100 protein-coding genes and 1 pseudogene are annotated in these 109,431 nt (G+C 66.2%); 51 read left to right on the top strand and 50 right to left on the bottom strand.

Annotated features, from left to right (window positions below):
- From JHD80_RS03625 to JHD80_RS03655, 7 genes are all read right to left on the bottom strand, one after another.
- On the bottom strand, positions 1–346 hold a 346-nt coding region (locus JHD80_RS03625), incomplete at its 3' end, for an SIS domain-containing protein (protein ID WP_465246491.1).
- On the bottom strand, positions 339–1,286 hold the full coding sequence (locus JHD80_RS03630) for a carbohydrate kinase family protein (protein ID WP_199085014.1): 948 nt from the start codon (positions 1,284–1,286) through the stop codon (positions 339–341). The genes JHD80_RS03625 and JHD80_RS03630, both read right to left, overlap by 8 nt.
- Positions 1,283–2,359, bottom strand: a complete 1,077-nt coding sequence (locus JHD80_RS03635) for an ABC transporter ATP-binding protein (protein ID WP_199085015.1) — start codon at positions 2,357–2,359, stop codon at positions 1,283–1,285. Before JHD80_RS03635 ends, JHD80_RS03630 begins: the two co-directional genes overlap by 4 nt.
- Complete coding sequence (gene argH / locus JHD80_RS03640; RefSeq protein WP_199085016.1) at positions 2,359–3,873, bottom strand: argininosuccinate lyase; 1,515 nt, start codon at positions 3,871–3,873, stop codon at positions 2,359–2,361. Before argH ends, JHD80_RS03635 begins: the two co-directional genes overlap by 1 nt.
- Positions 3,874–3,878: 5 nt before the next feature.
- Positions 3,879–4,718, bottom strand: coding sequence for a carbohydrate ABC transporter permease (locus tag JHD80_RS03645; RefSeq protein WP_199085017.1), 840 nt, complete (start codon positions 4,716–4,718; stop codon positions 3,879–3,881).
- On the bottom strand, positions 4,718–5,659 hold the full coding sequence (locus JHD80_RS03650) for a carbohydrate ABC transporter permease (RefSeq protein ID WP_199085018.1): 942 nt from the start codon (positions 5,657–5,659) through the stop codon (positions 4,718–4,720). Before JHD80_RS03650 ends, JHD80_RS03645 begins: the two co-directional genes overlap by 1 nt.
- Before the next feature lie 31 nt (positions 5,660–5,690).
- Entirely contained in the window at positions 5,691–6,950 is a 1,260-nt protein-coding gene (locus JHD80_RS03655; RefSeq protein ID WP_199085019.1) for an extracellular solute-binding protein, read from the bottom strand.
- A 165-nt stretch (positions 6,951–7,115) separates the two neighbouring features.
- On the opposite strand from JHD80_RS03655, the gene JHD80_RS03660 reads away from it, so the two are divergent.
- Complete coding sequence (locus JHD80_RS03660) at positions 7,116–8,357, top strand: ROK family protein (protein ID WP_199085020.1); 1,242 nt, start codon at positions 7,116–7,118, stop codon at positions 8,355–8,357.
- A gap of 49 nt (positions 8,358–8,406) precedes the next feature.
- On the opposite strand, the gene JHD80_RS03665 is transcribed toward JHD80_RS03660, so the two are convergent.
- The 9 genes from JHD80_RS03665 to JHD80_RS03705 form a co-directional block, all read right to left on the bottom strand.
- Positions 8,407–8,751, bottom strand: a complete 345-nt coding sequence (locus JHD80_RS03665) for a RidA family protein (RefSeq protein WP_199085021.1) — start codon at positions 8,749–8,751, stop codon at positions 8,407–8,409.
- A 22-nt stretch (positions 8,752–8,773) separates the two neighbouring features.
- Positions 8,774–9,901, bottom strand: a complete 1,128-nt coding sequence (locus JHD80_RS03670; RefSeq protein WP_199085022.1) for an NAD(P)/FAD-dependent oxidoreductase — start codon at positions 9,899–9,901, stop codon at positions 8,774–8,776.
- On the bottom strand, positions 9,898–11,352 hold the full coding sequence (locus tag JHD80_RS03675) for an NAD(P)/FAD-dependent oxidoreductase (RefSeq protein WP_199085023.1): 1,455 nt from the start codon (positions 11,350–11,352) through the stop codon (positions 9,898–9,900). Before JHD80_RS03675 ends, JHD80_RS03670 begins: the two co-directional genes overlap by 4 nt.
- Entirely contained in the window at positions 11,349–11,657 is a 309-nt protein-coding gene (locus tag JHD80_RS03680) for a (2Fe-2S)-binding protein (RefSeq protein WP_199085024.1), read from the bottom strand. Before JHD80_RS03680 ends, JHD80_RS03675 begins: the two co-directional genes overlap by 4 nt.
- Entirely contained in the window at positions 11,638–12,756 is a 1,119-nt protein-coding gene (locus JHD80_RS03685) for an NAD(P)/FAD-dependent oxidoreductase (protein WP_199085025.1), read from the bottom strand. The genes JHD80_RS03680 and JHD80_RS03685 overlap by 20 nt, the downstream gene beginning before the upstream one ends.
- Positions 12,757–12,770: 14 nt before the next feature.
- Entirely contained in the window at positions 12,771–13,571 is an 801-nt protein-coding gene (locus tag JHD80_RS03690; RefSeq protein WP_199085026.1) for an ABC transporter permease, read from the bottom strand.
- Positions 13,568–14,434: an ABC transporter permease gene (locus tag JHD80_RS03695; RefSeq protein ID WP_199085027.1), complete on the bottom strand. Its 867-nt coding sequence runs from the start codon at positions 14,432–14,434 to the stop codon at positions 13,568–13,570. Before JHD80_RS03695 ends, JHD80_RS03690 begins: the two co-directional genes overlap by 4 nt.
- The gene (locus JHD80_RS03700; RefSeq protein WP_199085028.1) at positions 14,431–15,474 is read right to left on the bottom strand and encodes an ABC transporter ATP-binding protein; all 1,044 of its coding nucleotides are present in this window, start codon (positions 15,472–15,474) and stop codon (positions 14,431–14,433) included. Before JHD80_RS03700 ends, JHD80_RS03695 begins: the two co-directional genes overlap by 4 nt.
- A gap of 152 nt (positions 15,475–15,626) precedes the next feature.
- Positions 15,627–16,661 (bottom strand): ABC transporter substrate-binding protein, encoded by a 1,035-nt coding sequence (locus JHD80_RS03705; RefSeq protein WP_199085029.1) that lies wholly within the window; start codon positions 16,659–16,661, stop codon positions 15,627–15,629.
- A 120-nt stretch (positions 16,662–16,781) separates the two neighbouring features.
- On the opposite strand from JHD80_RS03705, the gene JHD80_RS03710 reads away from it, so the two are divergent.
- Positions 16,782–17,687 (top strand): LysR substrate-binding domain-containing protein, encoded by a 906-nt coding sequence (locus JHD80_RS03710; RefSeq protein ID WP_248311375.1) that lies wholly within the window; start codon positions 16,782–16,784, stop codon positions 17,685–17,687.
- A gap of 18 nt (positions 17,688–17,705) precedes the next feature.
- Here the strand turns inward: JHD80_RS03710 and JHD80_RS03715 are convergent, their stop codons facing one another.
- The gene (locus JHD80_RS03715; protein ID WP_199085030.1) at positions 17,706–18,899 is read right to left on the bottom strand and encodes a glycosyltransferase; all 1,194 of its coding nucleotides are present in this window, start codon (positions 18,897–18,899) and stop codon (positions 17,706–17,708) included.
- Entirely contained in the window at positions 18,848–19,450 is a 603-nt protein-coding gene (locus JHD80_RS03720; RefSeq protein ID WP_248311376.1) for a MarR family transcriptional regulator, read from the bottom strand. The genes JHD80_RS03715 and JHD80_RS03720 overlap by 52 nt, the downstream gene beginning before the upstream one ends.
- A 327-nt stretch (positions 19,451–19,777) precedes the next feature.
- Between JHD80_RS03720 and JHD80_RS03725 the strand changes: the two genes are divergently transcribed.
- The 13 genes from JHD80_RS03725 (at position 19,778) to JHD80_RS03785 (ending at position 37,715) form a co-directional block, all read left to right on the top strand.
- Complete coding sequence (locus JHD80_RS03725; protein ID WP_199085032.1) at positions 19,778–21,532, top strand: type I secretion system permease/ATPase; 1,755 nt, start codon at positions 19,778–19,780, stop codon at positions 21,530–21,532.
- On the top strand, positions 21,529–22,887 hold the full coding sequence (locus tag JHD80_RS03730) for an HlyD family type I secretion periplasmic adaptor subunit (RefSeq protein ID WP_199085033.1): 1,359 nt from the start codon (positions 21,529–21,531) through the stop codon (positions 22,885–22,887). Before JHD80_RS03725 ends, JHD80_RS03730 begins: the two co-directional genes overlap by 4 nt.
- A 297-nt stretch (positions 22,888–23,184) precedes the next feature.
- On the top strand, positions 23,185–23,979 hold the full coding sequence (locus JHD80_RS03735; protein WP_199085034.1) for a calcium-binding protein: 795 nt from the start codon (positions 23,185–23,187) through the stop codon (positions 23,977–23,979).
- 134 nt (positions 23,980–24,113) lie between these two features.
- Positions 24,114–26,405 (top strand): glycosyltransferase family 2 protein, encoded by a 2,292-nt coding sequence (locus tag JHD80_RS03740; RefSeq protein ID WP_199085035.1) that lies wholly within the window; start codon positions 24,114–24,116, stop codon positions 26,403–26,405.
- A complete protein-coding gene (locus JHD80_RS03745) occupies positions 26,402–27,241 on the top strand; it encodes a class I SAM-dependent methyltransferase (RefSeq protein ID WP_199085036.1) in 840 nt (279 codons plus the stop codon). The genes JHD80_RS03740 and JHD80_RS03745 overlap by 4 nt, the downstream gene beginning before the upstream one ends.
- Positions 27,238–28,485 carry a glycosyltransferase family 4 protein gene (locus JHD80_RS03750; protein WP_199085037.1) on the top strand — a complete coding sequence of 416 codons (1,248 nt, stop codon included), beginning with the start codon at positions 27,238–27,240 and terminating at the stop codon, positions 28,483–28,485. The genes JHD80_RS03745 and JHD80_RS03750 overlap by 4 nt, the downstream gene beginning before the upstream one ends.
- Positions 28,482–29,234: a hypothetical protein gene (locus JHD80_RS03755; RefSeq protein WP_199085038.1), complete on the top strand. Its 753-nt coding sequence runs from the start codon at positions 28,482–28,484 to the stop codon at positions 29,232–29,234. The genes JHD80_RS03750 and JHD80_RS03755 overlap by 4 nt, the downstream gene beginning before the upstream one ends.
- 3 nt (positions 29,235–29,237) lie before the next feature.
- Complete coding sequence (locus tag JHD80_RS03760) at positions 29,238–31,439, top strand: glycosyltransferase family 2 protein (RefSeq protein WP_199085039.1); 2,202 nt, start codon at positions 29,238–29,240, stop codon at positions 31,437–31,439.
- 2 nt (positions 31,440–31,441) lie between these two features.
- On the top strand, positions 31,442–32,746 hold the full coding sequence (locus JHD80_RS03765; protein ID WP_199085040.1) for a glycosyltransferase family 4 protein: 1,305 nt from the start codon (positions 31,442–31,444) through the stop codon (positions 32,744–32,746).
- Positions 32,747–32,778: 32 nt separating this feature from the next.
- The gene (locus JHD80_RS03770) at positions 32,779–33,975 is read left to right on the top strand and encodes a polysaccharide pyruvyl transferase family protein (protein ID WP_199085041.1); all 1,197 of its coding nucleotides are present in this window, start codon (positions 32,779–32,781) and stop codon (positions 33,973–33,975) included.
- Positions 33,972–35,144: a glycoside hydrolase family protein gene (locus JHD80_RS03775; protein ID WP_199085042.1), complete on the top strand. Its 1,173-nt coding sequence runs from the start codon at positions 33,972–33,974 to the stop codon at positions 35,142–35,144. Before JHD80_RS03770 ends, JHD80_RS03775 begins: the two co-directional genes overlap by 4 nt.
- A complete protein-coding gene (locus JHD80_RS03780) occupies positions 35,141–36,598 on the top strand; it encodes a polysaccharide pyruvyl transferase family protein (RefSeq protein WP_199085043.1) in 1,458 nt (485 codons plus the stop codon). The genes JHD80_RS03775 and JHD80_RS03780 overlap by 4 nt, the downstream gene beginning before the upstream one ends.
- Positions 36,599–36,680: 82 nt before the next feature.
- Positions 36,681–37,715 (top strand): GSCFA domain-containing protein, encoded by a 1,035-nt coding sequence (locus JHD80_RS03785; RefSeq protein WP_199085044.1) that lies wholly within the window; start codon positions 36,681–36,683, stop codon positions 37,713–37,715.
- 100 nt (positions 37,716–37,815) lie between these two features.
- On the opposite strand, the gene JHD80_RS03790 is transcribed toward JHD80_RS03785, so the two are convergent.
- Entirely contained in the window at positions 37,816–39,141 is a 1,326-nt protein-coding gene (locus tag JHD80_RS03790; protein WP_199085045.1) for an MFS transporter, read from the bottom strand.
- A gap of 183 nt (positions 39,142–39,324) precedes the next feature.
- Here JHD80_RS03790 and cyoA point away from each other — a divergent pair, with 183 nt between their 5' ends.
- The 5 genes from cyoA to JHD80_RS03815 all read left to right on the top strand — a co-directional run bounded on the left by cyoA (position 39,325) and on the right by JHD80_RS03815 (position 44,341).
- The gene (gene cyoA / locus JHD80_RS03795) at positions 39,325–40,407 is read left to right on the top strand and encodes a ubiquinol oxidase subunit II (RefSeq protein WP_199085046.1); all 1,083 of its coding nucleotides are present in this window, start codon (positions 39,325–39,327) and stop codon (positions 40,405–40,407) included.
- A gap of 11 nt (positions 40,408–40,418) precedes the next feature.
- Entirely contained in the window at positions 40,419–42,419 is a 2,001-nt protein-coding gene (gene cyoB, locus JHD80_RS03800) for a cytochrome o ubiquinol oxidase subunit I (RefSeq protein WP_199085047.1), read from the top strand.
- A 9-nt stretch (positions 42,420–42,428) separates the two neighbouring features.
- Positions 42,429–43,061, top strand: coding sequence for a cytochrome o ubiquinol oxidase subunit III (gene cyoC, locus JHD80_RS03805; RefSeq protein ID WP_199085048.1), 633 nt, complete (start codon positions 42,429–42,431; stop codon positions 43,059–43,061).
- Positions 43,058–43,438: a cytochrome o ubiquinol oxidase subunit IV gene (gene cyoD, locus JHD80_RS03810; protein ID WP_199085049.1), complete on the top strand. Its 381-nt coding sequence runs from the start codon at positions 43,058–43,060 to the stop codon at positions 43,436–43,438. Before cyoC ends, cyoD begins: the two co-directional genes overlap by 4 nt.
- 153 nt (positions 43,439–43,591) lie before the next feature.
- Complete coding sequence (locus JHD80_RS03815; protein ID WP_199085050.1) at positions 43,592–44,341, top strand: SURF1 family protein; 750 nt, start codon at positions 43,592–43,594, stop codon at positions 44,339–44,341.
- Between the two features lie 18 nt (positions 44,342–44,359).
- Here JHD80_RS03815 and JHD80_RS03820 read toward each other — a convergent pair whose 3' ends face one another.
- The 5 genes from JHD80_RS03820 to JHD80_RS03840 all read right to left on the bottom strand — a co-directional run bounded on the left by JHD80_RS03820 (position 44,360) and on the right by JHD80_RS03840 (position 49,471).
- Positions 44,360–45,361, bottom strand: a complete 1,002-nt coding sequence (locus tag JHD80_RS03820) for a 4-hydroxyproline epimerase (protein WP_199085051.1) — start codon at positions 45,359–45,361, stop codon at positions 44,360–44,362.
- Between the two features lie 10 nt (positions 45,362–45,371).
- Entirely contained in the window at positions 45,372–46,613 is a 1,242-nt protein-coding gene (locus JHD80_RS03825) for an NAD(P)/FAD-dependent oxidoreductase (RefSeq protein ID WP_199085052.1), read from the bottom strand.
- A gap of 123 nt (positions 46,614–46,736) precedes the next feature.
- Positions 46,737–47,696, bottom strand: coding sequence for a dihydrodipicolinate synthase family protein (locus JHD80_RS03830; protein WP_199085053.1), 960 nt, complete (start codon positions 47,694–47,696; stop codon positions 46,737–46,739).
- A 143-nt stretch (positions 47,697–47,839) separates the two neighbouring features.
- Positions 47,840–48,550 carry a GntR family transcriptional regulator gene (locus tag JHD80_RS03835; RefSeq protein ID WP_199085054.1) on the bottom strand — a complete coding sequence of 237 codons (711 nt, stop codon included), beginning with the start codon at positions 48,548–48,550 and terminating at the stop codon, positions 47,840–47,842.
- A gap of 144 nt (positions 48,551–48,694) precedes the next feature.
- Positions 48,695–49,471, bottom strand: a complete 777-nt coding sequence (locus JHD80_RS03840; protein ID WP_199085055.1) for a transporter substrate-binding domain-containing protein — start codon at positions 49,469–49,471, stop codon at positions 48,695–48,697.
- A 33-nt stretch (positions 49,472–49,504) separates the two neighbouring features.
- Here JHD80_RS03840 and JHD80_RS03845 point away from each other — a divergent pair, with 33 nt between their 5' ends.
- Positions 49,505–49,690, top strand: a complete 186-nt coding sequence (locus JHD80_RS03845; protein WP_199085056.1) for a hypothetical protein — start codon at positions 49,505–49,507, stop codon at positions 49,688–49,690.
- Here the strand turns inward: JHD80_RS03845 and JHD80_RS03850 are convergent.
- Entirely contained in the window at positions 49,671–50,849 is a 1,179-nt protein-coding gene (locus JHD80_RS03850; protein WP_248311377.1) for an OmpA family protein, read from the bottom strand. The two genes, JHD80_RS03845 and JHD80_RS03850, sit on opposite strands and share 20 nt — an antisense overlap.
- A gap of 49 nt (positions 50,850–50,898) precedes the next feature.
- Positions 50,899–52,344, bottom strand: coding sequence for a caspase family protein (locus JHD80_RS03855; RefSeq protein ID WP_199085057.1), 1,446 nt, complete (start codon positions 52,342–52,344; stop codon positions 50,899–50,901).
- A 168-nt stretch (positions 52,345–52,512) separates the two neighbouring features.
- On the opposite strand from JHD80_RS03855, the gene JHD80_RS28595 reads away from it, so the two are divergent.
- The 4 genes from JHD80_RS28595 (at position 52,513) to JHD80_RS03875 (ending at position 56,797) form a co-directional block, all read left to right on the top strand.
- Complete coding sequence (locus tag JHD80_RS28595; protein ID WP_248311378.1) at positions 52,513–53,772, top strand: DUF4399 domain-containing protein; 1,260 nt, start codon at positions 52,513–52,515, stop codon at positions 53,770–53,772.
- Positions 53,772–54,215, top strand: a complete 444-nt coding sequence (locus JHD80_RS03865; RefSeq protein ID WP_199085058.1) for a DUF4399 domain-containing protein — start codon at positions 53,772–53,774, stop codon at positions 54,213–54,215. The genes JHD80_RS28595 and JHD80_RS03865 overlap by 1 nt, the downstream gene beginning before the upstream one ends.
- 22 nt (positions 54,216–54,237) lie before the next feature.
- Positions 54,238–55,935, top strand: coding sequence for an SUMF1/EgtB/PvdO family nonheme iron enzyme (locus JHD80_RS03870; protein WP_199085059.1), 1,698 nt, complete (start codon positions 54,238–54,240; stop codon positions 55,933–55,935).
- Positions 55,936–56,047: 112 nt separating this feature from the next.
- A complete protein-coding gene (locus tag JHD80_RS03875) occupies positions 56,048–56,797 on the top strand; it encodes an SDR family NAD(P)-dependent oxidoreductase (RefSeq protein WP_199085060.1) in 750 nt (249 codons plus the stop codon).
- Positions 56,798–56,803: 6 nt separating this feature from the next.
- On the opposite strand, the gene JHD80_RS03880 is transcribed toward JHD80_RS03875, so the two are convergent.
- From JHD80_RS03880 to JHD80_RS03895, 4 genes are read right to left on the bottom strand one after another with little or no spacing between them, the layout of a single operon-like run.
- Positions 56,804–57,556, bottom strand: coding sequence for an SDR family NAD(P)-dependent oxidoreductase (locus JHD80_RS03880; protein WP_199085061.1), 753 nt, complete (start codon positions 57,554–57,556; stop codon positions 56,804–56,806).
- Entirely contained in the window at positions 57,556–58,845 is a 1,290-nt protein-coding gene (locus tag JHD80_RS03885) for an ABC transporter substrate-binding protein (RefSeq protein ID WP_199085062.1), read from the bottom strand. The genes JHD80_RS03880 and JHD80_RS03885 overlap by 1 nt, the downstream gene beginning before the upstream one ends.
- 56 nt (positions 58,846–58,901) lie before the next feature.
- Positions 58,902–60,197, bottom strand: coding sequence for an ABC transporter substrate-binding protein (locus JHD80_RS03890; RefSeq protein ID WP_199085063.1), 1,296 nt, complete (start codon positions 60,195–60,197; stop codon positions 58,902–58,904).
- Positions 60,169–60,960 (bottom strand): FadR/GntR family transcriptional regulator, encoded by a 792-nt coding sequence (locus JHD80_RS03895; RefSeq protein WP_199085064.1) that lies wholly within the window; start codon positions 60,958–60,960, stop codon positions 60,169–60,171. Before JHD80_RS03895 ends, JHD80_RS03890 begins: the two co-directional genes overlap by 29 nt.
- A 110-nt stretch (positions 60,961–61,070) precedes the next feature.
- Here JHD80_RS03895 and JHD80_RS03900 point away from each other — a divergent pair, with 110 nt between their 5' ends.
- The 8 genes from JHD80_RS03900 to JHD80_RS03935 all read left to right on the top strand — a co-directional run bounded on the left by JHD80_RS03900 (position 61,071) and on the right by JHD80_RS03935 (position 68,169).
- Positions 61,071–62,195: a mandelate racemase/muconate lactonizing enzyme family protein gene (locus tag JHD80_RS03900; RefSeq protein ID WP_199085065.1), complete on the top strand. Its 1,125-nt coding sequence runs from the start codon at positions 61,071–61,073 to the stop codon at positions 62,193–62,195.
- Positions 62,196–62,337: 142 nt separating this feature from the next.
- Positions 62,338–63,210, top strand: a complete 873-nt coding sequence (locus JHD80_RS03905) for a carbohydrate ABC transporter permease (protein WP_199085066.1) — start codon at positions 62,338–62,340, stop codon at positions 63,208–63,210.
- Positions 63,203–64,030 carry a carbohydrate ABC transporter permease gene (locus JHD80_RS03910; protein ID WP_349237202.1) on the top strand — a complete coding sequence of 276 codons (828 nt, stop codon included), beginning with the start codon at positions 63,203–63,205 and terminating at the stop codon, positions 64,028–64,030. The genes JHD80_RS03905 and JHD80_RS03910 overlap by 8 nt, the downstream gene beginning before the upstream one ends.
- A gap of 3 nt (positions 64,031–64,033) precedes the next feature.
- Positions 64,034–64,930 (top strand): DUF6772 family protein, encoded by an 897-nt coding sequence (locus JHD80_RS03915; RefSeq protein WP_199085067.1) that lies wholly within the window; start codon positions 64,034–64,036, stop codon positions 64,928–64,930.
- Positions 64,930–65,265 (top strand): hypothetical protein, encoded by a 336-nt coding sequence (locus tag JHD80_RS03920; protein WP_199085068.1) that lies wholly within the window; start codon positions 64,930–64,932, stop codon positions 65,263–65,265. The genes JHD80_RS03915 and JHD80_RS03920 overlap by 1 nt, the downstream gene beginning before the upstream one ends.
- A gap of 84 nt (positions 65,266–65,349) precedes the next feature.
- Positions 65,350–66,819: a protein adenylyltransferase SelO gene (locus tag JHD80_RS03925; protein WP_199085069.1), complete on the top strand. Its 1,470-nt coding sequence runs from the start codon at positions 65,350–65,352 to the stop codon at positions 66,817–66,819.
- Between the two features lie 155 nt (positions 66,820–66,974).
- Complete coding sequence (locus JHD80_RS03930) at positions 66,975–67,601, top strand: alpha/beta hydrolase family protein (RefSeq protein WP_199085070.1); 627 nt, start codon at positions 66,975–66,977, stop codon at positions 67,599–67,601.
- A 94-nt stretch (positions 67,602–67,695) separates the two neighbouring features.
- Complete coding sequence (locus JHD80_RS03935; protein ID WP_199085071.1) at positions 67,696–68,169, top strand: peptidoglycan-binding domain-containing protein; 474 nt, start codon at positions 67,696–67,698, stop codon at positions 68,167–68,169.
- Between the two features lie 21 nt (positions 68,170–68,190).
- On the opposite strand, the gene JHD80_RS03940 is transcribed toward JHD80_RS03935, so the two are convergent.
- Positions 68,191–68,853 (bottom strand): GNAT family N-acetyltransferase, encoded by a 663-nt coding sequence (locus JHD80_RS03940; RefSeq protein WP_199085072.1) that lies wholly within the window; start codon positions 68,851–68,853, stop codon positions 68,191–68,193.
- Between the two features lie 125 nt (positions 68,854–68,978).
- Between JHD80_RS03940 and pdxR the strand changes: the two genes are divergently transcribed.
- Together pdxR and JHD80_RS03950 are read left to right on the top strand one after the other, a co-directional pair.
- The gene (gene pdxR, locus JHD80_RS03945) at positions 68,979–70,418 is read left to right on the top strand and encodes a MocR-like pyridoxine biosynthesis transcription factor PdxR (protein WP_199085073.1); all 1,440 of its coding nucleotides are present in this window, start codon (positions 68,979–68,981) and stop codon (positions 70,416–70,418) included.
- Between the two features lie 135 nt (positions 70,419–70,553).
- Positions 70,554–71,045, top strand: coding sequence for a class I SAM-dependent methyltransferase (locus tag JHD80_RS03950; RefSeq protein WP_199085074.1), 492 nt, complete (start codon positions 70,554–70,556; stop codon positions 71,043–71,045).
- Between the two features lie 36 nt (positions 71,046–71,081).
- Here the strand turns inward: JHD80_RS03950 and ppk2 are convergent, their stop codons facing one another.
- A complete protein-coding gene (gene ppk2 / locus JHD80_RS03955; RefSeq protein WP_199085075.1) occupies positions 71,082–71,981 on the bottom strand; it encodes a polyphosphate kinase 2 in 900 nt (299 codons plus the stop codon).
- Between the two features lie 272 nt (positions 71,982–72,253).
- Here ppk2 and JHD80_RS03960 point away from each other — a divergent pair, with 272 nt between their 5' ends.
- The 6 genes from JHD80_RS03960 to JHD80_RS03985 all read left to right on the top strand — a co-directional run bounded on the left by JHD80_RS03960 (position 72,254) and on the right by JHD80_RS03985 (position 79,538).
- A complete protein-coding gene (locus JHD80_RS03960) occupies positions 72,254–73,876 on the top strand; it encodes an inorganic phosphate transporter (protein ID WP_199085076.1) in 1,623 nt (540 codons plus the stop codon).
- 181 nt (positions 73,877–74,057) lie between these two features.
- Entirely contained in the window at positions 74,058–74,897 is an 840-nt protein-coding gene (locus tag JHD80_RS03965) for a MurR/RpiR family transcriptional regulator (RefSeq protein WP_199085077.1), read from the top strand.
- A gap of 285 nt (positions 74,898–75,182) precedes the next feature.
- Positions 75,183–76,646 carry an MFS transporter gene (locus tag JHD80_RS03970; RefSeq protein WP_199085078.1) on the top strand — a complete coding sequence of 488 codons (1,464 nt, stop codon included), beginning with the start codon at positions 75,183–75,185 and terminating at the stop codon, positions 76,644–76,646.
- Complete coding sequence (locus tag JHD80_RS03975) at positions 76,643–77,335, top strand: aspartate/glutamate racemase family protein (RefSeq protein WP_199085079.1); 693 nt, start codon at positions 76,643–76,645, stop codon at positions 77,333–77,335. The genes JHD80_RS03970 and JHD80_RS03975 overlap by 4 nt, the downstream gene beginning before the upstream one ends.
- 425 nt (positions 77,336–77,760) lie before the next feature.
- Positions 77,761–78,162 (top strand): Arm DNA-binding domain-containing protein, encoded by a 402-nt coding sequence (locus tag JHD80_RS29380; protein WP_199085080.1) that lies wholly within the window; start codon positions 77,761–77,763, stop codon positions 78,160–78,162.
- Between the two features lie 566 nt (positions 78,163–78,728).
- The gene (locus tag JHD80_RS03985; RefSeq protein WP_199085081.1) at positions 78,729–79,538 is read left to right on the top strand and encodes an NAD-dependent epimerase/dehydratase family protein; all 810 of its coding nucleotides are present in this window, start codon (positions 78,729–78,731) and stop codon (positions 79,536–79,538) included.
- Positions 79,539–79,622: 84 nt separating this feature from the next.
- Here the strand turns inward: JHD80_RS03985 and JHD80_RS03990 are convergent, their stop codons facing one another.
- The gene (locus JHD80_RS03990) at positions 79,623–81,296 is read right to left on the bottom strand and encodes an IlvD/Edd family dehydratase (RefSeq protein WP_248311380.1); all 1,674 of its coding nucleotides are present in this window, start codon (positions 81,294–81,296) and stop codon (positions 79,623–79,625) included.
- A gap of 64 nt (positions 81,297–81,360) precedes the next feature.
- On the opposite strand from JHD80_RS03990, the gene JHD80_RS03995 reads away from it, so the two are divergent.
- Entirely contained in the window at positions 81,361–82,098 is a 738-nt protein-coding gene (locus tag JHD80_RS03995) for a GntR family transcriptional regulator (protein WP_248311381.1), read from the top strand.
- A gap of 10 nt (positions 82,099–82,108) precedes the next feature.
- Here JHD80_RS03995 and JHD80_RS04000 read toward each other — a convergent pair whose 3' ends face one another.
- From JHD80_RS04000 to JHD80_RS04020, 5 genes are all read right to left on the bottom strand, one after another.
- Positions 82,109–83,023: an SMP-30/gluconolactonase/LRE family protein gene (locus JHD80_RS04000; protein ID WP_199085083.1), complete on the bottom strand. Its 915-nt coding sequence runs from the start codon at positions 83,021–83,023 to the stop codon at positions 82,109–82,111.
- Positions 83,024–83,192: 169 nt separating this feature from the next.
- Positions 83,193–84,527 carry an MFS transporter gene (locus JHD80_RS04005; protein WP_199085084.1) on the bottom strand — a complete coding sequence of 445 codons (1,335 nt, stop codon included), beginning with the start codon at positions 84,525–84,527 and terminating at the stop codon, positions 83,193–83,195.
- A gap of 151 nt (positions 84,528–84,678) precedes the next feature.
- Positions 84,679–85,092 (bottom strand): cupin domain-containing protein, encoded by a 414-nt coding sequence (locus tag JHD80_RS04010; RefSeq protein ID WP_199085085.1) that lies wholly within the window; start codon positions 85,090–85,092, stop codon positions 84,679–84,681.
- A gap of 34 nt (positions 85,093–85,126) precedes the next feature.
- A complete protein-coding gene (locus JHD80_RS04015; RefSeq protein WP_349237204.1) occupies positions 85,127–86,503 on the bottom strand; it encodes an NAD-dependent succinate-semialdehyde dehydrogenase in 1,377 nt (458 codons plus the stop codon).
- 56 nt (positions 86,504–86,559) lie between these two features.
- The gene (locus tag JHD80_RS04020; protein WP_199085086.1) at positions 86,560–87,354 is read right to left on the bottom strand and encodes an SDR family NAD(P)-dependent oxidoreductase; all 795 of its coding nucleotides are present in this window, start codon (positions 87,352–87,354) and stop codon (positions 86,560–86,562) included.
- Between the two features lie 141 nt (positions 87,355–87,495).
- On the opposite strand from JHD80_RS04020, the gene JHD80_RS04025 reads away from it, so the two are divergent.
- Complete coding sequence (locus tag JHD80_RS04025) at positions 87,496–88,512, top strand: LysR family transcriptional regulator (RefSeq protein ID WP_199085087.1); 1,017 nt, start codon at positions 87,496–87,498, stop codon at positions 88,510–88,512.
- Here the strand turns inward: JHD80_RS04025 and JHD80_RS29385 are convergent.
- The 6 genes and pseudogenes from JHD80_RS29385 to JHD80_RS04055 form a co-directional block, all read right to left on the bottom strand.
- Positions 88,489–88,844, bottom strand: a pseudogene (locus JHD80_RS29385) (transposase); the annotation flags it as partial. The gene JHD80_RS04025 and the pseudogene JHD80_RS29385 sit on opposite strands and share 24 nt — an antisense overlap.
- A gap of 18 nt (positions 88,845–88,862) precedes the next feature.
- Positions 88,863–90,602: a mechanosensitive ion channel family protein gene (locus JHD80_RS04035; protein ID WP_199085089.1), complete on the bottom strand. Its 1,740-nt coding sequence runs from the start codon at positions 90,600–90,602 to the stop codon at positions 88,863–88,865.
- 210 nt (positions 90,603–90,812) lie between these two features.
- Complete coding sequence (locus tag JHD80_RS04040; RefSeq protein WP_465246492.1) at positions 90,813–91,826, bottom strand: DUF1254 domain-containing protein; 1,014 nt, start codon at positions 91,824–91,826, stop codon at positions 90,813–90,815.
- Positions 91,827–91,868: 42 nt separating this feature from the next.
- On the bottom strand, positions 91,869–92,702 hold the full coding sequence (locus JHD80_RS04045; RefSeq protein WP_248311382.1) for an acid phosphatase: 834 nt from the start codon (positions 92,700–92,702) through the stop codon (positions 91,869–91,871).
- A gap of 41 nt (positions 92,703–92,743) precedes the next feature.
- Positions 92,744–93,718 carry a hypothetical protein gene (locus tag JHD80_RS04050; RefSeq protein ID WP_199085091.1) on the bottom strand — a complete coding sequence of 325 codons (975 nt, stop codon included), beginning with the start codon at positions 93,716–93,718 and terminating at the stop codon, positions 92,744–92,746.
- Between the two features lie 74 nt (positions 93,719–93,792).
- Positions 93,793–94,560 carry a transporter gene (locus JHD80_RS04055; protein ID WP_199085110.1) on the bottom strand — a complete coding sequence of 256 codons (768 nt, stop codon included), beginning with the start codon at positions 94,558–94,560 and terminating at the stop codon, positions 93,793–93,795.
- Between the two features lie 274 nt (positions 94,561–94,834).
- Here JHD80_RS04055 and JHD80_RS04060 point away from each other — a divergent pair, with 274 nt between their 5' ends.
- Positions 94,835–95,833 (top strand): helix-turn-helix transcriptional regulator, encoded by a 999-nt coding sequence (locus JHD80_RS04060; protein ID WP_199085092.1) that lies wholly within the window; start codon positions 94,835–94,837, stop codon positions 95,831–95,833.
- Positions 95,834–96,122: 289 nt separating this feature from the next.
- Here the strand turns inward: JHD80_RS04060 and JHD80_RS04065 are convergent, their stop codons facing one another.
- A complete protein-coding gene (locus JHD80_RS04065) occupies positions 96,123–96,872 on the bottom strand; it encodes an SDR family oxidoreductase (RefSeq protein WP_199085093.1) in 750 nt (249 codons plus the stop codon).
- Between the two features lie 96 nt (positions 96,873–96,968).
- Here JHD80_RS04065 and JHD80_RS04070 point away from each other — a divergent pair, with 96 nt between their 5' ends.
- Positions 96,969–97,865, top strand: a complete 897-nt coding sequence (locus tag JHD80_RS04070) for an AraC family transcriptional regulator (RefSeq protein ID WP_199085094.1) — start codon at positions 96,969–96,971, stop codon at positions 97,863–97,865.
- Positions 97,866–98,102: 237 nt separating this feature from the next.
- Here the strand turns inward: JHD80_RS04070 and JHD80_RS04075 are convergent, their stop codons facing one another.
- On the bottom strand, positions 98,103–99,269 hold the full coding sequence (locus JHD80_RS04075) for an MFS transporter (protein ID WP_465246493.1): 1,167 nt from the start codon (positions 99,267–99,269) through the stop codon (positions 98,103–98,105).
- Between the two features lie 287 nt (positions 99,270–99,556).
- On the opposite strand from JHD80_RS04075, the gene JHD80_RS04080 reads away from it, so the two are divergent.
- Both JHD80_RS04080 and poxB read left to right on the top strand, forming a co-directional pair.
- Positions 99,557–100,675: an FAD binding domain-containing protein gene (locus tag JHD80_RS04080; protein WP_199085096.1), complete on the top strand. Its 1,119-nt coding sequence runs from the start codon at positions 99,557–99,559 to the stop codon at positions 100,673–100,675.
- Between the two features lie 66 nt (positions 100,676–100,741).
- The gene (gene poxB / locus JHD80_RS04085; RefSeq protein ID WP_199085097.1) at positions 100,742–102,478 is read left to right on the top strand and encodes a ubiquinone-dependent pyruvate dehydrogenase; all 1,737 of its coding nucleotides are present in this window, start codon (positions 100,742–100,744) and stop codon (positions 102,476–102,478) included.
- 196 nt (positions 102,479–102,674) lie between these two features.
- Here the strand turns inward: poxB and JHD80_RS04090 are convergent, their stop codons facing one another.
- The 4 genes from JHD80_RS04090 to JHD80_RS04105 form a co-directional block, all read right to left on the bottom strand.
- Complete coding sequence (locus JHD80_RS04090) at positions 102,675–103,607, bottom strand: alpha/beta fold hydrolase (protein WP_465246494.1); 933 nt, start codon at positions 103,605–103,607, stop codon at positions 102,675–102,677.
- 158 nt (positions 103,608–103,765) lie between these two features.
- Positions 103,766–104,143 (bottom strand): response regulator transcription factor, encoded by a 378-nt coding sequence (locus JHD80_RS04095; protein ID WP_199085099.1) that lies wholly within the window; start codon positions 104,141–104,143, stop codon positions 103,766–103,768.
- 117 nt (positions 104,144–104,260) lie between these two features.
- On the bottom strand, positions 104,261–104,914 hold the full coding sequence (locus JHD80_RS04100) for a response regulator transcription factor (protein WP_199085100.1): 654 nt from the start codon (positions 104,912–104,914) through the stop codon (positions 104,261–104,263).
- Positions 104,911–106,896, bottom strand: a complete 1,986-nt coding sequence (locus tag JHD80_RS04105) for a PAS domain-containing sensor histidine kinase (protein ID WP_248311384.1) — start codon at positions 106,894–106,896, stop codon at positions 104,911–104,913. Before JHD80_RS04105 ends, JHD80_RS04100 begins: the two co-directional genes overlap by 4 nt.
- Before the next feature lie 288 nt (positions 106,897–107,184).
- Here JHD80_RS04105 and JHD80_RS04110 point away from each other — a divergent pair, with 288 nt between their 5' ends.
- The 4 genes from JHD80_RS04110 to JHD80_RS04125 form a co-directional block, all read left to right on the top strand.
- Complete coding sequence (locus tag JHD80_RS04110) at positions 107,185–107,703, top strand: Dps family protein (protein ID WP_199085101.1); 519 nt, start codon at positions 107,185–107,187, stop codon at positions 107,701–107,703.
- Between the two features lie 37 nt (positions 107,704–107,740).
- Positions 107,741–108,250, top strand: coding sequence for a peroxiredoxin (locus tag JHD80_RS04115; RefSeq protein ID WP_248311385.1), 510 nt, complete (start codon positions 107,741–107,743; stop codon positions 108,248–108,250).
- Positions 108,247–108,801 carry a DsbA family protein gene (locus JHD80_RS04120; protein ID WP_199085102.1) on the top strand — a complete coding sequence of 185 codons (555 nt, stop codon included), beginning with the start codon at positions 108,247–108,249 and terminating at the stop codon, positions 108,799–108,801. The genes JHD80_RS04115 and JHD80_RS04120 overlap by 4 nt, the downstream gene beginning before the upstream one ends.
- Before the next feature lie 31 nt (positions 108,802–108,832).
- Positions 108,833–109,431: cupin domain-containing protein (locus JHD80_RS04125; protein WP_199085103.1), on the top strand; the 599-nt coding region annotated here is incomplete at its 3' end.

A 109,431-nucleotide genomic window follows, 5' to 3' on the forward strand; every position in this document is an offset into this window, starting at 1 on the left:
CGCCGCCGCGCTTGGCCGTCTCGGTCAATTGCAGCGCGTCCGGGCTGCGGCCGGATTGCGAGGCGGCGATGAAGACCGCCCCGGAGAGGTCGATCTCTCCACGATAGACGGAAGCCAGGCTGGGGCCGAGCGAAGCGACCGGCAGGCCGAGCGCGCGTTCCAGCAGATATTTGCCATAGGTCATGGCATGGTCGGAGGAGCCGCGGGCGCAGGTCGCGATGAAGGCGGGCTTGCGCCGGCGCAGGCGGTCGCCGAGCAGCGCCATGGCTTCGCCGTTGATGGCGATCTGGCGAGCGGCGACCTCGGCGGCTTCCGCCGCCTCGCGCGTGAGAAGGGTTTCAGGCATCGATCCGGTCATGGTTGCGCAGCAGGGCCAGGCTCATCGCGTCGACATCGCCGCGGTCGAGCCGCGTCCCGGCTCCGCCGACCGAACGCACCGAGAGGGTGCCGCAGGCGATGCCCTCGGCCAGGGCTTGTTCGGCCGGGTGTCCGGCGAGCCAGGCGGCGAGGAAGCCGGCATTGAAGGCGTCTCCCGCCCCGGTCGTGTCGAGAACCGGGCCGCCCTCGGGCGCTGGAAGAGGAAGGGTCGTGTCGCGCTGGAACAGGCGCGCGCCGTTGCCGCCGTCCTTGATCACCACGAGGGGGAAATGGCCGGCGAGGCGACTGCCGGCTTCATCGAGGTCGTCGCAACCTGCGATGGCGCGCGCTTCGGCCGCGTTGGGCAGGAAGATATCGGCGCCGGCGGTGCGCTCGATCAGGTCGGGCCGGCGGATCCAGTCGTCGTCCCAGCTCGGATCGAGCGAGACGGTGAGGCCGGCGCGCTTGGCCCTGTCGATCAGGTCGGGGATCTCGGCGAGCGTCGCGAATTCGGCAATGTGGAGATGGCGCGCGGCCGGGTCGGCGAGGGCGGCGTCCAGCGTCGCCGGGCGTGCGCTGCCGGCGCGGCGCGACAGGAAAGCGCGCTCGCCGTCCTGCACCATCACGACGGTCGGCTGCGGGCCGGCATCGTGCGCGCGTTCGACCCAGCGCAGATCGACGCCGCTATTGGCCAGCGCAGGTGCGAGCGTGCCGGAGAGCGGGTCCGTGCCGATGCGGGCCAGCAGGCCGGCGTGCAGGCCGAGCGCGGCGAGATGGGCTGCCGTGATGAAGCCGCCGCCGCCCGGCACGATCGCGACGGTTTCGGCGAACCGCTCCTCGCCGAGGCGCGGCATCGCGTCGAGCCCGCGGAAGACGATGTCGCAATAGAGCCGGCCGATACTGAGGACGAGGTCGCGCCCGGCGCTCATAGGGCGCGCTCGGTCGCGGCGTCGAACAGGCGCAGCGCGTCGATGCCGGCGCCGAGGCGGACGTCGTGGCCGACGAACGGCGGCGCCTTGGCCGGGGCCGAGGCGAGGATCAAGCCATCGCCATGCTCGACATGGACGAAGGTCTCGGACCCCAGCGGCTCGACCACCGCGACCTTGCCGGTGAGGACGAGATCGGCGGTTTCGCCGGGCGCCAGCACGCGCAGCTCCTGGGGGCGGACACCGACCAGAACCTCGGCGGGGAGTGCTGTCGGGCGCGGCGGCAGGGCGATGGTGTTGCCTGCCAGCTCCAGCTTCGCTTTGCCGTCGGCGGTGCTCGTCTTGGCCGGCAGGATGTTCATCGTCGGCGAGCCGATGAAGCGGGCGGTGAAGACGTCCGCCGGCTTCTCGTAGAGCTCCATCGGCGCGCCGACCTGGAGGATGCGGCCGTCGCGCATCACCACGATCCGGTCGGCCAGCGTCATCGCCTCGACCTGATCATGGGTGACGAAGACGATGGTGCGGCCGAGCCGCTGGTGCAGGCGCTTGATCTCCAGCCTCATCTGCGCCCGCAATTGCGCATCGAGATTGGAGAGCGGCTCGTCGAACAGGAAGGCGGCGGGGTCGCGCACCATGGCGCGGCCGATGGCGACGCGCTGGCGCTGGCCGCCGGACAGGGCCGAGGGCTTGCGCTCCAGTAGCGGCTCAAGGCCGAGGATGCGGGCGGTCTCCTCGATCCGGCGGCGCTTCTCGGCCTTGTCGAGCTTCGCCGTATAGAGGCCGAAGCCGATATTCTCGGCGACGCTCATATGCGGGTAGATCGCGTAGTTCTGGAACACCATGGCGATGTTCCGCTCCTTCGGCTCCAGCCGGTTCACGGGCCGGTCGGCGATGGTGATGGTGCCGCCGTCGATCTCCTCAAGACCGGCGATCATGCGCAAAGTCGTCGACTTGCCACAGCCGGACGGGCCGACGAAGACGACGAATTCGCCGTCCTCGATCGTCAGGTCGATGCCGTGGACGACCTGCGTCTTGCCGTAGCGCTTGACCAGCCCCTGAAGCTCGATACCCGCCATCAGGCTGCTCCCATCAGATCCGCGAAGGCGGCATCGAGTTCATGGCGCGCGGAAGCCTCGCGCGCGGCGGTTGCGGTCGCGGCGAGGCCGGCTGCCACCAGCACGCCGCGATAGCCGGCGAAGGCGGCGGCGAGAGCCTGCGGCCCCGGCCCGCCGAAGCGCTCGCGCACCGCGACGAAATGCTCGGGCGAAACGGCCTCAGTGAAGGCGGCCTCGTTCAATTCCGGCTCGCGGCCGGCATGTTCCTGGAAGGCCTTGCGGAACGGGGCATAGCCGTCGCGCGGCAGGTCGCCATCGGCCGCGACCACGGCACGCGCGACATCGGCGGCGATCTCATGGGCGGTGCGGAAGGAGAGGCCCTCCGAACGGACCAGCGTGTCGGCGAGCTCAGTGATGGTGATGCAGGAGCGGCGGATGTTCTCAGCCACGCGGCGGCCGTCGACCTGGAGCGCCGGCAGCAGCGCGGCGAGGAGGCCGAGCACGCGCTCGCCCGTCGCGAAGGCCTGGTAGCCGGCCTCGTTGGTTTCGCCCTCGGCGTCGTTCATGTCGGTAAAGGGCGTGTTGTGGACGATGTCCCTGACCATCCGGGCGCGTGCCATCGCCTGCGAGGCGAGGTGGCGCAGATGCTCGATCGGAACGGGATTGCGCTTCTGCGGCATGATCGAGGAGATCTGCACGAAGGCATTGGGCACATAGAGCTGGCCGACCTCGAAGGCGGTCCAGACCTGCAGATCCTGGATCAGGCGGCCGAGATGCAGGAAGACGAGTTCGAGCGCGCTATAGGTTGCGGTGAGGTAGTCGATCGCGGCGATGCAGCCATAGGAATTCTGCAGCGGGCCGGAAAAGCCGAGCAGATGCGCGACGCGGGCGCGGTCCAGCGGGAAGCCCGAGGTGGTGATCGCGGCGGCGCCCATCGGCGAGAGATCGAGCAGGGCACGCGCCTGCACCAGCCGCTCATGGTCGCGCAGCATCACCTCGATGGCGGCCGAAAGGTAATGGCCGAAGGTGGTCGGCTGGGCCGGTTGGCCATGGGTATAGGCGACGATCAGCGTCGCCTTCTCGCGCTCGGCGAGGTCGAGCGTCGCGGTGATCAGCGCGCGCAGAAGGCCGGCCATATGGTCGAGCCGCGGCTTGAGCGCTAGCTTGAACAGCGTGTGGTCGATATCGTTGCGCGAGCGGCCGGTATGGAGGCGCCCGGCATCGTCGGCCGGCAGGCGCTTCTTCAGCTCGGCCTCGATCAGGAAGAAGTAATCCTCGACCGTGCCGTCATAGCGCAGCGCCGCCGGGTCGATCTCGGCATCGATGGCGTCGAGCGCGCGGGCAATGCGGCCGGCTGTGGCGCGCGGCAGGATGCCGGTCTCCGCGAGCATGACGAGATGGGCGCGGTCGATGGCGCGGAAGCTCTGGACATGATGAGTCTTCGCGCCGTCGAAGAGCGGGCGCAGCACGGTCTCCTTGTAGACGGGATCGGGAAAGACGGACGTGTCGGCCGTCCGCGGATCGGTTTTCGTCATGGCAATCAGCCCTTGAGACCGGCGAGGACCACGCCGCGCACGATATAGCGCTGGAGCAGCAGGAAGACGGTCAGCGTCGGCAGGGTCGCGAGCGCGGCGCCGGTCATGATCAATTCCCACTGGACCTGCGATTCCACCGCGAAGCTCGTGAGCCCGACCGGCAAGGTGTAGAGCTCCTTGGAGGTCGTCACGATCAGCGGCCAGATGAAGGCGGTCCAGTTGCTGAGGAAGGTGAAGATCGCCAACGCCGAGAGCGCCGGCGTCACCAGCGGCAGGGCGATGCGCCAGAAGATCGCGAACTCGTTGAGGCCGTCGATGCGCGCAGCTTCGAGGAAGTCGTTCGGCACGGTCTCGAAGAACTGCTTCATCAGGAAGGTGCCGAAGGCCGTCATCATGCCCGGGAACATGATGCCCCAGTAGCTGTCGAGCCAGCCGAAGTTCTTGGCCATGACGTACCAGGGGATAACCAGCATCTCGGTCGGGATCATCAGCGTCGAGAGGATGGCGATGAAGACGAGATAGCGGCCGCGGAACTGGAATTTCGCGAGGGTGTAGCCGACGAGGCTGTCGAAGAAGACGTTCGAGAGCGTGACCGCCACCGCGATGCCGAAGGAATTGGCGAACCAGCGCAGGAAGCGGCCGTCCGAGAGCACGGTCACGTAGTTGCTCAGCGTCGGATGGGCCGGGAAGAAGGCGAGATCGTAGATCTCGGAGGAATCCTTCAGCGAGGTCGCGAACATGAAGGCGAGCGGCGTCACCATCAGCAGGCCGCCGCCGAAGAGCAGCAGCCAGGCGATGATGCGGCCGGGCTCGATGCGCAGGGCCATGGGGGAGGCGGCGCTCATCAGCGGTCTTTCAGCAGCCTGAGCTGCAGCAGCGAGACCACGAGCAGCACGAGGAAAAGCACGACGGTCTGGGCTGCGGCATAGCCCATGTCGAAGGAGGAGAAGGCCGTCTGGTAGATCATCAGCACGAGCGGCTTGGTCGCGTTGAGCGGCCCGCCGGGGTCGCTGCTCGTCTGGCTGGTCATGTTGTAGACCTGATCGAAGATTCGCAGGAAGCCGATCGAGGAGAAGACGACGAGGAAGACGATCGTCGGCTTGAGCAACGGCAGTGTGATCCGCCGCAGGATCGTTCCGTTCGAGACGCCGTCGATGCGGGCGGCCTCGTAATAGGTCGTCGGAATGGCGCGCAGGCCCGCCATGAAGATCACCACCTGGAAGCCGAGGCCGGCCCAGATGGCGGGCGCCAGCACGGCCGGCAGCGATTGCGTCGTCGAGCGCAAGAAGGGCTGCTGGGCGATGCCGATGCCGGCGAGCAGGTTGTTGAACAGGCCGATCGGCACCGGCTGGTAAAACCAGCGCCAGACCCAGGCCATCGCCGCGGCGGTCGTCAGGAAGGGCAGGAAATACAGCGCCCGGATGAAACCGTGCAGGACGCGCACGCGGTCGAGATGGTAGGCGATGGTGAAGGCGAGCAGCAGGCTGATCGGCGTGCCCAGCAGCAGGTAGAGCGCCGTGTTGCCGAAGACCTTCCAGAACACGGGATCGGCAAGGAGGCGCTTGAAGTTGGCCAGCCCGACAAAGGAGGGCTTGGTCAGGAGGTTCCAGTTGGTCGTGGAAATCCAGAAGGCTTCCAGCGTCGGATAGAAGCGCACCACCGCATAGAACAGCACCGGCACGGCCAGGAAGGACCAAGCCCAGAGGACCTGCTTCTGACGCATGCCGAGGCCCGAGAAGAGACGGGTGCCGGATCGCGCATCGACACGAGACGAAGAGGCATTCATCGCGACAATCCGATCCGGCGCCCGACCAACATCACTTCTTGTAGAAGCGGTCGAGGATGGGCTGCTCGGCCTTGGCGGCTTCGGCGAGCGCGGCCTTGGCGTCCTGGTTCTGCAGCAGCACGCGGTTGAGCATGTCGAGCGAGACCTGGCGCTGGGCCATCTCGTCGACGAAGACGGTGGCGTAGGAGTAGTTGAGCGCCTTGAGGAACGGCCCGTAGATCGGGTGGTTCAGGTTCTTCTCGGTCTCGGCAGCCGCCTTGCGCGCCGGCAATTCGCCGACGGTCTCGAGCCAGAGCTGCATCGCCTCGGGCGTGGTGACGAAGGCGAGGAACTTCTTGGCCGCTTCCAGCTTCTCGCCGGTCGGCTTCGTGGTGATGCCGTTGACCCAATAGCTGGCGAAATTCGCCTTCTTGCCGTCGGCCGAGGCCGGAAGCTCGGCGACGCCCCATTCGAAGGCCTTGATGCCGCCGAAGGCGCCGAGACGGAAGGAGCCGTCGATCGTCATCGCGGCGCGGCCGGCGCGGAAGGCGGCCTGGCCCTCGTCCATGAAGCCGACCTGGCCGACCTTGTGGACGCGCTGGAGATCGGCATACCAGTTCAGCGACTTGGCACCGGCCTCGCTGTCATAGGTCACCTTCTTGTTGTCGTCGCTATAGGGCGCGCCGCCGTTCTGGCGCAGCAGCGTCTCGCGCCACCAATGGTAGTCCTGGCCGGGGAAGTCGAGCGTGATGCCGGCGGAGAGCATGTTGCCGGCGCCGTCGCGCTTGGTCGTCTTCTTGGCGAAATCGAGCAGTTCGTCGACGGTCTTGGGCGGCGTGTTCGGGTCGAGCCCCGCCTCCTGGAAGAGCTTCTTGTTGTAGAATAGCGCGAGCGAGCGCACCGCCGTCGGCAGCGCGTAATACTCGCCGTCGCGCTTCATCGCCGAGACGATCGGATAGAATTCCTTCTCGATCATCGCGGGCGGGAAGGCGTCGCGCGGCAGCGGCTGGATGAACTTGGCGCCGACGAAATTGTCGAGCCAGCCATAGAAGAGCTGCACGACGTCCGGGCCCTGGCCGGCCGGCATCGCCGCGGCGATCTTGGTCTGGTAGTCGGCATAGGGGAAGGTCGTCTGCTTGACCTTGATATTCGGGTTGGCGGCCTCGAAGCGCTTGATCAGCTCGGTCATCGCCTTGACGCGCGCGTCGAAGACATACTGCCAGTATTCGATCTCGACGGTCTGCGCCTTCGCGCCGGCGACCGCGCCGACCGAGACCATCAGACCCAACAGCATCCCGCGTAGACCGCGCATGACCCTCTCCCCTGATTTCAGCGTCCTCCGTCCCTGCCGGCGGACGGCATTCGGGAGGCTCGCCGGCATCGTCGTCTCGTCGGCCCTCGGCTGTCAATCGATTAATTCACTTGAGTTGGATTAATTGCCGGAGCAGGCTGTTTGCCCGCCCTTGCGTGACCGCCTATGCCGAACCGTCCCGTCCCTCCCTCCCGCAGCGTCGCCGTCGGCACCAATCCCGAGCGGACGCGCAGCCATAACCGCCGCGTGGTGCTGGAAACCGTGCGCCAGCACGGGCAGCTCGGCCGCTCCGACATCGCGGTGCTGACGAAGCTTACGGCGCAGGCGGTCTCCAACATCGTCGCCGAGCTGGTCGAAGAGGGGTTCCTAACCGAGCTCGGCCGGCGCCGCACGGCGCGGGGCCAGCCCCCGGTGGAGTTCGCGGTGAATCCCGAGGGCGGGATGACGGCCGGCATGGAGATCGCGGCCGATCACGTCACCACCGTGCTCGTCGACCTCGCCGGGCGGATCAGGGCGCAGCGCATCGCCCCGCTCGCGGATACGACGGTTGCGGGCGTGCAGAAGACCGCCGCGGCAGAGCTGGCAGCGGTGCGGCGCGAAGCCGGCCTGCCAGAGCGCCTGCTCGGCTGCGGCGTGGTGATGCCCGGCCCCTTCGAGATCGAAGGCATGAACTCGGTCGGCACCTCGCCCTTGCCGGGCTGGGCCGGGCAGGATGCGGCGCAGCTTCTGCAAGACGCTCTGAACACGCCGGTCGTGATCGAGAACGACGCCAATGCGGCCGCGGTGGGCGAGCATCTCCATGGCCTCGGCCGCAACCTGCGCCATTTCTGCCAGATCTATTTCGGCGCCGGTCTCGGTCTCGGCGTCATCGTCGCCGGCCAGCCTTATCGCGGGGCCTTCGGCAATGCCGGCGAAATCGGCCATATTCCCGTGGTACGGGACGGGCGCGCCTGCGCTTGCGGCGGGCATGGCTGCCTGGAACGCTACGCCTCCTTCCATGCGCTGGCGGAGACCTTGCGCGAGGCCGGTATTGCCGGGGTTGGGCCGGAGGAGGTCGCGCGCCTGCATGCGCAAGGGCATCCCGCCTTGTCCGGCTGGATCGCGGAGGCGGCCGGACTATTGGCGCCCGTCGTGACGATGCTAGAGAACCTGTTCGATCCGGAGACCGTCATCCTCGGCGGCGAGATGCCGGATACGGTGATCGACGCGCTGATCGCGGGGATGGCGCCCCTGCCGATCTCGGTAGCGAACCGTCCGGGGCGGACGATCCCGCGCGTCCAGAGGGGCGGGACCGGGCGTTTGACGGCAGCGCTCGGCGCGGCGGCGCTGCCCTTGCTCGACACGATGACGCCGAAGCTCGACCGCGTCAGCCTGACGGCGGAGGCGCCTGTCCCGGCTTCGAACTGACTGGGCAAGGCCAGCGGTGGGCAACCGCCGGCCCTTGGTCCAGGGCGGCTCAGCGTGCGGCGGTGACCACGATCTCGATCATTGCGCCGCCGCCGAGATCGGCGACGCCGACGGTCGCGCGGGTCGGCATGTCATCGCCGAAGAAGCCGGTCCAGGCGGCGTCCATCTCCTTCTTCTGGGAGAGGTCGGTGACGAAGATCTGCGCGGCGACGATCGCCTTGCGGTCGAGCCCGACCTCGCCGAGATAGCCCTCGATCTTGCCGAGGATGTTCTGCGTCTGCGGACCCATCGACTGCTTGGTGTCGTCGGCGATGACGCCGCCGACGAAGACGAGATTGCCGGTCTCGACGATGCGGTTCTGGATGGGCGTGCGGATGGAGCGCTTGATGGCCATGGATGGTCTCCTCGGGTTAAATTCAGTGGGTGGTGGCGAAACGGGCGATGCCGAGGCCGTCGATCGGCACGTTCGAACGGCCGGTCGCGATGATCTCGGCCATGACGGCGCCGGCACCGGGCCCAAGCTGGAAGCCATGGGCCGAGAAGCCGAACTGGTGGTAGACGCCTTCATGCTTCGCGCTCTTGCCGAAGACCGGCAGGTCGTCCGGCATGCGCGCCTCGATGCCGGCCCAGGCGCGCACGATCGGTGCGCCCCGCATGATCGGGAAGAGATCCCAGACCGTGCCGGCGCTGATCGCGAGCTTGCGCCAGTCGAGCAGCGTGACGTTCTCGTCGCGCAAGGGCGTTCCGAGATGGCCGCCGCCGATCAGAACCGTGCCGTTGTCGAACTGCTTGAAGGAGAGTTTTCGCCCGCGCAGGATCACCACCGGCTTGATGAAGGCCGGCAATGGCGCCGTGATCATCAGCATCGGAGCGATAACCGAGAGCGGCACTGGCTCGCCGAGATCGGCGGCGATGCGGTCGGCCCAGGCCCCGGCGGCATTGACGATGCGGGGTGCGAGGAATGCGCCGGCATCGGTGACGACGCGCCAGTTCGGCCCGTCCCGCTCGACCTTGGTGACGCGCACGCCCTCGCGGATGGTCACGCCGAGGCTTTCGGCCTTGCGCTTGAAGGCCTGTGTGGCGCGCAAGGGGATCGCGGCGCCGTCGCGGCGCGAGATCACGCCGCCCGGGCAAGTCTCGGAGACGGCCGGGACGATCTCGCGCAATTCCTTGGCGTCGATCATCTCCTCGTGGTGGAAGCCGCGCAGCGTCAGGTCGGCGACGCGGGCGCGGCAGCCCTCCAGATCGGCCTCGTCCTCGGCGACCAGTACCTGCCCGTCGCTGGTGAAGCCGCAATCGTCGTCGACCAGCTCGGCGATGTTGTGCCAGAGCGCCATCGAGGCGTTGGAGAGCGGGATTTCCGCGACATGGCGGGCGAGCTGACGCACGCCGCCGGCATTGACGCCGGAGGCATGACGCCCGGCATGATCCTTCTCGATCAGGATCACCGAGAGCCCGCGCATGGCGCAGTGCATGGCGGTCGAGCAGCCATGGATGCCGCCGCCGATGACGATGACATCGGCGCTGCGGGCCTCCCTGGTCATCGGACGACCGCCTTAACCGAGGCTTCTGTCTGCGGCAGGGCCGCGAGTTCGGCCAGCGTCACCGGCTTGATCGGCGGGCGCAGGCGGTAATAGCCGGTTTCGGCCGGGGTCGTGCCGCGTGTTTCGGCGATCAATTCGACCACGGTCGGGCCGCAGAGGCGTCCTTGGCAGGTGCCCATGCCGCAGCGCAGGAAGGCCTTCATCTGGTTGGGGCCGGTGACGCCGAGGCGGCTGGCCGCGTCGCGGATCTGGCCCGCCGTGACCTCCTCGCAGCGGCAGACGATGGTCTCGTCCTTCGGTGGTGCCAGGAATTGCGGCGCCGGCTTGTAGAGCAGGTCGAGGAAGCGGCGACCGCGCAGCTTCTTATCCAGTTCGGCGCGGATCGGAGCGGCCTGCCGGTCACGCTCGGCCTCGTTCAATTTGCCGAGCTGCGAGGCCGCCCCGAAGGCCGCGATCTCGCCGCGTAGCGCCGCGCTTTCCGCGCCACCGATGCCGGCACCGTCCCCGGCGATGGCGATGCCGGGCACGGTGGAGGCGAACCAGGCATCGACGCGCGGCACCCAGGCGTGCTGCTCCCCATCGAAATCATGGGCGCAGCCGGCGGCATTGGAGAAGTTGACGCTGGGTATCACGCCTTGGTGCAGCAGCAGCGTGTCGCAGGCGATCGTGCCGGTACGGCCGCCTTGTTCGAACTGGACCGTTGCCAGCTTCCCTTCGCCGGTCGCCGTCAGGCTGGTCACCCCGGAGACGAAGCGGAGCTTGCGCCGCGCGGCCAGCATCAGCTTCAGGCCCTTGGCGAGATAGGGCGAGCGCAGAAAATCCGGGATGGCACCGAGCGACTTGGACCAATTGGCCGACGGCGTCGTGTCGAGCACCGCGGCGATCTGGCAGCCGGCGGCCGCGAGCTGGCCTGCCAGCAGGTAGAGCAGCGGGCCGCAGCCGGCGACGACGGTGCGTCCAGACGGAATGGCGCCGGCAGATTTCAGCGCGATCTGGGCGGCGCCGGCCGTCATCACGCCGGGCAGGGTCCAGCCGGGGATCGGGAAGGGGCGTTCCTGCGCGCCGGTGGCGAGGATCACCTGTTTCGCGCCGATGATGCGGGCCTTGCCGTCGAGCGAGAGGCCGAGCTCGAAAGTGCCGGGCGCGGTCTCGTCCGGGCCGATCGACCAGACGGTACAGCGCGAAGCGTAAGCCGCTTGCGAGCGCTCGAAGCGCGCGACGATGTCGGCGCCGCGCCAATAATCCTCGCCGAGGATGGCGCGGTTCTTCACCGGCGTCGTGGTGACGGCGCGGTAGATCTGGCCACCGGGCGCCGGGTTCTCGTCGGCGAGCAGGACGGAGAGGCCGAGCTCGGCAGCGCGGGCGGCGGCGGAGAGGCCGGCCGGGCCGGCGCCGACGACGACGAGGTCATAGCTCTCGGCGAGCTGTTCGATGCTGGCGATCGGAATCATTCCGCGGCCTCCGTGAGATGACGGCGGCCATGCTGGGTCTCGATGCGCATGCCCTCCGCGAGCGGGACGAGGCAGCCCTGCCGGTTGCCAATGCCGTCGATGACGACGAGGCAGTCGAAGCAGACGCCCATCAGGCAATAGGGCGCGCGCGGGGTGTCGGAGACCGGCGTCTCGCGGCAGGCGACGATGCCGTTCGTGAGCAGGGCCGTGGCGACCGTGTCGCCCGCGCGGGCCGTCATCGGCCGGCCGTCGAAGGTGAAGCTCAGCGCCCCGCGGGCGGCAAGGTCAGCTATGGGCCGGAACATGGAACCTCCGTGCGGTGAAGCTCGCGACGCTCTCGGGCAAGGTGCCGGCGAGGATCGCGGGAGCGAGCGTCAGGGCATGATTGGCGGCAAGCGTCACGCCGGAATGGCAGGTAACGACGAAAGCGCCGGGATGGGTCTGCGACTGGTCGTAGATCGGGAAGCCGTCGGGGCTCATCACGCGCAGCGCCGACCAGGTGCGGACGACGTTGAGGCCGGCGAGGCGCGGGAACATCTTCACGGCGCGTTCCGCCATGGTCGAGAGGATCGGCTGGCCGACGACGGTGTCGAAGCCGCGGTCCTCCTGGCTGTCGCCGATCATGACGCCGCCCTCGTCGGTCTGGCGAACGGTGACCATCGGGTTGTGCAGGAAGGGTTCGGTCTTCTCTGTGACGATGATCTGGCCCTTGCTTGGCTTCACCGGGGCGTCGAGCCCGACCATCGGGGCGAGGCGCGCATTGCCGAGCCCGGCGCAGAGCACGATCTTGCCGGCGCGCATCTCGCCCCAGGGGCCGGTGATGGCGAATCCGCCGTCCTTGGGCACGATGCTCTCGACCGGGCTGTTCGGGCGGTAGTCGACGCCGCGCCGGACCGTCGCCTCGCGCAGCGCCCGGAACAGCTTCAGCGAGTTCACATGGCCGTCGAGCGGAGAATAGAGCGAGCCGACCACGTCCTTGCCGATCGCGGGCAGGCGTCGCTTGGTCTCCGCATGGTCGAGCACTTCATACGGGAAATCGGTTAGCGGCCGGCTGTTATGGAGCCGGCGCATCGCGTCGACGCGCTTGTCGAGTTCCTCCTCCGAAAGGCAGAGCATGAAGCCGCCGGGCTGGCTATGGGCGACGTCGATCCCGGTCTCGCCGGCAAGCGAAGCGGCCAATTCGTGCCAGCTATCGGCGGAGCGGCGCGACCAGAGCGCGTAATCGGGCATGCCGAAGCCCTTGGACTGCACCCAGACCAACGCGAAATTGCCGCGCGAGGCCCGGAAGGCTGTGTCGCCTTCGTCGAGGATCGCGACCTTCGCGCCGTTGCGGGCGAGGCCGAGCGCGATGGCGCCGCCGACCACGCCGCCGCCGATCACGGCGACATCGGGTTCTGTGGACATGGTGGGCACGAGAATCAGCCTTTCCCGGTTCCGACGAACAGCCGATCGAGCCCGAAGAGCCTGTCCAGCGCCATCAGCAGGATGGCGGTTAGGGCGATCAGGCAGGCGGAGACGGCTGCGATGAGCGGGTCGATATTGTCCTGGATGTAGAGGAACATCCGGACGGGAAGTGTGGTGGTGGCGGGCGAGGCGATGAAGACGGTCATCGTCACCTCGTCGAAGGAGTTGATCGCGGCGAGCAGCCAGCCGGAGACGACGCCCGGCAGGATCAGCGGCAGCGTCACGCGACGGAAGACCACGGCCGGGCTCGCGCCGAGCGAGATCGCGGCATGCTCGATGCGCCGGTCGATGCCGTAGGAGGCGGCGAGCACGAGCCTGAGCGCGAAGGGGATGATCACGATGATATGGCTCAGCACCAGCCCGAGGAAGGTCCCGGAGAGGCCGATCTGCGTGAAGAAGCGCAGGAAGGCGATGCCCAGGACGACATGGGGGACCATCAGCGGCGACATGAACAGGGCGGTCATCGCCTCGCGTCCGGGGAAGCGGTAGCGGGCGATGGCGAGCGCGGCCGGGACGGCCAATCCGATCGCGACGGTCGAGGAAAGTGCCGCCAGCCAGAGCGAGTCGCGAAAGGCGCGCAGGAACTCGGGATAGTCGAGGATCGCCCTGAACCAGCGCAGGCTCCAGACGCGGCCGGGCAGCGAGAGATAACCCTCCGGCGTGAAGGCGACGAGGCAGACCACGACCAGCGGCGCCAGCATGAAGACGACGAAGAGCGTGTGGAACAGGATCGCGAGGGGGCCGTTGCGGCTCATTCGAACACCTGTGAGTAGCGGCGCTCGACCAACCGGTTGGTGCCGACGGTGAGGATCACCAGCGCGGCGAGCAGCAGCACGGCGACGGCGGCACCGAGCGGCCAGTTCAGCGTGTTGAGGAACTCGTCATAGGCCAGCGTCGCCGCGACCTTGAGCCGCCTGCCGCCGATGATGGCGGGGGAAGCGAAGGCGCTCGCCGCCAGCGCGAAGACAATGACCCCGCCCGAGAGGATGCCCGGCACGATCTGTGGCAGGATCACGCGCCGCCAGATCGTCAGGCGGGAGGCGCCGAGCGAGAGCGCGGCGTTCTCGATCTGCGGATCGAGCCGCTGCAGCGAGGCCCAGACTGCGAGGATCATCAGGGGGATCAGCACATGGACGAGCGCGATCACCACGCCGGTCTCGGTGAACATGAATTCGAGCGGCTGGCCGATCAGGCCGAGCGCCATCAGCCCACGGTTGACCAGCCCGTTGGAGCCCAGCAGCAACGCCCAGCCGAGCGTGCGCGCCACCACAGAGACCAGCAAGGGCCCGAGGATCGCGAGCAGGCAGAGGCCGCGCCAGGCCGGCGACATCCGGTTGAGGATATAGGCCTCGGGCACGCCGATCAGGATCGCGAACAGCGTCACCAGCACGGAGATGCGCAAGGTGCGCAGGAAGACTTCGAGGAAATAGCTGTCGCTGAAGATCTCGCGGAAGTTCTTCAGGGTGAACTCGGCGACGATGCCCTTGTACTGGCCCCAGTCGTAGAACGCGAGCAGTACGGTCATGCCGAGCGGAATGATGACGAGGGCGAGGAAGACGGCGAGCGCAGGCCCCGTCAGCCAATAGGGGGTCGTGCGGGCGGAGGCGTCCGGGCTCATGCGCCTATCCCTTCCGCCAGCAGCGCGGCATCGCCCGGGCCGAAGCTCAGCTTCACGCTCTCGCCTTCTTCGGGAACCGGCGTGCCGTCATTGTGCCGGATCAGGGTGACCGGGCCGGCGGCGCTTTCGGCGGTCAGCAGCCAATGCGCGCCCTGGAAGACGCGTGAGGCGATGCGGGCGCTGAAGCCCGGCGCGCCATCGGCCGCGAAGCCGAGGCGCTCGGGGCGGACGGCGATGCGCAGCGCGCCAGAAGTGGCGCCGGCGAGCGGTACGGACAAGGTTTCGATCGCGACACGGCCGCTTCCGTCACCGGTTGCCGTCAGGACATTGGTCTTCCCGAGGAAATTCGCGACGAAGGCGGTGTCGGGCGCGCCATAGACGGCGTCGGGTGCGCCGATCTGCTCGACGCGGCCGCGATTCATCACGACGATGCGGTCGGACAGCGCCATCGCCTCGTGCTGGTCATGGGTGACGAGGATCGTGGTCGTGCCGATCGAGCGCTGGATCTGGCGCAGTTCGCCTTGCATCTCCTCGCGCAGCTTGGCGTCGAGATTGGAGAGGGGCTCGTCGAGCAGTAGCAGGGACGGCCTGATGACCAGCGCGCGGGCGAGCGCGACGCGCTGCTGCTGGCCGCCGGACATGCGGCGGGGATAGCGTTCCTCGAAACCCTTGAGTCCGACCAGCGCCATCGCCTCCAGCGTGCGCTTCTCGCGTTCCGCCTTCTCGACGCCGCGCATTTCCAGCCCGAAGGCGATGTTCTGCGCCACGGTCATATGCGGAAAGAGCGCATAGCTCTGGAAGACGATGCCGAGGCCGCGCTTGTTGGGCGCGATGCCTCCGAGATCGCCGCCGTCGAGCAGGATGCGGCCGCGATCGACCGGCACGAAGCCGGCGATCATCTGCAACGTCGTGGTCTTGCCGCAACCGGAAGGGCCGAGCAGCGAGATGAATTCGCCGCGCGCGACCGAAAGGTCGAGCCCCTCGACGGCAACCGCCGCGCCGTAGGACTTGCCGAGGCCTTCGAGAACGAGATGGGACATGGATTGTTTGCTGGCCTCGTTTGAGGGCACGGAAACTCCGCCGTCATCCCGGGCTTGACCCGGGATCCATCGAAGGGCGTTGCGCTCTACAATGGATTCCGGATCTCCGCTTCGCTTCGTCCGGAATGACGGAGGTTGAGATCGGAAGGGCCTTATCGCTCGATCTCGCGGTTCCAGCGCTTGGTCCATTCCTCGCGCTTCTCGTTGGCGACGTCCCAGTCGACCGCCTTGAGCGTCTTGACCTGCTCGCCATAGGGCAGGCCCTTCTGCTCATCGGCGGTGAGCGTCACCGTCATGTTGGCGGGGCCGAAGCCGGCGCCCGTCGCCATCACCTTCTGGATCGGCGGCGACAGCATGTACTGGATGAAGGCATTGGCCTCGGCTGCGTTCTTCGAACCCTCGACCGGGCAGGCGGCGGAACCGAGAGCGAAGCCGCCTTCCTTGGGATAGACAAACTCCACCGGGAAGCCGGTATCGGCGAGCGCCTTGACTCGGCCCGAGCCCCAGACGCCGAGCACGGCCTGGCCGCTCTGGAACAACTCGGTCATCTTCGCCGGGGAGGGCTCATAGGCGACGATGTTCGGGTTGATTTCGGTCTTGAAGGCCTTGAAGCCGGGCTCGATATTCGTCTCGCTGCCGCCGCCGAGCTGCGCCTCGGCGAGCAGCGCATGCAGGCCGTAGGTGTTGTTGATTGGCGGCACGACGATCTTCTTGCCGTAGGTCTTCGATTTCAGGTCGGCCCAGGAGGTCGGCGCCGGCCATTTGTTCTCGTCGAAGACCTTCTTGTTGTAGAACAGGCCCGAACCGACGAGGCCGAGACCGACCGCCTTGTTCGACTTGAACTTCATCACCGGCGCCACGTCCTTGTAGACAGGGCCGTCGGTCAGCGTGCCGCAGAAGCCGAGCGCCACAGCCTGATAGGCCGGGCCATCGTCGACGATCGCGACGTCGATCTGCTGGTTGCCCTTCTGGGCCTGCAATTTGGCGAGCGTATCGGTCGAGTTGCCGGCGACGTATTCGACCTTGACGTTGGCCTGCTTCTCGAAGGCCGGGATGACGTCCTTGCGCATTGTCTGTTCGTAGGAGCCGCCATAGCCGGCGACATAGATCGTCTTCTGCTGGGCGAAAGCGGTGGTTCCGGCGAGTGCGGTTCCGGTGACAAGAGCGAATGTGATGGCGAGCTTCACGGTATCCCCTCCTCGTTTTCGAGTGATGCCGTTAGGTTCGGGGCTGATCTGGAACTGGTCAAATCGAATGTTTCGTGCAAGCGATGCCGAAATGTTATGTCCTGCTCAGGGGGCTTGATCATGCTCAATCCGCGCCAGATCGAGGCTTTTCGGACGGTGATCGTGACCGGGGGCGTCACCGCCGCGGCCCAGGCGCTGAACGTCACGCAGCCGGCGGTGACGCGTCTGATCCAGGACCTGCAATATGCGCTCGGGCTGCCGCTGTTCGTGAAGCGCGGCGCGCGGCTGGTGCCGACGAGCGAGGCGCTGTCGCTCTACCGCGAGGTCGAGCGCCAGTTCGTCGGGCTGGAGCGCATCGAGAATGCGGCCCGCAACCTGCGCGAGGGGCGGGCCGGTTCGCTGCGGGTCGCGGCGCTGCCGGCCTTCAATGTCGGCTTCCTGCCGCGGGTCGTCGGGGGCTATCTCAAGCAGAAGCCCGATCTGGAGATCGCGATCTACGGCAGCATCTCCTCGCAGGTCGTGGACTGGGTGACGTCGGGCTTCTGCGAACTGGGCTTCGCGCAACTGCCCCTCGACTTTCCCGGGATCGATATCGAGATCCTGCCGGCGATGGCGCCGGTCGCCGTGCTGCCGACCGGGCACCGGCTCGCGGCCAAGGCTGTGCTGGCACCGGAGGATTTCGTCGACGAGCCGTTCATCTCGCTCGAACAGTCGACGCAATTGCGCTACCGCATCGACGCCCTGTTCTCGGCCCATCGCGTCGCGCGCCAGACCCGGGTCGAGACGCCGCTGTCGATGATCGCCTGCGGTCTGGTCGCAGCCGGGGCGGGGCTTTCGGTGGTCGATCCGTTCACGGCCGAGGAATATCGCGGCAAGGGCGTCGAGGTGCGCCCGCTCAGGCCGTCTGTGACCTACGATATCGCGATCATCTGGGGCGCCGGCCGCTTCCGCTCCGCGGTCGCACAGGATTTCGCGGGAACTGTCCGGGCCGCTGCGCTCGATTTCGCCGGAACCGCGGCTGCCTGACAGGGCGAATGGCCGTCTCTAATCCCCGAACTGATGGATCCAGCCGGTCTGTCTGATGATGCAGCGCTCGCGCTCGTAACCGGCGATGACGGTGTCCCGGGCGGTGCGGCGCAATGGCCGCATCAGAGTGGGGCTCACTAGAGCTTCCGCAATCCGTTCCGCCAGCGCTTCGCTGTCGCGGAACGGGGCGAGCAGGCCGTTGGTGCCGTCGCGGATCACCTCTTTCACAGGCTCGGTGTCGGAGCCGACAACAAGACAGCCGCAGGCCATCGCCTCCAGCAGCGACCATGAGAGCACGAAGGGAACGGTGAGATAGACATGGACGGCTGAGACCTGGAACAGCCGGATCAGGTTCTCATAGGGCAGCCAGGGAATATGGACGATCCGGTCGCCGAGCCCGGTTTCGGCGCACATCGCTTCGCGCCAGCTATTGCCGTCGGAACGGGGGCGGCCATAGCCCGGGCCGTCGCCGCCGACCACGACGAAGAGCGCGTCGGGGCGGCGTTCCGCGAGAATCTTGGCTGCGCGCATGAATTCGGGATAGCCGCGATAGGGGTCGAGATCGCGCGCGACGAAGGTGACGACCGGCATGCCCGGCTTCAGTATCCGGCCGTCGGGCAGAACGAAGGCCGCCTCGGCATCTGGCCGGCAGACGCTCGTGTCGATGCCGTCATGGCAGACGGCGATGCGCTGGCGATAGGCCGCCGGATATTGCCGGCGCTGCCATTGCGTCGGCGCATAGGCGGCATCCAGCGTATCGAGGGCGAGGAGCTGGGCCGCGTTGCGCATCCGCACGCGCTGGCGATCGGCCGGGGGAATCGGCTCGTCGCTGCCGAAATCGAGGTCGGAGTCGGTGCTGCGATGGTAATATTCACAATAGCCGATCAGCGCCGCGTCGGGCAGCGCGTCACGGGCGAAGAGCATGCCGCCCCAGCCCATATGGCCGAGGACGACATCGGGCGGGTCGCTGCGCTTCAGGCGCTCCATCAACCGTGCCACCGCCTCCCCGGTGCGCAAGTGATATTCGGTCGCCGCGAGCGCGGGGTGCTGGGTCGCGGTCTCGTCGACCGCATAGACGAGCTGGCGCACGCCCGGCGCCTGCTGCGCCGGGCGTTCCGTGATCAGCGTGACCTCGGCGCCTTCGGCGACGAGGCTGCCGATCAGAGCAGCGAATTGACCAGATCCTGCGCGATGAACGAATAGGACATGCATGATGCGAGCAGCACTCCGCCGTAGCGGAGCGCGTCGTTCCACCACTGTTCGAGTTGGCGCAGGGTTTCGTGCGTCGTGTTGAGGTCGGTCTCGCGGTTGCTCTCCAACCGCTGGCCGAACTGGCTGGCCTCGTCGAGCAGCCGCAACCGCTCGCACAGCATCTGCCCTTTCAGCGAAAGCGAGATGCGGGCCTGCCGGCGATCGCGCGGCGATGCCCCGCGATCGAGATAGCCGTTCTCGACGAGCTGCTTGAGATTATAGGACGCGTTCGAGCCGCCGTAGTGGCCGCGGTCCAGCAGATCGCGCACGGCGATCTCGCCTTGTCCGATCGTCATCAGCACCATCACCTGCGATGGCGAGATGTCGTCGATGCCGAGCTTGGTCAGCTCGAGCCGGAGATAATCCAGGAAGCGCCGGCTGACCCGCTCGATCACCCGCGCCAGATCAAAAGGGGAAATTCGGCGATCGGGGGCCTCGTCGAGGACACCGGAACCATTCGCCGGATGGTGGCCGTTCAAGGAACTGCCTGTGAATTGCTCGCCGCCGCGCAATTTGAAGTGCATTCCTTACCCCGCCTGATCGAAAATTAAACAATCCATCCGTTTGTCTCCTGTCGTGCCGAGAAGCCTATAGGCAAAGCACATGCCATCTACGTTAGCTAATAGATAAGATTGTAGTAATCTTCAGATAGATGGAAACTAGTTCGAAATTCAAAATTTCTCATAGTCTGGCCTTATTTGCTTCCATCCGATTCGACGAGTTAGGCTTCTAATCTGTCATAATCTTGACACTCCCTCCATGTCTCGTTGTAGGGCCGATGACGGGGCTTTCCCCATAATTCTCTCGGACCTCAGATTCCCTCATTCGCGGAGCCTTGCATGAAGGCGGTGAAGCCGGCCCCCGACGCCTTGATCCGGAATCTCCAGCGCTCGTTCGTCGGCGGCCTGACCTATGCGGCTGCGCTCAGCCTGTGCGTGAACCTGCTGCTGCTGACGGTGCCGCTGTTCATGATGCAGGTGCAGGACCGGGTGACCGTCAGCCGCAGCTACGACACGCTGACGATGCTGCTGGTGATCGCGGTTGGGGCGCTCGTGCTCTATGGCGTGATCGAGTTCATCCGGTCGCTGACCTTCCAGGCGATGGCGAGCATCTTCGCGCGCAATCTCAATTTGCCGGCTTTGCAGGCGGCGGTGAGCGCCTCGCTCGAGCAGGGCTCGGGGCAGGCGACGCAGGCGATCCGCGATCTCAACGACATCCGTTTCTTCATCGCGAGCTCGGCGATCGCTACGCCGCTCGAGGCGATCTGGTCGCCGGTCTTCCTCGCGGTGCTCTTCGCGCTGCATCCGATCTACGGGCTGGTCGGCCTCGCCTCGCTGATCATCCTGCTGCTGCTCGGCGTGCTCTCGGACCTGCTGACCCGCCGCATCCTCAAGGACGCAAACGAGGCCGGTGTCGCCAGCATCAACGAGGTCGGCGCCAGCCTGCGCCATGCCGAGACGATCGAGGCGATGGGCATGCTGCCGGCCCTGTCCAAACGCTGGCGCGGGCAGCAGCTCGCGATGATCGAGCAGCTCGACATGGGCACGCGGCGCGGCAAGTTCATCGCCGCCGTGACGCGCTCGTCCCGGATGACGATGCAGCTCGCGGTCTATGCGACCGGCGCCGTCCTGATCATCCGCAACGAGGTGACGGCGGGCACGTTGATGGCCGCGAGCATCCTGCTCGGCCGCCTGCTGGCGCCGTTCGATTCCATGATAACCGACTGGCGGCAATGGGTTTTGTCCGCCGCGGCCTGGAAGCGCGTGCGCGAGCTGGTGCTGAGCCGCAGCTCACAGCGCCAGACCGTGCCGACGCCGCCCTGCCAAGGCGATCTCGTGATCGACCGCGTGATCTATGCGCCCGCGGGGCAGGAGCAGACGGTCATCAAGAGCGTCTCCTTCACGCTCTCGCCGGGCGAGGTGCTCGGCGTGGTAGGCCCCTCCGGTGCCGGCAAGTCGACCCTGGCGCGCCTGCTCGTCGGCGTGCTCAAGCCGAATGTCGGCGGCGTCTATCTCGATGGGCACAGCACCTATCTGTGGGAACGCGGCTCCTTCGGCGCGATGGTCGGCTATCTCCCGCAATCGGTCTCGCTGCTCAACGGCACGATCGCCGAGAATATCGCCCGCATGCGCGAGCCCGACCCGCATGCCATCCTGGAGGCGGCGCGCATCGCCGGCGTGCACGAGCTGATCGGCCGCCTGCCCCTCGGCTACGACACCAATGTCGCCGACAGCGATTTCAATCTCTCGGGTGGGCAACGCCAGCGCATCGGCCTGGCGCGGGCGCTCTACGGCATGCCGCGCCTGATCGTGCTCGACGAGCCCAATGCCAATCTCGATGCCGAAGGCGAGCAGAGCCTGATCCGGGCGATCGCGGCGGCGCGCGAGAGCGGCGCCATCGTCGTGCTCATCGCGCATCGCCCCTCGGTGATGCAGGTCGTCGACAAGCTGCTCGTGCTGCGCGAGGGCCGCGTGCAGCAGTTCGGGCCGCGCGGTGAGATCGCCGGCATGATCACGCCGGGCGGCCGCGTCGAGCTCGATCCGGCTGCCAAGGCTCCGGCGGCTCCGGCCCATGTGCGCGAGGTGAAGGCATGACCGGAAACTCCCTGATCAAGCGCCCCGAGCATTCGCTGACGATCCAGGGCGACGTGGTCGATGTCGATGACGAGCGGGCGCCGAGCCTGCGCAATCTCGTGCTGGCCGGCGTCGCCGCAATCGGCGTCGGCTTCGGCGGTTTCGGCGCCTGGGCGGTGACCGCACGGCTCGACAATGCCGCCGTCGCACCGGGCCTCGTGGCGGTCGACAGCAAGCGCAAGACCGTCAGCCATCTCGAAGGCGGCATCCTCAAGACCCTGCTCAAGGCCGAGGGCGAGCGCGTCGCGCGGGGCGAACCGCTGCTGCGGCTGGAGGATGCGCGCCAGCGTGCGGAATTGCAGCAATTGCAGGCCAAGCGCATCGGGCTGGAAGCCAAGCTCGCACGCCTGCGGGCTGAACAGACCAGCGCCGGCGAGATCGCGTTTCCCGCCGATATCGCGCAGATGACCTCGCCGATCGCCCGCGAGGTGCTCCTCTCGGAACAGGGCCTGTTCAAGTCCCGTGCCCAGGTCCATGACGGGAAGGTCCATATCCAGCAGCGCGTGATCGAGCAGCATCAGGCGGAATCGGATGCGCTGAAGGCCCAGATCGACGCCACCGTCCAGCAGCGCTCGCTCATCGACGAGGAGGTCAGGATCATGGCCGAGCTCTACGAGAAGCGCTACGCCAAGCGCAGTCAGCTCGTCGAGCTCCAGACCAAGCAGAGCGAGCTCTCCGGCAAGGCCGGCGAGCTCACGGCCCGCAAGGCCAAGGCCGAGCAGGCGGTCGCCGGGGCCAATCTCGAAATCCTTTCGATCAGCCTCGAACAGCAGAACGATATCGGCGGCGAGATTCAGGAAGCCCAGTTGATGCTTTCGGAGGTGACCGAGCGCATCGTCCAGGCCGAGGACGTGCTGCGCCGGCTGGTGGTGACCGCGCCGCAGGAAGGCGTCGTCGCCAATATCCGGATGCGCACGGCTGGCAGCGTGATCGCGGCCGGCGAAGCGATCCTCGATATCGTGCCGGAGCACGAGCCCCTGATCGTCGAGGCGAAGGTCGATCCTCGCGACATCGATGCCGTGAAGGTCGGGGCCGCGACCCGCGTGCGGCTGACCGCGTTCAACTCGCGCCTGCTGCCGCCCTTGGAGGCCAAGGTTAACTATGTCGCGCCGGACCAGCTCGTCGATGAGAAGTCAGGCGCGCCCTATTTCGTGGTGCGGGCCGAGATCGATCCCAAAAGTTTGCGGGATTACAAGGTCACGCTCCATGCCGGCATGACGGCGGAGGTCATGATCGTCAACGGCGCCCGCCGCGCGGTCGACTACCTGCTCTCGCCGATCACCGACAGCTTCAACCGCGCCTTCCGCGAGGATTGAGCCCTCGTCGACGATGCGCAGCCGGGCACACCCGCATAGCCGGACTTATATTTCGATTTTGAAAGTATATCCGTTGGAATATCGATAGTTTATTGATCGTAAAATAAAGACCAAATCATGCTGCGTCGCAAAATGATCACAATAAAAGACTTGCTGCGCTGCAGCTATTGAGCAATCTTCGTGCGGTCGAGCGATGGCCTGATCTATTGATGGCTGTCGGAATCGTTCCTGGTCTTTCCGTTCCGCGGTGCGGCCGCCGAACGTTCCAGGTTCACCAGATCGCCCAGGAGGTGCCGTATGGCGACGATCGAAGGAAGTGCATTCGACGATTTTTTGATTGGGACGCGTTTCAGCGACGTGATCCACGCAGGCGCCGGGGATGACATCGTCCATGGCGGAGACCAGGTCGATACCCTGTTCGGCGAAGAGGGCAATGATCTCCTGTTCGGCGATAGCGGCAATGACGCCCTGTTCGGCGGCGAGGGCAACGACATCCTCTTCGGCGGACTCGGCGACGATGTCCTGTCCGGCGACGAGGGCAACGATGCGCTGTTCGGTGGTGAGGGCAACGACATCCTGCTCGGCGGCGCCGGTGACGACATCCTGCGCGGCAATGCCGGCGACGACGTCCTGATCGGTGGCGAAGGCAACGACGTGCTGCAAGGCGGGCCGGGCAACGACATCCTCCAGGGTGGCGCTGGCAACGACGTCCTGCAGGGTGGCGATGGCACCGACATCCTGCATGGCGGCGACGGCAACGACATCCTGCAGGGTGGCGCCGGCGACGACATGCTGTTCGGCGGTGCCGGCAACGATATCCTGCATGGCGGCGCGGGCGCCGATACCTTCGTGTTCGCCGGCGGCGGCGGCAACGACGTCGTGCTCGACTTCCAGGCCGGCACGGACATGCTGCAGATCGCGTCCGACATCAACGGCACGGGCGTCCACTCCGCGGAAGACGTCGCTGCGCGTGCGACCACGGTCGGCGGCAACACCGTCATCGATCTCGGCAACGGCGACAGCCTGACCCTGGTCGGTGTCTCCGCCGACGACGTTCAGGCCGATCCGAACTCCTACTTCACGGTCGCCTGATCCTGATGCCGCCTCTCGTCCGGCCGAAGCGGCCGGGCGAGAGGCTCGCAAGCCCGGAGCGCGCACGCCCCCGGAAAGCGTTCCCCCGCTTTCCGCAAGCGCTCCGGGATTCTCCGTGCCGCAGGAGCGCCCCCATGCTTTCACTCGCGCCTGTCGCGATGGCGACTAATCCGCCTGCCCAGCTCGAGCTCCACCGCCTCGGCGGCTCGGTCTTCCTGCTCTGCTGGACGCTCGAGGCTTCGCCCTTCGGCAAGCCCGCGATCGCGCTGACGGCTGGCGGCCGGCGCCTGCCTGCGGCCTCTATCACGCTTGGCCTGCGTGACGGACGCGAGCGGCTCGCCGTCGCCTTCCGCTCGTCCGGCCATGACAATGTCGTCGCGACGCTCAGCGACCACGGCCCGCAGGGCGAGGTGACGGCTGGCTTCGACCCCACGCTCGTCCATGGGCTTGCCGATCCGACCGAGATTCTCAAGGATTTGACGCCGCAGGCGCGCCTGACACTCGCCAATGCGCTGGTCCGCGCCTGGCCGCCGCTGTTCGGCCTCGCCGCGATCCCGAATTATCTCTCCTTCCTGCGCCAGTTCCTGCTGACGCTGTTCCCCAAGCCAGCGGCGATGCTGCCGACTGCGGCGCTGGTCGAAGGTCAATGGCTGTTCGAGACGGTCCTGCCCCCCGATTTCGGCGCCTTGCAAGGCGTCGCGCGCCTCGATGGTGCGGGGCTCGCGCGCCTTGATCTCAAGGCCCGTCTCGGCTCCTCCGATCGCAGCGGCAAGCGCGAGGTCCATCTCGTGCTCGATGCGCCGCCGAGCCGCGGCGGCGGGCTCCTCATTCTGCAAGGCGAACGCTCGCTGGTCCTGCGCGCTCTGCCCGGCCGGCAGGCTGCGCCTTCGCTCGGTCGCTGGTGGGCTGGCAAGGCCGCGAGCCGCGACGGCCTGCGCAACTGGGTGGTCGAGCAACTCGCTGGCCTGTCAGAACAGGGCCGGCTGCTCGCGATCGAGATGCAGCGGCGCGTGCCGCTCGCGGTCCAGCATGTCCGCCGCAGCGACGACCTGCCGGCTGCCGAGCTTGATCTAGCGGTCTGCAACCAGGCTGGGCTCCTGATCGGAGGCTTGCTGCGCGATCCCGATGATCTCTTGGAAGAGGTGCTGCTGCATCGCGGCAATGGCGAGCCGATCGCGATCCTCTCGCGCCTGCAGCGCTTTCCCGTGCGCCTGCCGACCGGGACGGATGGCGAGACGCGCGCCGCCACGGGCTTCGCCGGTTTCGCGGCGGACTATGCCGGCGGCGCGCCGGTGCTGCAGCCGCGCTGCGAGGTCAGGCTGAAATCCGGGACGACGCTGACGCTGCGCCCAGCGGTGCAGCCCGCCGATCCCGTGACGATCCGGGCACGGGCGCTGGCGGCGATCCCGCCGCAATATCTGACGGCGGATATGATCGAGACGACGCTCGCGCCGATCCTCGCCGCCTGTCAGGAGGATCTGCGCGGCAGCCGGCCGGAGCCGGTGATCAGGGCCTTCGGGCGGTTGCCGGCGCGGCCGAAGGCCTCGGTCGTGATCCCGCTCTACCGCGTTTATGATTTCCTGCGCGTGCAGGTTGCGGCCTTCGCCGGGGATCCGTGGTTCGCTGGCAATGCCGAGCTGATCTATGTGCTCGATTCGCCCGAGCACGAGGCCGAGGTTGCGCATCTGCTCGGCGGCCTGCATCTCGCCTATGGCCTGCCGATGCAATTCGTCGCGATGCGGCGCAATGGCGGCTTCTCGGCGGCCTGCAATGCCGGCGCAGGCGTCGCACGCGGCGAGGTTCTCGCTCTCGTCAATTCCGATGTCATCCCGACCGGCAATGGCTGGCTGGAGGGGCTGATCGCCAGGCTCGACCGCCGCGCGCGGGTCGGCGCGGTCGGTCCGAAGCTGCTCTATGACGACGGCTCGCTGCAACACGCGGGACTGTTCTTCAAGCGCGACAGCAAAGGCACCTGGCTCAACCATCATTACTTCAAGGGCATGCCCGGCAGCTATGCTCCGGCCAATATCGAGCGGCCGGTACCCGGCGTCACCGGCGCCTGCATCGTGATGGCGCGCGATCTCTACGCGGAACTCGGCGGCTTCGACGAGAGCTATGTGATCGGCGATTACGAGGACAGCGATCTCTGCCTCAAGATCAGGCGGGCCGGCTTCGGCATCCTCTATGTCCCGGAAGTCGCGCTCTACCATCTCGAACGGCAATCGATCGCGCGCAGCGTCGACTACACGCGCGGCGCCGCCTCCCAGCACAATGCCTGGCTGCAATCGCAGCGCTGGGGCGCCCAGATCGAGGCGCTGATGCAAGCCTTCGCGACCTCCGCGCCCGAGCTCGCCCTGCCGGCGCCCGCGCCCGTCGAACCCGATCTTGTTCCCCGCTTCAGCTTCAGGAGAGCGACCGCCGCATGACCGCCCTGAGACAGATCGCACCAGAGCCAGTTCCCGCGGACGCATCCGCCGGGCCGGAGCTCGACTGGCTCCTGGCCGCGCTGCAGAGCAACCGCTTCATGCCGCATCCGCCCGAAGGTTCGATCTTCGTCGGCGATGGCGATTATCGCGCGATCGGTGCCGAATTCCTCGGCCATTTCATCCGCATCGGGCGGCTGAAGCCGCATGAGCGCGTCTTCGATATCGGCTGCGGCATCGGCCGCATGGCGGTGCCGTTGACGCAATATCTCGATCCTGAGCGCGGCAGCTATGACGGCGTCGACCCGGTGATGGAAGGCATCCTCTGGTGCGCCCAGACGATCACGCCGGCCTATCCGCGCTTCCGCTTCCAGCGGCTCGACATCGCCCATCCGCTCTATAACCCGCAGGGCTCGCTGCCAGGCACCGAGGTGCGCTTCGGCTTCGCCAATAGCAGCTTCGATTTCGTGACGATGACCTCGGTCGCGACGCATCTGCCGCCGGACGAGCTCGTGGTCTACCTGCAGGAGGCCGCGCGCCTGCTGGGGCCGGGCGGGCGCCTCTTCCTTACCGCCTTCGCGCTCGACGGCACGTCGACCGGACAGGAGCGCCTCTCGTTCAAGCGCTGGCAGGACGGGCCGGGCTGGTACGCCATCGACGAGGCGCCGCTCGCCGCCGCCGGCATCGACAGCCGCTTCCTGCTGGAACAGACGGCGCTGGCCGGGCTCACCGTCGAGGCGCTGCGGCCAGGCCATTGGCGCGGTATCAGCGCGGCGCACTACCAGGACCTGCTGATCGCGACGAAGCCGGGGGGCAAGGGTGTGGGAGGCACGGCATGAGCCGGCGCATCCTCGTCGTCGCGCATAACCATCCGTCGCTGCATCCGGGCGGAACCGAGATCTTCGCGCATGATTTGTCGCAGGCCTATCGCGAGGAGGGCTGCGAGGTGCTGTTCCTCGGTGCCACCAATACGATGCATCGCGAGCCGCATCCCGGCACGGCGCTGCAAGCGGTCGGCGAGGACGTGGTTTTGTGGAGCGCGCATTACGACCGCTTCCACATGAGCCAGATCGACCATTACGGCACGTTGCAGGACCTCGCGACGCTGCTGGAGGAGTTCCGGCCGGACGTGATCCACGTCCATCATCTCGTGCTGATCGGCGCCGAGTTCCTGACGCTGGCGCGCCGGCTCCTGCCGCAGGCCGCGATCGTGATGACGCTGCACGACTACTATCCGATCTGCCATCATGACGGGCTGATGGTGCGGCCGGGCGACCGCCAACGTTGCAAGGGCTCCTCTCCCTCGGCCTGCCATGGCTGCTTCCCCGAGATTGGCTCCGACCGCTTCCTGCTGCGCGAGCGCTTCATCAAGACGCATCTGGCGGCGGTCGACCGCTTCATTGCGCCAAGCCGCTTCCTGCGCCAGCGCTATGTCGACTGGGGCCTGCCCGGCGAGCGGATCGAGGTCATCGCCAATGCCCGCCCGGCCCAGGAGGCCGCGCCGCATCGTCAGGCAACCGGGCGGCGCACCAGCTTCGGCTATTTCGGCAATCTCAACCCCTGGAAGGGCGTGCTGCCGCTGCTGCAGGCGGCGCAGTTGCTGCGCGCCTCCGGCGAGACCGAGTTCTCGCTGCGCATCCATGGCGGGGCGCCGTTCCAGAGCGAAGCCTTCACCAGCGCGCTCGATACCGCTCTCGCCGGCGCTGCGGGCGTCGTCACCCATTGCGGGCCTTATTCCCGCGACGAGGTGCCGGGCCTGATGGCCGAGGTCGACTGGGTGGTGATGCCCTCGATCTGGTGGGAAAACGCACCCCTCGTCATCCAGGAAGCCTTCCAGCACCGCAGGCCCCCGATCGTCAGCGCCATCGGCGGCATGGCCGAGATGGTGCGCGACGAGATCGACGGGCTGCATGTCCGGCCGGGCGACCCGGCCGCGCTGGCCCGCACCCTACGCCGGGCGATGGAGGAGGCCGGCCTCTGGCAGCGCCTCGTCCACGGTATCGCCGAGCAGCCAACGCTCGCCGGCTGCGCCGGCCGCCACCTCGCCCTCTTCGACAGCCTCAAGCTCGCGGAGGCCGCATGACAACGGCTCAGTATCAGGACAACGAAACCCGCCTTCCCAACGTCAATCCCGCACGCCTGAACGGACGGGTCGACGCCCTCGACGGCAGCCGCCTGCATGGCTGGATCTGGGACGAGGCCCGTCCCGACGAGGCGATCACGGTCAGGATTTCCTGCGACGGCAAGGTCGTCGCGGAGACCAAGGCCGACCAGAGCCGCATCGATCTGCGCCGCAACGGCATCGGCGACGGCAAGCATGCCTTCTCGATCGATCTCGACGAGGCGCTGGTCGCAGCACGCGCACGTCTGACGGTGGTCGGCATTTCGCCTGCGACGGGGGCGGAATTCGAGCTGCGCCTGCCGGCGGCTGACGAGCTCGCGGCGGAAGCGGCGATCGCCGTGCCGTTGGCGCGCTTCTTCGACAAGGTCGAGATGCTGATCGTGCTCAACCGGCGCGCCCAGCTCGCCCAGAAGGAGCTCAACGAGAAGCTCGACCGCATCGCGGCGCGGCTCGAGGAGAACCATGCGCTGGCCGAGGCGACCAAGGCCGAGACCGAGAGCCAGAGCGAGATCGTGCGCCGGCTCGGCGAGCTCGACGTCTTCCAACTGCGCTTCGACGGCACCTTGCGCGGTTTCGACGCGCGGCTCGATGCGATCCGTAAGGAAGCGCGGGCGCCGCTCAGGCAGGTCACGGTCATCCTCGGCTTTCTGTCGGCGCTCGCGGCCGTGATGTCCTTCGTCACGCTTGCTGTGACGCTCTGGGGAGGGTGAGGCATGAGCGAGGTCATCGTTCCCGAGAGGACAGCGATCGCGCAGGCGCCGACCGTCTCCTGGACGCCGCTCGGCGAGAACGCGATCCTCGTCCGCAGCCATTGCGATGCGATTCCTGCGAAGGTGCCGGTCGCGGTCGACGGCAATCCGCGCAACCGCGCGCAGACGATGGTGCTGAGCTGGCACCGGCCCGGTGCCGAGCCTTCGGCGGCGACCGGGTTTCTGTGTCTCGCTCCCGCGCCCAGCGTCGACAATAGCGGCACCGGCGCCCTGTTGATCGGGCGCCCCGGCCGTCCCTTGCGCCTGATCCTGGCGCCGAAGCCTCAACCCCTGCAGACGTTCCTGTCGGAGCTCGCCGACGATTCCGGCCAGGCTTTTCCGAGCGTCGTTGACGGCCTGCTCGAAGTGCTGCTGACCGGCGCGCCCAATCCGCGCCGCCTGCGGGCCGTGGCGATGTTGTTGCAGACGGTTGCGCGGCCGGGCGGCTTCGTCGAGGTGATGGGCAAGCTTGGCGAAACCGGCGGTGCCGGTGACGGCATCTTCCTCCAAGGCTGGACCTCCCATTTCGCGGCGGGTCGCGTGAAGCTGCTGATTTCGCATGGCGGGCTGTCGCCGGCCCATCTCGAAACCGGGACCTTCGAGCGCGACGATCTCGGCGAAGGTGCGCGCGGCTTCTTCGGGCTGCTAGAGGATTGCCACGCCCAGCATCCCGGCGAGATCGAGCGGCTCTATTTCCGCGGCAATGACGGCTGGCGCGCGCTTGAGGTCTATGAGCGCCATGTCCTGCTCGAGCCGATCACCGTGCCCGGCCATCTGCGCGACGGCTTGCAGCGCGGGACTGCCCCGCAGGCCACCGTCGATAAGTTGAAGCGCGCCTCGCAGCGCTTCGACGGGCGCGACACGGTCTGCCTGCTGGAGGAGCCGGTGCGCGCCGGTATCGACTCGGTGACGGTGGTCGAGGGGACCGGCGTGCTGATCATCGGCTGGCTGTTCGATCCCGAGCGCCGGGTCGGCGGCGTCACGCTGCGCAGTGGCAGCCAGTCCTGCGCCGTCGATCGCTTGTGGACCCGCGTGCAGCGCGCCGATGTGACGGCCGCCTTCATGGAAGACCCGCGCTTCGGCCCAGCGCTGGCCTCGCGGCGCAACAATCACGGCTTCATCGTCTTCGCGCCGAAGCTGCTTCCCGAAGCCGGCCAACCGCTGTATCTCGCCTTGGAGGTGCAGGGCACGGGCCCCGCCTTCCTGCCGCTCGAACCCAACCGGGCCCCGGCGCGGCGCGCGCTGGAGCGCGTGCTCGGCCTGCTCGACCCGCGCTCCTCCACCGCCAGTTCCGTGGTCGAGCGCCAGATCGCGCCGGCCCTGCAGGCGGCCGAGATCGCGCCGCCGCGCGCCGCGGAAACGCTCGATGTCGGCGCCTTCGATCCGGAAGCCCCGCTCGGCCTCGTCATCGGCCTCGATCACCGTCACCGCGAGTTGTCGGCGCTGTTTGCGCTGCTGGCGATGGACCCGGAGGCGCGGCCTCTGCCGATCGTGCTTGCGGCGCCCTCCGAGAGCTTCGACCGCGTCGGCGCCGAGGCCCGGCGGCTCGCGCGCTTCTATGGGCTTTCCGTGCGGCTCGTCGCGGTCGAGGGCGTCGAGGATGCCTGCGATGCGCTGGAGGCCGGCGTGCGGGCTTGTCGCTTCAACACGGTCGCCTTGTTGTCCGGCGCCGCGCAGATCCGCATGCCCGGCTGGCTCGGCCGGCTGGAGCGGGCCTATCGCGCGCGCGGCGGCCAATGCGTGGCGAGCCCGACCTTGCTCTTCGAGGATGATTCCATCCGCTGGGCCGGTGCCTGGCTGGAAGGCGAGCGGGCGAGCCGGCGCATCGCCAACCGTTTCGTCGGCTATCCCTTGGAGGCCGTCGGCAATCTCGGCCCAATGGAGGTCGCGGCCGGCGCGAGCGAATGCTGCGTGCTGTCGCGCGCGGCCTTCATCGAGGTCGGCGGCTTCGCGCGCAATTACTTCACCACGGCGGAGAAGGGGCTCGATCTCTGCCTCAAGCTCCGGATGGCGGGCTCGCCCTCGCTCTGGGTGCCCGACGTCGAGGTCTATGCCGTCGACGACCCGGAGACCGCGACGCCCCATGCGGGTGCGCTCGCCCAACTCGCCGACCGCACCAGTTTCGACCGGCGCTGGGCGCTCGCCATCTCCAACATGAAAGGCTGAGGATGCGGATTCTCGTGATATCGCACGGCCATCCTTCGCTCTCGCTCGGCGGGGCGGAGGTGGCGTCCTACAACCTGCACAAGGGTTTGCAGGTCGGCGAGGGCGTCGATTCCCATTTCCTCGCCCGCGTCGGCGCACCGACGCCGCGCCATGCCGGCACGGCGCTGATGAGCCTGCGCCAGCGCGGCGGCGAATTGCTCTACTACGCCGAGGATTACGACCACTTCCTGATCTCGAACCGGGCGACCGACGAGATCGAGCGCGATTTCGTGCGCGTGCTGCACGATCTGAAGCCCGACGTGGTGCATTTCCACCATTTCATCGGGCTTGGGCTCGAATGCCTGTTCGCGGTACGCGATGCGCTGCCTGATGCGCTGATCGTGGTGACCTTCCACGAATATCTATCGATCTGCCACCACCACGGCCAGATGGTGAAGACCGGGGCCTTCAAGCTCTGCTACCGGGCCTCGCCGACCGATTGCAACGCCTGCTTCCCGGAGATCTCGCCGGCCCGCTTCCTCGCCCGCGAGACCTTCATCAAGGGTATGCTGGGGCTGGCCGACCATCTCGTATCGCCGAGCCGCTTCCTCGTGGATCGCTATGTGGACTGGGGCCTCTCCGAGGAGCGCTTCTCGGTGATCGAGAACGGCATCGACGTGGCCGCCGCCGCCCCGCCGCGCCCTCTCCCGGAAGGTAAGGGGCGCCGCTCGCGCTTCGCCTATTTCGGCCAGCTCACGCCCTACAAGGGCGCCGACGTGCTGATCGACGCGGTGACGCGCATTCCCGAGAAGGTTTGGGGCGAGGATTCGATCCTGCTCGTCTATGGCGGCAACCTGGAGCGCCAGCCGCAGGCCTATCAGGACAAGTTCGCGAAGCTCGTCGAAGCGGCCGGGCGGCGCGTGCGCTTCTGCGGCGCCTTCCAGAACCGCGAGATGCCGAACCTGATGCGCTCGGTCGACTGGATGGTGATGCCCTCAGTCTGGTGGGAGAACTCGCCGATCGTGATCCAGGAGGCGTTCTTCCATGGCCGTCCGATCCTGGCTAGCAATCTCGGCGGCATGGCCGAGAAGATCACAGACGAGGTCGACGGCCTGCATTTCCGACCCGGCAGCCCGGAAGACCTCGTCGACTGCATGACGCGCGCGCTGACCGAGCCCGGCCTCTGGGAGCGCCTGCGCGGCGGGATCAAGCGGCCGATGAGCCATGTCGAATGCGCGGACGCGCATCTCGACCTCTATCGCCGCCTCCTCACCGAACGCAGCAAGCCTGCCGCCGCGCGGCAGGACCAAGCCGCGATGATCGCCTGAAACCATAACGAAACAACAGGGGAGACCCGACCATGGCCCGCATCCTCGTCATCAGCCCCTCCGGGGAGGTCTATGACCACGACAATGTCCGCTGGTATCGCCATGCCGATCTGCAGAGCCATATCGAGCACTACCACAATATCGGCGATGCGTTCGTTTTCGATTCCTCGCTGAAGCTGCTTAATTTCGAAGTGATCGACGAATTGCCGATCGACCGTGTCGATCCCGCGATGATCGACCGGCTCAATGCCGAGTACGATTACGTCTTCCTGCGCGGCTCCAACTACGTCCATGCGCAGATGAACTGGTCGAAGGCGGCCGAGGTGTTGCGCAGGCTCAAGCTGCCGGTGATCGCCTTCGGCATCGGCGCGCAGGCTCCGGTCAGCGGCAAGCTGGAGCTGAGCGAGGACACCAGGACCGTGCTCAAGCTCATCTCGGATTCGACGGCGTCGCTCGGCGTGCGCGGCACCTATTCGGCGGAGGTGCTGAACGATCTCGGCATCCGCAATGTCCGCATCATCGGCTGCCCGACGGCGTTCCGGAACAACGATCCCAACCTCGCCATCCGCCTGCCGTCGCTCGATCGGATCAAGACTGTGGGCGTCACGCTGCGGCGCGAGGTCTCGAAGACCTATGCGCAGGACATCAAGCGCTATCTCACCTTCCATCGCTCCCTCGTGAAGGCGATGGCCGATCGCTTCGAGGTCACGCTGATGTCCCAGGGCGAGGTCGAGGAGAAGAAGCTCGCGCTCGGCACGCCCGAGCAGAAGGCACAGGCGCTCGCCGCGCTGAAGGAGAACGAGTGGGCCAATAACTGGTATCTCGATGAGCAGGTCACCGGGCTCTACCAGAGCCGGATGTTCTATTCCGACATCGTCGCGGAATACGAGCGGCTGGTGCGCGGGCTCGATCTCGTGCTCGGCTACCGGCTGCACGGCAACCTGATGGCGCTCGCGAACGGCACGCCGTCGATCTACTTCACCTATGACAGCCGCACGGTCGAGTTCGCGGATACCTTCAAGATTCCGAGCATCGACGTCTTCGCCGGCCAGGATTTCAGGCTGGAGGAGCACTGGGAGCAGGCGCGCTTCGACCGTTTCAATACGGCCTACGCGCAAGTCTATCGCGCGATGAGCGCCTTCCTCAGCGAGAACAGGATCGACCACAAGATGGCCAAGCCGGCTGCTGCTGCCCAGGAGGCGCCCGCGCCGGAACGGAAGGTGGCATGAGGGGCGCCCGCACCCTGCGCGCGGCGCTGTCGGCGGCATGTCTGCTGTTGGCAGTGCCTGCGATGGCGCAGGGCTATCGACTCGAGCTTGCGCCCGGCGCGCAGGAGGAGACGGTAGTGTCCTGGGCACGCGAGCGCTGCGAGGAATGGGACCTGCCGGACGCGCCACTGCGTGCCTTCCGCGACGACAAGGGCGATGTCGTCGCCTTCGCCAGCCATTATCGCAGCCGGCCGCTGATCGGCGCCGACCTATCATCAATCCGCAAGAGCTGCGCGGTGTCCTTCGAAGCGAAGAACAGCGCCGATCCCAGCCAGTTCAGCGACAAGAGCTGGATCGCCGCGACCTGGACCGGCGACGGGCGCCATGTCCAGGCGCTTGTTCACGCCGAATACCATGCCGACAAGCATCCCGGCGCCTGCCGCTTCAAGGAGGCGATGAGCTGCTGGTACAATGTCGTGACTGCCGCTCAGTCCGATGATGGCGGGCGCAGCTTCAGGACCGACGAGCCGCGCCCGCTCGTGGCGGCGCCGCCTTACAGGCAGGATGTCGGCCAGGGGCGGCATCGCGGCTTCTTCAACCCCTCGAATATCGTCGAGAAGGACGGCGCCTGGTATGCGCTGATCGCGACGACGGGCGGCGAGGGCCAGAAGAACGGCGTCTGCCTGTTCCGGTCGACGGACCTCAAGGATCCGACGACCTGGCGCGCCTTTGACGGGCAGGATTTTACGATTCCCGCCGTCGATCCCTATCGCGACGATCTGAGCCAGGCGCGACCATGCCAGCCACTGAAGAACCTGCCGACCACGGTCGGCTCGGTCACCCGGCACGAGGTGAGTGGGCAATGGCTCACGATCTTCCATCTCGGCCCCGATCCCCGGCAGGGCATCGTCGGCGGGCGCGTTGCCTATAGCTGGTCCAAGGACCTCGTGACCTGGTCGCCGCTGCAGACGCTGATCACGCATCCGACGATGTGGAGCAAGGATTGCGGCGACCGCGACCGTTACAGCTACGGCGCCGTCGCCGATCCGGCCTCGCGCTCGCGCAATTTCGAGACCACGGGCGACCAGCCCTTTCTGTTCATGACCAAGATGCATGTCGCCGACTGCAAGGTCGGCCCGCAGCGCGATCTCGTCCGTATCAAAATCCGCATCGTGAAGGACAATCCATGAATGCGCCCGCCCATCCGCTTCCGGCCAGCCAGGCCGTGCAGAGCATGAAGATCCTGCGCGCCACCACGCAGGAGGTCGTCGTACTCGTCGCGCGCGAGCCCGGCGGAAGCTGGCCGTCATTGCGCCTGCTCATCGACGGGCAGGACTACGCCACGATCAACCCGGGCGCGCTCGCCACCGGTGATGCGACCGTGGCCGAGATCGCCATTCCGCTGCCGGCCCTGCCGGAGACGCGTTTGCGCTCGATCGCGGTCGCGGATGCGCGGACCGGCGCGCTCGCGCCCGGCTCGGAATTGCGCCCGGTCTCGAAGACGAAGCCGCTGCGGGCGCTGGTGATCTATCCCGCGGGCGAGGTCTACGACCATGACAAGGTGCGCTGGTATCGCGCGCCGATGGAGAAGCTGCTCAGCGACTATTTCAACATCGGCGACATGATCGTCTACGATTCGACGCTGAAGCTCCTCGATTACGCGCATCTGGAGCCGATGAAGATCATGTCGCCGACGGATGCCGATATCGCGCGCTATGCCAGCGAGTTCGATTTCGTCTTCGTGCGCGGCTCGAACTTCATCCATGAGAGCATGGAGTGGTTCCGCGCCGTCGAGGTGCTGGAGAAGGTCAAGCTGCCGGTCTACGCCATCGGCGTCGGCGCGCAGGCGAGCCAGAACCGCCGCATCGAACTGCCGGAAGCCTCGAAGCGCTTCTGGTCGATCGTGGCCGAGCGTTCGGCCGCCATCGGCGTGCGCGGGGCTTTCAGCGCCGAGACACTCCGGCAGAACGGCATCCGCAATGTCGAGGTGGTGGGCTGCCCCTCGATCTTCCGGACCCGCAATCGCGACCTCAGGATCCGCATTCCCGACCAGCGCGACATCCGCAAGGTTGCGTTCAGCCTGCGCCGCGAGGCCGACAAGAGCTATACCGCCGATCCGGAAGCCTATTTGCGCAACCAGAAGGCCGCGCTGCTCAAGGTCGACGCCCAAAGCGAGATGGTGATGTCCTCGCATGGCGAGCAGGAGGAGAAGGCCTTCTTCCTGCGCGATCCCGCGGCCAAGGAGAAGGCGGTCGCCGAATTCACCCGCACCGGCTGGTGGAACGGCGCTGACGACGCCGCGATGCGGCGGATCTACGAGAAGCAGCTGTTCTCCTTCTTCGACGTCGAGCATTACGACGCCTTCGCCCGCTCGCAGGACCTTGCCGTGGGCTATCGCGTCCATGGCGTGCTGCCGGCCGTGGCGCATGGCGTGCCCGGCGTGCTCGTCGCCTATGACACGCGCAGCCAGGAACTGGCCGAGACGCTGAAGATCCCGGTCGTGCCGGAGGCGGCGCTCGCCGAGGGCGGCTGGCGCGCGGTCTATCAGGAGGCGGCGCTGAACGGCCTCGCGAAGAGCTATGCCGGCTCCTACGACCGGATGCGCGGCTTCCTCGACCGGAACGGCATTCCCCACCGGATGTAAGGGGTAGCCCGGACCCATGAACGGCCTTCGCGGAGGCGCGAAGGCCTCCCGGCTATCGGCTTCCACCAACCAGGAGACGATCATGAAGATCGAGTACGATGCGGGCACGGCCCTTTCGATCATGCGCGGCAACCCGGTGCGCGGCTGGACCTCGGGCAAGCCCGAGAAGATGGCGAAGGAGCGCCTGACCACCGGCGACTATGTCGCGGTGGAGCATAAGTCGAAGTTCCGGCTCGATCCTTCGGAACCGATCTTCACGATGGGGTCGTGCTTCGCGCGCGAGGTCGAGAACATCCTGATGGCGCGGGGCCTGCCGCTGCTGCTCGAAGGCCATGGCGTGCCGGCCGAGCATTTCGAGAGCTGGAACGAGGAGAGCGGGCGCGGCGGCGGGGCCGATCGCGGCCAGCTCAGCCGGGGCGCGCTGAACAAGTATTCGGTGCGCTCGATGACGCATGAGCTCAAGCGCGTCCTGACGGGCGAGAGCTATCCGGACGAGGGGTTGATCGAGCTCGCGCCCGGGCAATGGTTCGATCCGCAGGCGAGTGGTCTCAAGCTGCTCGATCGCGAGAGCGCCTTCGCCAACCGCAAGCGCCTGACCGCGGCCACCGCGCAGATCAAGCAGGCACGCGTCTGCTTCTTCACGCTGGGCCTGACCGAGACCTGGCTGGACGCGCAGACCGGCATCGCCATGAACGCCCATCCAGGCCCGGTCTGGCTGCAGCGCATGCCGGAGCGCTTCCGCTTCGTCGATTACGGCTATGACGCGACGCTCGCCGACATGCTCGACATCATCGGGCTGATCCGCGAGCACTGCCACCCGGAGATGCGCTTCGTCGTCACGGTATCGCCGGTGCCATTCGGCGCGACATTCAAGGATGCCGACGTCATCGTCGCCAACAGTGCGTCCAAATCGGTGCTGCGGGCGGTGGCGGAGGAACTGTTCCGCCGCTTCGATTTCGTCGACTACTTCCCGAGCTACGAGATCGTGCTCAATTCGCCGCGCGCGCTCGCCTTCCAGGACGACCAGCTCCATGTCGCGCGCGACATGGTCGCGCATGTGATGGAGACGTTCCAGAGCGCCTATCTCGCGCCGCAGGAGCAGCCGCAAGCGGCTTGAGCACGCTGCACATGCCGATCAGGATCGCAGCTGAGCAGGGAGCGGTGCCAGCTCAGCGAGAGTGTCCCGGCGAACTCGTCGTCGAGGCCGCGGGCGCGCTTCAGCCGTAGCGCGCCTCCAGCCGCCGATCGAGCCACAGCGCCACCAGCGTGCAGAGCGCGCCGGAGAGCAGATAAAGCCCGACCCAGGCGAGGCCGAAGGTGCTCGACAGCGTCAGGGCCACCAGCGGAGCGAAGCCGGCGCCGATGAGCCAGGCGAAGTCCGAGGTCAAGGCCGCGCCGGTATAGCGGTATTGCGGCTTGAAGCTGGACGCGACCGCGCCGGCCGCCTGGCCATAGGCAAGGCCGAGCAGGCCGAAGCCGATGATCACGTAGATCGTCTGGCCGGCCAGGCTGTCGCCGAAGAGCAGCGGCGCGACGATGCTGGAGAGGCTGAACAGCGCGATCATGCCGCCCGAGAGGAGCAGCGTGTTGCGGCGGCCGATCTGGTCGGCGATCAAGCCGGAGGTCACGATCGCGCCCGCGCCGACCACGCCTCCGGCGGCCTGCACCAGCAGGAACTCCGAGACCGAACGGTCGGTGAAGAGGTTGATCCAGCTCACCGGGAAGATGGTGACGAGGTGGAAGAGCGCGAAGCTGGCCAGCGGCACGAAGGCGCCGAGGATGAGCGTGAGGCCGTGGACGCGGATGAGCTCGAACACCGAGACCGGCACCAATTCGCGCGTTTGCATCAACTGCGCGAATTCCTGGGTCGCGACCATGCGCAGGCGGGCGAACAGCGCGACGACGTTGATGGTCAGCGCGACGAAGAAGGGATAGCGCCAGCCCCAGCCGAGAAAATCCTCCCGCGACAGGGCGCCCTCGAAATAAGCGAAGAGCCCGGCCGCCAGGATGAAGCCGAAGGGCGCGCCGAGCTGCGGTAGCATCGCGTACCAGCCGCGGCGATTGGCCGGAGCGTTGAGCGCAAGCAGCGAGGACAGGCCGTCCCAGGCGCCACCGAGCGCGATGCCCTGCAACAGGCGGAAACCGGCCAGGATGACGATCGACCAGATGCCGAGCGTCGCATAGCCCGGCAGGAAGGCGACGCCTGCCGTCGAGCCGCCGAGCAGGAAGAGCGCGGCGGTGAGCTTGGTCGCGCGGCCGTAACGCCGGTCGATCGCGAAGAATAGCACCGAGCCGATCGGCCGGGTGACGAAGGCCAGTGCGAAGATGCCGAAGGAATAGAGGGTGCCGGTGACCCGGTCGGCGAAGGGGAAGACCAGCTCGGGGAAGACCAGCACGCAGCCCAGCCCGAAGACGAAGAAGTCGAAATATTCCGAAGTCCGGCCGATGATGACGCCGAGCGCGATATCGGCCGGCGACACGTGGTCGCGGCCATGCGCGTCTGCCGGGTGTCTCGATGAATGGCTCGCCGCGTCAGCGCTCATGACCGCGAATTCCTCGTTGGGAGGCCGCTCGGCAGAACCGGGCTTGCCCGCACCTCATACAAATGGATACGGTGGATAGAAGCCACCCGTCAAACCATCGCAATGAGACAGATTGTCTTATGTGCGGTGCGAAAGAATGGGAATAGAGAACGGCAGTCCCGGATGAGGGAGGTCTCGAGTCTCTTGCGGATCCTTCGGTCTTTAGCGGTTCTGCCGCTCTTCGCGCTGCTCGGCGGCTGCCAGATGGTGCTGCTGGGCCCGTCCGGCGATGTTGCAGTGCAGCAGCGCAACCTGCTGCTCGCCTCGACCGGGCTGATGCTGCTGATCATCGTGCCGGTGATGGCGCTGACGATTTTCTTCGCCTGGCGCTACCGCGCCTCGGCCAAGGCCAGCTACGATCCCGACTGGAACCATTCGCTGCCGCTGGAGGTGGTGATCTGGTCGGTGCCGCTGCTGATCATCATCGTGATCGGAGCGATGACCTGGATGGGCACGCATCTGCTCGATCCCTACCGCCCGCTCGACCGGATCAGTGCCGGCAAGCCGGCGGTCGAGGCCAAGGCCGGCGGCAACGGTGTCCGCAAGGAGCCCTTGGTCATCCAGGTCGTCGCGCTCGACTGGAAATGGCTGTTCCTCTACCCGGCGCAGGGCATCGCCTCGCTCAACGAGGTCGTGGCGCCGGTCGACCAGCCGATCGAATTCCGCATCACCTCGTCCTCGGTGATGAATTCGCTCTTCATTCCCGCGCTTGCCGGCCAGATCTACGCCATGCCGGGCATGCAGACGAAGCTGAACGCCGTGATCAACCATGCCGGCGAGTTCGACGGGTTCTCGGCCAATTATAGCGGCGCCGGCTTCTCCGACATGCGCTTCCGCTTCCGCGGCGTCGACGACAAGGCTTTCGGCGACTGGGTGCAGGGCGCGATCCGTAACGGCAGCACGCTCGGGCGCGAGGAATATCTCGTGCTGGAGAAGCCGAGCGAGCGCGAGCCGGTCCGCTATTTCCGCGACATTCCGTCCGACCTGTTCAGCGCCGTCCTCAACATGTGCGTCGACCGGGCCAAGATGTGCACGCGCGACATGATGGCGCTGGACGCGAAGGGGGGCGGCGGTAAGGAGGGCATCCATATCGTCGCGCAGCTCGAATACGACAAGAGCGTGCGCCGGGGCGGGCAACCGATGCCGCCGCGCCCCTTCGTGACGGCGATCTGTACGCCGACCGATGTCTACGGCACCGCGGGCGTCAGCGCCCGTGTCGCCAACTGAGGCTGGGAACGATGACCTCCTATCCCGACTGGTGGAAGCTGATCTTCGGCCGCTTCACCCTCGAGGCGATCCCCTATCACGAGCCGATCCTGATCGCGACCTTCGCCGCCGTCGCGCTCGGCGGCCTCGCGCTCGTTGCGCTCGTCACCCGCTACAAGCTCTGGGGCTATCTCTGGCACGAGTGGTTCACCAGCGTGGACCACAAGAAGATCGGGATCATGTACATGATCCTCGGCGTCATCATGCTGCTGCGCGGCTTCGCCGATGCGCTGATGATGCGCGGCCAGCAGGCGATCGCGTTTGCCGGCAACGAGGGCTACCTGCCGCCGCATCATTACGATCAGATCTTCACGGCCCATGGCGTGATCATGATCTTCTTCGTGGCGATGCCCTTCGTCACTGGCCTGATGAACTATGTCGTGCCGCTGCAGATCGGCGCGCGCGACGTCGCCTTCCCCTTCCTCAACAATTTCTCGTTCTGGATGACGGTGAGCGGCGCCGTCCTGGTGATGATGTCGCTGTTCGTCGGCGAATTCGCCAAGGTCGGCTGGCTCGCCTATCCGCCGCTCTCGGGGGCCGCCTACTCGCCCGGGGTGGGCATGGACTACTACCTATGGGCGTTGCAGATCGCAGGCGTGGGCACGACGCTGTCCGGCGTCAACCTGATCGCGACCATCGTGAAGATGCGGGCGCCCGGCATGGAGATGATGCGGATGCCGGTCTTCACCTGGACCTCGCTCTGCACCAACGTGCTGATCGTCGCGACCTTCCCGATCCTGGCGGCGACGCTCGCGCTGCTGACGCTCGACCGTTATGTCGGGACGAATTTCTTCACGAACGATCTCGGCGGCAACCCGATGATGTACGTGAACCTGATCTGGATCTGGGGGCACCCGGAGGTCTACATCCTGATCCTGCCGATCTTCGGCGTCTATTCCGAGGTGGCCTCGACCTTCTGCGGCAAGCGCCTCTTCGGCTATGCCTCGATGGTCTATGCGACGGTGGTCATCACCATCCTGTCCTATCTCGTCTGGCTGCACCATTTCTTCACGATGGGCTCGGGCGCCAGCGTGAATTCGTTCTTCGGCATCACGACGATGATCATCTCGATCCCGACGGGTGCGAAGATCTTCAACTGGCTGTTCACGATGTATCGCGGCCGCATCCGCTTCGAACTGCCGATGATGTGGCTGCTGGCGTTCATGCTGACCTTCGTCATCGGCGGCATGACCGGCGTGATGCTCGCTGTGCCGCCCGCCGATTTCGTGCTGCATAACAGCCTGTTCCTGATCGCCCATTTCCACAACGTCATCATCGGCGGCGTGGTCTTCGGCGTCTTCGCCGGCATCGCCTACTGGTTCCCCAAGGCCTTCGGCTTCAAGCTCGACCGGTTTTGGGGCCTGCTCTCCTTCTGGTTCTGGGTGATCGGCTTCTACGTCGCCTTCATGCCGCTCTACGTGCTCGGCCTGATGGGCGTGACGCGGCGTCTCAGCCGCTTCGAGGATCCCTCGCTGCAGATCTGGTTCGTGATCGCGGCGATGGGGGCGGTGCTGATCGCGCTCGGCATCCTCTGCTTCATCATCCAGATCGGCGTCAGCATCATCAGGCGGGAGCAGTTGCGCGACACGACCGGCGACCCGTGGGACGGGCGCACGCTGGAATGGTCGACCTCCTCGCCGCCGCCGGCCTATAATTTCGCGTTCACGCCGATCGTGCATGATCTCGATGCCTGGGCCGACATGAAAAAGCGTGGCTACCGGCGACCGCTCGGCGGCTTCAAGCCGATCCACATGCCACGGAACACCGGCGCCGGCGTGATCATCGCAGCGCTTGCCACGGTCGGCGGCTTCGCCCTGATCTGGTACATCTGGTGGCTGGCGGCCCTGAGCTTCGTCGCGGTGATCGCGACCGTGATCATCCATAGCTTCAACTACGACCGGGACTTCCATATCCCGGCGGAGGCAGTCCTGCGCGAAGAGGATTCGCGCAGCCAACTGCTCGGCAGGGCCTGAGGGGCGATGATGGCCAAGGCGAAAGCACAGGCTCAAGTCCCGGGCGTCCCGGCCTTCTACGTGACCGAGGACGAGCACGCCCATTCCGGCGGCTCGACCATGCTCGGCTTCTGGCTCTACCTGATGAGCGACTGCCTGGTCTTCGCAGTCCTCTTCGCGACCTATGGCGTGCTCGGGCGCAACTACGCCGCCGGCCCGTCGGGGGCCGACCTGTTCGACCTCAAGCTGGTCGCGGTCAACACCGCCATGCTGCTGTTCTCCTCGATCACCTATGGCTTCGCCATGTTGGCCATGGACAAGGGCCGGCAGGCGGTGATGCAGGGCTGGCTCGTCGTCACCGGGCTCTTCGGCCTCGCCTTCCTCGGGATCGAGCTCTACGAATTCGCGCATCTCATCCATGAGGGCGCGACGCCGATGCGCAGCGCCTTCCTGTCCTCCTTCTTCACGCTGGTGGGCACGCACGGCCTGCACGTCACCTTCGGCCTGATCTGGCTGACCGTGCTGATGGTGCAGGTATCGAAGCGCGGCCTGATCGAGGCCAACCGCCGCCGCCTGCTGTGCCTCTCGATGTTCTGGCACTTCCTCGACGTCGTCTGGATCGGCGTCTTCACCTTCGTCTACCTGATGGGCGTGCTGAAATGAGCGGTCCCCAAAGCCACGCCGAACCGCATGGCGCCCATGACGCCCATGGCGACGACCATGCCCCGCATGGCAGCCTGCGCGGCTATGTCACCGGCTTCCTGCTCTCGGTCGTCCTGACCGCGATCCCGTTCTGGCTCGTCATGAACGACGTGCTTGGGAATGCGACGCTGACGGCGATCGTGATCATGGGCTTTGCCGCCGTGCAGATCGTCGTCCACATGGTCTATTTCCTGCACATGAACGGCCGCTCGGAAGGCGGCTGGAACATGATGGGCCTGATCTTCACCATCGTGATCGTGGTGATCGTGCTCTCCGGCTCGCTCTGGGTGATGTACCACCTCAACACGAACATGATGCCGGACATGCACCGCATGTAGGAGACCGCTTGTCTGCTCTATTGTGGCGGCCGACTGACGGCGCTTTCTGCGCTTCCGGTGCTCACGTACGGATGTACGCTCCGCTCCGGTCTCGAAAGCACCGCCATTCGCCTCCCCACAGCGAGCAGCCCAGCAGTTTCCGGGAGCGCGATGATGACGCCGCTGGAAACAGAAGTGAGGCGCCGTCCGCCGTTGGCCCGGCTCGCCTTCGTCGTTGCGCTCGGTCTCTGCACGCTGATTTTCGCCGGGCTCGGCATCTGGCAGGTCGAACGCCGGAGCTGGAAGCTCGACCTGATCGCCCGCGTCGAAGCGCGGATTCATGCTCCCCCCGTTGCGGCGCCGGAACCAAATGCGTGGAGCGGCATCGGCGCGGCCACCGACGAATACCGTCGCGTCGTCCTGCAGGGCCGCTATCTCGATATAGCGGAAACGCTGACCATGGCGGTGACCGAGCGCGGGCCCGGTTTCTGGGTGCTGGCGCCGTTCCGCAGCGATGCCGGCTTCACCGTTCTGGTCAATCGCGGCTTCGTGCCGGAGGCCCAGCGCGGAGTTGAAGAGCGTCACGCAACCGGTTCAGGGCAAACGCAGGTGGTCGGCCTGTTGCGCCTGAGCGAGCCCGGTGGCGGGTTCCTGCGTAGAAACGATCCGGCCGCGGGGCGCTGGTACTCGCGCGATGTCGCAGCCATCGCATCAGTGCGCGGGCTGGGCGAGGTCGCGCCCTATTTCGTCGATGCCGATGCGGCATCCGAGCCCGGTCCGTTGCCGCTGGGCGAGATGACCCAGGTCGGCTTCCGCAACACGCATCTGATCTATGCGCTGACCTGGTTCTGCCTCGCGCTGATGAGTGCGGGCGCCGCGATCTTCCTGATCCGCCGAGGGGCTGACGAGCCGCCCGTGGATTGAGCAGAGCCGCCCGTGGTCTCAGGTCACGACGAAGCCATGGGCGAAGGGGTCGCGGTCGTCGATGAAGATGGTGTTGTAGCCGGTCATCCGGGCCCAGCCGGCGATGGAGGGGATGATCGCCGGGCGGTTGGCCACGGTCGTCGCGGCCTCGACGCGGCCCTTGAACAGCGAGCCGATGATCGATTCATGCACGAACTCGTCGCCGACCGCGAGCTTCCCCTTGGCGGCGAGCTGCGCCATCCGGGCGGAGGTGCCGGTGCCGCAGGGCGAGCGGTCGATCGCCTTGTCACCGTAGAACACGGCGTTGCGGGCATGGGCTTCCGGCTTCGTCGCTTGGCCGGTCCACTGGATGTGGCTGAGGCCCTTGATCTCCGGGTGTTCGGGATGGACGAATTCGTATTTGGCGTTGAGCGCGGCGCGCAGCTTCGGCGACCAGCCGATCAATTCGCCGGCGGTATGGTCGGCCATGTCGCGGAAGTTCTTCTGCGGCTCGACGATGGCGTAGAAATTGCCGCCGTAGGCGACGTCGACGACGATCTCGCCGAGGCCTTCGACTTCGGCCGTCAGGCCCTCGGCATGGAGGAAGCCCGGCACATTGGTCAGGCGGACCTCCTCGACGAAGCGGCCCTCCTGGCGATAGCTGATATCGACCTTGCCGGCGGGCGCCTCGATCGAGAGCTTGCCCGGCTCGCGCGGGGTGATCAGCCCGTTCTCGATGCCCATGGTGATCGTGCCGATGGTGCCGTGGCCGCACATCGGCAGGCAGCCGGAGGTCTCGATGAACAGCACGGCGACGTCGCAATCGGGGCGGGTCGGCGGGTAGAGGATCGAGCCCGACATCATGTCGTGGCCGCGCGGCTCGAACATCAGGCCGGTGCGGATCCAGTCGAACTCGCGCAGGAAGTGGGCGCGCTTCTCCAGCATGTTGGCGCCTTCCAGCCGCGGGCCGCCGCCGGAGACGAGGCGGACCGGATTGCCGCAGGTGTGGCCGTCGATGCAGGAGAAGGTGTGGCTGGCCATGGTCCGACTCTCAGAAGCGCTGCGGTGAGAAGGAAGCGATGTCGATAGCGGGCGGCCGATCCGTCAAGAGATCCGCGACCAGCCGGGCGGTGCCGGCCGATTGCGTCAGGCCGAGATGGCCGTGGCCGAAAGCGTAGACCACGCGCGGGGTGGCTCGCGCCCGGCCGATCGCCGGCAGGCTGTCCGGCAGCGAGGGGCGAAAGCCCATCCATTGCACGCCGTCATCGGGCTTGAGCCCGGGCAGGAAGGCGCGGGCCTTGGCCAGCATCGCCTCCGAGCGGCGGAAATTCGGGGGCAGGTCGAGCCCACCGAGCTCGACGGCGCCACCGACGCGGATGCCGATCGACAGGCGGCTGACGACGAAGCCGTGGCCGCCGAAGGTGATCTGGGTGCGCAGATCAAAGGCATCCGGCGGCAGCGTGGTGTTGTAGCCACGCTCGGTCTCGAGCGGGATGCGCTCGCTGAGGCTGCTGGCGATGCGATGGGAGAAGGCTCCGGCGGCCAACACGACCCGTGCGGCCTGTCGCGTCTGGCCGCCACGGGCATGGATCGTGACGCCGCCGTCGACAGGCGCGAGGCTTTCGACCTCCAGCCGTTCGATCGTGCCGCCGCGGGTGCGGAAATGGTCGGCGAGCGCGATCGTGTAGCCTTGCGGGTCGGCGATCGAATACCAGCCGGGGGTGAAGGTGCCGTGGGTGAAGCGCGGCGCGAGGCCGGGCTGGATCGCGGCCATGGCGGCGGCGTCGAGGTGCTGGAAGGCGATGCCGTGGTCCGCGCGGGCCTGCCAGCCGGGCAGGGAGGCGTCGAGCTCGGCCTTGCCCTCATAGACCTGGAGGTTGCCGTCCTTGCGCAGCATGGCGACGGTGCCGGTTTCCTGCAGGAAAGGTTCCAGCTCCGCCTTGGACAGGTCCATCAGCGCGGTCTGCGCCGCCGTGGAATGGTCGACGCGCGCCGGCGAGCAAGCCCGCCAGAAGCGGAACATCCAGGGCGCGATCTTGAGCGCATAGGCGGGCGGCACCGAAAGCGGCCCGAGCGGATCGAGCAGCCATTTCGGCGTCTTACGCAGGATTCCGGGCGAGGCCAGCGGCAGGATATCGGTGAAGGCAAAGGCGCCGGCATTGCCGGCCGAGGCGCCCGCGGCCGGCCCCGTCTTGTCCAGCACGGTGACCGAGAGGCCCCGCCCCTGCGCCGCGATCGCGGCGGAGAGGCCGACCACGCCGGCGCCTATGACGATGACATCGGGATTGGCCATCTGCGGTTGCGCTTCTCGAATGCAGGCTTGGTCTCGCCCCGGACCGGGAGGCGGTCCGGGGCAGCCCGGCATGGAGCCTTTCGGCGCGCGGCGGAAGAGGCTCCGCCGCGCGGGGGCCTATGATCAGGCCGCCTGCTTCCGGGCGACATTCGCCTTCGACCAGTCGGCATACCAGGCGTCGAACAGCTTGAGCTGGGCTTCGCAATAGCCGCGCTGGCTGTCGCTCAGCGCATCGGTCTCGTTGAAATGCAGCGTGTATTCCTTGTCGCCCTTCAGCATCATCATGTGCTTGAAGAACAGGACGAGGTCCGGGCCTTCGTCGAAGGAGGAGAGCACCGCGAGCGCCTGCTCGAGCTCCTGCGCCTGGCGGCGGGCGGTGGCATCGCCGGCGGCGGCGGCCACCGAGAGCTGGCAGAGATGCAGCACTTCCTTCGGCAGGACGTTGCCGATGCCGGTGATCGCGCCCGTCGCGCCGCAATTGACGTAGCCATGCACGACGGCGGTATCGACGCCGATCATCAGCGAGACGCCGTCGTCGCGGCTGGTGATGCTCTCGGCCGCATAGCGCAGGTCGGCCGCGCCGCCGAACTCCTTGAAGCCGACGAGGTTCGGGTGCTCGGCGCGTAGCGCGAAGAACAGGTCGGCGCGGGTGGCGAAGCCGTAATAGGGGCTGTTGTAGATCACCGCCGGCAGGTCCGGCGCGGCGGTCAGGATCGCCTTGAAATGAGCCTTCTGGGCGGCGATGACCGAGCCGCGCGAGAGGACGCGCGGGATCACCATCAGGCCCTGGGCGCCGACCTTCTGGGCATGGGCGGCATGTGCCACGGCGGAGGCGGTGTTGACCGCACCGGTGCCGACGATGACCGGGATGCCGGCCTTCACCAGACGCTCGACGCCTTCCATGCGCTGGGCATCGGTCAGGAGGGGCCAGTCGCCCATCGAGCCGCAATAGACCACGGCGGACATGCCGGCGGCGATCAGCTCCTTGCCCTTGCGGACCAGCGCGTCGAAATCAGGGGTCCGGTCGGCTTTGCACGGGGTCATCAGCGCGGGGATCACGCCGGAGAAAATCTTGGCCTTCATCTCGCTCTCCTTCTGGATGTCGTTCTTGCGGAGACCCCGCCGCTAGAGCCGGATCCGATCGGCACGCGCTCTGGCGGCGCGCCCCTCCCGAGCTGCTTATAGCGTTTTGCATATTCTTTGTCGACAAGAATTACACAAGATACTCAGAGTGTGACGTCGAGTCGCTCATCCCCGATCATAAGCTTTTGAATCTGCTGGACGATCTGCTCGGCATGCGCCTTACTGAGGCGGTCGGCCAGGGCAGTGTCGCGCGCCACGATCGCGGCGATCATCGCCTCGTGCTCGTCGACGAATTGCTGCGGCAAACGGTCGTCATAGGACTGGTAGTAGAGCCGAAGGAAGCGCCGGCCCTCGTCGAGGAGGCGGCTGAACAGGCTGTTGAAATAGGGATTGCGACCCGCGTCGGCGATGGCGGCATGGAAGGCGGCGTTGGTCGCGATCATCGCCAGGGCATCCTGCGCCTTCACCGCGGCGGCGAACTCGGCCTGCCGGGCATGGATCGCCTCCAGATCCGCCGGGCGGCGATTCTGGGCGGCGAGCTGCGTCGTCACCCGGTACATCAGCGTCAGCGCGTCGAAGAAGGGCGACATGTTGAGGAAGTCGAGATTGGCCACCATCGTCGAGCGGTTCGGCAGCGTATCGATCAAGCCTTCACCGGCCAGGCGGACCAGCGCCTCGCGGATCGGGGTGCGCGACATGCTGAAGCGTTCGGCGAGCTGGACCTCGTCGATCGGGCTGCCGGGCGCCAGGACGAGATCGAGGATTTCGTCGCGCAGCAGGTCGTAGACGAATTTGACACCCGAGCCGCGCTTGCGCTCTGGAACGGCGGCCGGCTTGGTCTTGGGGGCTTTCATGGGAATCCTCTTGTCGACAAGAGGAATACGGGCGGCGCGGCACTTGATCAATCAAAGACCTGCGGGGCGGCGACGATAACTGCCCGTCAGACCTCATCCATTCGGATTGCAGCGAAAACCGTCGAGAAGTCTTTTGGGCCTCGTTCAGCGGGCGGAAGGCATCGCGGCGACGGAGAGGCCGGTCACGCCATGCTTGGCGATCAGCCGCGCGACGGTCCCGGTTTCGATCGCCGCCGCGACGAAGCGCGTGAGGTAATCGAGGGCGATGCCGGATGTCTTGGGCGTACCCAGCGCCTGCTGGACGGCCATGAAGCGGCCGGGCAGCATCCGCGAGCCCGGCAGCGTCTTTTCGTCCTCGATCAGCTTCGGCCGCAAGCCGGCGAGCGCATCGAGCTTCCGGTCGACGAAATGCCGGTAGGCACCATCGAAGCCCTCGCCGCTCACAAGCTCGGCCGCCTGGATATTCCGCTCGAGCCAAAGTCCATAGGCCGTGCGGGCCGCGACCGCGATGCGCCGCCCCTTCCGGTCGACCTCTCCTACCGACCGCAGATCCGAGCCCTGCGGCACGAGATAAGTCGCTTCGATCTCAGTATAGGCAGGCGTGAAATCGATCACGGCGGCGCGCTGCGGCTCGGCCCCGACGAGAGCGACATCCCATTCGTCGCGCTCCGCCGCATCGGCGAGCGGGCCGGGCGATTCATAGGGGACATAGGCGAGCGGCAGGCCAAGGCATTCGGCCAGGATCGCGGCCATGTCCGGCGAGACCCCGGCCGGGCCGCCATCGGCCGTGCGACTGGAAACCAGCAGGAAGTTCGACAGGTTGATGCCGGCCCGCAGCACGCCATGGCGCGAGAGCGCCTGGCGGACCGCTTCGGGTGGCGCACCGATGATCGCGCCGATCCGTTGGGCTTCTTCGGTCATCGTCATGCCGTCCGAGGGGTTTCGGTGACGAGCGTGTCGAAGCGCTTCGCTCCAATCTTTGGAAAGACATCTGAGGGGCGCGAGGGGGAGCCGGTCAGCACGGTGTCGATAGCCTTGTCGATCGCAGGAAAGCTGGCGAAGGCGCGCAGCTTCCGCTTTTCGCGGGGCTATCGCAACAGTCTGCCGCAAGGCGTGATCGTCAGCAGCCGATCACCTTGAACTCGACGCGGCGGTCGAGCGCGTCGCTGGCATCGTCCTTGCCGGTTCCGACGAGGTTCTCCTTGTAGCCGCGGCCGGTCGCGATCATCCGGCCGCGATTGTCGGGCGCGCCGGTCAGCAGGAGATCCATGACGAATTGCGCCCGCAAGGTGGAGAGCCGTTCGTTCACCTGCGGCAAGCCGGTATGCGAGGTGTGGCCGACGATCTCCAGGCAGGCGCCCTTCTGGCGGGAGCGGGTCGCGATCTGGCTCAGCCACATCGGATAGGGATCGGTGATCTGGCGATCGTCGACGAATTGCGTCGTGCCGGGCTTGAACAGCAGCTTGACCATCAGGCGGTCGGAGGCGAGGCCGTAATCGATCAGGTCGCCGAAGGCGTCGACCATGTCCTCGCGCCGGGCGAGCTTGCTGGCGGCGAGATAGGTGCCGATCCGGACGCGGTGCTGCTCGCCGCCGGGCAATTTGCGCGCCGTCCGGTAGAAGGCCAGCGCCTCGCGGAAATGCTGGGTCTCGTAGGCGAGAATGCCGTCATTGATCAGCGCGTTGGCGGTCAGCGTCTGGACATAGCCGGCGTCGATCGGGTCGCCCAGCTTGGTGCCCTGGCAGGTCTTGATATAGGCGTCCGTGGCCTGATCCTTGGCCCAGAGCGGGGAGTCCCGATAGTAGAGCGTCGGCGTGGTATCGACGCCCTCGATACGGGCGCGGGATACGCCCTTGGAGACAACGCTGTTGGATTTGAGATCGGCCAGCGTCAGGCAGATCCGGTAGGCATCGCGCGGCCCATCGGCGACGCCCTGGTTGTTCACGGCGGTGAAGGTGCCGACCAGCACCACCGGCTTGCTGGCGAGGGCCTCGCTGTCGAAGGGCAGGACGGTGAAGCGCGGATAGTTCGCCTTGACCATCTCCATCAGCGTCGCCTGCATCGAGCGCGTCGCGGCCGATTGCGCGCCGGAGGCTGCGTCGATCAGCGGGTCGATGACGAGATTGACCTTGTCGCCGGAGACGGTCGCCTTGGCGAACAGATCGTCCGCGGCCTTGCGGAGCGCATCCGCGAAGGGTACCGGCGTCGGCGGCGGCGGTGTCTGGGCGATAGCCGCGGGCGTGCCCGCCAGCAGGGCCAGTCCGACCATGGCGGTCTTGAAGCGGACCAGGCTCGTCATGCCTCACCTCTCCAGTTCGGGCCGGGCGCTTCGCCTCGGCCACCTTGCATCAGCGGCATTGCCGCAATTGTTCGCGCGCCGCGGGCGTGAGATCGCCGAGCTGAGCACGCATCAGGAGTTCGGCACACTCGCCGGAGGCCCGCCCTCTCGGCGCGGCCTCCGCTGGGCGCGCGGGCACGCCCGGCATGGCGACGGGTTGAGTCGAGCGGTTCTGCGGCATCGCCCCGGGTGCGCCGAGCCGTGCGGCCATGGCCTGCTCGACAGTCCGGCGTTCCTCGGCAAGGCGCTGCTTTTCCGTTTCGATCGCCGCGAGCTCGGATTCGCGGCGGGCAAGCTCGTCGGCGAGGCGCGCGCGCTCGGCCTTGTCCTGCGCACGCGGCGGGGGCGGGGCAGGGGCGACCGCGACAGGCGCGGAGCCCGGAGCCGGCAAGGGCGGCGGGACGCCGACCGCATCGCCGATATCCTTACGGGCAAGGTCGTCGGCAGCCTGCCGCCGGCCCTGTTCCGCCTTTTCCAAACGCTGGAGCAGGGCGCGCTCGCGCTCGGCGAATTCGCGCACGAGCTTGTCGCGCTCGGTCGAGACCGAGGAGCGGCGTTCGAGCAGATCGAGCCGCGTGCGCGCATCGATGGCGAAGAAGCTTTGCGGATAGCGCTGGATGAAGGCCTGCAGGGCGGTGGGATCGTCGCTGGCGCGGATGCGGCGCCAGACATCGGCATCCGTCTCCTCGCGATTGAGGTAGAAATCGCCGAGCAGTGAGAGCGACAGTTCCGGTGTCTGCCGGCCGGCGGTGGAATCGTAGACGCTCTTCTGCACGCGGCGGAACAGCGCCGCGACTTCCAGGCCGGGCTGGTCGATCTCGCGCACCAGCGCGGCGGTGAAGGGGCTGTTGCGGCCAGCGCCGTCGGCGGCGACATCGTTCGCCTGCGTCGCATAGGCGATGACCATGCCTTGCGCGCGCTGGACGGGAGCGAGACCGGACGCGACCGAGAAGCCGCGCGTCGCCTGCCGCTTGGCGAGCAACCCGACGAAGGGGTTGTTGCGGCAGGCGTCGAGCACCATGATCTTCACGCCCTTGGCATAGTTCAGGGCGGTGACGACGTCGTTGAGCCGGGTCGTCTCGTACTGGACGCCCACCTCGTCCTCGATCTTCGCCTCGACCGGAACGAGATAGTTCTCGCCGTTGAACTGGAAGCCGTGGCCGGCGAAATAGAACATCGCGGCATCGGCATCCTGGGCCAGCCGGGCAAAGCGCGTCAGCGCCGCATCCATGCCGCGCTTGTCGAGATCGATACCGTCGACCACCTCGAAACCGACCTTGCGCAGCGCGACCACCATGTCGCGCGCGTCGTTCACGGTGTTCGGCAGGACGGGGGCGTTGCGATAGCTGGAATTGCCGATGACCAGCGCGACGCGGCGCTCAGGCGGCGTCTCGGCCAGGGCGAGGCCGGAGAGCAGCAGGAGGATCAAGCCGCAGAGCCGGGCGACGAGGGTCATGGGCGCATCCTGGAGGCAGCCGGCCGCCTCTACGTCATGCTAATGCATGACCCCCTCCATCTCCAGAACAAAGCATAGTCCTTTATCGAAACGGGACGGCGTTTTGCTTGAAGGCTCTCATGGCTGCTGATAGCCTTCCGTCCATCTTCTCGCGGAAGGAAGACGCTGATGCTACGCATTGCGCCGGCGCTTCTCGTGTTGGGTCTGGCCTTGGTGATGCCGCTGGCCGGAACGTCGGCGCAGGAGCGCGCCCGGCAGCGCAGCCCGGCCCCTGCCTCCGCGCGTCTTTCCTTCATCGGTCTCGCCGACAAGGCGCAGGTTCCCGCCAAGCTCACGGTGCGCTTCGCGATCACCGGCATGGAGGTCGTCCCGGCCGGGCAGGCGGCGCGCAATGGCGGACATCACCATCTGTTGATCGACACCGAATTGCCGCCGCTCGACCAGCCGATCCCGAGCGATTTCAACCATATCCATTTCGGCGGCGGGCAGACCGAGGCCGAGATCGCGCTGACGCCGGGCAAGCATACGCTGCAACTGCTCTTCGCCGACCACAACCATGTGCCGCATGACCCGCCCATCATGTCCGAGCGCATCACGGTCGAGGTTCCGGCAACGCCGGCCGAGAAGCCACGCTCGGTCGCCGCGCCGGGCGCGCGCGTCTTCTTCATCGACTTGCAGGACGGCGCGACGATCCCGAGCCATGCCAGGGTCCGTTTCGGGGCAGAAGGCATCACAGTGACGCCGGCCGGAACCAGCAGTCCGAATGGCGGCCACCACCATCTCCTCGTCGACACAGAACTGCCGGCGCTCGACCGCGAGATTCCCAGCGACTTCAACCATCTGCATTTTGGGCGCGGACAGACCGAGGCCGAAATCTCGCTGCCGCCGGGCGAACACACCTTGCAATTGCTGATGGGCGATCACGAGCATGTGCCGCATGATCCGCCGGTGGTCTCGCAGCGCATCCGGGTCCGCGTCGTCGGCGACGGGCAGCCCGTCGCTGCCGCGCAGCCGGCGCTGCATGCCCATGGCGCCGGCACTGCCCGCACGCCCTCGCCCAACGATGCCGCCGTCTATTTCGTCTATCCGCGGGATGGCGACCGGATCTACCCGACCTCGACGATCCGCTTCGGCCTGCGCAACATGGGCGTGGCGCCGGCCGGCGTCGCCAAGCCGAATACCGGCCATCATCATCTGCTGGTCGATACCGCGCCGCCGCCTTTCGATGCACCGATTCCGGCCGATCTCAACCATATCCATCTCGGCGGCGGCCAGACCGAATACCGGGTGACCCTGCCGAACGGGCGGCACACGCTGCAGCTCCTGCTCGCCGACGAAAACCATCTGCCGCACGATCCGCCGGTGATCTCGGAGCGCATCACGGTGATCGTGGCGCCGGGCGGGCCGAACGCGAGGAGGCGCCGGTGATGTCGCGAACCCGCATCGCAGCCGCCGGCCTTTTAGCGCTGGTGGCGTGGCAGGGCCTCCCCGCGGAAGCCGTCGCGCAGACGCCAGCGCGCCAAACCGCGCCGCCGGGCGCGCAGGTCTATTTCCATTACCCGATCGATGGCCTGAGCGTGCCGGAGCGCTTCACCGTGCGGATCGGCCTGCGCGGCATGGGCGTTGCGCCGGCCGGCGTCAATCATGCGCGGACCGGGCATCACCACCTGCTGATCGACACCGATCCCGGCCCGCCGGACCAGCCGATCCCGTCCGACTACAACAACATCCATCTCGGCAACGGCCAGACCGAGGTGGTGGTGACTCTGCCCAAGGGCCGGCACACGCTGCAACTGCTGCTCGGCGACTACACTCATACGCCGCATAATCCGCCCGTGATGTCGCAGAAGATCACGATCAATGTCCGCTAGAGGGAAAGGATACCGTCGGGCGATGGTCTGGTTGCGCGTCCTGGTCGCTCTCCTCCTGCTGCCGCTGGCCGCGCCCGGCCTTGCCCAGCAGCCGGGGGAGGCCGCGCGCGTCGCTCTCGTCATCGCCAACGAGGCCTATCCGGAAGCACCGATCGTTGGCGCCGCGCAGCAGGGGCGCTCCGTGGCGCAAGCTTTGAGTGTCGGCGGCTTCGATGTCGTTTCCGTGGAGAATGCCGATCGCAACGCGTTGCGGCAGGCGATCGCCGGCTTCGCGGGCAAGCTCAGGCGCGGCGCGCAGGTCGTGGTGTTCTATAGCGGCCATGCGATGCAGCAGCGGAACCGCAACTTCCTGCTGCCAGTGCAGAACGGTGCCGAGGCTGCGGTCGATCTCGACGAGATCATCGATCCCTTGATCGTCGCCCGGCCGGCGAGCGCGCTGGTCTTCCTCGATGCCGGCCGCGACAATCCCTGGCAGGGCAACGCCAAGGGGCTGCTCCCGCTCGAACCGATGGACGGCATCGCGGTGCTGTTCCCGACGGCGCCGGGCAAGCCGCTGCCGGGCGGTCCGGATCGCGCCGTCGAGGCGTGGCTGAAGGCGATCAGGACACCGGGGCTGGAGATGGCGCAGGCGGTCAAGCAGGTGCGGGACACGGTTTCGCGCGAGACGCGGCGCAGCCAGCAGGTCTGGCTCTCGGCCGAGCCGCCCAAGGGGCTGCTGGTCACGCCGATCTTCCAGCCGGTCGCCGTGGCGCTCGGCAACCGCGCCGTCATCCCGCCGCCCCAGACGCCGGGCGCGACGCAGGATGCGGCCTATGACCTCGCCTTCTGGGAATCGATCCGCAACAGCCGCAGCGCCGCGGAATACCGCGCCTATCTCGATGCCTATCCGAACGGACGCTTCGCCCCGCTCGCCCGCACGCGCGAGCAGGAATATCGCGCGAGCCCGGCCGCGCCTGCTTCCACCGCCGTTGCTGTCGCCACGCCGCCGGCCTCGCCCCAGCCGGCCACCGGCGCGCCGCAGCGCGATTGTGCGGGCTGCCCGGAACTGGTCGCGATCCCCGCCGGCAGTTTCCAGATGGGCTCGAACGATCTCTACGAGTTCGAGAAGCCGGTGCATCCGGTGACGATCCGCGGCTTCTATCTCGGCGCGCGCGAGGTGACCTTCGAGGAATGGGATCTCTGCATCGACCAGGGCGGCTGCAATTACCGCCCGGATGATCGCGGGCTCGGGCGCGGCAAGCGGCCGGTCACCGATATCCACTGGAACGATGCGAATGCCTATCTCGCCTGGCTCTCGGCCCGGACAGGCAAGGCCTACCGCCTGCCGAGCGAGAGCGAATGGGAATATGCGGCGCGCGCCGGCACGACGACGACCTATCCCTGGGGGCAGGCTCCGGAGAAGGAGCGCGCCAATTGCGTAGGTTGCAACGAGCAGAAGCGCGGCAACACCGTGCCGGTCGGGCAGTTCCCAGCCAATGCCTTCGGCCTCTACGACATGGCCGGCAACGCCGCCGAATGGGTCGCCGATTGCTGGAGCGAGAGCTATCGCAGCGCGCCGCGCGACGGCAGCGCCTATACGGTCGCGAATTGCCGCGAGCGCGTGCTGCGCGGGGGCTCGTTCAACAATGATCCGCGCTATCTGCGCTCGGCCGCGCGCTTCAAATACGAGGCCGACGTGCGCTTCTACACCAACGGATTCCGCGTCGCACGCGATCGCTAGACCATTGGTTCCTCCCGGATTTGCAGGGGCGGCATGCGTGCCGCCTGCCTTGAAGCGCGCCCCTTCCCGCCGGCAATAAGGACCGGGAACCAATCGGAAGGGAGAGGCCCGCATGGCCAAGGAATTCACCGGCAAGCGCGTGATCGTGATGGGCGGCAGCCGCGGCATCGGCCGCTCGATCGCGCTGGGCTTCGCGGCGGGCGGGGCGGCCGTCTCGATCTGCGCTCGGAGCGCTGGAACCCTCGAAGCGACGCGCCGGGAGATCGAGGCGCTCGGCGTCACAGCCCATGCGGGAACCGTCGATCTCGCCGATGCTGGCCAGATCGAGACCTATGTGCCTCAGGCGGTGAAGGCGCTGGGCGGGCTCGATATCCTCGTCAACAATGCCTCGGGGTTCGGCCAGACCGATGACGAGGACGGCTGGGCCGCCTCGCTCAGCGTCGACATGATGGCGGTGGTCCGCGGCAGCCATGCGGCGATCCCGCATCTCCAGCCGGGCTCGTCGATCGTGAACATCTCGTCGATCTCGGCCCTGCGCGCCTCGGCGCGCTCGGCGCCCTATGGCGCGATCAAGGCGGCGGTGATGCACTACACGGGCAGCCAGGCGAAGATGTTGGCGCGCAAGGGCATCCGCGTGAACTGCGTCGCGCCGGGCTCGATCGAGTTTCCCGGCGGCTCCTGGGAGAACCGCAAGACCTCTAATCCCGAGCTCTACAACGCGACGCTGGCAACGATCCCCTTCGGGCGGATGGGCAAGCCGGAGGAGATCGCCGAGGTCGTGCTCTTCCTCGCCTCGGAGCGGGCGAGCTGGGTCACCGGCCAGAGCATCGTCGTCGATGGCGGGCAGCTCGTCGGGCCCTGAGGCGGGTCAGAGACGCAAGCCGCCGTCCACGGCGATCTCGGCGCCATTGATATAGCTGCCCTCTGGCGAGCAGAGCAGCAGGGCGATGCCCGCGCAATCCTGGGGGCTGCCGATCCGGCCCAGCGGAATGCGGGCGAGCACCTGCTCCTCCCGCCCGGGCTGGGCAAGGACGGCGCGGTTGCGGTCGGTCAGGATCGCGCCGGGCTTGACGATGTTGAAGGTGACGCCCGGCACCTGCGTGGTGCGGGCGAGGTTCAAGATCATGTTGGTCTGCGCCACCTTGGTCGCAGCGTAGTAGAAGTGGGTTGGGTTGGGCCGCGCCTCCTGCACGCTGCCGATCGCGATCACCCGGCCGAAGCCGCGCGCCAGCATGCCCGGCAGGAAGGATTGCAGCAGCCGCGCGGTCGCATGCAGGTTGATCTGGGTCTGCGCGGTCATCGCGGCCTCGGAGATCGCATCCCAGGTCTCCAGCATTTCGACGGAGGCGCAGAGCCCAAGGATATCGGGCTCGCTTCCCTTCGCCTTCAGCTCCGCCGCCATCGCAGCGGGAGCCGTGGCCTCGGCGAGATCGGCGATCAGGGCCGTGGCCGCGAGGCCTCGGGTGAGCAGATCGGTCACCGCCGTATCGGCCGCTAAGGCGTCCCGGTCATGGATGATCGCATGCGCTCCAGCCTCGGCGAGGCGCGTCGCGATCGCCAGGCCGATGCCGCGCGCCGCGCCGGTGACGAGGGCGACGCGGCCCGTAAGCGCTCCAGCCATCAGCCGAGCAGCGGCTTCACGCGGGCCGTCGCATCGTCCATCGCCTGCTGCGGCGGCTTGCGGCCGAGCACGGCGGCCTGGGTTTCCTCGATGAAGATGTCATGCGCGCGGGCCTGCTCGTCGAAGGCCGGCAGATGGATGCGCGAGGCCTTGAGCGCGGCGGCCTCGTCGGCGGCATAAGGCATCGCTGCCTTCAGCTTCTCGTCGGCATAGGTCGAGATGCGGACCGGGCCGTTGCCGTTCAGCGCCATGGCGGTGGTGCCGGCCTTGGAGGAGAGCGTGCGGATGAATTCCCAGCTCAGCGGCTTCTGCTTGGCGTTCTTCGGGATCATCAGCGCCCAGAATTCGGTCGTCGGCGCGAAGGCGACCTTGCCGACGAGATCGGCCGCCATCGGCGGCAGCAGCGACTTGAACCTGCCGCCGTACTTGCCCTTGGACGGATCGTTGTAGGTGACGAGCCGTGCGAAGGGATTGATGGTCATCGCCGCCCGGCCCTGCTGCATCCAGGTGGTGATCTCCTCGTTGTTCACCGTCGCGAAATTCCGCGGCAGCACGCCGGCCTTGTAGAAATCGGCGAGCAGGGTGAGCGCCTTCACCATCGGCGGCTCGGCCGCGACGATCTTGCCATCGGTCGTCATGTAATCGCCGCCGAGGCAGCGGGCGAGCGTCAGGAAGTTCGAGGCGAAGACGGCCGTGAAGGCGAGGCCGTAGACCTGCGTGCCGTCCTCGCGCTTGAAGGTGAGCTTGCGGGCGAGTTCCGTCAACTCCTCGAATGTCGTCGGCAGCTTGGTGACGCCACGCTCTTCCAGCAGGGCCTCGTTATAGATCAGGGCATTGGTCGCGTGGCGCACGGGGATGCCGTGCAGGGCATCGCCGACCTTGAGCGGCGCGAGCAGGCCCGGCGCGAAATCGTCGAAGGCCTCGATCGGCGCCTGCTTCATCAGCGCATCGAGCGGCTCGAAGAGCTGGAGATTGCGTGGCACGGCGCGGCCGTTGACGAGATAGGCGACGTCGATCGAGGTCTCCGACAGCGAAGCCTCGCGCAGCAGCCGCTCATGCACGGCGTTGACGTCGCCGAAGGTGACCCAGTTCACGTCGGCCCCGCTGGCTTTGCGGAAGGCTTCAGTCGCGTCGCCGCCGGGGCCGGTCGTCGCGGCATTCTGATGGACGCGGTGGCCGAGCGCGGTCAGCGTCTTGGCTTGGGCAAAAGCGCTGCGCGGAAGAAGAGCCGAGGCGGCTGCGGCGCCGGCGAGCGCACCGAACCGGCGGCGCGAGATGCGGGATGTCATCGAATGTCCTCCGGTGATTATTTTCGGGCGTCTATGCGCCCCGTTTTCTCGATCGTTCAGGCCGGCAGAAGCGGCTGGACGCGCTTGACCAGCGAGGCCATCGCCTCCTCCGGCGTCTTCATGCCGAGCACGGCGGCTTCCGCCTCTTCCTTGAACAGGTCGCCGGCGCGCGCCGCCTCGTCGAAGGCCGGCATCGGCACGCGCGCGACCTTCAGCACCTTCAATTCCTCGGCGGCATAGGGCACGGTTCCCGCAAAGCCCTGGTCGGCATAGGTCGAGGCGCGAACCGGGCCGTTGCCGTTGAGGGCTGCCTTTAGCGTCGCCTCCTTCGAGGCCATCGCCTTGATGAAGCTCCAGGCGAGGTCCTTGCGCCTGGCGTTCTTCGGGATGACCATGCCCCAGAACTCGACCTTGGCCGGCGCGGCGTCGTACTTGCCGGCCAGCGTCTTCGAGGCGGGCACGGCGATCGTCTTGATCTTGCCGGGGAATTTCGACTTCTGCAGGTCGTTGTAGATGCGGTTGCGGCCCATGCTCTGGAGGCTCATCGCGGCGCGGCCCTGCTGCATCCAGACATTGACGTCCTCGGGCGAGAGCGTCGCGAAATTCCGCGGGAAGGCATTGGCCTGGAAGAGCTCGCGCAGCGTCTTGATCGCGTTCAGCATCGGCGGCTGGTCGGCGACACATTTGAAATCCGGCGTGATGAATTCGCCGTCCCAGGCGCGGGCGAGATCGATCACGTTGGGGTAGGTCACGCCCGGCGTGCACAAGCCGACGACCTGCGTGCCGTCGGCGCGGCGATAGCTGCAGGCCCGGGCAATCTCGATCATTTCCTCGATCGTGGCGGGCGGCTTGGAGAAGCCCTTCTCGGCCAGGATCTCCTCATTGTAGTGCAGGCCGGAGGAGGCGTGGCGGAACGGGATGGCGAGCTGCTTTCCGCCGACCTTCATGCCCTCCATCAGGCCGGGGAAGATGTCCGGGACGTCCTCGACCGGGTCCTTCCTGAGGTAATCGTCGAGCGGTTCGAACAGGCTCGCGGCGCGCGGCACGACCTGCGTATTGACGACGAAGCCGACATCGACCGAGGTCTCGCCGAGGCTCGCCTCGCGGAAGAGGCGCTCCTGCAAGGGGCCGGTGTCGAAGGTCGTCCACTGGACGGTGACGCCGTTCTTCTGCGCCCAGTCCCTGGTGATATCGCCGCCCTGCGCGCCGGTCGCGACCGTCTGCATGACGCGATGGGTGAAGACGTTGAACGGGCCGTTCTGCGCCTGCGCGGCGTGGCCCAGCCCGGCAAAGCTCAGTCCGAGGATGCCGGCGCCGAATTGCCTACGGTCGAGTGTCGCCCCTTGGCTCATGTTGATCCTCCCTGTGGCTCGCGAGTTCCGCGATGGCGGCTTCTGCCGCTTCGAAATGCTTGTTCATGGCGCCAGCCGCCGCGACGGCATCGCCCGCACGGATCGCCGCGACGACGCGGACATGGCGCGCGAAGGTTTGCTGCCAGTCCGCGGGGCCGCGGGCTTCGCGCGAATTGAAGATCTCCATGACCTCGCGGATGACGGGCCGGAGGCCCCGGATCTGGAAATCGAGCAGGCGATTGCCGGAGGAGGCCGCGACGGCCTCATGGAAGTCGAGATCGGCTTCGATCCAGCGGGGCACGTTGCCCAGCGCGTCTTCCATCCGGGCGAGAATGAGGTCGAGTTTCTCGATATCCCCGGCCGAGCGGCGCTCGGCGCTGTGGGCGGCGATCGGCGGCTCGAGGATGCGGCGCAGCTCCACGGCCTCGGTCAGGCCATTGGCGCGTCCGCGCACGGCGAAGCGGTAGAAGCGGTCGAGCGGCGCCGCGTCCAGCGCCTGCACCCGCGTCGGCTTGCCCTGCTGGATATGGACGACGCCCATCGCTGCGAGCTGGCGGATGGCCTCGCGCGCGATCGGCTTGCTGACGCCGAAGGCGGCCGCGATGCGCGCTTCCGAAGGCAGGGAATCGCCGGGCTTCAGCCGCCCCTCATGGATCGCCTGCGTGATGCGCTGGATCACGGCATCGCCAAGGCGCATCGGCACGACATCGCCGCCCGCGAACGGGTCGTCTGCATCCAGCACGGCACGGGCGAGATCGCTCATCAATATCCTCCGGTGGAGATCATTGACAGATGCAGCGTTCCTTGGCAACTGTTCAACCTATCAGATAAGTAGACGTCGCTCGACGACGCGCCTCGGGAGGGGTATGCCTGATGTCGGCCAGCCGCATCGCCAGAATTGATGTCCATCCGCTGCGGGCGACGCTGCCCAAGGTCCAGCGGACCTCGCAGGGCGACTACCCGGCGATCGAGCTGGTCGTGGTCGAGGTCGAGACCGAGGACGGCACGGTCGGCTTCGGCGAAGGGCTGTGCCGGCGCGGTGCGGCCGGCTATGCGCGCTTCATCGAGGATGCGCTGGTGCCGCGTCTGATCGGGCGCGATGGCGCCGACCGGCGCGCGCTGTGGAAGGCGATGCGTGCCGCGCTTTCGGGCCGCCCCGGCGGGCAGGTCGTCGAGGCGATCGCGGCGGTCGATATCGCGCTGTGGGATATTGCGGGGAAACAGGCTGGCCAGCCGATCCACCGTCTGCTCGGCGGCATGGGTCGCAAGGAGGTTGCGGCCTATGCCTCGTCGATCAACTGGCTCGACGATGCGACGGTCGAGGCGGAGGTGGCTGCGGCGCTCAAGGCCGGCTTCCGCGAGATCAAGGTCAAGCTCGGCCATCCCCTGCGCGATGCGGTGGCGCGCGCGAAGCTCATTCGCCGGCTCGCCGGTGACGATATAGCCCTCTATGTCGATGCGAACTGGGCCTATGACGTCGACGACGCGATGATCGTCGGGCGGGCGCTCGCCGATCTCGGCTATGGCTTCTTCGAGGAGCCGATCGCCCCGCATGATCGCGAGGGCTACCGGCGGCTCGCGCAGCATCTGCCGATCCGGCTAGCGGCCGGCGAGAGCGATTTCGTTGCGGGCGAGGCGTTGACCATGCTGCAGGACCGCTCGCTCGGGCTGATTCAACCGGATGTGACACGCTCGGGCGGCATCACCGAGACCTGGCGCATCGCCGAGCTCGCCGCGACCTTCAACACGGACTATGCGCCGCATGTCGGCTGGTCCGGCGCGATCTGCGTCGCCGCGAGCCTGCAATTGGCGGCTGCGGCGGAAAGCTTCCGCACCTTCGAATGCATGGTCTACGAGAACCCGCTGCGTGACGCGTTCACGCGGCCGCTCGTCGGCGAGGGCTCGCAACTGATCGACGGTAAGCTCGCCATTCCGCAGGGGCCGGGCCTCGGCATCGAGATCGACCGCGAGGCGCTCGCGCGCTTCAGGATCGCGTGAGGCAGATGATGAGGTGCGTTCAATCCTCCATCCATTGCACTCACGAACCTCTGCGTCATCCCGGGTCTGCGCTTCGCTTGCCCGGGATGACGGCGTGGTTTGGACGACGGGTGTGGGTTGCGGTTGAATCGCGAGTGCGCCCATGACCACGCGCACGCCTCTCTCCGCGATCGCGCTGGTCACGCCGGTCCAGTTGATGATCGGCGGAATCATCTTCCTGCCGGCGATCTATGTGTTCTGGCTGAGTCTCAACCAGTCGTCATTCGGACAGGCGGCGACCTTCGTCGGCCTCGCGAATTACGCGAAGGTGCTGGCCGATCCTTATTTCTGGAAGGCGCTGCTCAACACAATCATCGTCGTCGCCATCGTCGTGCATGTCGAACTGCTGATCGGGCTCGGCATGGCCTTGTTCTTCGCGTCCGGCGTGCCGTTGCGCGCGCTCCTTCTCGCCATCGTGCTGGCGCCCTATGCGGTGAGCGAGGTCTCGGCAGTGGTGATGTGGCGCTACCTGTTCGAGCCCGATGTCGGAATGATGAGCCGGCTTCTCGCCACGATCGGCCTGCCGCCGATCGAATGGGCGGTGAATCCGAGCAATGGGCTTGCCATGGTCAGCCTGCTCTCGATCTGGCTGCACCTGCCCTTTTCGTTCATCATCCTCTATGCGGCGCGGCTCTCGATCCCCAGCGATCTCTACGAGGCGGCCTCGATCGACGGCGCCTCGGCCTGGACCTCGTTCCGCCGCATCACGCTGCCGCTCTTGATGCCGGCGCTCCTGATCGCCGCGCTGTTCCGCTATATCTTCGCCTTCCGGTTGTTCTCCGAGGTCTGGCTGATGACCGGCGGCGGTCCGGCGCGCTCGACCGAGGTGATGGCGGTCTATCTCTACCTCGAGGCCTTCCGCTACAACGCCTTCGGCTCGGCTGCCGCCACCGGATGGCTGCTGGTGCTCGCCTCGCTCCTGCTCGCGCTGTTCTACCTGCGCCGGCTCTACCGGGAGATGTTCGCGCGTGCCTAAGCTGCTTCGCCATCTCCTGAAGCTCGTCGGCGTGCTCGCGGTCGTCGCCTGGTCGCTGGTGCCGATCGGGCTGATCGCGATGTCGTCGTTCAAGTCCGACCGCGACATCTTCTCGACCACCGGCACCTTTTCCTTCGCGCCGACGCTGGCGAACTATCAGGCGCTCTGGAGCCGCTGGGGCGACTTCTTCTTCGGTCTGTGGAACAGCTTCCTCGTCACGGTTGGCGCGACGCTGCTCGCGGTCGGCGTCTCGCTGCTCGCCGGCTTCGCCTATTCGCGCTTCGCCTCACGCGGCTTGCAGGCCTCGGCCTTCTTCCTGATCTTCATCCGCCTGATCCCGCCGATCGTGATCACGCTGCCGCTCTTCCCGGTGGTGAACTGGCTCGGACTCAACGACACGCATTTCGTGCTGATCGTGCTCTACGCGACCTTCTTCGTCTCGTTGGGCACGGTGGTGATGCGCACCTTCATCGACCAGATCCCGCGCGAGCTCGACGAGGCCGCGATGATGGACGGCGCCTCGCAGTTCCAGATCATCATGCGGGTCATCCTGCCGATGGCGGCGCAGGGCATGCTGGCGGTCTCGGTCTTCGTCATCGTCTACGCCTGGAACGAGTTCCTCTTCGCCTTTATCTTCACGACGACCAAGGCCAAGACGGCGCCGCTGGTGATCTCCGAGATGATCGGCGCCGTCGAAGGCGTCGAGTGGGGCGTGCTCTTCGCAGCCTCCACCGTGCAGCTCGTACCGGTGCTCGCCTTCGTCATCCTCATGCAGAAACATCTCGTGGCGGGTCTCACCGCCGGCGCCGTGAAGGGATAAGCCATGAACCCATCAGATTCCCGGCTCGACGATCTCAGACGCGCCATTCGCGAGAGCGATCCGCAGCTCAGCCGGTTCGATCCCCTGCCGCGGATCATCTGCCTCGACGATTTCGACCGCGGCATGTGCGGCTGGACCCAGCTCGTCGGCAATTACGAGGATACGCTGGACGCGATGCTGCCGGGCTATGCCCAACACAGCCACGCCATGCTCTCGACCCTGCCGAACTGGGATTTCGGTTCGCATGGCGGTGTCGACGGCTCCTATGCCTTGAAGATCGCCACCCGCCCGAAAAAGGGCGCGCAGAACGTCGCGATCAAGCGCCTGACCTTCCGCAAGGCCGGGCCGATCCGGCTGGAGGCCTATTTCACCTTCAAGCCGGAGGCGACGGAGCTTGCGCTCTCGGAGACCGATATCCGCTCCTTCGGTTTCCTCTATGATCTCCAGATCGGCGACACCTCAGGGCCGGGCGACCGGGTGATGCCGCATCTGCGCTTTCTCAACGCGCAGGACGGCCAGCACATCCAGAAATGGCAGTTCAAGCGCAAGACGACGCCGATCAAGCCGATCGGCACCGCCGGGAAGACGATCACGCATTACCATCTCGCTCCCGAGGACTGGGAGGACCTGCCCGGCGGCGAGCAACGACTCTGCTATAACGAGATTCCGACCAAGGTGAACTGGCACTATCTGCGCTTCGATTTCGACCTCGCCGCGATGCAGGCGACGCGCTTCCAGGTCAACGACCGGGTCTTCGCCATGGACGGCTACGACTGCATCCGCATCCCCGCGATGAAGAACCTGTGGTGCATGCTGAACCTGGCTTTCTTCGCCGAGACGGATACCGACAAGCGCGCCTTCGCCTATCTCGACTCCGTCTGCCTGTCGGGGGATTTCTGATGTTGCCCGAGAACCTGACCGCCGTCGTCGCCCGCAACGAAAGCTGGACGGCCGAAAGCGCGACCGAGCCTTATGAGGCCGGCTGGGCGAAGGAGGCGATCGTCTTCGTGCGGGCGCTGAAGCAGCCCAAGGGACGGCTGCCGAAGGCGCGGGTCGAGATTTCCGCCGATGGCATCCACTGGTGCCATGAGGGCTCTGAATTCGACCTGCCGTCGGCGAAGGATGCCGTCACCTTTCAGCGCCTCGCGCATTTCGGCAATTTCCTGCGGGTCGCCGCGACGCTGCCGGATGGCGCCGAGATCACCGTGCTGGTGACGTTCCACCTGAAGGCCTGAGAGGGTACCGCGACGCCGGCCGGCCTTGAGGCCTCAGCGGTAGTTCCGTGTTGCGCGCCGGCCTGCCGTGCCTATCTTCGATCGATGAACCCGATCGCTTTCGACAATTCCTATGCGCGCCTGCCTGAGCGCTTCTATGCCGCGGTCGCCCCGACCGCCGTCGCTGCGCCCCGGGTGATCCGGCTGAACGAACCGCTCGCCTCGCGGCTTGGGCTCGATCCCGATTGGCTGAAGGGGCCGGAGGGCGTTGCGATGCTCTCGGGTAACGCCCTACCGGCCGGCGCCGCTTCGATCGCGACCGCCTATGCCGGCCATCAATTCGGCGGCTTCAGCCCGCAGCTCGGCGACGGGCGCGCGATCCTGCTCGGCGAGGTTATCGACCGCAACGGGCGGCGCCACGATATCCAGCTCAAGGGTGCGGGGCCGACGCCGTTCTCGCGCCGTGGCGACGGCCGGGCGGCGCTCGGACCGGTGCTGCGCGAATATATCGTCAGCGAGGCGATGGCGGCGCTCGGCGTCCCGACGACGCGCGCGCTCGCCGCGGTGCTGACGGGCGAGGCCGTCCGGCGCGAGACCTTGCTGCCCGGCGCCGTGCTCACCCGCGTCGCCTCCAGCCATATCCGGATCGGCACCTTCCAGTTCTTCGCCGCGCGCGGCGATGTCGAGGCCCTGCGCCTGCTCGCCGACCACGTCATCGCCAGGCATTATCCGGCCTGCGCCGGCGAGGGGCGCCATCTCGCCCTGCTCGAGGCGGTGATCGCCGCGCAGGCCGCGCTGGTGGCGCAATGGATGACGATTGGCTTCATCCACGGGGTGATGAATACCGACAACATGTCGATCGCTGGCGAGACCATCGATTACGGGCCCTGCGCTTTCATGGATGCCTATCATCCGACGACGGTGTTCAGCTCGATCGACGAGCGTGGCCGCTATGCCTATGCCAACCAGCCGCCGATCGCCCGCTGGAACCTCACCCGTTTCGCGGAGACGCTGCTGCCGCTGCTCGACGACGACATCGACAAGGCCGTGCCGATCGCACAGGCCGCGCTCGACCGCTTCGATCCGCAATTCCAGGCGCATCTGATCGCGGGCTTCCGCCGCAAGCTCGGCCTCGCCACGGAAGAGGCGGAGGATGTCGAGCTTATCAAGGCGTTGCTAGACGCGATGCAGCAGGGCGAGGCCGATTTCACGCTGGTCTTCCGGCGCCTGAGCGAGGCGCCCACGGAGGAGGGAGCGGATGCCTGCCGCAGCCTGTTCGGCGACCCGGCTGCGTTCGACGCCTGGGAGGGGCGCTGGCGCCAGCGCCTGTCACGGGAGCAGGCCTCGACCGATGCGCGCCGGGAGGCGATGCTGCACGCCAATCCGCTGTTCATCCCGCGCAACCATCTGATCGAGGCGGCGATCGAGGCTGCCGTTGAACGCGACGATCTCGGCCCGTTCGAGACCTTACTCGCGGTTCTCGCGCGGCCCTTCGAGGCGCAGCCGGGCCGTGAGGATCATGCCCGGCCGCCGGAGATGCACGAGCGCGTGCTGGCGACGTTCTGCGGCACTTGAGAGGCTGCGGCGCGACCTATCGAACGTGACGGAGGCGATCTGGAGCAGTCTCGAGCGAAGCGGACGCCGGTTCGCGTGAAGAAAATGCGATAGGACAAAGGCCTGGGGCAATGCTGGAGCTCCAGCCATTCGGCTCGATGAGGCAGGGCAGAGCGATGTTTCTTTTCGACGGCCCCGACCGGGCCGAGATGACCGTCCTGCTGGCGCATGGAGCCGGTGCGCCGATGGATTCGCCATCGATGACGGCGAGCGCGCAGGCGCTGGCCGAGGCTGGCTTTCGCATCGCTCGGTTCGAATTCGACTATATGGCGGCGCGGCGAACGGGAGGGCGCGCGCCGCCGCCGCGCGCCGAAACGCTCAATCCGCAATATCTCGCCGCGATCGATGCGCTGGGCGCCGATGGAAAGCTGATCATCGGCGGTAAGTCGATGGGCGGACGGGTCGCGAGCCTCGTGGCCGATGCGCTGTTCGCGGAGGGCCGGATCCAGGGATTGCTCTGCCTGGGCTATCCCTTTCATCCGCCCGACAAGCCGCAGCAGTTGCGCACCGGGCATCTTGCCGATCTGAAGGCGCCGGCCCTGATCGTGCAGGGAACGCGGGACCCGTTCGGCACCCGGGAGGAGGTCTCGACCTACGCGCTTTCACCGGCGATCGAGATGCTCTGGCTGGAAGACGGCGATCACGACCTGAAACCCCGCAAGCGGATTTCCGGTTTCTCGGCCGCCGACCATCTCCGGACCATGGCGGAGGCGGCCTTCGCCTGGGCCGAACGGCTCGACTGAGGCGCGAGTCCAGCCCAAAGGGGTAGTCCTTTGTTTCGCGCATGCCGGGGAACGCGGTCGTGTAGCGTGGCACGCGCCCATGGGAGGATGCGGGATGGCCTACACGATGCAGATCAACCTGATCGGCATGCCCCAGATCTACAATGTCTCATTCCCCGTCGGGCCGAAAATGGCCAATGTGCGCGATGATGTCATGCTGGTGCAGACGCTCATGAAGCTTGCCAACTTCACGCGTGCCACCCCGGCATTGGGGCCGGTCGAAAGCAGCCGCGACATCAAAGTCGACGGCTATTTCGGGCCACAGACACAGCGCATGATCGTCGCGTTCGAGGCCGATCAAAAGTTTCACCGGCGCTTGTTCATCGCCGACGGTATCGTCGAGCCGTCTCCCAGGGACGGCTATGCGAAATCCGGTGTCCTCTACAAAATCATCCTGATGAACCGGGCCGAGATGGATGCATCGGGTGGCAGGCACCCGTTCCTGCCATTTCATCCCGAGACGCATCCTCTCTTGCGCCAGTCCCTTCAAAAAGGGGCGGAGCGGCCGGCCCCGACTCCGCATTTCTAAAAAATCGACCGCCAGCGAGTCTCAGCCGAAGCCGAGCCTGGCGCGCTGCTGGCCGTTCTCGTCGAAATTCCCGGGCGCCAGCCAGGCGTCGTAACCGGCTTTGAGCCGCGGCCAGTCGGCATCGACCATCGCGAACCAGGCGGTGTCGCGGTTGCGGCCCTTCGTGACCATGTGCTGCCGGAAGACGCCCTCCGGGGTGAAGCCGAAGCGCTCTGCCGCCCGCTTCGACGGCGCGTTGAGATCGTTGCATTTCCACTCGAACCGCCGATAGCCCAGCGTGTCGAAGGTGTAGCGCGCGAAGAGATAGAGCGCTTCCGTCGCCACGCGGCTGCGGGCGATGGCCGGCCCCCAGAGGATGCTGCCGATCTCGATCACGCCATGCACGGCATCGATCCGCATCAGCGCCTGCCGGCCTTCCGCCCGCCCGGTGCGCTTGTCGATCACCGCGAAGAACAGCGGGTCGGCCGAGGCGGCGGCCTTGTCCAGCCAGGGGCTGAAGGCGGCGCGGTCTGCCGGAGCCTCCTCGAACAGGTAGCGGAAGCGGTCGTCGGCGCCGGGCTCGCGGGCGGAGGCGAGCAGGTCCTCGCCGTGCCTCATGGGATCGAGCGGCTCCAGCCGGGCATAGCGCCCCTCCAGCACGGTCCGCTCCGGGCGCGGAACGCCCTTCCAATCCGACAGGTCCATGGCGATGCCCCGATGTCTCGCGTGGTTGCAGCCGCGGCGGAAGCCGCGACGGTTCAGCGTTGGCGGATCAGGTGGTGTGCTGTACACGGCCACTTCCTGCAATTCTGACAAACCAGTTCAAGAGCATGGCGATCTCGGCGAAGAGCTTCGCCTGGCAATCATTGGACAGGGCTGCCGGCGATCTCGAAGGGCAGCTCTATCGCGGGCTGCGCGACCGCATCCTCGACGGAGCGATGCCGGCCGGGCAGCGCTTGCCGTCCACGCGCCATCTGGCGACGGCGCTGGGCATCGCTCGCTCCACCGTCGTCCAAGCCTATGAGCGATTGAAGGCCGATGGCTACCTCATGGCGCAGGCCGGCTCCGCGACGCGCGTCGCGGCGCTCGGGGCAGGGCCGCAGCCGCCGGCGCCGAAGGTTATCCTGGGCGTTTCCGAACCGGTTGCCCCGCCTGACACGTCCCGGCTTTTCGAGCCCGGCGTTCCCGACCTCGCGGATTTCCCGCATGCGAGCTGGGCGCGTTATCTCGGCGCGCGCGCCCGCTCGCTGCGCATCCACGATCTGGGCTATGGCGAGGCGGACGGCCTGCCGGCCTTGCGGGGGGCGATCCTCGACCACGTCGCCAAGACGCGCGGCATCTTCGCGCGGCCCGAGCAAGTGATGATCGTGCCCTCGACGCGGGCCGCCATCAACCTGCTGATCCATGTGCTGCTGCGGCCTGCGGAAGCGGCGGGCAAGGTGGCCTGGATCGAGGAGCCGGGCTACGCCACGGCCCAGGCCCTGCTGCGCGAGGCCGGGGCGCGAATCGTGCCGGTGCCCTGCGACGCGGCCGGCATCGATGTCGCAAAGGCGTCGGGACTGCCGCCGCGACTGATCTATGTGACGCCCTCGCACCAGTATCCGACCGGCGTGACGATGAGCCTGCAACGGCGCCTCGCCCTGCTCGATGTTGCGCAAGCGAGCGGGGCCGTCGTGATCGAGGACGATTACGACAGCGAGTTCCAATATGGCGCGCGGCCGATCGCGGCGTTGCAGGGCATTGATCGCAACGGCCTCGTCGCCTATCTCGGCACTTTCTCCAAGATCTTCGCGCCGGGGGTGCGGGTCGCCTATGCGATCGTGCCGATGCGATTGCGGGAGGAGGTTTCCGCGGCGCTGCAATTGCAGGGCGCGGTCGTGCCGATCCCGATCCAGGCGGCGCTCGCCGATTTCATCCGCGACGGCCGGCTGCGCGGCCATGTCCGCAAGATGAAAGCCCTCTACGCCGCGCGGATGGCGGCCAGCGTCGCCGCGCTGCGCGATCATTGCGGCGATGTCCTGGAGATCGGCGACGGGACCGGCGGGCTGCAACTGGCGACGTGGTTCCGTGACCGGGATGTCGACGACCGGGCCGTCGCCCAGCGCCTGAAGGCGGATGGGTTTGCGGTGCAGCCGATGTCGCGCTTCCATCTGGTCCCGGCGCGGCCGGGGCTGGTCTTCGGCATCGCCCGCGTCGCGCCGGCACAGGTGCAGGCCCAGGTCGCGCGGCTGGCCGCGATCCTGCGGGAGCATCCGGGCCGGGCCGGCTAGGCTCCGGGTTCGCCTCCAAAGCTCCAAGCTTTGGTTTTTTGTGCAATACCGGACGCTAAACCGCTTCGCACTTTTGCCGGCATGGCTCTGGAGGCGATGCCGATTTCGATGCGGTCGTTCGACGACGGAGAGTTCATGAGCAGGCTGGACAGCTTCATCCGCCGCCTGGAGGCGCAGCGCACGGTCCTGAACTGGGCTGCCGACACGGTCCGCGACCGGGACGGGCTCGTCCTGGAATTCGGCCTCGGCAACGGGCGGACCTACGATCATCTGCGGGAGCAATTGCCGGGCCGCGATATCTTCGTGTTCGAACGGGATCCGCACCCGAACCCGCTCTCGATGCCATCCGCGCCATTCCTCGTCGTCGGCGACATGGCGCAGACGCTTCCGGTGTTCGAGAGGGAGCATGGCGCGGCGGCGGCGCTGATCCATGTCGATGTCACCACCGGCGTGCCGGAGCGGGACAGGATCGCCTTCGCGTGGCTTCCGGCCCAGGTCGCGGCGCTGGCCAGGCCCGGAGCGATCGTCGTGAGCGGCTGGGCACTGGAGCACGACGCGCTCGAAGCGCTGCCCTTGCCGGCAGGCGTCCCGGACGGGCGCTACTTCGCCTATCGGCGGGCCGGCTGAGGCGCCGGCCCGCCGCATTGCGCGGCGTCTGGCGGCTCAATACTGTTCCGGCACATACAGCTCCGGCGGAACGGGGCGGCGCAGATAATCGGGATTGCGCACGCGCGCCGGCAGGCTGATCTCCGGCTTCGGTACGTTCTCGTAGGGGATCTGCCCCAGGAGATGGGCGATGCAGTTCAGGCGCGCCCGTTTCTTGTCGACCGCCTGGACCACCCACCAGGGCGCATGCGCGGTATGGGTGCGCTCCAGCATCTCCTCCTTGGCGCGGGTATAGTCCTCCCAGTGCACCCGGCTCTCCAGGTCCATCGGCGAAAGCTTCCACTGCTTCAGCGGGTCGTCGATCCGCATGCGGAAGCGGAATTCCTGCTCCTCGTCGGTGATCGAGAACCAGTATTTCAGCAGGATGATGCCGGAGCGGACCAGCATCTGCTCGAAATCCGGAACCGAGCGGAAGAACTCCTCGAGCTCGTCGGGCGTGCAGAAGCCCATGACGCGCTCGACGCCGGCGCGGTTGTACCAGGAGCGGTCGAACAGGACCATTTCGCCGGCTGTCGGCAGATGCTGCGCATAGCGCTGGAAATACCACTGGTTGCGCTCGCGCTCGGTCGGCGCCGGCAGCGCGACGACACGGCAGACGCGCGGGTTGAGCCGCTGCGTGACGCGCTTGATCGCGCCGCCCTTGCCGGCGGAGTCGCGGCCCTCGAACAGCACGACGACCTTCAGCTTCTTGTACTGCACCCAGTCCTGCAGCCGCACCAGCTCATGCTGCAGGCGGAAGAGCTCGCGGAAATAGAGCCTGCGATCCATGCCGGGACCGCTGGGGGCGAAGCCTTCCGCCACGAGACTGTCGATCCGCTCCTCTTCGAGCTGGAGCTCCAGCTCCTCGTCGAAACTGTCGGTGATTTCGGATTTGATGCGGTCGAGATCGGGCGTCATGGGGGACGGCTCCTGATGAAATTCGGGATGCCGGCAGGAGCCTGGCAGGCCTCGCGCATATGCGCCAGCCCCATGCTGCGTCGATTGCCGGGCCCCGCCTGGTCGCGTGGCGGCACCACTGTCACGGCGAATGTGACGCCGCGATGAAGCCCTTCGCAATGGCCTCGCACCGGCGTTGCCGTTGCGGCAGAAAGGCGGTCTGCAGAGTCTCCGTCATCGATCTGTCAGCAATCGGGAGAATAACGCTTCGCCCAACGCAATGGAGGCGTTTCATGTCAAGCGTGGTTGCAGATGCCCAGCTTCACCCTGAAACGGGGCGGCCCCGGCTCGACGAGCCGAAAAGCTTTGCCGCCATGGCCTTCTTCGCGGGGATCATGACGGCCGGCCTCGGCTACATGGCCTATTCGCTCTATCTCGACATCACCGCCGCCGGCGATGTTCCCCATACCTATCTGCCGTTCATCCTGCTCGGCGTCGCGCTGCTGATCGCGCTGGGCTTCGAATTCGTCAACGGCTTCCACGACACCGCCAACGCCGTCGCGACGGTGATCTACACCCATGCGATGCCGGCCCATGTCGCCGTGGTCTGGTCGGGCTTCTTCAACTTCCTCGGCGTGATGATGGCGAGCGGCGCGGTCGCCTTCGGCATCATCTCGCTCTTGCCGGTCGAGCTGATCTTGAATGTCGGATCGGGGGCGGGCTTCGCGATGGTGTTCGCGCTGCTCATCGCCGCGATCCTCTGGAACCTCGGCACCTGGGCGCTCGGCCTGCCGGCCTCGTCCTCGCATACGCTGATCGGCTCGATCATCGGCGTCGGCCTCGCCAACCAGCTCTATGGCGGCCGGGACGGCACCTCCGGCGTCGACTGGTCCAAGGCCATCGAGATCGGGCAATCGCTGCTGATCTCGCCGCTCTTCGGCTTCGTGGCGGCCGCGCTCGTCTTCCTGAGCCTGAAGGTCCTGGTCAAGAATCCCGAGCTCTATGCCGAGCCCAAGGGCGACAAGCCGCCGCCGCTGTGGATCCGCGGCATCCTGATCGCCACCTGCACCGGCGTGTCCTTCGCGCATGGCTCGAATGACGGCCAGAAGGGCATGGGCCTGATCATGCTGATCCTGATCGGCTGCGCGCCGACCGCCTATGCGCTGAACCGCGCCATGCCCGCCAGCAGCGTCGAGAGCTTTCGCACCGTCGCGGTCGCCGCCAGCGCGGTAATCGACCAGAAGGCGCTCGGCCATCAGGTGCTCGGCGATCCGCGCCCGATCGTGACCCGCTATGTCTCCGAGCGGAAGATCGACGAATCCACCTTCCCGGCGCTGTCGGCGCTGAACAAGGAGATCGTCAAGCAGATCGAGACCTACGGCTCGCCGGCGAAGTTCCCGGCCGCGGCCGTCGGCAACGCCCGCAACGACATGTATCTCGCCTCGGAATCGCTGAAATACATCTTCAAGGCCGACAAGCAGGAAGAGAAGATCTTCACGCCCGAGGACCTGAAGACGATGACCACCTACAAGGCGGCGCTGGACGACGCGACGAAGTTCATCCCGTTCTGGGTGAAGGTCGTCGTCGCGCTGGCGCTCGGCTTGGGCACCATGGTCGGCTGGAAGCGCATCGTCGTGACGGTCGGCGAGAAGATCGGCAAGCAGCACCTGACCTATGCCCAGGGCGCCTCGGCCGAGCTGGTCGCCGCCGCCACGATCGCGGCCGCCGACGTCTACGGTCTGCCGGTCTCGACCACGCATATCCTGTCCTCGGGCGTGGCGGGCACGATGGCGGCGAACAAGTCCGGCCTGCAGATGTCGACGGTGCGCAACATGCTGATGGCCTGGGTCCTGACCCTGCCCTGCGCGATCCTGCTCTCCGGTTTGCTGTTCGTGGTCTTCCGTCAGATCTTCTGACGGCCGGACGGCCCGAAGCTTCTCGCGCGTTCCCTCGGGAGAGCCTCTTCCGGGGGATGACGACCGGATGAAGGGTCGTCATCCCGGCGCGGCGCCGGCAACGGCGCGCGCGGCGACCATGACTTGCAAAGATGCCGATGACGGACAAGGTTGCCTCAGCGCGATTCCTCCGGTCTCGGTCATGAATTCCAGGGAAAAGTCCTTCTTGAGCCGCGTGCGCGGCATCCTGCCCGACCTGACGCCGGCCGAGCGGCGCCTTGGCGATTTCGTCTGCGATTTTCCCGGTGAGGTCGCGACCTATTCGGCGCAGGAACTGGCGGCGCTGGCCCATGTCTCGAAGGCGACGGTCTCTCGCTTCGTCCAAAGGCTGGGCTATGACAGCTACGAGGAGGCACGCCGCCATGCCCGGCTCGACCGGCAGAGCGGCTCCCGGCTGTTCCTGGGCGCGGCGGACACGACGGGCGAGCAGTCGATCGCGGCCAACCTCACCCAGGGTATCGCCAATCTCGAGGAAACCTTCCGCGCCATCGGCGAAACCCAGATCAGCGGCGCGGCCGAAGCGATCCTCGCCGCGCGCAAGGTCTGGGTGATCGGCTTCCGGGCCAGCTTCACCTTCGCGACCTATCTGCAATGGCAATTGACGCAGGTGGTCGAGAATGTCGTCGCCATCCCCGGCGGCGGCCAGACCTTCGGCGAGCATCTGGTCAGCCTCACGCCCGACGATGTCGTGATCTTCTTCGGCCTGCGCCGGCGCGTAGCCCAGACCGAGGCGCTGCTCGACCAGATCGGCCGATCGGGAGCGCGCCTGCTGTTCGTGACGGACGAGAGCGCCGCATATGAGAAGCGCAGCCAGTGGCATTTCCGCTGTCAGACCCTGGCGCCGGGGCCGCTCTTCAACCACACGGCGGTGATGGCGCTCTGCCATCTCCTCATCATGCGCTGCATCGAGATCGCCGGCGCGAAAGGCCGCGCGCGGCTGCGCCATATCGAGATGCTGAACGACGCGCTCGACGAGCTCTGACGCGGCCGGATCGCGCCGACTGCCCCTGTTCCATCGGTTGCGCGTTGCCTGCCGCCGAAAGCGGCAGCGGCGGCGCATTTATGGTCTTTTCTGAAACTACAGTTTCAGATAGTTTTATTTGAACCAATTGTTCCAGAGCCGTTCGAAGGAGACGAGCGGCGGCCGGAACGGCGGCAAGGAGACGATCACTTCCAGGGCAACAGCCGACACGCAGCCTCGCACCAGCCGGACAACGGCGGGAGGCATGCGCCCACCATCACGTCACGAACGATCAGGGGAACGATCATGGCTATGGAGAACATGCAGGCATCCGGCGCAGCGACGCCGATGAGCAGGCAACTGGATTCAGCGCTCAACAGGATCGGCGTCACGGGCGCCCACAAGCAGATCCTGGCGCTCGTTCTGGTCGGCTGTCTGTTCGACAGCTTCGAGCAGAACACCATCGGCGTCTCGGGCCCGCTGCTGCGGCAGCATTGGGGGCTGACGGGCGCGGATATCGGCTTCCTCAACACCATCACCTTCGCCAGCGCCGCCATCGGCCGGTTGATGTCGGGCATCCTCGGCGATCGCTATGGCCGCCGGGTGATGCTGACGCTCAACCTCCTGCTGTTCTCGCTCGGCTCCGCGCTTTGCGCGCTGGCGCCGAACTTCGCCTCGCTCTGCATCGCCCGCGCCATCGTCGGCTTCGGCGTCGGCGGCGAGATTTCGACGGCGGTGACGATGCTGTCCGAATTCTGCTCCGCGAAGTTCCGCGGCACGGCGGCTGGCCTCGTCAATGTCGGCGCGGGCGGCTTCGGCAACTTCCTCGCCCCGGCCTTCGGCCTGCTGATCTTCACGCTCTTTCCGGGCGAGAACAGCTGGCGCTGGCTCTTCGCGGCGCTCGCCCTGCCGGCCCTGCTCGCCGTGTTCTATCGGCGCTTCGTGCCGGAGACGCCGCGCTTCCTGGCCTCCCGGAACCGGATCGACGAGGCCAACAAGGTCCTCTCCACCCTGGCCTCGGGCACGTTGCGTCCGCAAAACCTGACCGTGCAGCCCTATCTCTCCGCCGATCTCGCGCAACTGCCGCCGGTGGCGAAGAGCGACTGGAGCGAATTGTTCCGCGCGCCCTTCATCGGCCGCATCATCCCGGTCTCGATCGCGATCCTGATGAGCTACGGCGCCCAGCTATCCGTGCTGACCCTGATGCCGGTGATCTTCGTCTCGATGGGCTACACGCTGCAGGGCAGCCTGCTCTACAGCATGATCATCCAGAGCGGCAGCGTGCTCGGGGCGATCGCGGCCTCGACCTTCGGCTACTACCTGCCGCGGAAACTGGTGCTGACGACCGGCGCGGCCTTGGCCTGCGTCGCTGCCATCTCGATCGCCTATCTCGGCACTAATATCTACATGGTGCTGCTGTTCGGCGCGATCTTCCAGTTCTTCGTGCTGCTGCTCAACACCTCGATCTGGATCTATGCGCCCGAACTGTTCCCGACGCGCATCCGCGCCTTCGGCGTCGCGTTCATCCTGGCGACCGGCTCGGCGGCGGGCTCCTTCGTTCCGACGATCTCGGGCATGCTCTTCGACAAGTACGGTATGGTCGGCGTCTTTGCGCTGGCGGCCGCGATGTATGCGGTCTTCGTCGCCTGCATCCAGTTGGGACCGGAGACCTATGGCCGGTCGATGGAAGACATCACCCAGCCGGCGGAGGCCGAGGGCGCGGCTCAGGCCGAGCCCCTTTCCGAACCAGCGAAGGCAGTGAGGGCGTGACCCCGCATATCCTGTTGATCAATCCGAACAGCTCGCAGGCGACCAGCGCGATGATGCAAGCCATCGCGCAGCGGGCCGCAGGCGATGGCCTGCCCGTGGCCGTCGCCACGGCTAGGCGCAGCCCGGCCATGATCGTGACGGAGGAAGACCTGCTGGCCGCGGCTGCGGAGGTCGTCGAGATCGGCAGGGGGCATGCCGCCGATTGCGCCGGCATCGTCGTCAGCGCCTTCGGCGATCCCGGGCTCGACGAATTGCGGGAGCGGGTCGACATCCCCGTCACCGGAATCTGCGAGGCCTCGATGCAGGTTGCCGCCCAATACGGGCGACCCTTCGCCGTCGCGACGACCACGCCGCTCCTCGCCGACGCCATCGCGGCGCGGGCGGCGGCCCTCGGCTTCGCGCACCAGTTGACCGGAATCCGCTGCACGGCCGGGGATCCGCTCGCCTTGTCGGTCGACAAGGCGAGTTTGACGGCGGCGCTCGGGAAGATGGTCGAAGCCTGCATAGCCGATGGCGCAGAGTCCGTCATCATCGGCGGCGGCCCTCTCGGCGAAGCGGCGGGCGCCTTGCAGGCGCATTATGCGACGCCGGTGATCTCGCCGATTCCCTGCGCGATCACGTCCTTACTGAACCAGATCGAGAGCGCGCGTAGTCCGAAGCGCAGCAGAGCCGCAACGGCTGTGCGGTAGTCGGCGCCGCCCTGGAAGCCTGCCGGGCGTCTCGCCAATTTGCGCCGGCGGCTTCGATGCCCGCATGAACGATGCGGGCATCGACGCCTGGCTCAAGCAGTCGGAGCTGAACCATTTCGACGCGGAGCGCAAGCGCTGGCTCTGATCGGCCGCGGCGAGAACCTGAAGATTTCCAACGGAAAGATCGAGCAGCCGATCCATCGCGCAGCAGCGGAATCGCGGACATCGCCGCAAAGCCCCGCACCAAGCGAGAGAGCAAACATAACTACGAATTTTAGATTGTAATGGCCGCTCTTCAAAGAGAGCGAGGAGATGATGCCCGAAAGGATTCGAGCCTCTGACCCTCAGATTCGTAGTCGATTCAATACTGTTATCGATAAGTCTATATATGTCCTGAATAATCAATAAGCGCTTGAAATCTCTGAATGCGTCTTTCCTTTCGATTCACCGATGCTATTTTAATTTTCTGGTGCGTTGGACAGCATGCGGACAGTAAAATAGATACTCAGAACAGCGGAGGGCGGGGTGTTCGCCTTACGAAGCGGGTAATCGATACCGCTGACCAGAGCAGGGGGCGGCACACATTATGGGATTGCGAACTGCGGGGCTTCGGCGCGCAGATTGAGGCTAGCAGGACAAAAACGTACTTCGTTCGTTACCGGCCGAAAGGGCTAGGTGCAGATGGTCCCCGTCGGTTCATCCGGATCGGAAGGCACGGCGTCATTGCCGTCGAGCAGGCTCGAGAGAGAGCAAAGGAAATCTTGGGCTCGGTCGCCGCGGGCAAAAATCCAGCGTCTCCAGAACTCAATAATCTTCTGGGCGCTTAGCCGTCCGTATTCGGTGACGCCAAGACGACCACCGCGCTCCTCGGTCGGCTCCACCCATCACTGCTACATCGTCGAAACGGAACCGCCACCGGTTCGTCATAGCCCCAACCCCCGAGGAATTGGGGCTATGATGAGCAAAACAACGAACAAACTTTCGACCGAGATGCGTACGCGGTGCGGCTGGTGCCGGATCACGAGGCGTAAGATCCGTCGCCGCCCGGGGCGACCTGATCGCCCTCCGCCAGCATGCCATGTCACGAAACATATTCGACATATCTATTAATGGATAGAAATTAATCATTTATAGTATCAATCACCCATCCCCTAATCTTCTCTCGCCCCCGAACGGGTGCCGAGAGGAACGTGGTTGATGTTGAAACCGGCGGGCAAATTCGCCTCCGCGCGGAATGCGCCGATCGAGAGCGGGAGCTGGCACTCTCCCGACGCGATCGTTGCGTTGCTTCGACGTCGACACCCAGCGGGCGATCCGACCCACACCATGAACGACGTGTCTGCCACGAGTGCCCGCGGAGCATCCGCCGCACTACGAGAAAGAGAATGAGCCCATGCATGTCTTGATCACGGGAGCAGCCGGCGGGATCGGCCGCGTGGCCCGGCGGCAACTTGCCGGCCGCTACGCAGTGCTGCGCGTGCTTGATCGAGTCGAACTCGGGCCGCTCGGGCCGGGCGAGGAAGCCGTGATCGCTGATCTCGCAGACATCGCCGCGCTGGAGCAGGCAATGGCGGGGATCGACTGCGTGGTCCATCTCGCCGGCGTAGCGGCCGAGCCGGAGAGCAATGCCTGGCCCCAGGTTCTGGCTGCCAACATCGCCGGCACCCACAATGTATTCGAGGCGGCGCGGCGCGCCGGTGTCCGCCGGGTCGTATTCGCCTCGAGCCACCATGCGGTGGGCTATCATCGTCGCAGCCAGATCCTCACGGGTGCGGCCGTGCCGCGGCCGGATAGCTATTACGGCGTGAGCAAGGTGGCGGGCGAGGCCTTGGGCCGGCTCTATGCGGACAAGTTTGGCCTCAGTGTCGTCAGCCTTCGGATTGGCGTGTTCAGGCCACGGCCATTGGATATCCGCCACCTGTCCGTCTGGGTGAGCCCGCGTGACATGACCGAATTGCTGCGCTGCTCGATCGAGGCGCCGCAACTGCACTACGTCGTGGCTTACGGCATGTCCGCCAATACCCGAGCGATCTGGGACAATCGCGAGGCCTCTGTGCTGGGGTACCGCCCGGTCGACAATGCGGAGGACTATGCGGCCGAGCTGCTGGCGGACGGAGCCCCCGAGCTCGAGGGCGCCAAGCCATTCCATGGCGGCTGGTATTGCGCATGGGATCTCGGCGACCACGGCCTGTTCATCGACTGACGCGCACGCGGTACTTAACCAGCCAGCGATGACCTCGCCGCCGCGCGCGCTGAAAGGACTGCCTCGAGGGCCTGGATCAAGCGTTCAGCAAAAATCGAAATCGCACCCTTCATCGGCCTGCAGGACCGAGGTGAGGTACAGGTTTCGATAGCCACGGGTTGCCTGGGAGAGATGGGCGGGCGGGGCCCACTCGCGCCGCCGCCGCTCCAGCTCCGCCTCGTCGACGAGGAGCGCGATTTCGCGGGCCGGCACGTCGAGCCGGATCGTATCGCCATTGCGGACCAGGCCGAGCGGCCCACCGATCGCGGATTCCGGCGTGATGTGCAGGACGATGGTTCCGAACGCCGTGCCGCTCATGCGGGCATCCGAGATGCGGACCATGTCCTTGACGCCGGCCTGCGCCAGTTGCTTCGGAATCGGCAGATAGCCCGCCTCCGGCATCCCTGGCGCGCCCTTCGGCCCGGCGCTCCTCAGGACGAGCACGTCGTCTGCCTTCACGTCGAGCGCGGGATCGTCGATGCGGGTGACCATATCCTCGACGGAATCGAAAACGACAGCCCTTCCGGTGTGCTGCAGCAAAGAAGGCGAGGCGGCGGAATGTTTGATGACGGCCCCGCCGGGCGCGAGGTTGCCTCGCAAGATCGCCATGCCGCCGAATGGCTTGAGAGGTGCTGCCGCGGGGCGGATGATGGTCTGGTTCGAGACCTCCTCGGCCGAGACGGCGATCTCGCCGATGGTACGGCCGTCAACCGTCCTGGCGGAGCGGTCCAGGTGGTCGCCGAGCTCTTTCATGAGCTTCGGGACGCCGCCTGCCCAATGGAAATGCTCCATGTAGTGATCGCCTGACGGCTTCAGGTCGATCAGCACCGGTACGGCACGCCCGATGGCATCGAACTCGTCGAGATCGATCGACAAGCCCGCGCGCCGCGCGATGGCTGTCAGGTGGATGAGGCCGTTCGTGGAGCCGCCGATCGCCTGAAGCACGGTCAACGCATTCCGGAAGGCCGCTTTCGTGAGCAGCTCACTGGGCTTTGGCCCTTGATGGGCCAGCTTCACCGCCTCGCGCCCGCTCGCCTCGGCCGCGCGGATCCGGTCAGCATGGGTCGCCGGGATGGTCCCGGTCCACGGCAGCGCAATGCCGAGTGCCTCGACCAGACATCCCATCGTGCTGGCCGTGCCCATCACCATGCATGTGCCTTGGGTGGGTGCGAGGCGGCCGCTGATGATCTCGATTTCCTCGGCATCGATCTGGCCGGCGCGATACTGCCCCCAGAGCCGGCGGCAATCCGTGCAGGCGCCGAGGATCTCGCCCTTGTGATGTCCCACCAGCATCGGGCCGGTGATCAGCTGGATCGCCGGCACGTCGGCGCTGACGGCACCCATGAGCTGGGCCGGGACCGTCTTGTCGCAACCGCCGATCAGCACCACCGCGTCCATGGGCTGGGCGCGGATCAGCTCCTCGGTATCGATCGCCATCAGGTTGCGCAGGAACATCGAGGTGGGATTGGAGAACGATTCGTGGATGGAGATCGTCGGGAACTCCATCGGCAGCCCGCCGGCCAGCATTACCCCGCGCTTCACGGCCTCGATCAGGCGAGGCACGTTGCCGTGGCAGGGGTTGAAGTCGCTGAACGTATTCGTAATCCCGATGATCGGCCGATCCAGCGCATCGTCGGAAAAGCCGGCCGCCTTGATAAAGGCCTTGCGCAGGAACAACGAAAACCCGGGATCGCCATAGGTCGCGAGATTGCGGCGCATGCCGCGGGCTGTGGGGGCAGCGGGAGGTGGTGTATCGTCGGGTTTGCTCATGAGGCTATGGAAATTGACTGTCACCAAAATTGTCAACAATTCTGTCGAAGAGTTCCAATCCAGAATGCCCGCGAAAGCTGTGACGCTTCAAACGACTGAGCGCGCCCGTGCGATCGCGGCCGAGCTGGAGGAGGAGATCGTGCTCGGCTGGCTGTTGCCGCGCGAACGCCTCGTCGAGGAGGACTTGGCCAAACGGCTGGGCGTGAAGCGGCACGTCGTACGCGAGGCGCTGTCGGAGCTGGAGCGCGCCGGCCTGGTTCAACGCATCCCCAATCGGGGGGCCTGCGTGAGGCTGCTCGACCCTGTCGACGTCATGCGAATCTACTCGGTCCGCGAGGCCCTCGAAACGCTGGCGGCCGGGCAGATTGCCTTGCCCGCCTCCCCCACGGTTCTCGCCGGCCTCCGCGCCATCCAGAACGATCACACCGAAGCGGTCGCGCACGCCGACTTCCGGGCCGCATTCCGCTCCAATATGCGTTTCCACGAGGCGCTCTTTGGCGCCTGCGGCAATCCCCATCTCGTCGAGTTGATCCAGACGCTCGCTCAGAAGGCGCATGGCGTGCGCTCCATCACAGCGGCGAATCCGGTACAGCTCTCCCGCTCCCGCGACGAGCACCTGGCGATGATCGAGGCCCTTGCCGGGGGGAGGCGCGACGAGCTGATCGAGCTGTGTCGCCAGCATCTCGCTCCGTCGCGCGACACCTATATCGCCGCCGTCCAGGGGCGCTTCCCGATGGTGGCGGCACGTTGAGCGGCCGCGCTCAGCCCGATTGGGAGAACATTTTCTTACCCGGCACCTTCAGCTCGGCCTTGAGGACGGAGGCCGAGCTGGATTCGGTGATGAACAGCGTGCGATTGCCCTCGCCGCCATAAGCGACGTTGGTGATGTGATCGCCCACGGTGTAGGTGATCCGGAAACTGGGCTCCCCGCGCGCGTCGGTGACCCAGACCGAGCCCATTCCCACATGGGCGATGGCGAGGCCGCCATTCGCATCAAGGGCAAGGCCGTCCGGGCCGATGCCCCCGGACAGCTGGATGAAGGTACCGACCTTGGCGACCGATCCGTCCTGCATGAAGGGCACGCGCCAGACGGCATTCGCACGCGTCACCGCCACGTATAACGCGTTCTCCGCCAGATTCATCACCAGGCCATTGGGGCTGGGAATACGATCGAGCACCAGCTCCAGGCGGCCGCCCGCCGCGTATCGGAACACCCGGCCGCCAGGGTCCTGATGCCCGGTGAGGCCCTGGTCGGTGAAGTAGAGGTCGCCATTGGCCGCGAAGAACAGGTCGTTCACGCCCCGGAACCGCTCGGCGTGGTAGCGCTCGACCAAGGGTGTCACCTGGCGCGTATCCAGGTCCAGCACCATGATGCCATGCATGTAATCGGCGATATAGGCCCGGCCGTCCCGGCCGAATTTCAACCCGTTCGGCCAGCCATGATAGCGCACCACCTCCTCGCATGCGCCCTCCTCGGAGAAGCGCACGACCCGGCCGTTCTGCACGTCGACGCAGTACAGCAGACCATCGCTTCCGAAGCTCGGCCCTTCGAGCAAGGACTTCGACGGCGTGCCGCGAGGCTGATTGCCGCCCCAGGACGGCTCGACGGCCTCAGTCGCTTGGATGAGGCTTGCGAAAGGGGTGGCTTCGATGGTCGGAGGTGGCGCGAAGAGCACGGTTCGTTCTCCCGGATATCGTTGTTCATCCCGGCCTGCCGTCGGCACGGGAATGGCGCGGCCCGATTACAGGCCGCGCCGCTGCGTCAGATTTCGAGGCGGGTGTCGGCCGCGCGATAAAACAAGAATCTGGAGAATCCCCGCGCTTCAAGAAAGGCGCGGGGATGCACTAGTCGGCGAGGTAGGTGTGTCCCTTCTTTCGAGCAAGCAGGTAGACCACCACGCTCAGGACGGCCACCGCGGCGCCGTACACCGGAAACAGATAGGCGGCGTCGAACTGGCGAAGCCAGACCAGCAAATAGGGCGAGGTGCCTCCGAATATCGACACACCCAACGCGTAGCCGAGCGCGACACCGGTGGTACGCACGCTGCGCGGCATCAGCGTCACGGCGATGTACTGGAACAGGCTCATATTGAAGCCGACGATCGTACCGCCGACGATCATCACGAAGGCGAAGCGACCGATACCGGGCTCGGTATAGAGCCACAGGAAGAAGAAGGCCGGAACCAGCATCAACCGGAAGATGACGAAAGCGCGCGACGCCCGGATACGATCCGCCAAGCCGCCGATGATCGGGCCGGAAATGATCCAGATCACCCCCATGATCACCGTGATGGCGAAGACGAGGCTGCTGTTCTCCTTGAAGATCGAGTTCGCGATGTTCGGCAGCCCGGTGATCCAGGCATAATTCGCGATCTGGAACGACCCGATCACCAGGACGACGGCTGCCAATGCAAGGCGCAGATCCCAAAGCTCCTTCCAGACATCGGCCGTGCTCTTGTGGACTTTCGCATCGCCGGTGGTCGAAGCGGCGTCATGCGCCTTGGCCATCAGCGTCTCGGGCAGATGGCTGCGCAGATAGACGACGACGAAACCGAGTATGCCCCCGATAAAGAACGGGATGCGCCAGCCCCAGGCCTCCAGATCGGCCTTCGTGATCAGCAGGCTGACGATCAGCGCCACCAGGCTCGAACCGACGATCCCGATCTGGATCGCGGTACCGCTGACCAGCCCCATATATCGCCCTTCATGCCCGGGCTTGGCGAGCTCGCTCGCGATCGAGTTCGCCACGCCGGCCTCGGCACCGGTGGCCAGCCCCTGGATCAGCCTGATCACGAGCAGCAGCGCGCCCGCCCAGATACCGATCGTGCCGTAATCGGGCATGACCGCGATGATCAGCGAGCAGACCGCCATCGCCGATACGGACAACAGCATCACGCCACGGTGGCTGATGCGGTCGGCAACCGGCCCGAGGATGATGGCGCCGATCGGACGCGCGAAGAACCCGGCGCCGAACACCGCGAACGCCGCCAGCAACGAAACGGTCGGATCATGCGAGGGGAAAAATTTCGGCGACAGGAGCGACGCCATGACGCCGTAGATGTTCCAGTCGTACCACTCCAGCGCAACGCCACCCATCAGGCCCAGCGTCGTCTTGGATCGCATCGGATCCTCGTCCTTGGCCAGGTCCGGTGGGGCGGCGGCGTTCGAAACCGAGCTCATTGTTGTTTCCTCCAGCGATTTTGATTTTTTGACGTTTCTAGAAAACGATGCGCTCTGCCTCCCGACGACAACCAGTCGTGGCCTCGCGCGTGAGCGGCGCTGTTGCGCGTTTGAGGTTCCGTGTTCGAGGACCGTTGCGCGGCGGCGGTTGTTACGATTGATGCTCTGCCGTGATCGGGCGGGTCTCGCCGGTCTCGACGAGCGTGCGCGTGGCGTCCATCGAGCCGTAGATCCAGAGGATCTTCATCGGAGCGGTCTTGGACGTGTTGCGGAACCGGTGGGGGACGTTGGCGGGAATGAAGGTGGCATCGCCCACCTTCACCGGAATGGAGTCGTCACCGATGTCGAAGATCGCCTCGCCTTCCACCAGCACGACGCTCTCCTCGGCGTTGTGGAAGTGGAACGGGATCTCGGCCCCCCCTTCGAATTCCGTGTAGCCGGTGATGAAAGCGGTCGCGCCCAGGCCCTTGGTCACCAGCGGGGTCGTGCGGGCGCCGCCGCCGCGGTCGTAGCTTCTGATGTCCTCGGGCTTGAGGATGACCGAGTTCGTGCTTGCCTTGATCATGGGTTGTCCTGTTTGTCTGAGTGGAATCCCGGCGTCAGGCGGCTTGCCCGAACCACACGGTCTTCACATTGGTGAATTCGCGGATCCCGAATTCGCCGAGTTCGCGGCCGTATCCGGATTGCTTGATGCCGCCGAAGGGCAGCCGCGGATCCGAAGCGACCAAGGCATTCACGAAGACGGCCCCCGCCTCGATCCGGCGTGTGAGGCGGTACGCACGATCCAGGTCGCTCGTCCAAAGGGCGGCACCGAGCCCGAACTCGGTCTCGTTGGCGATGTCGATCGCCGCATCGGCATTCGCTGCGCGGATGATCGCGGCGGCGGGACCGAAGGTTTCCTCGACCGCCGCCGGCATGCCCGACGTAACCTGGTCGATGATGGTCGGGGCATAGAAGAACCCGGGCCCTTCGATCGGCTTGCCACCCAGGACGATCCTGGCGCCGGCCGCGATGGTTCTGCGGACCTGTCCGTCGAGCTCACCACGCAGGTTCGCCCGTGCCATGGGGCCGATCGTTGTCGAGCGATCCAGCGGATTGCCGACCTTGAGCTTTTCGGCCTCCGCGCGGAACAGCGCGACGAATTCGTCGGCGATCGCGTTTTCCACGATGAAGCGCTTGGCCGAGATGCAGCTCTGGCCGGTGTTGGAGAAGCGCGCCTTCACGGCGGTCTTGGCCGCCAGGGAAAGGTCGGCATCCGCCAGGACGATGAAGGGATCCGAGCCACCCAGTTCGAGAACCTGCTTCTTCATCAGGCTGCCGGCCTGGGAGGCGACGATCTTCCCCACGGCGGTCGATCCGGTGAGCGCTACGGCGGCGACGCGCGTATCGCCCAGCACGCTCGCCACTTGCTCGGCCTGGATCATGAGAGTCGAGACGAGACCCTGGGGCGCGCCGGCCTCGCGGAAAATCCGTTCGATCTCCAACGCCGAATGGGGGACATTATTGGCGTGCTTCAGCAGCACGGCGTTTCCGGCGATGATCGCCGGCGCGGCACAGCGCACGAACTGCCATAGCGGATAGTTCCAGGGCATCACCGCCAGCACGACGCCGAGAGGATCAAACACGACACGGCTGTCTGCCGCGCTGCTCGGCACAGGGACGTCCCCGACGAAGGCCGGGCCGCTTTCGGCATAGAACTCGCAGGTCCATGCGGACTTCTCGATCTCGCCTTCCGCCTCGGCGATCGGCTTGCCCATCTCGGATGTGATGATCGCGGCAAGGCTGTCGCGCTGTGCCCGAAGGACGGCCGCGACGGATCGCAGCAGGGCCGCGCGCTCCGCCATGCTGCTGCGTTTCCAGCAGGCCTGCGCACGCGCGGCGCCATCGAGCTTGAGCTCGACATCCGCCGCCGCATCAAGGGCATAGCGCGCGATCTCCTGGCCCGTGGCGGGATTGATCGAGATGATCATGGTCATGGTCCTGCTGTAAGGAGGCAGGCAGGCCCGAGGCCGCCCGCGAAAGGGCCGGCGGATCAGGGGGTGCTGGCGGTCAGGCCGCCATCGACGACGATCTCGGTCCCGGTGATGTAGCGGCTCTCGTCGCTCGCCAGAAACAGCGCCGCATGCGCGGTGTCCCAGCCGCTGCCCATGTACTTCATCGGCACTTGGTTGCTGCGCCGCGTCAGAAAGGCTTCCGGATCGTCCTTCGCGTATTTCTGCACGAGGTTGTCGAGCAGGGGCGTCTGCATGAGGCCCGGCACCACGCAATTCAGCCGAACGCCTTCCGCCGCGTAGATGACCGCCGTCGCCTTGGTGAACTGGATCAGTCCGGCCTTGGCCGCCGAATAGGCCACCTGCGGCTTTCCGACATATCGCATGCCTGCCACCGACGAGACGTTGATGATCGAGCCGCCGCCCTGCGCACGCATGATCGGGATGACGTGCTTGCAGGCAAGGAATGCGCCTTTGAGATTGATCTCGACTTGGGAGTCCCAGACATCCTCGGCCATATCCACCGGCGATCCCGGTTGCGACATCCCGACATTGTTCATCAGGATGTCGATCCGGCCATAGGTCTCCATGCAGGCCGCGACCGCCTTCGCTACATCGTCGGCATCCGTGCAGTCGCAGCGGGTGACGGTCGCGACCTTGCCTTCTTCCTCGATGATGCGGGCGGTCTCCCGAGCATTCTCGATGTTCAAGTCGGTCCCGAAAACCTTGGCGCCTTGTCGTGCCATAAGGACTGCGGAGGCTCGCCCGTTTCCCCAACCCTGAGCGACGGCGCCACACCCCATGATCAAGGCAATCTTGCCCGTCAGATTCAACATTGGCCGCGTTCCTCTCCGGCTCCGGATCGGGAGCTCGAAAGGAGGTTACGGATTTTAAGATTGATACCGGAAATGATTAATTTCTATATATTAATAGATAGGTAGAATATATAACTCGGAATCACCTCCGAAGGCTGATGGATGCCGATCACCCCTCGCCAGTTGAAGATCTTTGTTGCTCTCGCTGAATCGCTGAATTTCAGCCGGACGGCCGAGCGCTTCTTCATCACACAGCCCTCTCTCAGCAAGGCCGTGAAGGAGCTTGAGCAGGAACTGCGCGTGCAGCTCTTTGAACGCTCGACGCGGTCGGTCCGACTCACCCCCACAGGCGAGCGCTTGACCTCTCTTGCACGGCGAATGGTCGGCGAATTCGACAATGGCCTGCATCACCTCCAGTCCCTGGTTCATCTGGAGGCGCATCACCTCGCAATCGCCTCGATTCCATCGCTGACTCATTCGGTCCTGCCGGACGTATGCGACGCCTTGGAGCATGCCTTTGCCTCGCCGCGCTTCACCATCCATGACGGGACCAACCGGGCGACGGTCCAGCGGCTGATGAATTACGAAGTCGATTTTGCCCTCGCCTCGGTCACGCCGGCCGAGGAGGGCATCGAATTCGAGGAGCTGATGCGCGATCATTTCGTGCTCCTCGCACGCAGCGATCATGTCGGCTTCGAAGATCGTCCGGTCCGAATGCAGGAACTGGTGGATATGCCCTTGATCTGTGGCTCGAGCGCCAGCACGGCGACGGAATATGTCAGCGCGGCTTTTCTCCAGCGCGGCCTCGTGTTCCAGCCGAAATTCACCTTCGATCAGGTCGCGATTGCGGCAGGATTCGTCAGGAAGGGGCTTGGCATCGTCATTCAACCCTATCTCGGCATTACGCCGCTGCTACACCTCGATGGTTTTCGCCTGTATGCGATCGAGGACGGACCCGTGCGCCCCGTGGGGATCGCACGACGGCGCGGACACGACCTGTCCCGGATTGCCGAACATGCGATCAGGGAAGTGCGGAGAGTTTCGCAATCCTTGATCGAGACGTTCCCGGCCTGGATCGAACCGCCTGCCCTCGCTCTGGCGCATGAGTGTGACGGTCAGGATTGCGTAGATCTATCCTGCCCCAGAATCTGGCCGGCGGCGACGCGTGGGGCTCAGTGATTTCCCGAGGCAACCTCCTTTAGGGGCAGCTTGTCGAGCGTCAGCTCCGCTACTCCGCGACGAAGTCCGGCATTCTTAGCCTCGAGCTCCTTCATCCACCTCACTCGATCGGTCTTCAGGCCGCCGAACTCACGGCGCCAGCGATAACAATTAACCTCCGTCACACCGATCGAACGGTTCGCATCGGCAACGGACTGGCGCTCAGTGCTGCGGCACGCGGTAGGGGTAGCGTCAGGAAGATCGCGCGCCAGTTCGGGTTCTTGAGCGACTATGCCTTGCCCCTGTGAGACCAACACATCGACCTGGCGTAGCTTCGCAACGATCCACGCCATGCCTTGGATAGCCGAATTTCAGCCACCCATTTGCGGCACGTGAAGCGGTTTAGGGACTAGTTTGATGTCGTTCTCGGCCAACGTGGTTCGCACCTTGGCCAAGATCGCCTTGCGGATCTGGAATTGCCGGCCGGCCCGGGCCTTGTACTTGCCGCGGATCACCAGCGTGCCTTCCTCGAGGGCGGCGATGCCCTGGCTCTTGAACGGCTCGATCAGATCGGCGTTCAGTTCCGGATCTTCGGCGATATCCTGCCCGATCTTCTTGAACAGCTTTCGAACGGCTTCGACATCGGTGTCCAAAGCCACCCGGAACATCATCTTCTCGACGACCCATTCACGGCTGAAGTTCAGAATCTTCCCGATCTGACCGAAGGGGATTGTCGCAACCGGGCCCCGCGGATGCCTCAGGGAGACCGAGCGCAACGAGATTCTCTCGACTGTGCCCTTGGCCCCCGAGGTCTCGATGTACTCGCCGTGGCGGAAGGCATCGTCGACGAGGAAGAACAGGCCGGCCACCACATCCTTGACCAGGGTCTGGGAACCAAGACCAATCGCCAGGCCGAAGATCGAGAGGCCGGTGATCAACGGCCAGACATTGATGCCCAGCATGACCAGGACGGTCAGAGACCCCAGCGTCAGAAGCGCAGCCTTGGTGAGGCCGACAAGCAGCGGCCCGACGGTCGTCAGCCGCGTGCCGATCACTGCGGTGGTGACATGCTGGTCGCCCGGCGCATGAGGCCCGATGCGCGCGGCCACGATCGCCACCCAGTTCCAGCAGAAGGCGATGACCAGCACGAGCATCAGGATCTCGGCGGCCTTCAGCAGGACAGCCCCTCGTGGAATGCCGGCTACATCCAGGATGGGCAGAAGCCAAAGGATCGCCAGGACCGCGAATATCGACGAGGCGACCACGATGCGGAAGGTGCGCCACAGCGCGCCTGTCAGTTCGCCTCCCTGCGAGCGAGCCGCCTGCCAGCCGCGCCTTTCGATGGCGACGTCGAGATGGGGGCCGGCAAGAGCGAGAAGAAGCGAAATCAGCAGCAAACCGCCGCGCGTCGGCCGGCCGATCGTCAGGTCAAGCTGGGTGAAGACGAAGGCGAAGGTGACAATCGCGACCGCGATCCAGGGCCAGATCGCAGCCAGCTTCCGGCGGAACGAGCCCGGCCTGCTGCCGAAGGACAGGGCTTTCGCTACCGGCCTGCGATGGCGCAGATACGCCGCCGAGACCAAGACCGTGAACGGCAGAGACACTGCGAATGTCGCGAAGAGATCGCGGAGCGGATCAGCCGCATTCCAGATGCGCAGACAGGCCAGTATCGCCAGGCCGCCGGACGCGATTCCGATGGCGACAGCGAGATCGCGCCGCCAGGACCGGAAGATCGACCGGCGCCCCGTGGCCAGGGGGACGCATATCATCGTCCCTGCGGCCGAGATCACGACGCAATTCAGCAAGGCCTGGCGGAGCACGGGATCGGAGACGACGCTCAGCAGCAGGATCCAGGACGCCAGCACCACGAGCAGGGCGGCCGCGAACCAGGCCACGGCGGACAGGAGCGGCCGCGCCCTCGATCTGCCGATGATCGAGCTGGCAAGCATGGCCGTCGCAGCAACGGCCATCAGGCACATCGCGACAATGCCGAGGGCCAGCAGCGCGGGGCTATAACCGGCGGCTTCGAGACCCTGGACGAAATCGTGCCACGCCCCACCGGACGATTGCCATCCCACGACCCTCGCGGCCAGACCGTCCTCGATCAGCATGGAGAAGCGATGGAGCATCGCGGATACGGCCTCGAGCCCGTCGGCCCCTGAAACGGCAGTCATGATCCCTGTCCTGTGTGGAAGTCGACGACACCGGTCTGCCCACGCCAAGTAATTACCCAGCGTGGAGAGTGTTTAGGCGCCCGGCATAAGGGTGCCCGTTACCGCGGGGACAGAACCGCAGCCTCCGCGGCCCGGCGCGGGCGCCTTCTACGATGCAGGCTGCGCCACCGGCAGCTTCCACGTGCCGTTCAGATATGCGGCACGAGGTCGGTAGAGCCGGAATGTGTAATTCCACCCCTGCGTGATCGGCAGGCAGTTCGCGATCTTGCCGTCGCAGCCGCCGAACTGGATGTCGATCGCGCCGTCAGCGCTCTTCGTGCCGGTGATGCTGTTGACCGAATAGGCGTCGTAATCGTTCTTCTGGAAGAAGCCCTTGTCGTTATAGACGCTGATCGACCAGAACGCGTCGACGGGAACATCCTTGAGCCTGAGCTTGTAGACCGTCTTGCCGTCGTTCTTGGCCGGGGTCACCGAGGGGTAGGATGCGTCCTTGTCGGGGTTGCCGCCCCAACCGGACGCGGTGCCGAGCAGGTGCTTGACCGGATCGACCTTCCCCTTCGGGCCGAAAGCATTGCTGAAATCGCCTGAGGCAGCGGAGAGCGTTTCCAGCGCCTCGCGGATCTTCTTCTGCTGAGCCAGATCCCAGTTCGGGGCCTCGAACTTGCCAACGGACTTCTGCTGCACCTTCAGCGCATCCTGCAATGCGTGAACCTGCGCGAGGTCCTTGCTGTCGTTGGGATCGACAAGGATCCGGACCGCAACGAACACATAGCGAGTGCCAACTTTATCCCTGGTAAGCGTCGTGCGGCCGGGCTTGTAGACCACCATCGGGGTGTAGTGGTCTTCGCTGATGACCTGCATCGAGACGAAGCGCTTGCCGGCGTCCGGAAGGGTGATGGTCACCGGGCCGGCGTCGAGATCGAAAACCGCCTGGGAGTAGAGCGTATCCCGATTCATCCGGACCACGGGCTGCTTGTCGATCGGCGTCGGCGTCCTGTTATGGACGAACTTGCCGAGAGCGCCCGCATCGACCGTCTTGGCCATATAGAAATCGGACTCGGCTCGCTTGAAGGTGTCGACATTGACCGCAACCGGCTGCGCTGACGCCACGCTCGGCGCGAGAGCCAGAAAACTCAAGCCGTAGACCCACATCATTCGCATCGAACGGTACCTCATTGGTGTCATTGATCCATGTGCTCGTCGTTACTGCGCCGACAGCGCAGCCGCTTCCGCGGCGCATTCAGATACCGGGAGCGGCCGCTTCGCCTTCGCCGCCTTCACTTCTGCCTTCGCGGCCTTGAGATCGGCGAGGAAGGCCGGGTCGGTTTGCAGCCGTGCAACGGTCGCCGCGCCCATGATCCGGCCTGCATCGACATCGCTCTGCCAATGCGCGTCGCAGATCACGCGGCTCTGCCCGAACTCGATGCCACGCTTGAGCAGCGCATCCGCGTGCTCGGGGCTGATTTGCGCGAGGACGAGGGCCCAGCCCCAGCCGGCGGCCGTGTGCCCCGACGGATAGGAGCCGTCATTCCGCAGAATGGCCTCCTGATCCGCCCGGCAGGTCGCTTCGTTGTGAACCACGAAGGGGCGGACCCGGTTGTACTTGTTCTTCACGCCATAGGTGGAGAGGCCGAAATCCGACAGCACCTTCTGCATCATCGCAGAGAGGCGCGGCGTCTGTCGGCTGTCGATCTTCACGCCCAGCGCGCAGGAGAAGTTGTCGGCAGCCTGCGGAAAGGCGAGATCGGCATCGGTACGGGCGAGGTTCCAGCGCGCGGTGTTTCGCAAGGGAAGCGTCGCCTTGCGCGCTTCCTCGTCCCGGGCGAGTGCAGCCGAGCCCGCCGCGGGCGGCGGGCCAAGCAGGACCAGGCTGTTTGGCAGGTCGGATTGCTTCAGATAGCCCGGAGCGATCTTGAAATGTGGGTCGGTGACCTCTGGCCGGGCTTCGCCCGCCTGCGCCAGCGCCTGCCCGCAGAGCGAGAGCAGTGCAAGCGCGGTAGCCCCAGCGCTCCGAAGCGCATTCGCAGTCATCGACATTCCCATTCCTTTCGACATCGCCGAACTCATCGAGGCCCCGGTCAGAACCGGTATGTTGCGGCGACGGCGGGCCCGTGCTGGGTCACCTCGTACAAGAAGCCGCCGCTGCGATAATCGACATGGAGCGCCCGGTAGCCGGCCTTCAGCGTCAGGTTTTCGCTCCAGGCGTAGTTGACGCTGCCCAAGGCCTGCCAGGTCAGGCGCGAGCCGACACCGAAGCCCCCAACGTCGCCCGCCACCGTCAGGCTCCACGGCCCGCCGAGCTTGACGCCGAGGCGGGCGCCGAGGATCGGATCGGCCCACATCTGCGATTGACGGTGGTCGATGCGAAGATTGGCGAGGCCGGGCAGGATTTCGAGCTTGGTGTCGAGATTCCAGAACCGGACGCCAGCGCCCACATCCAGCGCAAGGAGGGTGTCTTCGTAGACGCGATAGAAGACCGAGCCCTGCAGGGTCGTGGTTTGCGAGCGCAGCTTCAGCGCGGAGAAGAAGGGGCCGGGCAGATTGCCGCCCGTCGTCACCTGCGAGAACTGCCCGTCGACCAGGACGCTCCAGCGCTCGATGCGCATCTCGGCGGACGCCATCATCGCGCCGTTCAACTGCTTGAGCACGTCGCGGAAGCGCAGATTGATATCTGCGGGCGGCAGCGGCGGCAGCGTTGCGCTCCTGCCGTCGATCGCGGTCGCCCAGATGTAGCTGGTAACGAAGAAGCTCGGCGCCGATGCGAGGACAGGCGCCGGTGGCACGGCCGGCTCACGGAGATCGGATGCCAAAGCGGATCCGCACAACGCAGCCGACAGCCAACCGATGGCGAGATTGCGCGCTGTTGCGCCTGACATTGCTGCTTGTCCCCTGCCTTGCCTGCCCAACGGCACCTGCGCGAGCGCTCCGGCTCGCTGCAGCATGTGATCGCGGCCCGATTGGCCGGCGAATGTCGTCGCGAGCATTTCGTGCACGGGCAGCCTGCCCGTCTTGCCATTTCGCGACAATCGCGACCGGTTGCGCTCCCTCCCCATGGGGCGGCGCACCAGATTGCTGGATCGTCAGTTCACCGCGGCGCGGCCGAACCAGCTTGCAGCGCCAATTGCACCTATGTCGGAAACAGGAACGTCAACCCCACACGAGGGCCCCAGCCATGAGGCCCGTTCTTTGGCGCGGCCGCCCAATAGCGCACGCCTGCGGTGAGACTCACCGGCTGCTCGCCAAATTTCACAAGCTTCGAAACCTGGACGTTGATGGGCACCGACCATCGTTCGGCCTTCCAATCATAGGTGCTCTCGGTATTGAGCGTGAACGTCCAGGCGTCCGAAGTCCTGTAGGAAATGAAGGGTTGCATATAGGTCACGCTGATGTCGGACCTGTCTCCCCGCCCCGCAACGGACCAGATGTGGTTTGCAAGTGCGCCGATCGTCCATGCCCCTTCCTGCTTCAGAACGACGGCAGTCAGACCCATCCCGAACTTGCCGCCTCCGAGCAGCTCGTCAGTCGCCGTCGGCAAGAGGAAGACAGGACCTGCGCCCCAGATGATCCCGCCGGCGGCCGGCTGTGTTGGGGAAATGAAAAAGCTCTGCGTGATGTCCCCAAGACCGGACTGGTAGCCGGAGGGCCCGGCAATGTCGTGCTGCCAGATGACGGGGACGATGGTCCGGGAAATGATGTTCCAGTCCGCGTTCAACGAGAACGGGATGACGGGTTGGATGTCGAGCGTTTTCCGGTCGCCACGGTTCGGTCCGAAGCCTCGGTCGTAGTTGAATTGGAAAGGCACGCTGATTAACGACGACACGGGATTACTGAGCTTTTTCGCCAGCTCAGCATTCGCATCCTGCGCCAGTGCACTGCCGGTGCCGATCAAGCCCATACCTTGACCGACGAATGCAAAGGCCGAGAGCACAGCCAGTCGGTCGTTTCTCGACAACATTCAAGAGATCCTCAATCCCCGGTCGTGAGGGCTCCATGCCGCGGATTCTTTCGGATCAGCCGACACCCTCTGTTTGGAGCATTTGGTGCATAGGCAGGTTGTCAGTCTTGCCATTCCGCGCCACCCGCAAACCACTAGTCTGCACTCTGTGGGTACGATTCACCCTGAAACCCGCCCCGAGGAAGACCTGATCCGGTGAAAATGATGCGATCCGATGGCTGATATCCCTTTGACGCGCGGCCAGTTTCTGCTGCCCTTCGTCAGCATCCTGTACGATATCGGCGCGCCGACGGAGACGCTCCTGGAGCGGTCGCGGCTGCCATCGTCCCTGGCCGAGAAGAGCGAGCTCTACCTGCCGCTTCTGCCGGCGCTGCGCTTCGTCGAGACTGCCCAGAGAGGCCAGGGCATCGAGGATTTCGGCTTTCTCGCAGCCCGGCGCCTGCAATTCTCCCATATGCGGGAAAAGACGCGCGCCTTCATCGCGCATTCACCGACGCTGCTCGTCGCGCTCCGGCACGCCTGCCGCGAGGCGTCGGGGGAAGACACCATCCTGAGCATGTGGATCGAACATGACACGGATCACGTGCGGGTCTGCAGCAGGCTCAACGGGCCATGGCCCCTGCAACTGAAGCACGCACAGTGGATCCAGAACATCTTCTCGGTCTACATCGTCAGGCAATTCGCGGGGTCCGACTGGATGCCGGCGGCGATCGGGTTTGAATCGTCTTATGGGCCAAGCCCTGCGACGCGATCATGCTGGCCGAATGTGCGGTTTCTGTCGGGCCAGCATTCCGCTTGGATCAGCGTGCCGACTATGCTGCTCGGCCTCCCAAACCGTTCGGCCGCCTCGTTTGCGCCGCCACGCGACAATGAGGACGGCCCGTCCGCCCACACTATCGTCGATCTTCTCAAGCTGATGCTTCCGGCCTATCTCGACGAGGGAACAACCGCTCTTGCCGACGTCGCCGAGATCGCGGGTATCAGCACGCGGACGCTTCAACGCAGGCTCGCCCATCTCGGGCTCTCCTATTCGGACCTCCTCGACACCGTCAGATACGAGAATGCGAGCAGGTTGCTGCGCGATACCGATTGCAGGATCATCGACGTCGCCTTTTCCTCCGGTTACACGGATCCAGCGCATTTCAGCCGCGCTTTCAGGAGGATGACCGGGGTCACACCGCGTCAATTTCGCGAGCAGTCGCGGCTCGGCTGAGGGCGTTTCGCCTCACGCCATCAAGCGGCCTGCTGGAGCATCACCTCGTGCAAATGGGGGCTATCAAGCGCCGTTTCAAAGCATGTGAACGTCCGTTCCTGGGCAATGCCTAACGTCCGCTTTCCGGCGGCACCCCAATGTCCGGAAGTGGCGCAGACTATCCGTCACCTTAGGCTGAGATGGTCGAGCAGGCGGAGCTTTTGATGTCCGCCTGCTACTTTGGCCTCCGCTGACGGCCATTGCTGGCCGTCACTGCGCTCTGGCTTTCCGCTGTCGGCCCCAGAGCGGCTCAGCGCTCACCGGCCAATGCGATGGCGTCAGCCCCAGCCGGGAAGCGCAGCCGCCCCTCATGGTCGTGAACGGCGGCCCAAACCGCGTGGGCGACGTCTGATTCTGTGGTGGTCAGCGCCGGCTTGGCAAAAGCCTCTATGATCGGCTGCGCGAAGTCGGCATATTCGCCCGGGAGCAGTCGTTCGACGGGCACGATGGCATTCGCGCCGAACCGCGTTGTCGGTGCATAGCCCGGCTCGACCAGCTTCACATCGATATCGAAGTACGCAAGCTCATGGGCGAGCGACCCGGTAAAGCCTTCTATCGCCTGTTTGCTTGCGGTGTACGCTGCCGCGAGCGGGAAAGCGCCGAGCGTTACACTGGACGTGACGTTGACGATAATGCCGGCGCGGCGGGCTCGCATGTGGGGAAGTACGGCCTGGCACATGGCCATCACGCCGATGGTGTTCGTCTCGATCAGCGCCCTGATCAGGGACATCGGCGTCACTTCGAAGGCGCCGACGCCGCCCACTCCGGCATTGTTAACCAGTACATCGATGGGGCCGGAGGCCTTGATTGCCTCGGCGATGCTCTCCTCGCTCGTCACATCGAGCGGAATCACGCGCAGCCGGCGCTTATCGCCATCGAAGCGCGCCGCCTCGGGGCGCCGCATCGTGGCAATGACGTTCCAGCCGTTTGCTAAAAAGTGCTCCGCGGTGGCCTTGCCATAGCCTGACGAAGTACCGGTGATGAGGATTGTCTTGGTCATGTGCTCGTCTCCTGAACGGGAATGCCGAACAGGTAGACAAAGCGCTTGGGACGATCCATAATCGTTTATCTTAAATTTGTTATCGATCGTCCAAAAATGGATCCCCTGAGCGACGTCGTCTTGCTGCTGCGACCAAGCGCGGCGATCGCAAAGCCGATTTCGGCCAAAGGCCGATGGGGCGTGCGTTATGATGCCTTTGACGCCCCAGGCTTCACGATCATCCTTGCAGGCGAAGCTCGGTTGGCGATCGAGGGATGCGAACCGCTTCGGCTGTCTCGGGGCGACTTTCTTCTTCTGCCCAGAACACCGGCGTTCACGCTCAGCAGCGGAGACGGCGTGTTTTGCGAGCCTGTCGCTCCTCGCAGTGAGGCCGTTCGGCATGGCGAGCAGGATGGCGAGCCCGACTTCGTGGCGTTGGGAGGCAGCTTCACGTTTGAGCGGGCCAACAACCAGCTCCTTCTGGCGTTGTTGCCCAAGCTGATTTTCATCCCTGCATCCGATGGTCGCGCGACAAGGTTCAGGCGGTTGATCGAGCTGCTCTCCGAGGAATGCACCGCCAAACTTCCAGGCTCGGAGCTGATCGTTCACCGCATGCTGGAGGTGCTTCTTGTCGAAGCGCTACGCTGGCAGGATGTCGACCGCCAAGTGCCTGCTGGAATTCTTCGCGGCTTGCTGGACCCTGGGTTGGCTCGCGCCTTGAAAGCTGTCCACGCCGATGTTCGCGCCAATTGGACAGTTGCCGACCTCGCCAACATTGCGGGCATGTCGAGATCTGCGTTTTCAGCTCGTTTCAGCGAGGCTCTGGGCTGCGCGCCGATTGAGTATCTGGCGCGCTGGCGGATCGCTATTGCGAAAGACGCCCTGGCTCGGGGCACCAAGTCCCTCGAACGGATTGCAGATGACATCGGGTATGAATCGGCAAGTGCTTTCAGCACCGCGTTCCGCAGGCATAACGGATGCGCCCCCGGACAATTCGCTCGCAAGCTGACCTGACACTCCCGATTCCAACGCGAATTCTCGGTTGCGGGCGGGGCGGCCGTCTCATGGTCTGGCAAGGAATGTCCGCTTTTGGGGAGTCATCCAATGTCTGCTGTTGACGCATTTCATCCGGAGGATGAGGCTGGTGGTGCCTAGATGCTGGATAGGTGTTCCCAGCGCTCAAGGCCCGATGCGGGCCCACGTTCTTCCGGTTGAAGACCGCAGCTTACAGTCTCTCCGCAAGAAATTGCTTTAGGGCGTCGGCGCATCTGCGGAATGCGCAGAGGCGCGCTGCACACGGCGCGCGCGGACTTGGTTAGCGCCCTGTAGGGCGACGGCGGCGGCGCTCAAGACGATCCCGAGCGCGACCACGCCGTGCCAGCCGGCAGCCTGCCAGGCATAGCTCGCAGTCGCCGACCCGAAGGCGCCGCCGAGGAACATCGCACCCATCAGCACGGTGTTCAGGCGCGCTCGCGCTTCAGGACGCAGCGCAAAGACGATGTGCTGGTTGGAGACCAATGCGGACTGCATGCCGAAATCAAGCAACATGACGCCGACTACGAGCCCAGCAATCGACGTCCATAACCCGAAGACCAGCCAGGACGACAAGGTCACGACGGCTCCCAGCGCAACCACGGGAGCAGCCCCCTTGGAGTCCGCGACGCGGCCGGCGAGCGGCGCCGCGAGGATTCCGACCGCGCCGACGATGCCGAACAGGCCCGCGATATCGGCGCCGAGGCCGAAGGGTGGCGCCTGCAGGCGGAACGCAAGGACGGTCCAGAAGGCGGTGAAGGCCGCAAAGAGCAGAGCCTGCGTCAGCGCCGCCAGTCGCAGGGCCGGGAATTCGCGCCAGAGATGCAGCATCGAATGCAGCAGGTGGCCATAGCCGAGCTTGGAATCCGGCCTGCTGTGCGGGAGCGTCAGCATCATCAGGGCCCCGGCTCCCAGCGCCATCGGCACGCCAAGCCAGAACATCTCGCGCCAGCCGCCATGCGTCGCGACGAAGCCGGCCAGCGTGCGGCTGAGCAGGATGCCGGTCAGGATTCCCGCGAGGATCGTGCCGACCGTGGCGCCGCGCCGCTCCGGCGCCGAGAGATGGGCGGCCAGCGGCACGATCTGCTGGGCGACCGTCGCAGCGAGGCCGACGAGGAGCGAGGCGAGCACCAGCAGGGCCGCGCCCGGCGCCACGGCTGCCAGAATAAGCGCCACGGCCAGCACCCCGAACTGAATGACGATGAGACGCCTGCGTTCGACGATGTCGCCGAGCGGCACCAATAGGAACAGTCCTGCGGCGTATCCGAGCTGGGTCGCGGTTGGAATCAGCCCGGACAGCGAGCCGGGCAGTTCCGCCTCGATCAGGCCGAGCATCGGCTGGTTGTAGTAGATGTTGGCGACAGCGATGCCGGCTGCGGCTGACATCGCATAAATCAACATGCTGCCGATGCGCGGTGGGCTTGCATCCGGCTTGACGGGCTTGTCCATAGTCTGTGCTCCGCTGGCGGGCCGGCGCGACCGGGTTGGCGGCCGATCCGGCTCTGATGGCCTCGAATCTACGCGCTGGCGCTCCCGCATTCTGTAGCGCTTGCGGATGCCCGGCATACACCTGCGTATGATTGCCGGATCGGGCCGCCGCGTTGTCTCAATGAAGGGAACAGGCCCGGTGGCGGAAACGCTCAGGGTCCTCCGGTATCCGCGAGAGGCGCGCCATGAAACCACTTCGCATCAGCATCATCGGCGGATCTCTCGCAGGCCTGTTCGCCGGCGTCCTGCTGAAGAGCGACGGTCATGATGTCACGGTCCATGAGCGTTCCCGCCAAGGCCTCGCGGGTCGCGGCGCCGGCCTGGTCCCTCAACGAGAGGTTTTCCAGATCCTGCGGGCGATCGGCATCGAGCACCTCGCCGATATCGGCGTGGTCGCGCAGGAGCGCATCTTCCTCGATCAGGCAGGAGAGATCGTGCAGACGATCAGGGAAGCGCAGACCCAGCTCTCGTGGGACGTGCTCTACGAGCAGGTCGCGGCACGCATCGCGCCGGCCGATTACCGGCTCGGCAGCCAGCTCGTGCGGGTCGAAGCTGAGGGCGAGGGCGCTGCGAAGCTCAGCTTCGCCGACGGCTCGCGCGACGAGGCCGATCTGGTGATTGGCGCCGACGGTATCGGCTCGGTCGTGCGCCAGGCACTCTCTCCCGATCATGCGGCAAACCGCTATGCCGGCTATGTCGCCTGGCGCGGATTGATCCCGGAGATGGCGCTGCCTGCGAGGGCCTCGCTGCTATTGGACCGCTTCGCCTTCTATCTCGCGCCGGGCGACCACGCGCTGGGCTACCTCGTACCCGGCCCGAACGGCGAGACCGCGCCGGGCCAGCGGCGCTATAACTGGGTCTGGTACCGGCGGGTGGCGGAGCATGATCTGCGGGCGCTCTTCACCGATCGCGACGGCCGTAGCCATCCGGTCTCGCTGCCGCGCGGCGGGCTGTCATCGGAGCGGCGCGACGCGCTGCGCCATGATGCCCGCATCCACCTGCCGCCGCCCTTCTCGCTTGCCGTCGCGGTGGAGGAGACGCCCTCGATCCAGGGGATCTACGACTATGAGACGCCCGCCATGGTGGGAGGGCGTATCGCTCTGATCGGCGATGCCGCCTTCGTGGTCAGGCCGCACACCGCCATGGGGGTCGGCAAGGCGGCCGGCGACGTGATGTCGTTGCGCAAGCATCTGGCCGCGGAGGCCGACCTGGAAACGGCTCTCGCGCGCTACCAAGGCGAGCGACTGCCGGTCGGTCGCGAGATCGCAGCCCTGGGCCGACGCCTTGGTGCGACCGCGCTGTAAGCTCCGGCGGACATGCCGGCCATGTGACACCGAAATCCTTCGAGGACAGCGAGAGAGGCCAAGCTCATGTCGAAACGCAATGTTACCGATCTGATCGTCGAAACCCTGGATCGTGCGGGAGTCGAGCGCATCTACGGCGTCGTCGGCGATAGCCTGAACGGGCTGACCGAAGCGCTACGCCAGACCGGCAAGATCGACTGGGTGCATGTCCGGCATGAAGAGGTGGCCGCCTTCGCCGCCGCAGGCGAATCCCAGATCACGGGCAAGCTCGCAGTCTGTGCGGGCTCCTGCGGCCCGGGCAACCTGCACCTTATCAACGGCCTCTACGACGCCCAGCGCAGCCGCACGCCCGTGCTGGCCATCGCCGCGCAGATTCCGTCGGCGGAGATCGGCGGTGGCTATTTCCAGGAAACGCATCCGCAGAACTTGTTTCGCGAATGCAGCGTCTATTGCGAGATGGTCTCCGACCCCAGCCAGATGCCTTATGTGCTGGAGAATGCGATCCGCGCTGCCGTCGGAGAGCGCGGTGTCGCGGTCATCGTGATCCCCGGCGACGTGGCGCTGAAGCCGGCGCCGGCGCGGGATGTCGCGCCCGCCGCAGGGTTGTTGCCGCCGATGCCTGTCGTCACGCCTGCCGAGGCGCAAGTCGAGGCCCTCGCTGCCCTGCTCAACGGAGCGCAACGCGTGACGCTGTTCTGCGGCCGTGGCTGTGCCGGTGCGCATCCCCAGCTGATGAAACTCGCCGAGACGTTGAAGAGCCCGATCGTCCACGCGCTCGGCGGCAAGGAGCATGTCGAATACGACAACCCCTATGATGTCGGCATGACCGGCTTCATCGGTTTCGCCTCAGGCTATGAGGCGATGCACGCATGCGATCTGCTGCTGATGCTGGGCACCGATTTTCCCTACAAGCAGTTCCTCCCGAGCGGCATCACGATCGCGCAGGTCGACATCCGCGCATCGCAGCTCGGCCGCCGCTGCAAGCTCGATCTCGGCATCGTCGGCGATGTCGGCGCGACGATCGAGGCCCTGCTGCCCCGTCTCGCGGCCAAGCAGGACCGGACGCATCTCGACGACAGCCTCGACCGCTACCGGCACTCCCGTGAAGGGCTCGATGCGCTGGCGCGTGGCACGCCAGGCCGCAGGCCGATCCATCCGCAATATCTGGCGAAGGTCCTGAGCGACGTCGCCGCGGAGGACGCAGCCTTCACCTTCGATGTCGGCACGCCGACGATCTGGGCGGCACGCTATCTCAGGATGAACGGCCAGCGCCGTCTGGTGGGCTCGCTGGTGCATGGCTCGATGGCCAACGCCATGCCGCAAGCCATCGGCATCCAGGCGGCGCAGGCCAGCCGGCAGGTGATCTCGCTCTCCGGCGATGGCGGCTTCACCATGCTGATGGGTGATCTGATCACGCTCAAGCAGCAGAAGCTGCCGGTGAAGATCGTCATTTTCAACAATGGCGTGCTCGGCTTCGTCGCTCTCGAAATGAAGGCTGCGGGCTTCGTGGAACTCGGAACCGATCTTGAGAATCCCGATTTCGCAGCGATGGCGCGCGCCATGGGCATTCATGGCGTCAGGGTCGAGGATCCCGGCGATCTGCCGGGCGCGGTCGCAGACGTGCTTGGCCATAACGGGCCAGCCGTGCTCGACGTGGTGACAGCGACGCAGGAACTCTCGATGCCGCCGACCATCGGTCTGGAGCAGGCGAAGGGCTTCGGCCTGTGGATGCTGCGGGCCGTGATGAGCGGGCGCGGCGACGAGGTGCTCGACCTCGCCAAGCAGAACCTGCTGCCGCGCTGACCTGACCCGAGCCGATCGAACGACGCCAGCCGGGGCCTCGCGGTCCCGGCTCCCGCACCTTATCGCGGGGATCGCGATCCTTCCGGCCTTTCCACTGATCGGCTCGCGGCGTTTTCAGCCTCCGGCTGCGGCCAAACGAAAGGGAGGGCGGAGATGATCCGCCCTCCCTTTGTCATTGTCGCGCGTGGGTTGCGCGTCAGCCCTTCACGAAGGCCAGCAGATCCGGATTGATCACCTCGGCATGGGTGGTCAGCATGCCGTGGGGGAAGCCCTCGTAGATCTTCAGCGTGCCGTGCTTCAAGAGCTTGGCTTGCAGAAGCGCCGCGTCCTTGTAGGGCACGATCTGGTCGTCATCGCCCTGCATCGCCAGCGTCGGCACGGTAATCGCCTTCAGATCCTCGGTCTGGTCGGTCTCGGAGAAGGCCTTGATGCCCTCGTAATGGGCCAGCGCTCCGCCGATCATGCCCTGCCGCCACCAGTTCTGGATTACGCCTTGCGAAACCTTCGCGCCCTCGCGGTTGAAGCCGTAGAACGGGCCGGAGGCGACATCGAGATAAAACTGCGCGCGATTGGCGGCCAGTGCCTTGCGGAAGCCGTCGAAGACCTCGATCGGCGTCCCGCCCGGGTTGCTCGCGGTCTTCAGCATCAGCGGCGGCACGGCGCTGACCAGCACCGCCTTGGCGACGCGGCCATGGGGCTGGCCGAACTTCGCGACATAGCGGGCGACCTCGCCCCCGCCGGTCGAGTGGCCGATATGGACGGCGTTCTTGAGGTCGAGATGCTCGACCACGGCGAAGGCGTCAGCGGCGTAGTGATCCATGTCGTTGCCGGTATCGGCCTGCGAAGAGCGGCCATGACCGCGACGGTCATGGGCCACGACGCGGTAGCCGTTCGCGAGGAAGAACAGCATCTGCGCATCCCAGTCGTCCGAGGACAGCGGCCAGCCGTGATGGAACATGATCGGCTGGGCGCTTTTGGGGCCCCAGTCCTTGTAGAAGATCTCGATGCCGTCCTTGGTCTTGACGTAACCGCTGCTCATGGTCGTGGCTCCTGTCGTGTTCCGAATGGGTCGTGACGGTTGTGCGGATGCTGCCGCAGGGATCAGGCTCGCTGCAGAAGCGGCGGCCATGCCGGCCATCGCGGCCCACCGGGTGACGATGAAACTGACGTCTGACATGGCCTTGTCTCCGCATTGGGTAGCTGACGAAGACAGGTTAGGCGGGGGCAGCCGGGGCCGGAATCCTACGCTTGGATCAGCGTCTCATACGAAGGTGTGGGGTGTGCCGGTCAGGCATGCCCGTGAGCAAGGGCGGCAGCCAGGTGATGTGCGATCGTGTCGGGCTCTGCCGGCTTGTCTAGGAAAGCGCAGGCACCCGCCGCCATGACGCGCTCGCGCACGGGCGCCGTCGGAAAGGCGGTCATGAATATCATTGGAAAGCGGCGCCCGGCCGCGATCAGTTCGGCCTGGAGCTGGTCCCCGTTCATTTCGGGCATCTGTATATCGGAGATCATGCAGTCGGGATCGCCCGTCTCGCAATCTGCGAGGAATTCCGGCGCCGAGCCATAGCTGCGGGCTTCGTAGCCCAGCGAGCGGATCAGGCTGGCCAGCGAATTGCGAACGCCGTCGTCGTCATCGACGATCGCGACTGTCGGTATGTGATGCATGTCCACGCTTCTTTGTGCCGATGGTCGCACAAAAGGGGGACTCCGTGCGCGGCCTGACCTTGTTATGAAGGATCATCCGTCGTGCGGCCATCATACGCAGGTTTGCACCCCGCAGGCTCACGGCTTGTGAACCCCCAGCGCCTCCGCCGTCCGGACGAGGTCGGCCAAGGTGCGCACCCCCATCTTTCTCATGACGTTGCCACGATGGATCTTCACCGTGATCTCGCTCAGGCCGAGCACGCCGGCGACCTGCTTGTTCATCAGCCCCGCGACGACATGCGTCATCACCTCGCGCTCCCTGGCTGTCAGCGTCGCATAGGCTGAACGCTGATCGTCCAGCGCCGCGGTCACGCTGCGGCGCTGCCGATCGCGCTCGATCGCGGCTGTCACCGCGTCGAGCATTTCCTGATCGCGGAAAGGCTTCGACAGGAAATCGACCGCACCGGCCTTCATCGCCCGCACGGTCATCGGTATGTCCCCATGCCCGGTCATGAAGACGATCGGCAGCGCGATCCCCTGCCGGGCGAGCTGGTCCTGGAAATCGAGGCCGCTGATGCCGGGCAGGCGCACGTCGAGAATGATGCAGCCTGGCACGTCGGGCAAGGCGCCCTGCAAGAGCTCCGCCGGCGCGCCGAAGAGCCGTGTCGCCAGTCCGACCGACCGGATCAGGCTGTCGAGGGATTCGCGCACCGCCGGATCGTCGTCGACGATCACGACAAGCGGCGGGCTCGGGGAGGCCGGGGCCGGCTTGACGGAGGTCTGCCTGATCATGCCGCGGTACCATGGTGGGGAATAGGAAGAGTCAGGCGGAATGTCGCTCCGCCGTCTGGAGGGTTCTCGACCGAAAGCTTTCCGCCGTGAGCTTCGGCGGTCGTGCGGCAGATCGCAAGACCCATGCCCATCCCCTCCGGCTTGGTCGTGAAGAAGGGATCGAACAGGCGCTCCAGGTGCTGGGGTGAGATGCCGGGACCAGTGTCGCGTAGAGCGATCTCGATACGACCGCCTTCCACTTGGCAGTGTGCCTGATCGGCGGTGATCGTCAGCAGGCGCCGGCCGTCATGCTCCGCCATGGCCTGCCCGGCATTGACCATCAGGTTGACCAGGACTTGCTGGAGCTGGATCCGGTCGCCGATGACAGGCGGCAAGTCTGCCGGCACTTCGACGCGCAATTCGACCTCGGCGCGCGCGAGTTCCCGCTGCACGAGCTGAGCGGCCTCCTCGATCAGCGTCGCGACATCCAGCGCATTCGAGCGGGTTGGCGTCTTGGTCAGGAAGGCCCGGATCCGCTTGACGATCTCGCTGGCGCGCCGCCCTTCGGAAACGACGCGCCCGATGGCGCTGTCGACCTCCTGCAGGTCAGGCTTGTCACGGCGCAGCCAGCGCAGCGCCGCCTCGCCGTTGGTCACGACCGCCATCAAAGGCTGGTTGACCTCATGGGCGATCGACGCGGTGAGCTCACCCAATGTCGCCACGCGGGCGGCATGGGCGAGCTCCGCTTGCGCGTGCAGCACCGCATCCTGCGCCTGCCGGCGTTCGGTGATGTCGACGACGAAGACCAGCACGTTGCCGTCGCCGTCATCGACTGTCGGAAAGGTAATGGCGAAGATCACCGGCACGCGACTGCCATCTGCCCTGACGATTTCCGTCTCGCCTTCATGGAAGCCGTCGCCGCGAGCAAAAGCCGCCAGCGCCGGCCCGAAGGTCGGATCGCTCTCGCTCAGCACATCGTCGACCGTCTGATGGAGATGAGAATTACTCTCAGCTCCGATCATGGCGAGAAAGGCCGGATTGACGTCGACGATCTTCGTCACCTTGCGCAGGCGCGCGACAAGGTCTGGATGCGTGGCCAGATGACCGGCCAGTGCCTCCCCATCCGCGAGACCGAGCGCAGCGAGTTCGCGACGCGCCGCGCTCCAGTCCTCCTGGACGACGCCGACCCGAGTCGCATCGAACATGCGCCGGTAGCGTCTCTCGCTCTGAACCAGCGCTGCGTGGGCCGCCTCACGTTCGGTGACATCCGTATTCGTCTCGAACACGCCGACGATGCGTCCCCTGGCATCGTGTTGGAGGGCCCAGCGACTTTCCACGGTGATCCGCCCGCCGGCCTTGGTCCGGTGCTCCAGCGTGCCGTCCCATCGTCCCGTGTCGTGAAGCACGCGGTCGGCTGCGTCGCGCGGCAGCGCATATCGCGTCTCCAGCAACTCGTCGGCGATCCGGCCCGTCGCCTCGGCGGCAGACCAACCATAGGTCTCTTCCGAGGCGCGATTCCAGAATGTGATCTGTCCGAAAGTGTCTCGCACGAAGATCATGTCGTGCGACAGATTGAGCAGCCGGGCTTGGGCCGCCAGCGTCGCCGTGGCCGCCTGGTTCTTCAGGGAGAGCAACGTCGCGATCGTGACCGCCGCCAGGCTGACCAGCGCGCGCAAAGTGGGTGCGCCGGCCAGGCTCAGGCCATGTGTATCGACATAAGCCACGACGGTCAGGATCAGGCTCGTCACCGCCGCCACGAGGATGTCGCTCCGCCGTCCGGTGCCCGCTGCCAGCAAGACAACCAGAACGTAGAGCACAGCCACTGCGCCCTCCAGCGGCGAGAGCGTATCGAACAGGAAGATGCAGAGCGCGAGCAGAGCCGCCGCGATGCGAAGTGCCGTCGTGTTCATGGCCGGAGAGAAGAAGGAGCGCTGGGGGAGAGCGGTGTCCGGCGGGGTGGATCGAGAGGCGCTGTGCTGAGCGGCGGAGAGGCGGGAGGACATGAGGGGCAGCCGATTCCGGTCGCGAGAGCTGACAACGCGCTAGCATAGCTCATCTGCCTCGTCCCCCGCGATCGGTGCGGATGCTTCGATCCGCGGCATCACTTTCGCGAAACCGGCCGGCGATGGAATCATACAGGGGTTTAGGTCGGCCGGGCGCGGCCTTCGCTGGCGCACATAAACCTAGGTATGAGCCCGACATGCCTTCGTCCGATTCAGGCGGCGGCGGCGGCGACCTAGGGTCAGGACATCGGGGAGACAGGCTCCTCGAAGCCAACCCGGAGAGCTGCCATGAACGACCTGTCCATCCATGCCAAGCGCGACGCCGCCTTGCGCACCCCAACCGATCTCGGCGCGAACGCCACGACCGATATCGCAGCCGCGCTGACCGGCGTTCTCGCCGACATGTTCGCGCTCTATCTCAAGACCAAGAACTTCCACTGGCACATGTCCGGCCCGCATTTCCGCGACTATCACCTGATGCTCGACGAGCAGGGCGATCAGATCTTCGCGACCACCGATGCGCTGGCCGAGCGCGTCCGCAAGGTCGGCGGCTCGACGCTCCGCTCGATCGGCCATATCGGCCGGATCCAGCGTTTGCTCGACAATGACGCGGACTATGTCACCCCCCAGGACATGCTGGCCGAGCTCGCCGACGACAACCGCAGCCTGACCGGCTTCCTGCGCGCGGCTCACGGTGTCTGCGAGACCCATAACGACGTCGCCTCGACCAGCCTGATCGAGGTCTGGATCGATGATGCCGAGCGCCGGAGCTGGTTTCTCTACGAAACGACACGGCAAGAGCGCTGAGCGCGCTCAAACCCGTTCCGATCGGAGGAGAATGACCATGTCAGAAACGCATTCGCCAATGGCCCTGCCTGCGGGCCAGGCCGCCCCGGCCTTCACGCTGCCGGCGACGCCTGACCAGACGGTTTCGCTCGATGACCTGCGCGGCAAGCCGGTGATCCTCGCCTTCTACCCCGCGGACTGGAGTCCGGTCTGCGGCGACCAGATGGCGCTCTACAACGAGATCCTGCCCGAATTCCACAAGGCCGGCGCCCAACTCGTCGGCGTCTCGGTGGACGGCGTGTGGTGCCACGCGGCCTTTGCCGGCGAGCGCAAGCTGCACTTTCCGCTGCTGTCCGATTTCGAGCCGAAGGGTGCGGTCGCCCGCAGCTTCGGCGTCTACCGCGACAAGGAGGGGATCGCTGAGCGCGCCCTCTTCGTCATCGACGGGGCGGGCATCATCCGCTGGAGCTTCGTCTCGCCGCTCGGCATCAACCCCGGCGCCGACGGCATCCTCGAGGCACTCGACAATCTCGGCGCCGCGGCGCCCTCCGAAGGAACTGCGTCATGACCCGTCTCGCGATCCCCGTCGGCAGCCAGGACCATGTCCAGGGCCAGGCGCAGGCCGTCGTCACCCTCGTCGAATATGGCGACTACGAATGCCCCTATTGCGGCGAGGCCTATCCTGTTCTCAAGGCGGTGCAGCGCGCCATGGGCGACGAGTTGCGCTTCGTCTTCCGCAACTTCCCGCTCGCCGAAATGCATCCCCATGCGGTGCGCGCCGCCGAATTCGCGGAGACGGCCGCCGAGCTCGGCAAGTTCTGGCAGGCACATGACATGCTCTACGAGAACCAGACCGCACTGCGAGACGCCGACCTCTACGCCTATGGCCTTCGCCTCGGTCTCGATACCGACGTCGTCACGCAAGGCCTCGATGGCCGCTTCGACCGGAAGATCAAGGAGGATTTCACGGGCGGCATTCGCAGCGGCGTGAACGGGACGCCGAGCCTGTTCATCAACGGGCTTCGGTACGATGGCGAGCGTGATGTCGACAGCCTCGTCTCCGCCCTGAGGCAAGCCGCCCGGGACGCCATCCGCCCGCGCGCCGCCACGACTCGCTAAGCCCCTTGCCACCCGGCCAATGGAGACGACCATGACCGATTCCACGATGTCCTTCCGCTACCGGCTCGAACAGGCCACACCCCGCACCGGCTCAGGCGGCATCACGCGCGGCGCCTCCGTGAAGCAGTTCCCGGCCAGCGTCGGCATCGCAGGCGTTTCGATGAGGCTCGCACCGGGCTCGATGCGCGAACTGCACTGGCATGCCAATGCCGCCGAATGGGCCTATGTCGTATCCGGCCAATGCCGCACAACGGTCTTGCACCCGGACGGCTCGTCGGCGACCGATACGTTCGGCCCCGGCGACGTCTGGTATTTTCCCCGCGGCTGGGGCCACTCCATCCAGGGGCTCGGTCCCGGCGAGTGCCATTTCATCCTGATCTTCGACAATGGCGACTTCTCCGAGGATCATACCTTCAGCGTCACCGACTGGCTTTCCCGCACATCGCCGGAGGTGCTGGCGCAGAATCTCGGCCTGAGCCGCGAACAGATCGCACAGCTCCCGGCCGGCGAGGCCTATTTCGCCCAAGGACCCGTCCCCGACGACCGCTCGACCGACGCCACGCCGCGCGCGACGGCTGCTTTGACGACGCCGCATCGCTACCCGCTGCTGGCCCAGCAACCAAGGCGCGT

The sequence above is a fragment of the Allobosea sp. ASV33 genome (assembly GCF_016428755.1).
Lineage (GTDB): Bacteria > Pseudomonadota > Alphaproteobacteria > Rhizobiales > Beijerinckiaceae > Allobosea.

Coding starts and splice junctions, on each gene's coding strand:
- JHD80_RS03630 (WP_199085014.1), bottom strand. CDS start 1,286: ATGAGCGCCGGGCGCGACCTCGTCCTCAGTATCGGCCGGCTCTATTGC.
- JHD80_RS03635 (WP_199085015.1), bottom strand. CDS start 2,359: ATGGCGGGTATCGAGCTTCAGGGGCTGGTCAAGCGCTACGGCAAGACG.
- argH (WP_199085016.1), bottom strand. CDS start 3,873: ATGACGAAAACCGATCCGCGGACGGCCGACACGTCCGTCTTTCCCGAT.
- JHD80_RS03645 (WP_199085017.1), bottom strand. CDS start 4,718: ATGAGCGCCGCCTCCCCCATGGCCCTGCGCATCGAGCCCGGCCGCATC.
- JHD80_RS03650 (WP_199085018.1), bottom strand. CDS start 5,659: ATGAATGCCTCTTCGTCTCGTGTCGATGCGCGATCCGGCACCCGTCTC.
- JHD80_RS03655 (WP_199085019.1), bottom strand. CDS start 6,950: ATGCGCGGTCTACGCGGGATGCTGTTGGGTCTGATGGTCTCGGTCGGC.
- JHD80_RS03660 (WP_199085020.1), top strand. CDS start 7,116: ATGCCGAACCGTCCCGTCCCTCCCTCCCGCAGCGTCGCCGTCGGCACC.
- JHD80_RS03665 (WP_199085021.1), bottom strand. CDS start 8,751: ATGGCCATCAAGCGCTCCATCCGCACGCCCATCCAGAACCGCATCGTC.
- JHD80_RS03670 (WP_199085022.1), bottom strand. CDS start 9,901: ATGACCAGGGAGGCCCGCAGCGCCGATGTCATCGTCATCGGCGGCGGC.
- JHD80_RS03675 (WP_199085023.1), bottom strand. CDS start 11,352: ATGATTCCGATCGCCAGCATCGAACAGCTCGCCGAGAGCTATGACCTC.
- JHD80_RS03680 (WP_199085024.1), bottom strand. CDS start 11,657: ATGTTCCGGCCCATAGCTGACCTTGCCGCCCGCGGGGCGCTGAGCTTC.
- JHD80_RS03685 (WP_199085025.1), bottom strand. CDS start 12,756: ATGTCCACAGAACCCGATGTCGCCGTGATCGGCGGCGGCGTGGTCGGC.
- JHD80_RS03690 (WP_199085026.1), bottom strand. CDS start 13,571: ATGAGCCGCAACGGCCCCCTCGCGATCCTGTTCCACACGCTCTTCGTC.
- JHD80_RS03695 (WP_199085027.1), bottom strand. CDS start 14,434: ATGAGCCCGGACGCCTCCGCCCGCACGACCCCCTATTGGCTGACGGGG.
- JHD80_RS03700 (WP_199085028.1), bottom strand. CDS start 15,474: ATGTCCCATCTCGTTCTCGAAGGCCTCGGCAAGTCCTACGGCGCGGCG.
- JHD80_RS03710 (WP_248311375.1), top strand. CDS start 16,782: ATGCTCAATCCGCGCCAGATCGAGGCTTTTCGGACGGTGATCGTGACC.
- JHD80_RS03715 (WP_199085030.1), bottom strand. CDS start 18,899: ATGCATGTCCTATTCGTTCATCGCGCAGGATCTGGTCAATTCGCTGCT.
- JHD80_RS03725 (WP_199085032.1), top strand. CDS start 19,778: ATGAAGGCGGTGAAGCCGGCCCCCGACGCCTTGATCCGGAATCTCCAG.
- JHD80_RS03730 (WP_199085033.1), top strand. CDS start 21,529: ATGACCGGAAACTCCCTGATCAAGCGCCCCGAGCATTCGCTGACGATC.
- JHD80_RS03735 (WP_199085034.1), top strand. CDS start 23,185: ATGGCGACGATCGAAGGAAGTGCATTCGACGATTTTTTGATTGGGACG.
- JHD80_RS03740 (WP_199085035.1), top strand. CDS start 24,114: ATGCTTTCACTCGCGCCTGTCGCGATGGCGACTAATCCGCCTGCCCAG.
- JHD80_RS03745 (WP_199085036.1), top strand. CDS start 26,402: ATGACCGCCCTGAGACAGATCGCACCAGAGCCAGTTCCCGCGGACGCA.
- JHD80_RS03750 (WP_199085037.1), top strand. CDS start 27,238: ATGAGCCGGCGCATCCTCGTCGTCGCGCATAACCATCCGTCGCTGCAT.
- JHD80_RS03755 (WP_199085038.1), top strand. CDS start 28,482: ATGACAACGGCTCAGTATCAGGACAACGAAACCCGCCTTCCCAACGTC.
- JHD80_RS03760 (WP_199085039.1), top strand. CDS start 29,238: ATGAGCGAGGTCATCGTTCCCGAGAGGACAGCGATCGCGCAGGCGCCG.
- JHD80_RS03765 (WP_199085040.1), top strand. CDS start 31,442: ATGCGGATTCTCGTGATATCGCACGGCCATCCTTCGCTCTCGCTCGGC.
- JHD80_RS03770 (WP_199085041.1), top strand. CDS start 32,779: ATGGCCCGCATCCTCGTCATCAGCCCCTCCGGGGAGGTCTATGACCAC.
- JHD80_RS03775 (WP_199085042.1), top strand. CDS start 33,972: ATGAGGGGCGCCCGCACCCTGCGCGCGGCGCTGTCGGCGGCATGTCTG.
- JHD80_RS03780 (WP_199085043.1), top strand. CDS start 35,141: ATGAATGCGCCCGCCCATCCGCTTCCGGCCAGCCAGGCCGTGCAGAGC.
- JHD80_RS03785 (WP_199085044.1), top strand. CDS start 36,681: ATGAAGATCGAGTACGATGCGGGCACGGCCCTTTCGATCATGCGCGGC.
- JHD80_RS03790 (WP_199085045.1), bottom strand. CDS start 39,141: ATGAGCGCTGACGCGGCGAGCCATTCATCGAGACACCCGGCAGACGCG.
- cyoB (WP_199085047.1), top strand. CDS start 40,419: ATGACCTCCTATCCCGACTGGTGGAAGCTGATCTTCGGCCGCTTCACC.
- cyoC (WP_199085048.1), top strand. CDS start 42,429: ATGGCCAAGGCGAAAGCACAGGCTCAAGTCCCGGGCGTCCCGGCCTTC.
- cyoD (WP_199085049.1), top strand. CDS start 43,058: ATGAGCGGTCCCCAAAGCCACGCCGAACCGCATGGCGCCCATGACGCC.
- JHD80_RS03815 (WP_199085050.1), top strand. CDS start 43,592: ATGACGCCGCTGGAAACAGAAGTGAGGCGCCGTCCGCCGTTGGCCCGG.
- JHD80_RS03820 (WP_199085051.1), bottom strand. CDS start 45,361: ATGGCCAGCCACACCTTCTCCTGCATCGACGGCCACACCTGCGGCAAT.
- JHD80_RS03825 (WP_199085052.1), bottom strand. CDS start 46,613: ATGGCCAATCCCGATGTCATCGTCATAGGCGCCGGCGTGGTCGGCCTC.
- JHD80_RS03830 (WP_199085053.1), bottom strand. CDS start 47,696: ATGAAGGCCAAGATTTTCTCCGGCGTGATCCCCGCGCTGATGACCCCG.
- JHD80_RS03835 (WP_199085054.1), bottom strand. CDS start 48,550: ATGAAAGCCCCCAAGACCAAGCCGGCCGCCGTTCCAGAGCGCAAGCGC.
- JHD80_RS03840 (WP_199085055.1), bottom strand. CDS start 49,471: ATGACCGAAGAAGCCCAACGGATCGGCGCGATCATCGGTGCGCCACCC.
- JHD80_RS03850 (WP_248311377.1), bottom strand. CDS start 50,849: ATGACGAGCCTGGTCCGCTTCAAGACCGCCATGGTCGGACTGGCCCTG.
- JHD80_RS03855 (WP_199085057.1), bottom strand. CDS start 52,344: ATGACCCTCGTCGCCCGGCTCTGCGGCTTGATCCTCCTGCTGCTCTCC.
- JHD80_RS28595 (WP_248311378.1), top strand. CDS start 52,513: ATGCTACGCATTGCGCCGGCGCTTCTCGTGTTGGGTCTGGCCTTGGTG.
- JHD80_RS03865 (WP_199085058.1), top strand. CDS start 53,772: ATGTCGCGAACCCGCATCGCAGCCGCCGGCCTTTTAGCGCTGGTGGCG.
- JHD80_RS03870 (WP_199085059.1), top strand. CDS start 54,238: ATGGTCTGGTTGCGCGTCCTGGTCGCTCTCCTCCTGCTGCCGCTGGCC.
- JHD80_RS03875 (WP_199085060.1), top strand. CDS start 56,048: ATGGCCAAGGAATTCACCGGCAAGCGCGTGATCGTGATGGGCGGCAGC.
- JHD80_RS03880 (WP_199085061.1), bottom strand. CDS start 57,556: ATGGCTGGAGCGCTTACGGGCCGCGTCGCCCTCGTCACCGGCGCGGCG.
- JHD80_RS03885 (WP_199085062.1), bottom strand. CDS start 58,845: ATGACATCCCGCATCTCGCGCCGCCGGTTCGGTGCGCTCGCCGGCGCC.
- JHD80_RS03890 (WP_199085063.1), bottom strand. CDS start 60,197: ATGAGCCAAGGGGCGACACTCGACCGTAGGCAATTCGGCGCCGGCATC.
- JHD80_RS03895 (WP_199085064.1), bottom strand. CDS start 60,960: ATGAGCGATCTCGCCCGTGCCGTGCTGGATGCAGACGACCCGTTCGCG.
- JHD80_RS03900 (WP_199085065.1), top strand. CDS start 61,071: ATGTCGGCCAGCCGCATCGCCAGAATTGATGTCCATCCGCTGCGGGCG.
- JHD80_RS03905 (WP_199085066.1), top strand. CDS start 62,338: ATGACCACGCGCACGCCTCTCTCCGCGATCGCGCTGGTCACGCCGGTC.
- JHD80_RS03915 (WP_199085067.1), top strand. CDS start 64,034: ATGAACCCATCAGATTCCCGGCTCGACGATCTCAGACGCGCCATTCGC.
- JHD80_RS03920 (WP_199085068.1), top strand. CDS start 64,930: ATGTTGCCCGAGAACCTGACCGCCGTCGTCGCCCGCAACGAAAGCTGG.
- JHD80_RS03925 (WP_199085069.1), top strand. CDS start 65,350: ATGAACCCGATCGCTTTCGACAATTCCTATGCGCGCCTGCCTGAGCGC.
- JHD80_RS03930 (WP_199085070.1), top strand. CDS start 66,975: ATGTTTCTTTTCGACGGCCCCGACCGGGCCGAGATGACCGTCCTGCTG.
- JHD80_RS03935 (WP_199085071.1), top strand. CDS start 67,696: ATGGCCTACACGATGCAGATCAACCTGATCGGCATGCCCCAGATCTAC.
- JHD80_RS03940 (WP_199085072.1), bottom strand. CDS start 68,853: ATGGACCTGTCGGATTGGAAGGGCGTTCCGCGCCCGGAGCGGACCGTG.
- pdxR (WP_199085073.1), top strand. CDS start 68,979: ATGGCGATCTCGGCGAAGAGCTTCGCCTGGCAATCATTGGACAGGGCT.
- JHD80_RS03950 (WP_199085074.1), top strand. CDS start 70,554: ATGAGCAGGCTGGACAGCTTCATCCGCCGCCTGGAGGCGCAGCGCACG.
- ppk2 (WP_199085075.1), bottom strand. CDS start 71,981: ATGACGCCCGATCTCGACCGCATCAAATCCGAAATCACCGACAGTTTC.
- JHD80_RS03960 (WP_199085076.1), top strand. CDS start 72,254: ATGTCAAGCGTGGTTGCAGATGCCCAGCTTCACCCTGAAACGGGGCGG.
- JHD80_RS03965 (WP_199085077.1), top strand. CDS start 74,058: ATGAATTCCAGGGAAAAGTCCTTCTTGAGCCGCGTGCGCGGCATCCTG.
- JHD80_RS03970 (WP_199085078.1), top strand. CDS start 75,183: ATGGCTATGGAGAACATGCAGGCATCCGGCGCAGCGACGCCGATGAGC.
- JHD80_RS29380 (WP_199085080.1), top strand. CDS start 77,761: ATGCGTCTTTCCTTTCGATTCACCGATGCTATTTTAATTTTCTGGTGC.
- JHD80_RS03985 (WP_199085081.1), top strand. CDS start 78,729: ATGCATGTCTTGATCACGGGAGCAGCCGGCGGGATCGGCCGCGTGGCC.
- JHD80_RS03990 (WP_248311380.1), bottom strand. CDS start 81,296: ATGCGCCGCAATCTCGCGACCTATGGCGATCCCGGGTTTTCGTTGTTC.
- JHD80_RS04005 (WP_199085084.1), bottom strand. CDS start 84,527: ATGAGCTCGGTTTCGAACGCCGCCGCCCCACCGGACCTGGCCAAGGAC.
- JHD80_RS04010 (WP_199085085.1), bottom strand. CDS start 85,092: ATGATCAAGGCAAGCACGAACTCGGTCATCCTCAAGCCCGAGGACATC.
- JHD80_RS04015 (WP_349237204.1), bottom strand. CDS start 86,503: ATGACCATGATCATCTCGATCAATCCCGCCACGGGCCAGGAGATCGCG.
- JHD80_RS04020 (WP_199085086.1), bottom strand. CDS start 87,354: ATGTTGAATCTGACGGGCAAGATTGCCTTGATCATGGGGTGTGGCGCC.
- JHD80_RS04025 (WP_199085087.1), top strand. CDS start 87,496: ATGCCGATCACCCCTCGCCAGTTGAAGATCTTTGTTGCTCTCGCTGAA.
- JHD80_RS04035 (WP_199085089.1), bottom strand. CDS start 90,602: ATGCTGATCGAGGACGGTCTGGCCGCGAGGGTCGTGGGATGGCAATCG.
- JHD80_RS04040 (WP_465246492.1), bottom strand. CDS start 91,826: ATGCGAATGATGTGGGTCTACGGCTTGAGTTTTCTGGCTCTCGCGCCG.
- JHD80_RS04045 (WP_248311382.1), bottom strand. CDS start 92,702: ATGTCGATGACTGCGAATGCGCTTCGGAGCGCTGGGGCTACCGCGCTT.
- JHD80_RS04050 (WP_199085091.1), bottom strand. CDS start 93,718: ATGGGGAGGGAGCGCAACCGGTCGCGATTGTCGCGAAATGGCAAGACG.
- JHD80_RS04055 (WP_199085110.1), bottom strand. CDS start 94,560: ATGGGCTTGATCGGCACCGGCAGTGCACTGGCGCAGGATGCGAATGCT.
- JHD80_RS04060 (WP_199085092.1), top strand. CDS start 94,835: ATGGCTGATATCCCTTTGACGCGCGGCCAGTTTCTGCTGCCCTTCGTC.
- JHD80_RS04065 (WP_199085093.1), bottom strand. CDS start 96,872: ATGACCAAGACAATCCTCATCACCGGTACTTCGTCAGGCTATGGCAAG.
- JHD80_RS04070 (WP_199085094.1), top strand. CDS start 96,969: ATGGATCCCCTGAGCGACGTCGTCTTGCTGCTGCGACCAAGCGCGGCG.
- JHD80_RS04075 (WP_465246493.1), bottom strand. CDS start 99,269: ATGTCAGCCGCAGCCGGCATCGCTGTCGCCAACATCTACTACAACCAG.
- JHD80_RS04080 (WP_199085096.1), top strand. CDS start 99,557: ATGAAACCACTTCGCATCAGCATCATCGGCGGATCTCTCGCAGGCCTG.
- poxB (WP_199085097.1), top strand. CDS start 100,742: ATGTCGAAACGCAATGTTACCGATCTGATCGTCGAAACCCTGGATCGT.
- JHD80_RS04090 (WP_465246494.1), bottom strand. CDS start 103,607: ATGGCCGCCGCTTCTGCAGCGAGCCTGATCCCTGCGGCAGCATCCGCA.
- JHD80_RS04095 (WP_199085099.1), bottom strand. CDS start 104,143: ATGCATCACATACCGACAGTCGCGATCGTCGATGACGACGACGGCGTT.
- JHD80_RS04100 (WP_199085100.1), bottom strand. CDS start 104,914: ATGATCAGGCAGACCTCCGTCAAGCCGGCCCCGGCCTCCCCGAGCCCG.
- JHD80_RS04105 (WP_248311384.1), bottom strand. CDS start 106,896: ATGTCCTCCCGCCTCTCCGCCGCTCAGCACAGCGCCTCTCGATCCACC.
- JHD80_RS04110 (WP_199085101.1), top strand. CDS start 107,185: ATGAACGACCTGTCCATCCATGCCAAGCGCGACGCCGCCTTGCGCACC.
- JHD80_RS04115 (WP_248311385.1), top strand. CDS start 107,741: ATGTCAGAAACGCATTCGCCAATGGCCCTGCCTGCGGGCCAGGCCGCC.
- JHD80_RS04120 (WP_199085102.1), top strand. CDS start 108,247: ATGACCCGTCTCGCGATCCCCGTCGGCAGCCAGGACCATGTCCAGGGC.